The following is a 114,384-nucleotide window of genomic DNA, read 5'->3' as shown; positions in this document are numbered from 1 at the left end:
GCCGACGTCGCCCGCATGGTCGACCGGATGGCCCACCAGCTCATCGAGCGGGCCGCCGCGGATGCGCCGGACGACGACCCCACCGGCCTCTCCGGCCTGGTCCTCGTCGGCATCCCCACGCGCGGCGCCCCGCTGGCCCGCCGCCTGGCCGCCCGCATCGAGGCGTTCTCCGGTGTCGCGGTCGACGTCGGCACCGTCGACATCACGCTCTACCGCGACGACCTGCGCCGCCGCGGCGTCCGCGCCCTGGAGCCGACGGTGCTGCCCGACGGCGGCATCGACGACCGGCTCGTGGTCCTCGTCGACGACGTCCTCTACTCCGGCCGGTCCGTGCGCGCGGCGCTGGATGCCCTGCGCGACCTGGGCCGGCCCCGGGCCGTGCAGCTGGCGGTCCTCGTCGACCGCGGCCACCGGGAGCTGCCGATCCGTGCCGACCTGGTCGGCAAGAACCTGCCCACCGCGCGCAGCCAGAAGGTGTCGGTGCGGCTCGAGGAGATCGACGGCGTCGACGAGGTGCTCGTGACCGACGGGGGCGTGCAGTGAAGCGGCACCTGCTGGAGGCCGCCGACCTCGACCGCGACGACGCGACGCTGGTGCTCGACACCGCGGCGCAGATCGACCAGGCGCTGGCCGGCCGCGAGGTCAAGAAGCTCCCGACGCTGCGCGGCCGCACGGTGGTCAACCTGTTCTACGAGGACTCCACCCGCACCCGAATCTCCTTCGAGCTCGCCGCCAAGCGGCTCTCCGCCGACGTCATCAACTTCTCGGCGAAGGGCAGCAGCGTCTCCAAGGGCGAGAGCCTCAAGGACACCGCGCTGACGCTGGAGGCCATGGGCGCCGACGCCGTCGTCGTCCGGCACTGGGCCTCGGGTGCGCCGCACCGGCTGGCGCACTGGGTGCGCGGCAGCGTGGTCAACGCCGGCGACGGCACCCACGAGCACCCCACGCAGGCGCTGCTCGACGCGTACACGATCCGGCAGCGGCTGGGCCGGCTCGAGGGCGTGCGGGTGGCGGTCGTCGGCGACGTGCTGCACAGCCGGGTCGCCCGCTCCAACGTCGGCCTGCTGCACACCCTGGGCGCCGAGGTCACGCTGGTCGCGCCGCCGACGCTGCTGCCGGTCGGCGTGGGCAGCTGGCCGGCCGAGGTCTCCTACGACCTGGACGCCGTGCTGCCGAAGGTCGACGTGGTGATGATGCTGCGCGTGCAGGCCGAGCGGATGAACGCCTCGTTCTTCCCCAGCGCCCGCGAGTACAGCCGCCGCTACGGCCTGGACGCCCGCCGGATGGGCGCGCTGCACGACGACGCGATCGTGATGCACCCCGGCCCGATGAACCGCGGCATGGAGATCGCCGCCGAGGTGGCCGACTCCGCCCGCTCCACCATCGTCGAGCAGGTCGCCAACGGCGTCTCGACCCGCATGGCCGTCCTGTACCTGCTGCTCGGAGGTTCTCCTCAGTGAACGCGTACCTGATCAAGGGGGCGCGTCCGCTGGGCGGCGACCCCGTCGACATCCTGCTGAAGGACGGCCGGATCGCCGCGATCGGCGACTCCCTCGCCGCGACCGGCGCCGAGGTGGTCGAGGCGGCCGGCCTGATCGCGCTGCCCGGGCTGGTCGACCTGCACACCCACCTGCGCGAGCCCGGCCGGGAGGACGCCGAGACCGTCGAGACGGGCAGCCGCGCCGCCGCGCTCGGCGGGTTCACCGCCGTGCACGCGATGGCCAACACCGACCCGGTGGCCGACACCGCCGGTGTCGTCGAGCAGGTCTGGCGCCTGGGCCAGGAGGCAGGGCTGGTCGACGTCGTCCCGGTGGGCGCGGTGACCGTCGGCCTGAAGGGCGAGCGGCTGGCCGAGCTCGGCGCGATGGCCGATTCCGCCGCCCGGGTCCGGGTCTTCTCCGACGACGGGCACTGCGTCGCCGACCCCGCCCTCATGCGCCGCGCGCTGGAGTACGTGAAGGCCTTCGACGGCGTCGTCGCCCAGCACGCCGAGGAGCCGCGGCTCACCGTCGGCGCCCAGATGCACGAGGGCGACCGCTCGGCGTCGCTCGGCCTGACCGGCTGGCCGGCCGCCGCGGAGGAGGCGATCATCGCCCGCGACGTGCTGCTCGCCGAGCACGTCGGCGCGCGGCTGCACGTCTGCCACGTCTCGACGGCGGGCTCGGTGGAGATCCTGCGCTGGGCGAAGTCCCGCGGCGTGCAGGTCACCGCGGAGGTCACCCCGCACCACCTGCTCCTCACCGACGCCTGCGCGGAGAGCTACGACCCGGTCTTCAAGGTCAACCCGCCGCTGCGCACCGACGCCGATGTCGAAGCGCTGCGGGCGGGGCTGGCCGACGGCACGATCGACGTCGTCGGCACCGACCACGCCCCGCACGCGGTGGAGGACAAGGAGAGCGAGTGGGCGCAGGCCCGGCCCGGGATGCTCGGGCTGGAGCAGGCGCTCTCGGTGGTCATCGAGACGATGGTCGAGCCCGGGCGCCTGGACTGGGCCGGCGTCGCCGACCGCATGTCGGTCCGTCCGGCCGCGATCGGCCGCCTCGCCGACCACGGCCGTCCGCTCGCCCCCGGCGAGCCGGCCAACCTGGTGCTCGTGGACGCGACGGCCCGCGCCTCGGTGGACCCCGCGGCGCTGGCCAGCCGCAGCCGCAACAGCCCCTATGCCGGCCGGGAGCTCCCCGGCCGGGTGGTCGCGACGTTCCTCCGGGGCGTCCCGACCGTGCTCGACGGAAAGGCACAGAAGTGAGTGACGCGATCCTCGTGCTCGAGGACGGCAGGACGTTCCGGGGCGAGGCCTACGGCGCGGTCGGGACGACGCTCGGCGAGGCGGTGTTCGCCACCGGCATGACCGGCTACCAGGAGACGCTGACCGACCCCAGCTACGCCGGCCAGATCGTGGCCATGACGGCCCCGCACATCGGCAACACCGGCGTGAACGGCGAGGACGACGAGAGCCGCCGCATGTGGCCGGCCGGCTTCGTCGTGCGCGACCCGGCGCGCCGCACGTCGAACTGGCGGGCCACCGGCAGCCTCGACGACCGGCTCGTCGCCCAGGGCATCGTGGGCATCAGCGGCATCGACACCCGCGCGCTGACCCGCCACCTGCGCGACCGCGGCGCCATGCGCGCCGGCATCAGCACGGAGATCGGGCGCGACGAGCTGCTCGCCCGCGTCACCGCGAGCGAGCGCATGGCCGGCGCCGACCTCGCGCCGACGGTGAGCACCGCGGCGGCCTACGTCGTCCCGGCGGTGGGGGAGAAGCGGTTCACCATCGCCGCCCTCGACCTCGGCATCAAGACCGCCACCCCGCGGCACCTGGCCGCCCTCGGCGTCGAGACCCACGTGCTGCCCTCGACGGCCACCGCCGAGGAGCTGCTGGCCGCCGGCCCGGACGGGGTCTTCCTCTCCAACGGCCCGGGCGACCCGGCCGCCGCCGACTACGCCGTCGCCGCGGTGCGGGGCGTGCTCGACGCCCGCCGCCCGCTGTTCGGCATCTGCTTCGGCAACCAGATCCTGGGCCGGGCCCTGGGCCTTGGCACCTACAAGCTGCGCTTCGGCCACCGCGGGCTCAACCAGCCGGTGCTGGACCGGGTGAGCAACACGGTGCGGGTGACCAGCCACAACCACGGCTTCGCCGTGGACGCCGCGCTCGACCGGCCAACCGACACCCCGTACGGGCCGGTCGAGGTCAGCCACGTCGGGCTCAACGACGACGTGGTCGAGGGGCTCCGGCTGCTCGAGACGCCGGCCTTCAGCGTGCAGTTCCACCCGGAGTCGGCGGCCGGCCCGCACGACGCCGCTCCGCTCTTCCAGCGGTTCGTCGACCTCATGGAGGGCAACCACAGTGCCTAAGCGGACCGATCTGAAGCACGTCCTGGTCATCGGCTCCGGGCCGATCCTCATCGGCCAGGCCGCGGAGTTCGACTACTCCGGCACCCAGGCCTGCCGCGTGCTGCGCGCCGAGGGGCTGCGGGTCAGCCTGGTCAACAGCAACCCGGCGACGATCATGACCGACCCCGAGGTCGCCGACGCCACCTACATCGAGCCGCTGACCCCGGAGTTCGTCGAGAAGGTCATCGCCAAGGAGCGCCCCGACGCGCTGCTGGCCACCCTCGGCGGGCAGACCGCGCTCAACATCGCGATCGGCCTGTACGAGAACGGCGTCCTGGAGAAGTACGGCGTCCAGCTCATCGGCGCCGACGTCGACGCGATCAACCGCGGCGAGGACCGGCAGCTGTTCAAGGACATCGTGCGGTCGATCGGCGCCGACGCGCCCCGCTCGACGGTGTGCTCGACGGTCGAAGAGGCCATCGCCACCGCCGAGGAGGTCGGCTACCCGGTCGTCATCCGGCCCAGCTTCACCATGGGCGGGCTGGGCTCGGGCTTCGCCACCGACGAGGCGATGCTGCGCCGCATGGCCTCCCACGGCCTGGCCGACTCCCCGGTGCACACCGTCCTCATCGAGGAGTCGGTGCTGGGCTGGAAGGAGTACGAGCTCGAGCTGATGCGCGACCGCAGCGACAACGTGGTGGTCATCTGCTCGATCGAGAACATCGACGCGATGGGCGTGCACACCGGTGACTCGGTGACCGTCGCCCCGGCGATGACGCTCACCGACGTCGAGTACCAGAAGATGCGCGACGTCGGCATCGCCGTGCTGCGCGAGGTCGGCGTGGACACCGGCGGCTGCAACATCCAGTTCGCCGTCAACCCGGCCGACGGCCGGCTGGTCGTCATCGAGATGAACCCGCGGGTCTCCCGGTCCAGCGCGCTGGCGTCGAAGGCCACCGGCTTCCCGATCGCCAAGATCGCCGCCAAGCTCGCGATCGGCTACACCCTCGACGAGATCACCAACGACATCACCGGCGTCACCCCGGCGGCGTTCGAGCCGACGCTGGACTACGTCGTCGTCAAGATCCCGCGGTTCGCCTTCGAGAAGTTCCCCGGCGCCGACCCCCGCCTGACGACGACGATGAAGAGCGTCGGCGAGGTCATGTCGATGGGCCGCAACTTCGCCGAGGCGCTCGGCAAGGCGATGCGCTCGACGGAGACGAAGGTGGCCGGCTTCTGGACGGGGCCGGAGGAGACCCGGTCGGCCGAGGAGCTGCTCGACGTCCTCCGCGTGCCGGTCGACGGCCGGCTCTACGTCGCCGAGGCCGCGCTCGCCGCCGGGGCGACCGTCGAGCAGGTCGCCGAGGCCAGTGGTTTCGACCCGTGGTTCGTCGACCAGATCGCGCTGGTCCGCGAGGTCGCCGACGAGGTCCGCGACGCGCCGTCCCTCACGCCGGAGGTGCTCCGCCGGGCCAAGCGCTTCGGTCTCTCCGACCGGCAGATCGCCGCGCTGCGCCCCGAGCTCGCCGGTGAGGACGGCGTCCGGTCGCTGCGCTGGCGCCAGGGCATCCGGCCGGTCTACAAGACCGTCGACACCTGCGGTGGCGAGTTCGCCGCCCGCACGCCGTACCACTACTCCTCCTACGACGAGGAGACCGAGGTCGAGCCGCGCGAGAAGCCGGCGGTGCTGATCCTGGGCTCCGGGCCGAACCGGATCGGGCAGGGGATCGAGTTCGACTACTCCTGCGTGCACGCGGTCATGGCGCTGCAGGACGCCGGCTACGAGGCGGTGATGGTCAACTGCAACCCCGAGACCGTCTCCACCGACTACGACACCGCCGACCGGCTGTACTTCGAGCCGCTGACCTTCGAGGACGTCCTCGAGGTGGTCGAGGCCGAGCGCGCCGCCGGCCCGGTCGCCGGGGTCATCTGCACCCTGGGCGGGCAGACGCCGCTGGGCCTGGCCCAGCGGCTCAAGGACGCCGGCGTCCCGGTGCTGGGCACCTCGCCCGAGGCGATCGACGACGCCGAGGACCGCGGGGCGTTCAGCCGGGTGCTGTCCGACACCGGCCTGCTGGCCCCCAAGCACGGGATGGCCACCACGTACCCGGAGGCCCGCGCCATCGCCGCCGACATCGGCTACCCGGTGCTGGTCCGGCCCTCCTACGTGCTCGGCGGCCGCGGCATGGAGATCGTCTACGACGACGCCACGCTCGAGGCCTACATCGCCAAGGCGACCGACGTCAGCGTCGACCACCCGGTGCTGGTCGACCGGTTCCTCGAGGACGCCGTCGAGATCGACGTCGACGCGCTCTACGACGGGACCGACCTCTACCTCGGTGGCGTCATGGAGCACATCGAGGAGGCCGGCATCCACTCCGGCGACTCGGCGTGCGCCCTGCCGCCCATCACGCTCGGGACGGCGGACCTGCTCAAGATCCGCGCCGCGACCGAGAAGCTGGCCGAGCGGATCGGCGTGCGCGGGCTGATGAACGTCCAGTACGCGATCAAGGACGACATCCTCTACGTCATCGAGGCCAACCCCCGGGCCAGCCGCACGGTGCCGTTCGTCTCCAAGGCGACGGCGGTGCAGCTGGCGAAGGCCGCGGCGCGGATCGCGGTGGGGGAGACCGTCGCCGGGCTGCGCGCGGCCGGGGTCCTGCCCGCCACCGGGGACGGCACCGACCTGCCCGAGGGGGCGCCGATCTCGGTGAAGGAGGCCGTCCTGCCCTTCCACCGGTTCCGCGACCTCGAGGGCCACGGCGTCGACACCCTGCTCTCCCCGGAGATGAAGTCCACCGGCGAGGTCATGGGGCTGGACACCGACTTCGGCACCGCCTTCGCCAAGTCGCAGGCGGCCGCCTACGGCTCGCTGCCGACGGAGGGCACCGTCTTCGTCTCGCTGGCCAACCGGGACAAGCGGGGCGCGATCTTCCCGGTCAAGCGGCTGGCCGACCTCGGCTTCCGCATCCTCGCCACCGCCGGCACCGCGCAGGTCCTCCGCCGCAACGGCGTGACCGCCGAGGTGGTCGGCAAGTTCAGCGAGGGGCCGGGCAACGTGGTCGAGGCGATCCTGGCCGGGGACGTCGACATGGTCGTGAACACGCCGTTCGGGGCGCCGGGCAACAGCGGCCCGCGGCTGGACGGCTACGAGATCCGCACCGCAGCCGTCTCCGCCGGCATCCCGTGCATCACCACGGTGCAGGGGCTGGGGGCCGCGGTGCAGGGCATCGAGGCGCTGCGCCAGGGCGGGATCGGCGTCCGCAGCCTGCAGGAGGTGCACGCCGCGCTCGCCGCCGGCGTCGCCGCCGCGGCGGGGGCGCCCGCGTGACGGCCCCGCACCCGAGGACGACGGCCCTGACGACGCCGGCGCCGGTCGCCGACGCCCCGCCGGTGCAGCGCACCGTCGAGGTGGTCGGCGCCCGCCCGGTCGACGCCTACGTGGAGCTGCGGCTGGCCGCCCCGGAGATCGCCGAGCGGGCCCAGCCTGGGCAGTTCGTCGCCTTCGCCGTCGGCGGGGAGACCTCCGGGCTGCTGCTGCGCCGCTCGATCGCGATCAGCACCGCCGCGGACGGCGTGGTGACCGTGGTCGTCTCCGCCGCCGGGCCCGGGTCGACCTGGCTCACCCAGCGTCGTCCCGGGGACACCGTCGACGTCGTCGGGCCGCTCGGCCGGCCGTTCCCGGCGCCCCCGGCGGGTGCCCGCGCGCTGCTGGTGGGCGGCGGCTACGGCGCCGCGGCCCTGGTCGGCCTGGCCGCGCAGCTGAAGGAGGCCGGGCACGAGGTCGCCGCCGTCGCCGGTGCCGCGTCCGCGGACCGGCTGTGCTCGGTGCAGGAGCTGACCGAGCTCGCCGACACCCTGGCGGTCACCACGGACGACGGCAGCTCCGGTCGCCGCGGCCTGGTCACCCTCGCCGTCGACGAGCTGCTGCCCGGCTGCGGGGTGGTCTACGCCTGCGGCCCGATGCGCATGCTGCAGGCCGTCGCCGACGCAGCCACCGCCCTGGGCGTCCCCTCCTACGTCGCCGTCGAGGAGTCGATGGCCTGCGGCATCGGGGTCTGCATGACCTGCGTGCTGCCGGTCGTGGGGTCCGACGGGCTCACCCGCCTGTCCCGCTCGTGCACCGAGGGCCCGGTCTTCGGCGGGGACCGCGTGCGGTTCGACGACGTCGGCACGCTGCCCTGGGACGTCGTCGGCGCCGATGCGATGGGAGTGACCCGCCCGTGACAGCCGTGGAGACCGCCGTCGACATGTCGACCGCGCTGGGCGCGGTGCCGATCCCGAGCCCGGTGCTGACCGCCTCGGGGTGCTCGGCGTTCGGCCGGGAGCTCGAGCCGTTCGTGGACCTGACCGCCATCGGCGCGGTGGTGACCAAGTCGGTGCAGCTGCGGCCGCGCTCCGGGCGCCCGACGCCGCGGATGGCCGAGACGCCGAGCGGGATGCTCAACTCGATCGGCCTGCAGGGCCCCGGCATCGACGGGCTGCTCGACGGCGAGCTGCCGTGGCTGGCCGAGCGCGGCGCGCGGGCGTTCGTCTCGATCGCCGGCGTCCGCGTCGAGGACTTCGCCGAGCTGGCCACCCGGCTGCGCGGGGTCCCCGGCGTCGCCGGGCTCGAGGTGAACATCAGCTGCCCGAACGTGGAGAGCCGCGGCGAGGTCTTCGCCTGCGACCCGGTGGCCGCCTCCGACGTCGTGGCCGCCGTGCGCGCCGCCGCGGACCCGGCTCAGCCGATCTACGCCAAGCTCAGCCCCGACGTCACCGACATCGTGTCCGTGGCCCGGGCGGTGGTCGACGCCGGCGCGGACGGCCTGTCGATGATCAACACCCTGCTGGGCCTGGTCATCGACCCGGACACCATGAAGCCACTGCTCGGCGGGATCACCGGTGGCCTCTCCGGCCCCGCGATCCGGCCGGTCGCGCTGCGCTGCGTGTGGCAGGTGCACGCGGCACTGCCCGAGGTGCCCATCCTCGGCATGGGTGGCATCCGCAGCGGGCTGGACGCGCTGCAGTTCGTGCTCGCCGGGGCGTCCGCGGTCTCCGTCGGCACCGCGGTCTTCAACGACCCCTCCGCACTCGGCCGCATCCACGCGGAGCTGGCCGCCGCACTCGAGACGCGCGGGTTCGCCAGCCTGCGCGAGGCAGTGGGGTACGCACACCGATGACCCGGCACGCGCAGCAGACGCAGACGTTCGGCGAACGGCTCACCGCGACGATCGCCGCCCGCGGCCCGCTGTGTGTGGGCATCGACCCGCACGCACCCCTGCTGGAGAAGTGGGGCCTGCCGGACAGCCCCGACGGGCTGGCCCGGTTCACCGACACCGTGGTCGACGCGCTGGCCGGCTCGGTCGCCGTCCTCAAACCGCAGCTGGCCTTCTACGAGCGGCACGGCTCGAAGGGCCTGGCGGTCCTGGAGGACGGCGTCGCCCGGGCGCGGGCCGCCGGAGCGCTGGTGCTGCTCGATGCCAAGCGCGGCGACATCGGCTCGACGATGGCGGCCTACGCCGACTACCTGCGCCCCGAGCACCCGCTGGCCGTCGACGCGATGACCGTCAGCCCCTACCTCGGTGCCGGCTCGCTGGAGCCGGCGGTCGCGACCGCCCGGGAGCACGGCGGTGGGCTGTTCGTCCTCGCCCGCACCTCCAACCCCGACGCGGGCTCCCTGCAGCTGGTCGGGACGCCGTCGGTGGCGCAGCGGGTCGTCGACACCGTCCGCGGCTGGAACGCGGAGACCCCGGGCGGCTCGTTCGGTCTCGTCGTCGGGGCGACCCTGGACGAGCTCGACGTCGATCTCGCCGGCCTCGGCGGGCCGGTGCTCGCACCCGGCCTCGGCGCCCAGGGCGGCTCGGCCGGCGACGTGCGCCGGCTGTTCGGCACCGGCACCGTCGTGCTGCCCAGCGTCTCGCGCGACGTGCTCTCCGCCGGACCGGACGTCGCCGGGCTGCGTGCCGCGGCGCACCGCTGGGCGGAGTCGCTGACCGCCTGACCGGCGTGTCGGAACCACGGCGTGTCGCCGCTCCGCGGCCCTGCCGATCGGCCAGGTAGGGAATCGGGACGGGATCGTCCGAATCCCGCGTTGACCTGCATCGATCACGCTCGGTGAACGGGATGCCCACCTGCGTGCCAACGGCGCCGGGCCATTCCGGGACCGGCGCGCTGCCCGGTGTCGTGACCTGCGGATTTGCTCCATACTGCGCGGATCGCGAGGCTCAGGGCCGTACGCCGAAAGTCCCCTGTGAATCCGCGAACAGCACCGCCGGCACCGACGCCGGCGACAACACGATTGGGTTGCACCATGCCCCTTCCCGAACTGTCCCCGGAGCAGCGCGCCGCCGCACTCGAGAAGGCCGCCGCGGCCCGCAAGGCGCGGGCCGAGCTGCGCGAGCGGCTCAAGAGCAAGGGCGCCACGGTCGGCGACGTCCTCAAGCAGGGCGAGACCGATGAGGTGATCGGCAAGATGCGTGTGTCGGCGGTCCTGGAGTCCCTCCCGGGAGTCGGCAAGGCGCGGGCTGCGAAGATCATGGAACGCCTGGAGATCTCCCCGACGCGGCGCGTGCGGGGTCTGGGCGCCAACCAGCGCCGCGCGCTGGAGACGGAGTTCGGCGCCGACCAGGCCGGCTGATCCCCGTCCCGCGCACGCACGACCGGACGAGGACGACGAGTGGTATCGAACGCACCGGCACGGCTGACCGTGCTCTCCGGACCCTCCGGGGTCGGCAAGGGCACCGTGGTCGCCGAGGTCCGGCGGAGGCACCCCGACGTGTGGGTGTCGGTGTCCGCGACCACTCGCCGCCCCCGTCCGGGTGAGGTCGACGGTGTGCACTACCACTTCGTCGAGCCGGCCGAGTTCGACCGGCTGATCGCCACCGACGGGTTGCTGGAGTGGGCCGAGTACGCCGGCAACCGGTACGGCACCCCGATGGCCCCCGTGCGCGAGCGGCTGGCCGCCGGCTCGCCCGCGCTGCTCGAGATCGAGCTGCAGGGTGCCCGCCAGGTGCGGGCCCGTGCCCCGGAGGCCCAGCTGGTCTTCCTGGCGCCGCCGTCCTGGGCGGAGCTGGTCAGCCGGCTGGCCGGCCGGGGCTCGGAGCCGGCCGCCGTCCAGGAGGCCCGGCTGGCCATCGCGCAGGCCGAACTGGACGCCGCCGGCGAGTTCGACGTGGTGGTCGTGAACGACGACGTGGCCCGCGCCGCCGATGAGTTGGTAGGCTTGCTGACTGCGCCCTCGCCCGGACTCGTGCCGGGGGAGTAGCGCCCACGAGGAAGAGCACCGCCGGTCTCTTCCTCCCGCTGTCGAATGAGGAGCACGCCCGCCCGTGTCCGGAGTCGCACCTGCCCCCGAGGGCATCACCAACCCGCCGATCGACGAGCTGCTCGAGCGCACCAGCAGCAAGTACGGCCTGGTCATCTTCGCCGCGAAGCGCGCGCGCCAGATCAACGCCTACTACAGCCAGCTCTCCGAGGGCCTGCTGGAGTACGTCGGCCCGCTGGTCGACACCGCGCCCCAGGAGAAGCCCCTCTCGATCGCGCTCCGCGAGATCAACGAGGGTCTGCTGACCCACACCGCCGGCGAGAACTGAGCCGGCCGGCCTCCCGGCCACCCCAGAACTGATGACGACGCCCCCGGTCCCGGCCGGGGGCGTCGTCATGTCTGCGGCAGGATGAGCGCATGAGCCGGATCGTGCTGGGCGTCAGCGGTGGCGTGGCCGCGTACAAGGCGGCCCTCCTGCTGCGTGCGTTCACCGAGGCGGGCCACGACGTCCGCGTCGTCCCCACCCCGGGCGCGCTGCACTTCGTCGGGGCGGCGACCTTCGAGGCGCTGTCCGGCAACCCGGTCACCACCGACGTCTGGTCCGACGTGCCCGAGGTCGCGCACGTCCGCATCGGCCAGGAGGCCGACCTCGTCGTCGTGGCGCCGGCCACCGCCGACCTGCTCGCCCGCGCCGCCGCCGGCCGGGCCGACGACCTGCTCACCGCCACGCTGCTCACCGCGCACTGCCCCGTGGTCTTCGTGCCGGCGATGCACACCGAGATGTGGCTGCACCCCGCCACCCAGGACAACGTCGCCACGCTCCGCCGTCGCGGTTCGATCGTGCTGCCGCCCGCGGTCGGCCGGCTCACCGGTCCCGACTCCGGCCCCGGCCGCCTCCCCGAACCGGTCGACGTCGCCGCCCTGGCGGCCGTCGTCCTCGCGGGCGGGGCGTCGGCCCTGGCACCGGACCTGGCCGGCCGCCGCGTGGTCATCAGCGCCGGCGGCACCCGCGAGCCGCTCGACCCGGTCCGATACCTGGGCAACCGCTCCTCGGGCATGCAGGGCTGGGCACTGGCCCGGGTGGCGGCGGCCCGCGGCGCCGAGGTGGTCCTGGTCGCGGCGAACGTCGACCTCGCTGCGCCGTTCGGTGTCCGCGTGGTCCCCGTCGGCACCGCCGAGGAGCTGCGCGAGGCGATGCACGCCGAGTCCCGGGACGCGGACGTGGTCGTCATGAGCGCCGCGGTCGCCGACTTCCGCCCGGCCAGCGTCGCCGGCGCGAAGATGAAGAAGGACTCGGCCGGCGAGCCGGACTCGGTGCCGCTGGTGCGCAACGCCGACGTCCTCGCCGAGCTGGTGACGAAACGCCGCCCGGGGCAGCTGGTGGTCGGCTTCGCCGCCGAGACCGGGGACGCCGATGCCGACGTGCTCACCCACGCCCGCGCCAAGCTGGCCCGCAAGGGCTGCGACCTGCTCGTGGTCAACGACGTCTCCGCCGGGCAGGTGTTCGGCAAGGCCGACAACACCGTCGTCGTCCTGGCCGCCGACGGCCCGGCTGCGGAGATCGGGCCCGGCCCGAAGGACCTGATCGCCGCCGGCATCTGGACGACGATCGCCGCCCGGACGGCCCCGGCCTGACCCGGCCGGTCCACAGCACCACCCGCGCCGACCGACTCCCGGTCTCGTCCGGGTACCGTGCCCCCACGAGTCGGAGTACCGAGCGGCTCGATGTTCTGCGCCAGCGACCAGTCTTGTGCCCAGCGACCCAGGAGTACCGACATGCCACGCCGTCTCTTCACGTCCGAGTCGGTCACCGAGGGGCACCCGGACAAGATCGCCGACCAGATCAGCGACTCGATCCTGGACGCCATGCTCGCCCAGGACCCCAAGAGCCGCGTCGCCGTCGAGACGCTGATCATGACCGGCCAGGTGCACATCGCCGGTGAGGTCACCACCGCCGGCTACGTGGACATCGCCGAGATCGTCCGCGAGACCATCCTGCGGATCGGCTACGACTCCTCCCGCAAGGGCTTCGACGGCGCCTCCTGCGGCGTCAGCGTCTCCATCGGCGCGCAGTCGCCCGACATCGCCCAGGGCGTCGACACCGGCTACGAGGCCCGCACCACCGGCTCGGCCGACGACGCGATCGAGCGCCAGGGCGCCGGTGACCAGGGCCTGATGTTCGGCTACGCCACCGACGAGACCCCCGAGCTCATGCCGCTGCCGATCGCGCTGGCCCACCGCCTGGCCCGTCGCCTGTCGGCCGTGCGCAAGGACGGCTCGGTGCCCTACCTGCGTCCCGACGGCAAGACCCAGGTCACCGTGGTCTACGAGGACGACCGCCCGGTCGCCGTCGACACCGTGGTGGTCTCCTCGCAGCACGCCGAGGACATCTCGATCGAGCAGCTGCTCGCCCCCGACATCAAGGAGCTCGTCGTCGAGCCGGAGCTGGCCGCCCTCGGTCTGCCCACCGACGGCTACCGCCTCCTGGTGAACCCGACCGGCAAGTTCGTCATCGGCGGCCCCATGGGCGACGCCGGCCTGACCGGCCGCAAGATCATCGTCGACACCTACGGCGGCATGGCCCGCCACGGCGGCGGCGCCTTCTCGGGCAAGGACCCGTCGAAGGTGGACCGCTCCGGGGCCTACGCGATGCGCTGGGTGGCCAAGAACGTCGTCGCCGCCGGCCTGGCCAAGCGCTGCGAGGTGCAGGTCGCCTACGCGATCGGCGCCGCGCACCCGGTGGGCCTGTTCGTCGAGACCTTCGGCACCGGCACCGTGGCCGACGACGTGCTCGAGAAGGCGATCAGCACCGTGTTCGACCTGCGCCCCGGCGCGATCGTCCGCGACCTGGACCTGCTGCGCCCGATCTACGCCCCGACCGCGGCCTACGGCCACTTCGGCCGCACCGACGTCGACCTGCCGTGGGAGCGCACTGACCGCGTCGAGGCCCTCCGCTCGGCCGTGGGCGCGTAACAGCGCTGGACGCACCCGCTCCACCCGACGACCCGGGTCCCGCGCGCCTGCCGCGCGTGGCCCGGGTCGTCGTCGACGTGCCCCTGGCGCACCTGGACCGGCCCTTCGACTACGCCGTCCCCGACAAGCTCGTGGACACGGTGCAGGCCGGGTGCCGGGTGCGGGTGCGGTTCCACGGCCGACTGGTCGACGGCGTCGTCTGGGAGCTCGGGGACACCACCGACTTCACCGGCAGCCTGCAGCCGCTGTCGCACGTGCCCTCCGGCGAGCCGGTGCTCACCCCGCAGGTGGCTCGGCTGGTGCGCACTGTCGCCGACCGCTACGCCGGCACCGCCAGCGACGTGCTGCGCCTGGCCCTGCCGCCGCGCCGGTCGGCCGCCGAGAAGCGGGAGAGCCCCACCCCGGACGCCCTCCCCGAGCCGCCGGACCCCGCCGGGTTCGCGCGCTACACGGCCGGGCCGGCGCTGCTCGACGCGCTGGCCGAGGGGCGTCCCGCGCGAGCGGTGTGGACGGCGCTGCCCGGCGAGGACTGGCCCGCCCGGTTGGTGGAGCTGTGCCGGGCAGCGCTCTCCGGACGGCGCGGTGCGCTGGTCGTGGTCCCCGACGGCCGTGACCTCGACCGGCTCGCCGCCGCGGCGACCGCGCTGCTGCCCGCGCACTCGTTCACCGTGCTGCGCGCCGACGACTCCCCGGAGAAGCGCTACCGCGCCTTCCTGGCCGCTTCGCGCGGCGCGGCGCAGGTGGTGCTGGGCACCCGGGCGGCGATGTTCGCGCCGGTCCGCGACCTGGGCCTGGTCGTGATCTGGGACGACGGCGACGACCTGCACTCCGAGGAGCGCGCGCCCTATCCGCACGCCCGCGACGTGCTGGTCCAGCGGGCGTGGCTCGACGACTGCGCCGCCGTCGTCGCCGGGACGACCCGGACGGCGGAGGGCGCGCTGCTGGTGGAGTCCGGCTGGGCGCACGAACTGGTCGCCGACCGCGCCGTCCTGCGCCTGGCTGCGCCGCGCGTGCAGGCACTGGGCGAGGACTTCGAGCTGGCCCGGGACGCGGCGGCCCGCTCGGCCCGGCTGCCGTCGCTGGCGCACGAGGCGGCCCGGAAGGCGCTGGCCGCCGACACCCCCGTGCTGGTGCAGGTGCCCCGCCGCGGGTACGTGCCCTCGCTGGCCTGCGGGCGCTGCCGGGCGCCGGCCCGCTGCGCGCACTGCGCCGGGCCGCTGGGCATCTCGCCGCGGCCGGGCCCGGGTGGCACGCGGATCCCGGCGTGCCGCTGGTGCGCCCGCCCGGCGGCCACCTTCGACTGCCCGCACTGCCACGGCACCAAGCTGCGCGCCTCGGTGATCGGTGACGCGCGGACGGCGGAGGAGCTGGCCCGCGCCTTTCCCGGGGCGGCGATGCGCACGTCGGGCAGCACGTCGGGGGTCCTGGCGACGGTGCCGGGCGGTGCCTCGCTCGTGGTGGCGACGCCGGGTGCCGAGCCGGTCGCCGAGGGCGGCTACGGCGCTGCGCTGCTGCTCGACTCGTGGGCGCTGCTGGGCCGGGCGGACCTGCGGGCGGGGGAGGAGACGCTGCGGCGCTGGATGAACGCCGCCGCGCTCGTGCGCCCGGCCTCGGCCGGGGGGCACGTCGTCGTCGCGGCCGACGCCGGGCATCCCGTCGTCCAGGCGCTGGTGCGGTGGGACCCGGCCTGGCTGGCCGCCCGCGAGCTGACCGACCGCCGCGAGCTCGGTTTCCCGCCGGTGACCCGGATGGCATCGGTCGCCGGCTCCCCGGCGGCGCTGGCGGAGTTCCTCGCGGCGCTCCGGCTGCCGGAGGACGCCGACCTGCTGGGGCCGGTGCCGGAGCGGCCGCGACCGGGGCAGGAGGGCGAGCGGGAGCGCTACCTGGTGCGCGTGCCGCGGGCGTCGGGCGCCGCGCTGGCGCACGCGCTGGCCGAGGTGCAGGGCGTGCGCAGCGCGAAGAAGGTGCCCGAGCACGTGCGGGTGCAGCTCGACCCGCTCGACCTCGTCTGACCGGCCCCGCGACCCCGCCTACGATCGACCGGTGAGCGTCACCCCGATCCGGCTGTTCGGCGACCCCGTCCTGCGCACTCCCGCGGATCCGGTCGTCGACTTCGACGCCGAGCTGCGGCAGCTGGTCGCCGACCTCACCGAGACGATGTACGCCGCTGGCGGCGCCGGGCTGGCCGCCCCGCAGATCGGCGTCGGCCTGCGCGTGTTCACCTGGTTCGTCGACGGCGAGGTGGGTCACCTGATCAACCCCGACGTCGCCGCCGTGGGCGAGGAGATCCAGGACGGCCCCGAGGGCTGCCTGTCGATCCCGGGCCTGCGCTACGACTGCCGGCGGCACCTGCACGTGGTCGCCTCGGGCTGGAACATGCACGGCGACCCGGTGCGGATCGAGGGCTCGGAGCTGCTGGCCCGTGCCATCCAGCACGAGACCGACCACCTCGACGGCGTCCTGTTCGTCGACCGGCTCGACGAGGTCGCCCGCACCGCTGCCCTCGCCGAGCTGGAGGCCGCCGAGTGGGCCGGCATCCCCGCCTACCTCCCCGTCGTGAAAGTGAGCCCGCACTGAAGGTCCTGTTCGCCGGTACGCCGGCGCCCGCCGTCCCCTCGCTGGAGGCGCTGCTGGCCTCCGACCACGAGGTCGTGGCGGTGCTCAGCCGCCCCGACGCGCGGTCGGGCCGCGGCCTGACCGCCAGCCGCTCGCCGGTGGCCGAGCGCGCCGACGCCGCCGGCATCCCGGTGCTGCAGCCCCGCTCACCCCGCGAGCCGGAGTTCCTCGAGCAGCTGGCCGGCCTGGCCGTCGACTGCGCCCCGGTGGTGGCCTACGGGGCGCTGATCCCGCAGGCCGCCCTCGACCTGCCGGTGCACGGCTGGGTCAACCTGCACTTCTCGCTGCTGCCCGCCTGGCGCGGTGCGGCGCCGGTGCAGCACGCGATCATGGCCGGCGACGAGATCACCGGGGCGGCGACCTTCCGCCTGGAGGCGGGGCTGGACACCGGCCCGGTCTTCGGCACGGTCACCGAGCCCATCGGGCCGCGGGACACCGCCGGCGACCTGCTGGAGCGGCTGTCCGTCAGCGGCGCCCAGCTCCTGGTCGCGACGCTCGACGGCATCGCGGCCGGTGCCCTGGAGGCACGGCCGCAGCCGGCCGAGGGCATCAGCCTCGCGCCGAAGGTGGAACCTGCGGACGCCCGGGTCGACTGGTCGCTGCCGGCGCACGTCGTCGACCGGCGGGTCCGCGGGGTGACGCCGGCCCCCGGCGCCTGGACGACGTGGCGCGGGGACCGGCTGCGGCTCGGGCCCGTCACGCCGGTGGCCGACGCGCCGTCGCTGGCTCCCGGTGAACTGGCGGTGGTGGACCGCGAGGTCCTCGTGGGCACGGGCACCGGTGCCGTGCGACTGGGCGACGTCCAGCCCGCGGGCAAGCGGATGATCCCGGCGAGCGACTGGGCGCGCGGCGCCCGGCTCGCCGCCGGCGACCGGCTGGGGGACGCGTGACCCGCCCGCCGCAGCGTCCGGCCGGTGGCCCGCCGCGCGGGAAGCGCCCGCACCCGGCCACGAAGCGCCGTCCCCTGGACGGGGCCCGGCTGACCGCCTACGACGTGCTGGACGGCGTCTCCTCGCGCGACGCCTACGCCAACCTGCTGCTGCCCCAGCTGCTGCGCGAGCGGAAGCTGGACACCCGGGACGCGGCGTTCACCACGCAGCTCGCCTACGGCACCTTGCGGGCCGCCGGCACCCTGGACGCGATCCTGACCGGCCTGGTCAGCCGCCCGCTGGCCGAGCTCGACCCCCGGGTGCTCGACCTGCTCCGGCTCGGGGCCTACCAGCTGATCGACCTGCGGGTGCCGTCGCACGCCGCCGTCGACACGACCGTCGACCTCACGCGGTCCATCGTGGGCAGCGGCGCCTCCGGTCTGGTCAACGCCGTGCTGCGCAAGGTGGCCGCCGGCGGCGACCGCGCGGCCTGGCTGGCCACCCTCGGGGGCGACGCCGAGCAGCAGCTCGCCCTGGCCACCGACCATCCGCGCTGGATCGTGGACGCCTGGCGGGACGCCCTCGGCGGCGACGCCGAGCTGGAGCCGGCGCTGCTCGCCGACGACGCCGCACCCGAGGTGCACCTGGTCGCCCGCCGGCTGACCCGCGAGGAACTGGTGGAGGAGTCGGGCGGGGAGCCCGGCCCGTGGTCGCCGTTCGCTGTTCGGCTGTCCGGCGGTGATCCCGGCCGGCTGGTGTCGGTGCGCAACAGCCGCGCCGCGGTGCAGGACGAGGGCAGCCAGCTGGCGGCCCTGCTGCTCGCCCGGGCGCCGCTCGAGGGCCCGGACACCGCCTGGCTGGACATGTGCGCCGGCCCCGGTGGCAAGGCGGGCCTGCTGGCGGCGCTCCGGCCCGACGGGGTGCGGCTCACCGCGGCCGACCGCGCGCCGCATCGCGCCGACCTGGTCCGGCAGACGCTGTGGGACGAGGCCGACGTCGAGGTGCTCGCCGCCGACGGCCGCGAGGCGCCGTGGCAGGCCGGGTCGTTCGACCGCGTGCTGCTCGACGCGCCGTGCACCGGGCTGGGCGCGCTGCGCCGCCGTCCCGAGGTGCGCTGGCGCCGCACGCCCGAGGACGTCGCGCCGCTGGTGGAGCTGCAGCTGGAGCTGCTGGCGAGCGCGCTGGCCTCGGTCCGGGTCGGGGGAGTGGTCGCCTACGTGACCTGCTCGCCGCACACGGAGGAGACCGTCGGCGTGGTCGACGTCGCCGCGGCGCGGGACGACGTGGAGGTGCTGCCGGTCGCGCCGCTGTTCCCGGACGTCCCGGACATGGCGCGTGGGGACTACGGGCAGCTGTGGCCGCACCGCCACGGCACCGACGCCATGTTCATGGCGCTGCTCCGCCGCACGGGCTGAGCCGGGCGGCTCAGAGGACCACGAGGACGACGACGAGGACGTAGGCCGCCAGGAGCGCGAGCAGCCGCCGGCCGCCGAGCCAGGGTTCCCACCACGGCACCGGCGGGGGGAACCGGGACGGTCCGGCCGGGTCCGCCGACCAGCGGTGCGCGGCAGCGAGCTGCCGGGAGTGCCAGACGGCGAGCGCGGCGTAGGCGGCGACGAGCACGCCCGCGGCCGGCAGTGCGGAGGGCCGGTCCCAGTCGGTCTGCACCAGCACCGACAGCGGCAGGATCGGGAGCGCACGGCCCATCCACCGCAGGCGCAGGGACCGCCGGGCCAGCACATCCACCCGTGCGCGCAGGGCCGGCCCGGGATCGACGTGCGCGCGGAGTGCGTGCTGCACCCGTGCCGCGGTGTCCTGGCGGGCCCGGAGCCCGGGGACCGTGGCCGCCGCGAGCGGGACGGCGAGCACCCCCACGGCGACGGCGACGAGCAGCCAGCGGGCCGCGGGTCCGTGCAGACCGGCGTAGTCGCCGGTCAGCAGCACCCGGGACGCGCCGAGGCCGATCACCAGCGCGGGCAGGGCGAGCATCGTCCGGCGGCCGCGGCGCTCCACGTCCGCCCAGTCGACCGCCGGTGCCGGTGCCCCGGGCCTGTCGGCGTCGAGGACCCGGTTGCCGGAGAAGGCGACCGGGCGAGCCAGCGCCCGCTGCTCACTCTCGGTCATCAGATCGCCCGACGGCCACGTCGGGCGTCGATCGGACGGTGACGGCGGGGGGCGCACGATCACGCACGGTAGGGCCCCGACGGCGGCCGTGCCCGTTCCGCACTCGACCGTGTGACAGCCGGTGGGGGAGGAGCCCGGCGGCCCGCGGATCAGGCGACGGTCGCGAAGGCCCGGACGGGGAAGGTCGCCAGGCCCTCGGCGGCCACCGGGACTGCGGTGAACACGGCGCCAATGTCGGGGAGTCCGGCCAGCCCGGTGAGGTGCTCGACGACCGGGATGCCGGCGCCCAGCAGCACGGTGTGCGCCGGGCGGGCGCCGCCGAGGGTGTCGTCGATGTTGACCGAGTCGATGCCCACGAGCGTCGCGCCGCCGTCGACGAGGGCGCGGCAGGCGTCCTCGGTGAGGTGCGGGTGGTCGGGCTCCAGGTAGCGCTCGGTGCCCCAGTGCTCGTCCCACCCGGTGTGCACGAGCACCGCGCGGCCGGCGACGTCCAGGCCGGCGAAGACGGAGGCGTCGAGGGCGTGCCCGCGCCCGGCCGCGCGCACGACGACGGCGGGCAGCCCGGCGCAGCGCTCCAGCGGCAGGGCCGCGAGGTCGTGCCCGTCCCGGAACCGGTGTGCCGGGGTGTCCAGGTACGTGCCGGTGTTGCCGACCATCGAGATCCGGCCGATCTGGAACTCGGTGCCCTCCGCGTAGGCGCCGTGCGAGTCGTCGAAGGCCAGGTGCAGCCCGATCTCGGGAACGGGCAGCCCGGGGTAGGTGACCATCCCGGACCGGACGACATGGCTCAGGTCGACGTAGCGCATGCCGGGATCATGGCCGACCGCCGGCGACCTCAGAAGGGCGGCGGGTCGTCGTCGGACCTGTCCGGGATGCGGGAGCCCGGTGGTCGGGTGGTGCGGGCGATCCCGCTGGGCGTGGTGACGGTGAGCACGCCGTCGGCGGTCATGGTGAACCGCCAGCCGGGGGCGTGGGTCTTGAGCCGGTGGTGCCTCCGGCACAGGCAGCAGAGGTTGGCGCAGCTGGTCGCGCCGCCGTCGGCGTGCGGGACGACGTGGTCGAGGTCCGCCCACGCGACGGAGTTGCGGCAGCCGGGATGCCGGCAGGTGCGGTCGCGGGCACTCAGGTAGCGGCGCTGGGCCGGGGTGGGTCGGTAGCGGTCCACCGTGCCCGGCGAGTCGACGATCGGGCATCCGCACCGGCCGTCCGGGTGCTGCGGGCAGCCGCGGCGCACCAGCCGCTCGAGCTCGCCCCGGGTGAGGACCGCGCGCAGGGCGCCGCTGACCGGGTCGGTGAGGGCCAGGTGCAGGGTGCCTCCGGCGGGTGCCTGCAGGCCGCCGGGGCACAGCGCGTCGAGCTGTTCGAGGAGTTCGCGCAGGTGGGCGGCGGTGATCGGCTGCCCGTCCACCTCCGCGTCGCCGCAGGAGTTCCGCAGGGTGGCGAGGTCGGCGTGCACGGTGAGGTGCGCGGTCACCGGCGGCCGGGACTCGTCCCAGGGGCGCAGCACCAGATCGCCGAGCACGCCCACCCGCAGCAGCCCGATCGGGCTGGTGTCGCCGTCGGCCTTGGCCAGCCGGGCGTACCGGTCGACAGCGTCCTGGATCGCCGCCGCCAGGGGCCGGGGGAGGAAGACGCGCAGCTCGGCCATGCCGTCCCGCGCAGGGGTCACCGTCACGTCCGACGCGCGCTGGGCCCGCTTCCGGCGCCGGTCGGCAGCGGTGTCGTCCAGGCGCTCCAGCTCGGCCCGCGCGCGCTCCCGCAGGGTCCGGATGGAGAGCGCCGCCGCGCCCGGCAGCACCGCGGCCTCGATCCGGGCCATCACCGCCGGTTCCAGTTCGTGCGCTGCGTCGCTCAGCTCGGCGGCCAGCCCGCGGGCCCTGGACCAGTCCAGTTCGCCGTCGGCCAGCGCCGCCCAGGTCGCCGGCAGCCGTTCGAGGAGCACCCAGGCGGTGTCGGCGAGCAGGGACGCCGCCGTCCTGGAGCAGTTCAGGACGACTGCCAGCTCGTCGGCGAAGAACTCGCTCACCCTCGTCACCGGCTCCTGGCCCGGACCGGGCAGCCATCCGTCCGCGGATGCCCCCGGCTCGCCCAGCTGCCGGTCGGCCGTGTCCGGCCGCCGGGCGGCCAGCCCGATGACCAGCTCGGCCTTGTAGGCGGCCAGCGCCGACTCGACCGCGACCACCCGCTGCAGCTCCGCGGCGATCTCCGCGTCACTGCGGGCGGCCACCGGCAGCACGTCACCCAACCGGCTCGGCCGCGCCGTCACCCCCTCCGGCAACGGCTGCTCCGGCCACGACGACAGCTCGAGGGGCGCGACCGACACCGCCACCCCGTAGCCGCCGCCCAGATCGAACATACGTATGACGATAGTGCGGGGATCCGACAGTTTCCGCCGGTCAGGGGCCGGTCAGAAGGGGAACTTCCGCTTGGTGTGCTGGACGCTCACCCAGTGGTCGGTGGTGAACTCCTCGATCGCCCACTCGCCACCGAACCGGCCCAGCCCGGAGTCCTTCTCGCCGCCGAAGGCTGTGTTGTTCTCGTCGTTGAGCGGGGAGTCGTTGACGTGCGTCATCCCGGCCTCGACCCGCAGGGCGAACTGGACGCCGCGCAGGGTGTCCTCGGTGAACACCGCACTCGACAGGCCGTACTCGGTGTCGTTCGCGATCGCCAGGGCGTCGTCCTCGTCGCGCGCCCGGATGATCGTCACGACCGGCCCGAACATCTCCTGCCGGGCGCTGGTCACCGAGTTGTCGCCCAGGAGCACGTGCGCGGGGAGCACCGAGCCGATCGGGCCGGTCGGGTCGCCGCCGAGCAGCTGCTGCGCGCCGTCGGCACGCGACTGCGCGATCTTCTCCTGGATGCCCTCGAGCTGGCCGCTGTTGATGATCGGCCCGATGACCGTGTCCGACTCGCGGGGGTCGCCCGCCTTCAGCGCGCGGGCACGCTCGACGAAGCGCTCCACGAACTCGTCGTGCACCGCGTCGTCCACGACGATCCGGTTGGTGATCATGCAGACCTGGCCCTGGTGGAAGAACTTGCCGAAGATCGCCGCGTCCACCGCGTAGCCGAGGTCCGCGTCGTCCAGCACCACGAGCGGCCCGTTGCCGCCCAGCTCCAGCGAGAGCTTCTTCAGGCCCGCCTTTTCCGCGATGCCCTTGCCGACCGGAGTCGAGCCGGTGAACGACACCACCCGCGGGGTCGGGTGGCTGACGATCGCGTCGCCGATGTCGCTCCCCGACCCGATGACCACCGACAGCAGGCCCTCGGGGAGGCCCGCCTCCTCGTAGACCTTGGCCAGCAGCAGGCCGCCGGTCACCGGGGTGTCCCCGGCCGGCTTGAGGACGACGGCGTTGCCCAGGGCGAGCGCCGGCGCGACCGAGCGGTTGGACAGGTGCATCGGGACGTTCCACGGGCTGATCACCGCGACCACGCCGACGGGACGGCGGTAGACGCGGCTCTCCTTGCCCTCGACGTCGGCCGGCAGGATCCGGCCCTCCACCCGGTACGGGTAGGACGACGCCTCGTGGAAGTCGCGCAGCGTGATCGCGTACTCGAACTCGGCGGCCGGGGCTGCGGCGCCGGACTCGCGGATGTGCCAGTCGACGATCTCGTCGCGGCGTTCCTCCATGATCCGGGCCGCGCGGCGCATCACCTCGGCGCGCTCGGAGGGCAGCCGCGCCGCCCAGTCCCGCTGCGCCTCCTTGGCCCGGGCGTAGGCCTCGTCGACGTCCTCGGCGTTCGCCAGCGGGATCTCGGTCAGCGTCTCGCCGGTGTAGGGATCGGTGTCGGTCGCGGTCTTCCCGGCCCGGCCGGCGCGCCATGTGCCGGCGATCGGCATCCGGTCGAAGCCGTCGTAGCGGGCGGGGGCGGAGGTGTCGGAAGCCATGGGCGGGGCCCTACCCGGTCGCGCACGACGGACACGTCCTCCGCGCAGCGGCGACAGTCGCCGTTCGCCGCCCACCTAGACTCCCTGCGTGTCCCGGCAGCCGATGATCGCCCCCAGCCTGCTCTCCGCCGACTTCGCCAACCTCGCGGCCGAGGTGCAGCGCGTCGCCGACGCCGACTGGCTGCACGTCGACGTCATGGACGCGCACTTCGTGCCGAACCTGACCCTGGGCCTGCCGGTCGCCCAGGCGATCCAGGCGGTCAGCCCCGTGCCGCTGGACTGCCACCTCATGATCGACAACCCCGAGCGCTGGGCGCCCGGGTACGCCGAGATGGGCGCGCGCAACGTCACCGTGCACGCCGAGGCCTGCACCGACCCCCGCGCCGTCGCCCGCGACCTGAAGGCCGCCGGTGCCCTGGCCGGCCTGGCGATCAAGCCCGGCACTCCGCTCGAGGACTACCTCGACGTGCTGCCCGACTTCGACACCCTGCTCGTGATGAGCGTCGAGCCCGGCTTCGGCGGCCAGTCGTTCATCGCCGACGTGCTGCCCAAGGCGCGCAAGGCCCGCGAGCTCGTGGACGCGGGGCACCTCACCCTGATCGTGGAGATCGACGGCGGCATCAACGCCGACACCATCGAGCAGGCCGCCGAGGCCGGCGTCGACATGTTCGTGGCGGGCTCGGCCGTCTACGGCGCCGAGGACCCGTCGAAGGCGATCGCCGCCCTGCGCGCGCAGGCCGCCGCGGCGATGCGCGGGTGACCGTCACCTCCGCCGAGCGCTCCGCCATGCTCCGCGCCCGCGAGCTGGGCGCCGCCGTGCTCGGCACGACCAGCCCCAACCCGGCCGTGGGCGCGGTGGTGCTGGCCGCCGACGGTTCGGTCGCCGGCGAGGGCGCCACGCAGCCGCCCGGTGGTCCGCACGCCGAGGTGCAGGCGCTGGCCGCAGCGGGGGAGCGGGCCCGGGGCGGCACCGCCGTCGTCACCCTCGAGCCGTGCGCGCACACCGGCCGCACCGGCCCCTGCGCCGACGCCCTGATCGCCGCCGGCGTGGCCCGCGTCGTCGTCGCCGTCCCCGAGCCGACGGAGCTGGCCGTCGGGGGAGCCGACCGGCTGCGCGCTGCCGGCATCGAGGTCGAGCTCGGTGTCGAGCAGGACGAGGCCGAGCTCGGCGCCCTGGGCCCCTGGCTGACCGGCGTGCGCGAGCAGCGGCCCCAGGTGATCTGGAAGGTCGCCGCCACCCTGGACGGGCGGGTGGCCGCCGCCGACGGCAGCAGCCGCTGGATCACCGGCGAGCAGACCCGCGCCGCCGTCCACCGGCTGCGGGCCACCTGCGACGCCGTCGTCGTCGGCTCGGGTACGGCGGTGACCGACGACCCCCAGCTCACCGTGCGCGACGCCGACGGCCGGAACGCCGGACGTCAGCCGCTGCGGGTGGTCGTCGACCGCCGGGGCCGGGTGCCGGAGACCGCCCGCGTGCTCGACGACGCCGCACCCACGCTCGTCAGCCGGGCCGCGGGCCCCGCCGAGCTGCTGGCCGAGCTGTACGAGCGCGACGTCCGCCGCGTGCTGCTGGAGGGCGGCCCGACCCTGGCCGCCGCCTTCCTCCGGGCCGGGCTCGTCGACGAGGTCGCGGTCCACCTCGCGCCGAAGCTGCTGGGCGCCGGCCCCTCCCTGGTGGGCGACCTGGGAATCACGGCGATCGCCGATGCGCTGCAGTTCGAGACCGTCGAGATCCTCCCGTCGGGTGGGGACGTGCAGCTCCGGCTCAGGCCCACCCGGCACACTGGGGGACGACAGTCCGTCCGGGAAGGGAGCTGAGGTGTTCACCGGCATCGTGGAAGAGGTGGGCACGCTCGTGGTCCGCGAGGAGCAGACCGACGCCGCCCGGATGGAGATCCGTGCGCACAAGGTGCTCGAGGACGTCGCCCTCGGCGACTCCATCTCGGTCAACGGCGTCTGCCTGACCGTCACGCACGTCGAGGACGGCGTCTGGACCACCGACGTCATGGCCGAGACCCTGCGCCGCAGCAGCCTCGGCAAGGCGGAACAGGGCAGCCGGGTCAACCTGGAGCGCGCCGTCACCGCCCACACCCGCCTGGGCGGGCACATGGTGCAGGGGCACGTCGACGGCGTCGGGACCGTGCTCACCCGCGAGCCCAGCACCCACTGGGAGGTCTTCCGGATCGGCCTGCCCGCGGACCTGGCCCGCTACGTCGTCGAGAAGGGCTCCATCGCCGTCGACGGCGTCTCCCTGACCGTCAGCGCGGTCAGCGCCGCCAGCGACCCCGAGCCCTGGTTCGAGGTCAGCCTCATCCCCACCACCCTCCGCGAGACCACGCTGGGCACGCGCGCCACGGGGGACCCCGTCAACCTGGAGGTCGACGTGATCGCCAAGTACGTCGAGCGACTGCTGGAGGCACGTCGGTGACCACACCCTTGACCCGTCTGGACAGCATCGAGACCGCGATCGCCGCGATCAAGGACGGCCGCCCGGTCGTCGTGATCGACGACGAGGACCGCGAGAACGAGGGCGACCTGATCTTCGCCTCGGAGCTCGCGACCCCCGATCTCGTGGCGTTCATGGTCCGGTACACGTCGGGCTACATCTGCGTCGCCGTCACCGAGGCCGACGCCGACCGGCTGGACCTGCCGCCCATGCACCGGGTGAACCAGGACCGCCTCGGCACCGCGTACACCGTGACCGTGGACGCCCGCGAGGGCGTCACCACCGGCATCTCGGCGGCCGACCGGGCCACGACGATCCGGATGCTGGCCGCCGAGGACGCCACGTCGCGCGACCTCTCCCGCCCGGGCCACGTGGTGCCGCTGCGCGCCAAGGACGGCGGCGTGCTGCGCCGGCCCGGCCACACCGAGGCCGCCGTGGACCTCGCCGTGCTCGCCGGGCTGCGCCCCTCGGGCGTGCTGTGCGAGATCGTCAGCGAGAAGGACCCCACCGGCATGGCGCGCGGCGAGGAGCTGCGCATCTTCGCCGACGAGCACGACCTGGTCATGGTCTCGATCGCGGACCTGATCGCCTACCGCAAGCGCTTCGACAAGCTGGTCGAGCGGGTCGCCGAGGCGGTCGTGCCGCTCGCCCCCGGCACCTTCACCGCCGTCGGCTACCGCAGCTCCTACGACGAGCGCGAGCACGTCGCCTTCGTCTACGGCGACATCGGAGACGGCGAGGACGTCCTGGTCCGCGTGCACTCCGAGTGCCTCACCGGCGACGTCTTCGGCTCGCTGCGCTGCGACTGCGGCCCCCAGCTGCAGGCCGCGCTCCAGGCCGTCGCCGACGAGGGCCGCGGGATCGTGCTCTACATCCGCGGCCACGAGGGCCGTGGCATCGGCCTGCTGCACAAGCTGCAGGCCTACCAGCTGCAGGACCTCGGCGCCGACACCGTCGACGCCAACCTCGACCTGGGCCTGCCGGCGGACGCCCGCGACTACGGCACCGGCGCGCAGATCCTGGTCGACCTGGGCGTGCACACCATGCGGCTGCTGACCAACAACCCGGCCAAGCGGGCCGGGCTGGAGGGCTACGGCCTCAAGGTGCTCGGCCGCGTGGGGCTGCCCAGCCACGTCACGACGCAGAACCTCGGCTACCTGCGCACCAAGCGGGACCGGATGGGCCACCTGCTCGACATCATCGAGCCCGGGGTGGAGGTCGCCGGCGAGCCCGTGCACGCCGACCCCATCCCGGCCAACGTGCCCCTGCGCGTCGACGAGCAGCCCTCGTGAGTGGATCCGGGGCCCCCGTCGTCGAGCCGGTGGACGCCGCGGGCCTGACGCTGGGCATCGTGGCCACGACGTGGCACGCCGAGATCACCGACAGCCTGCTGGCGCGCGCCCTGGCCGGCGCCCGGGCCAGCGGGGTCGCGGAGCCGACCGTGGTGCGGGCGCCCGGCGCCGTCGAGCTGCCGGTCGTCGCCCAGGCGCTCGCCGAGCGGCATGACGCCGTCGTCGCCCTCGGGGTGGTCGTCCGCGGGGGCACGCCGCACTTCGAGTACGTCTGCGACGCGGTGACCGCCGGCCTGACGCGGGTCGCGCTGGACGCGGGCACCCCCGTGGCCAACGGGGTGCTCACCTGCGACACCGAGGCGCAGGCCCGCGACCGCGCCGGGCTGCCGGGCTCCGCCGAGGACAAGGGCTGGGAGGCCGCGGTCGCCGCCCTGGCCACCGCCCTGACGCTGCGCGACGTGCGCCGCCCGCAGCACACCACCGGGTTCACCGTGACCCCTGCCGGAGGCCGCTCGTGAAGACGTTCGACGCCCTGTTCGCCGAGCTCGCGGCCAAAGTCGCCGACGGCGACCCCGCCTCGGGCACCGTCGCCGCCGTGCGCGACGGCGTGCACGCCGCGGGCAAGAAGGTCGTCGAGGAGGCGGCCGAGTCGTGGATGGCGGCCGAGCACGAAGGGGAGGAGCGGACGGCCGAGGAGATCAGCCAGCTCCTCTACCGGGTGCAGGTGCTCATGCTCGCCCGGGGCCTGACCCTGGACGACGTCTACGCTCACCTCTGATCTTCCCGCGTTTCCCGCCCTTCCCGAGGAGTTCTCCCGTGCTGCGCATCGCCGTGCCCAACAAGGGCGTCCTGAGCGAGCCGGCGGCGGAGATGCTCGCCGAGAGCGGCTACCGCATGCGGCGGAGCACCAAGGACCTCGTGGTCTACGACCCCGACAACGACACCGAGTTCTTCTACCTCCGGCCGCGGGACATCGCCGTCTACGTCGCCGCGGGCACGCTGGACGTCGGCATCACCGGGCGCGACATGCTGCTGGAGACCGCGCCGGCCGAGGGGGAGGGCCCGACCGCCGTCGAGGTCATGCCGCTGGGCTTCGGCCGCTCGTCCTTCCGGTTCGCCTCACCGGTCGGCTCGGGCATCGAGTCCGTCGACCAGCTCGCCGGCAAGCGCATCGCCACCGCGTACCCGGTCCTGCTGCAGCGCTCCCTCGAGGAGTCCGGCGTCAAGGCCGACGTCGTCAAGCTCGACGGAGCCGTCGAGACCGCGTGCGCGCTGGGTGTGGCCGACGCGGTCTGCGACGTCGTCGAGACCGGGACGACGCTGCGCGCGGCGGGGCTGCACATCATCGGCGAGCCCGTGCTGGCCAGCGAGGCGATCCTGGTGGGCCGCGAGGGGGCCCAGGAGATCCCGGCGGTGGCCCAGCTGCGGCGCCGGCTCCAGGGCGTCCTGGTGGCCCGCCAGTACGTGATGCTCGACTACGACTGCCCGGACGAGATCCTGGCCCGCGCCACGGCGATCACGCCCGGCATCGAGGGCCCCACGGTCAGCCCGCTGCAGCGGGGAGGCTGGTCGGCGGTCCGCGCGATGGTGCGGCGCAGCCAGACCAACCAGATCATGGACGAGCTCTACGAGCTCGGCGCCCGGGCCATCCTCGTCACCAGCATCCACGCCTCCCGGCTCTGATCCCGGGGCACTCTCCGGGGCCCTCGATCGTCAGGACGGACATGCGCCGACTGCTGCTGCTCCTCGTGCCCGTCGCCGTGCTGGCCCTCTCGGCGTGCGGCTCCGCCGACGACGGCGAGGACGCGGCCGCCCCGACGAACCCGGTTCCGGAGGGGACGAGCGCACCCGACCCGGCGGGGGGCGGGATCTCCCAGGCCGACAACGACCTGCAGCTGGAGATCGACCTCGGCGACGGCAGCCTCCCCGCGACCTGGACGCTGACCTGCGTCGGGTTCGTGGAGGGCAGCCATCCATCGGCGCAGGCCGCCTGTGACCACCTGGCCGGCCTGGAGCGTCCCTTCGCCCCGCTGTCCGATGACGTGATGTGCGCGCAGGTCTACGGCGGGCCGGAGACCGCGCGGGTGCTCGGCCGCTGGGGCGGCGAGCCGGTGGACCTGGCGCTCTCCCGCGTCGACGCCTGCCGCATCGCGCAGTGGGACGCCCTCGTTCCCCTGGTGCCCGCCCCCGCGGGCTGACTCCCCGCAGCCGACCGCTCAGCGCCCCCGCGTGGTGCGCTCGACCAGGTCGATCGCCGTGCACAGGCCCAGGGCCGTGGCGCGGCTGCCCGTCGGGCCGGAGGTGAGCATCGCCTCCACCGCCGGTGCCAGCGCGCCCTCGCCGACCAGGGCGTGCAGCACGGCGGCGTACTCGCCGCTGACCCGCCCGGCGGCGGCGTGCCGCAGCAGGGCCCGGGACAGCTCGGTGGTGCGGCAGGCGGCCAGTGCGGTGACGCCGGCGGCGAAGCGGGGCGCGGCGGGGTGCCCGAGCAGGACCAGCCCGGCGACCGTGCCGGCCATGACGTCGTCACCGGCCGGCGTGAGGCCCGGGCCGACGCCGATGAGCCGCGTGGCGGTGCGCAGCGCGGCGTCGAGATCCGCGCGGCGGACCGCTCCGCGCAGCGCCGCCAGCGGCCCGCCGGGGCCGGTGGGCAGCCCCGGGAGCGCGAAGGCGCTGTGCGGGACCCCCTCCCCGTAGAGGGTCGTGCGCAACTGGCGCACGCCCTCGGGGAGCAGCGCGGGACGGACGCTGGGCAGCCGGGGGCGCGGGTCCCACCACGCCGCGGCGCTCACCGTGAGGTCGCCGACGACGATCCGGCCGCCCCCGACCTCGGCCGCGGCGTTCGGTGACACGAGCGGACGCCCGGAGCTCGGACGGAACAGGATGCAGCCCAGCGGGTGGCGTGCCGCGTCACTCGTGAGGACGGCGACGACGTCGCCGTCGCGCTCGCCCGGCACGTGCAGGTACACGCCGGTCGGGGTGTTCGCGACGATGCGGGCGCGGCGGACCGGCCCGCGCAGCAGCGCGGTCACGCCGGTGCTGGCCGCCGCCGGCACGGGGGTGACCTGCCGCGCCGGGTGCGAGGGGTGTGCGGTGGCCGCGGCCGACCCGCGGGGGAGGGGGATGGTGGGGACTCCGGCTCGCGCGGCGCGGCTGGGCGCCGCCGTCGTATGCGAGCGGGTGTCACGGCCGGTGGTCTCGTCGATGGTGCGCATGGTGGCCCTTCGCCGGAGGGGCGTCGGACGGGGTCGGAGCGGCCCCGCCCGGGCTCCGCTCGGCTCGTCCGCAGAGGGCAGGTGCCGCCGGGTTCCGGGTGACGGCCTAGCATCGCTGCGAGCGGGTTGAGCGGGCTTCGAACCTATGCGGCGCGTCGCACGCCCTCTTATGGCGAAACTCGCCAAGAATGGATGTCGCCGTTCAAGGAGTCCTGACAGACTTCCGCGACTCGACGGCCACGTTGGCGACTAGAGAGGGACGCATCGTGACCCAGAGTGACACCTCGGCGATGTCGGCCACGCAGCGTGACGGAACGGTACCGTTTCGACGTAACTGGGCGGTCGAGGAACCGGCGCGCGCCGACCCGTCCCGGACCGAGCGCGGCAGCTGGCAGGAGCGCATGGGACTCACCATCGAGGACGTGCTGGACCTCCCCGGGCTGGCCGGATCGTCGGTGGTCGCAGGCGCCGGAGGGCTCGCACGCTCGGTCCGCCACATGGTCGTGGACAACCCGGCCGACCCGCTGGCCGCCGCGGGGGTCGACGTCCTCGTCGTCCTCGGCGCCCGGCTGCCTCCCGCCGATCCGGTCAACTGCCGGGCGCTGGTCGAGCGGCTGGATTCGATGGGCACGGCCGCGCTCGCCTACCGGCGCACGGAGGGGCCGCCGCCGGTGCCCGCGGAGGTGCTCGCCGAGGCCGATCGCCGCGGCCTGCCGGTGCTGGCCCTGCCGCAGACGGTCCGCCTCGACGAGATCGTCTCCGAGGTGCTGGGCGCCGTCGTCACCAAGCAGGGCGAGGCCCTCGCGCTCTCCTCCCGCATGGACGACCAGTTCATGGAGGTGGCGCTCACCGGTGGCGGTCTCGCCGAGGTCACCCAACGGCTCGCCGTGATGCTGGAGGGCGCCGCGGTGCTGGGCCTGGGGCCCGACCGCGAGGTGGTCACCAGCGCCGGCCCCCGGGACGACGTCGCCGAGATCAGCGACTGGCTGTGGCTGCTGGACGCCGCCGCGGACGACGCCCTGGCCGAGCTGACGCCCTCCCGCCGGCTGGCCGGGGTGCGGGCCGACCGCACCGTGGTCACGCCCGCCGACGTGCTGGCCGACGCCGACCTCTCGCCGGCCGACGGCATCCTGCTCGTCCCCGGTCACCACGAGCTGCCCGGCGGCGTGGGGGAGTACGCCGTGGCCCCGATCATGGCCGGTGACCAGCGGCACGGCTGGCTGGTCGCGGTGCACCGGACCGGGGCGATGATGGTCGGCGCCGGCGGCGTGCTGGAGCGCGCGGCGGTGATCGCCGCCCTGTCGGTCATCCGCCTGCAGGCGGTCCACTCCGTCGAGCTGCGCTTCCAGGGGGACCTGGTCCGGCGGCTGGTCGGCGGCTCGGTCGGGCACACCGAGCGGACGCTGGCCTACACCCGGTCGTTCGGCTGGCGGCTGGACGGCCCGGTCGCGGTGCTGGTCACCGCCACCGAGACCGTCGCCGACGCCGCCGGGGATCCCACCCGTGCCCTCGACGTGCTCGACCGGCTGGCCGACGGCTGGCGGTCGGCGCTGGAGTCCGAGGTCGCCGGGGCCGCCGTCGCCGGGCTGGCGACAGAGATCGTCACCCTCCTGCCCCTGGACGGCCGGACCCCCGACGAGGTGTCCGCGCTCGTCGCGGCGGTCAGCTCACGGGTCAACGGACGGCTGCGCCGGCTGGGCCGCGTCCTGGGCACGGGCATCGGCCGGCCGGCCGGCTCGCTCTCGGAGCTCGCCGAGGCGCACCGCCAGGCGCAGCGCGCGCTGGGCGTCGGCCAGGAGATCCAGGGCGGCGCGTCGGTCACCCACTTCGACCAGCTGGGGGTGTTCCGGCTGCTGTCGCTGATCCCGGACAGCACCGAGCTGCGGTCCTACGTCGACGAGGTGCTCGGCCCGCTGGCCGACGCGACGGACGCGGACTCGGCCGACCTGCGCGAGACGCTGCTGGTGCTGCTGGAGACCAACCTCAACGTGGCGGAGTCCGCCCGCCGGCTGCACTTCCACTACAACACGATGCGCTACCGGATCGGCAAGCTGGAGCGCATGCTCGGGCCGTTCACCAGCGATCCCCACCTGCGGCTGAACCTGCTGCTGGCGCTGCACGCCGCCCGGATGAGCGGGCTGGACCAGCCCCACCGCCCGCCGCTGGAGGCCGGCATGACGCCGCCGCCGGACGACGGCCTCGACGCGCTGCTCTGAGCACGGGCCGACCGCGCCGCGCCGTCCTCCCTCGCCGCAGCGCGTCCTCCCTCACGGTGGGCGGTGAGGGAGGAAGCGCCATGATCAGGTCACCTGATCATGGCGTGGGCAGCGGTCAGTCGTGGAAGACCTCGATGGCGGCGCCGATCTCGACCAGCCGCTCGTAGAGGTGCTCGTAGCCGCGGGCGATGATGTCGACGTTGCGCAGCACCGAGGTGCCCTTGGCCGCGAGCATCGCCAGCAGGATGCAGACCGCGGGGCGCAGGGCGGGCGGGCAGACCACCTCGGCGCTGGACCACCGGGTCGGCCCGTCGACCAGCACGCGGTGCGGGTCGAGCAGCCGCACGTCGGCGCCCAGCCGGGTCAGGTCCGAGAGGTGGATGGCCCGGTTGTCGTAGACCCAGTCGTGGATCATCGTCGAGCCCTCGGCCTGCGCGGCGATGACCGCGAAGAACGGCAGGTTGTCGATGTTGAGGCCCGGGAACGGCATCGGGTGGATCTTGTCGATCGGCGCCCGCAGCTGCGAGGGGTGGATCGTGATGTCGGCCAGCCGGGTGTGCCCGTTGTCGGCCAGGTACTCCGGGGAGACCTCGTAGCGCAGCCCCATCTCGGCCAGCACCGCCAGCTCGATCTCCAGGAACTCGACCGGCGCGCGCCGGACGGTCAGCTCCGAGCAGGTGACGATGCCGGCGGTCAGCAGGCTCATCGCCTCGACCGGGTCCTCGCTGATCGTGTAGTCCACGTCGGCATCCAGCACCGGGCGGCCGTGCACGGTGAGCGTCGTCGTCCCGAGGCCCTGGATCTCCACCCCGAGCAACTGCAGGTACAGGACGAGGTCCTGGACCATGTAGTTGGAGCTCGCGTTGCGGATGGTCGTCGTGCCCTCGGCGCGGGCCGCGGCGAGCAGCGCGTTCTCGGTGACGGTGTCCCCGCGCTCGGTCAGCACGATGGTGCGGCTGGTGGCGCCGGTCGGGGTGACCGTGGCGTGGTACTCGCCGGCCCGCGCCTCCACCTCGAGCCCGAAGGGCCGCAGCGCGATCATGTGCGGCTGCACGGTGCGGGTGCCGAGGTCGCAGCCGCCGGCGTAGGGCAGCTCGAACTCCGGCGCCCGGTGCAGCAGCGGGCCCAGGAACATGATGATGCTGCGGGTCCGCCGCGCGGCGTCGGCGTCGATCCCGGCCAGGTCCAGCTCGTCCGGGACGACGAGGGTGAGGTCGTGCCCGGCGTCGTCCCAGGTCGCCGAGACGCCGATCGAGCGGAGCACGTCGAGGATCCGCTCGACCTCGACGATGCGGGCCACGTTGCGCAGCGTCGTCCGGCCCCGGTTGAGCAGGGCGGCGCAGAGCAGGGCGACGGCGGCGTTCTTCGACGACTTCACCGCCACGCTGCCGCTGAGCAGCCGGCCGCCGGTGACCCGCAGGTGGGTGGGACCGGCCGGGCCGACGCTGATCAGCTCGCTCTCCAGGGCCGCGGAGAGCCGGCCCAGGAGCTCGAGGGTCAGGTTCTGGTTGCCCTGCTCGATGCGGGCCACCGCGCTCTGGCTGGTGCCCAGCCGGTGGGCGAGCTGCTGCTGGGTCATGCCGCGGTGCCGCCGGGCGTCACGGACCAGCGCGCCGATCCGGCGCATCGCGGTGTCGGGGGAGAGGTCGGTCGCCGTCACCCGACCACATTATCTCGTCTGTGAGATACCGAGTTCGCGCCGGGCCGGGTGCCGGTCGGAGACTTTCCGGGCCAGGATGGTCCGATGGACGTCCTCGTCACCGGCGGCACCGGCCGGCTCGGCTCACGCCTGGTCCCACGGCTCCGGGAGGACGGCGTCATCGTGCGGCAGATGTCGCGGCGGGGCACCGGGCCGGGCGGGGTGCGGGGCGACCTCGCCACCGGCTTCGACCTGCCGGCGGCGCTGGCCGGGGCGGACGTCGTCGTGCACGCCGCCAGCGATCCGCGCGGTGATCCGTGGCAGGTCGACGTCGCAGGCACCCGCCGGCTGGTGCAGGCCGTGGACCGGGACCGGCTGCGGCACCTCGTCTACGTCTCCATCGTCGGCGTCGACCGGATCCCGTTCGGCTACTACCGGGCGAAGTTCGCCGCCGAGCAGGTGCTGCTCGCCTCGGGGCTGCCGGTCACCCTGCTGCGGGTGACCCAGTTCCACGACTTCGTCGACGAGCTCCTCGACACGGCCCGGCGCGGGCCCGTGCTGCCGGTACCGATGGGCTGGCGCCTCCAGCCGGTGGACGTCGGCGAGGTCGCGGCGCACATCGCCGGTCTCTGCGCCGCCCCGGCGTCGGGCGGGGTGGTCGAGTTCGGCGGACCGGAGGCGCTCACCGCGGCCGAGCTGGCCCGTGCGTGGGCCGCCGAGCGGGCACCGAACGCGCGCGTGGTGGCGACGCCGGTGCCCGGCCGAATGAGCTCGGTGCTGCGGGACGGCGCCGCGCTGCCGAGCGGCGGAGCCCGCGGCCGGCGCACCTACGCCGAGCACCCTGCGGGGCTGACCGCGGCGTTCCTGCCGACGACCGCATCCGGACCGCCGTCCCGGTGCGGTGTCCGGAATCCGCCGGAGAACCGTCGGACCGGTCGCCTACCGTGCGCTCGTGAGCTCTCCGGCTGCCCCGCCCACGGGCCGCACCGTCCTGGCCGTGGGCGTCACGGTCCTCTCCTGGGCATCGGCCTTCGTGGCCATCCGCGGCGTGGGGGAGGACGTGTCACCCGGCGCCCTGGCGCTGGGCCGCCTGCTGGTCGGCACCGCGGTGCTCGCCGTCCTCCTGGCCGGCCGCGGATGGGTGGCCCCGGACCGCCGGGAGTGGGCGCTGCTCGCCGTGTGCGGCATCGGCTGGTTCGGCGTCTACAACGTCGCGCTCAACGCCGCCGAGCAGCACCTCGACGCGGGCACCACCGCGATGCTGGTCAACATCGGGCCGATCCTCATCGCCCTTCTCGCCGGCTGGCTGCTGGGCGAGGGCTTCCCGCGCTGGCTGGTGGTCGGCGTCGCGGTGGCCTTCGTGGGCGTGCTGCTCATCGGTCTGGCCACCCGAGGCGCCGACGTCGACCTCGTCGGGGTCGCGCTCTGCGTCGTCGCCGCGGTGACCTACGCGATCGGCGTCGTCGCGCAGAAGCCGCTGCTGGGCCGCCTCCCCGGCCTGCAGGTGACCTTCACCGCCTGCGCCATCGGCGCGCTCTGCTGCCTGCCGTGGGCGGGTGCGCTGGTGCGCGACCTCGGCACCGCCTCCGCGGGCTCGGTCGCCGGCATGGTCTACCTGGGCGTGGTGCCGACGGCGCTGGCGTTCAGCACCTGGGCCTACGCCCTCACCCGGATGGACGCCGGCCGGCTCGGCGTCACCACCTACCTGGTGCCGCCGCTGGTGATCGCGCTGGGCTGGCTGCTCCTGGACGAGGTGCCCCCGGCCCTGGCCGTCGTCGGAGGTGCGGTCTGCCTCGCCGGCGTGGCGCTGTCCCGGCGCGGCACCCGCCGCCCGCGAACCCCGCAGCCCGAGGCCGTGGTCGCCGGCTGACCTCCGCCGTAGGTCGCGACGCGCGCATGGGGTAGGCAGGCACCAGTCACCAGGCACCGTGCACACGACCGGGAGGTACGACGGTGGAGCAGCAGCAGTGGGCGACGGTGGTGGAAGCGGCCACGCGGGCGCCCTCGATCCACAACACCCAGCCCTGGCGGTTCACCGCCACGGCCGACCAGCTCGACGTGTTCCTCGACCGCGCCCGCGCGCTGCCGGTGCTCGACCCGACCCAGCGCCAGCAGGTGATCAGCTGCGGCATCGCCGTCGAGTTCGCCGTCGTGGCCCTGGCGGCGGCCGGAGTGCTCAGCGAGGTGGAACTGCTCACGGACGACGCCGATCCCGACCACCTCGCGACCGTGCGGGTCATCGGCGCGATCGTGCCCACCGACGAGGACGCCGCCCTCGCCGCGGCGATCGGGCACCGGCACACGGTGCGCGACCCCTTCGAGCCCCGGATCGTGCCGGCCGGCCTCCTGGACCGGTTGCAGGCCGAGGCGGCGGCGTTCGGCACCTGGTTCAAGCCGGTGACGCGCTCGGAGGAGGAGGTCGCCACGGTCTTCCTCATCGACCGGGCGGAGGAGATGGAGCAGGGGGACCCCGCCTACCTCGCCGAGCTGCAGCGGTGGGTGCGCACCGACCCGGGCGCGGTCGACGGCGTGCCGGTCGGCGCGGTACCGGCCGGGGATCCGCACGGCCGTCCCTCGAACTGGTCCATCCGCGACTTCGTCGTGGGTACCCGCGGCCACGATGCCGGGGCGCCGGTCGACCCGGATGCGCCGCCACCCGACGTCGAGCGGCCCACCGTCGTGCTGATGGGCACCGACGGCGACGACCGGTACGCCTGGCTGCAGGCGGGCCGGGCGCTGGGTCGGGTGCTGCTGGTGGCCACCGCCGACGGTGTGGCCGCCTCGCCGCTCACCCAGGCGCTGGACTGGCCGGCCACGCGCACCCGGATGCGCTCGCGGCTCTCGCTCGTCGGGCATCCGCAGATGCTGCTGCGCATGGGCTATCCACGGGAGGGGACGGCGGCCGGTTCCGTCAGCGGACGGCGGCCGGTGGGCGAGGTGCTCACGGTCTCGCCGGCCGGCTGAGCACGGGGCTCGGTCGGCGCGGCTCGGCGGCGCGGCTCAGTCGGTACGGCCGGTCGACGCCCACGGGTCGTCGGCGTCGAAGTCGTCCGCGGGGGCGCTGCCCTCGGACCGCCGGGCGGCGGCCTCCACCGCCGCATCGCGCTCACGGGCGCGCTCGGCGGCGGCGGCGCGGGCGGCGGCCCGCTGCTCGCGGCGGGAGGGCCGGTCGCCGTCCCCGGGCGGGGTGGCGTCGCCGGACCGCCACAGTGCGGCTCCCGCCACGGCCAGCCCGATCGGCAGCACGTAGGCGGCGGCGCGCTCGGTGGCGCCCTCGGCGAGGACGTCGACGCCGGTGAGGAAGAACGCCGTCGCGGCGGTGCCCACCAGGCCCAGGACGACCAGCGTCGAGCCCAGGAGCTCCGAGCGCGGGCGCAGGGCGTAGGCCAGCGCGATCAGCCCGAGCGCGCCCCCGACCAGGTAGAGGGTCGCCCCGACGCCGTGCCAGGTGTCGGAGCGGTCCGACGGCAGGACGCCCACCAGCAGCACGCCGACGGCGGCGAGGCCGAACAGGTAGGCCGCCACCCGGCCCGCGCCGGCCCGCAGCGTGGGCAGGAGCAGCACGGCGCCGCCCAGGATCAGCGCCGCCTGCACCACGAAGGAGGCGTTCATCGCCTGGTGGCCGGGCCAGGTGGTGGCGCCGAGGTCGCTGATGACGTCGTCGGCGCGGGAGTAGCCCTCGCCCCGGAACTGCACCACGGTCTCGACGACGAAGAACTGCAGCGTCAGGAGCCCGGTGAGGGCGCCCCAGCGGAGTCGGTCGGAAGTCACGGTGCCCATGGTCCCAGCACGGGAAGGCCCGCCCGAGCACCGTGCCGAGCTGTTCCGCGGTCAGCCACGAGGGGTTGCTGCCGGCGGGCATGCGCAGCACCTCGGCGTCCCGGAAGAGCGGGTCGTGCAGGAGCTCGGCACGCTCGACCGGGCCGGCCAGCCGGGTCAGGCGGACGGGGAGGACCGGGCGGTCGTCGCCGGGGTCGTCGGGCTCCCGCGGCGGGGCGGTGACGGTGCCGACGGCGTGCACACCGGGTGCGACGCGACCGCTGACCCACAGCACCACCGGCTGGCCGGGGGAGACGAGCGCGAGCCGGTAGGAGCGCCGGACGCAGCGGGTCAGTTCCCGCTCGGCGTCCGGCGCCCACTCCGGGTCGATCTCCGCCGGGGCCCGGGTGCTCTTGATCAGCCAGCCGGCGACGTCGCCGGCCTGCAACCGGGCCACGGCGGGGGAGCGGGCGGAGTTCAGTCGGTGGCCGGGTGCCGCTCGGCGCCCAGCGGGTCCGCGTCGTCGGAACCCACGGCCTGGCGCTCCTGCTCGGTGCGGTGCGCGAGCACCTCGTCGTCCGGGTGCGGGTCCTTCGCGTGCTGCGTGCGGTCTCGGGTGACGTTCTCCTCGGGGACGATCACGTCGTCGAGGTTCGGCTGGTCGGGGGAGGTCATCGACGTGCTCCGTCCATCGGCGTTCCGGTCCATCGGTTCCACGGTCCTCCGGCCCATAGCCAGGGACCGTCCGGCCCAATCCCGCGACCGTGGTCAGCGCGGTTCGAGCCGGGCGGCCGGCAGCCAGCTCTCGACCAGCATCGGTCCCGCCGGCCCGGGCACCGCGTAGGTCACCCGGCCCTGCCAGCCGCTCTCCTGCTGTCGCCACTCGACGAGCAGCCCCGGCCAGGTGCCCGGGGCGTCCGGCGGGTCGTGGACCCAGCAGTGCCGCCCCTCGCCGCCCCGCCCGGGGGGCGGCGCGGCAGGACGCGCGGGAGGCGGCACGGGAGCGTCGGGCACGGCGCCGGAGAGGGCCGCGCGCTCGGCCAGGGACCGCCCCGACCCACCCCGCTGCATCCCTCCGGCCACCCGACCAGCATCGCACGGATCGAACGTGTGTTCGATACATGGGCAGGGCGGGTCGGAGCCTCAGTCCGTCCCGCGCGTCACCCCGTCGGCGAGGGTGCGGACCACCGCCCGCAGCAGAGGGTGCCCGGGCAGGTCCTCGACCGGGACCGGCAGGGGCAGGGACCAGTTGGGCCGGCCGCCGGCACCGGGCATGTTGGGCCGGCGCGGCGCGCCCACCGCGTCGTCCAGGGTCGCCGACAGGAGCAGGGACGGCGCCTGGGCGAGGAGCTGGTGCGCCCGCTCCACCGCCGCCTCCGCCGACGAGCCCTCGGCCACGCCCGGCAGGTGCTCGAGCAGGGAGGAGCGGCCGCGCGCCAGCTCCTCCTCGGTGCCGGTGCCCTGCTCCCGCTGCTCCGCGAGGTCCGCGCCACCGACCAGCCCGGCGACCGTCGGCAGGTCGTGGGTGGTGATCGCGGCCATCGCCTCGGCCGGCCAGGTCGCGGGCTCGTCGTCCTCGAACCACAGCAGCCGGTAGGAGAGCACGCCGTGCTCGGCCATGGCCTCCCGCACGCCGTCCTCGACGGTGCCGAGGTCCTCGCCGACGACGAGGGCCTGCGCCCGGTAGCTCTCCAGCGCGACGATGCCGAGCAGGTCCTCCGCCGGGTAGCGCACGTAGGCGCCGTCGGCGGCGGTGCCGTCGCGGGGCACCCACCAGAGCCGGAACAGGCCCATCACGTGGTCGATCCGGAGGCCGCCGGCGCCGGAGATGGTGGCGCGGATCGACTGGATGAACGGCTCGTAGTCGGCGTCGCGCAGCCGCCACGGGATCAGCGGCGGCGAGCCCCAGTCCTGCCCCTGGCTGTTGAACGCGTCCGGCGGCGCACCGACGCTCACGCCGTCGGCCAGCACGTCCTGCCACGTCCAGGCGTCGGCGCCGCCGCCGGCGAAGCCGATCGGCAGGTCCTGGATCACCGTCATGCCGTCGGTGGCGGCGGTCAACTGCAGCTCCAGGGCCCACTGCAGCCAGGCGTGGAAGGCGACGACGGCGCCGTGCTGCTCCACGTAGGTGGTCAGCGCCGGGCTCCCCGGGCGCCGCAGCTCCTCGGGCCAGGTGTGCCAGTCGGCGCCGTGCTCCTCGCTGATCGCCGCCCAGGTGGCCCAGTCCTGCAGGGTCTGTCCCTGCTCCTCCCGCCAGCGCCCGAACGCCTCGCCGCCGCCGTGGGCGAAGAAGATCCGCATGAGCACCTCGCGCTTGCGGGCCCAGATGGCGTCGCGGTCGATGAGCTCGCCGTCGTTCAGCGCGCGCCCGGCGTCCTCCTCGAGGTCGACGGTCTCCGCCCCCGGCACCTCGGGTACGCGGAGGTAGATGGGGTTGAGGAAGCGGCGGGTGGCCGGCAGGTAGGGGCTCGCCTCCTGCTCCGGGACGGGCGCCACGGCGTGCAGCGGGTTGATGAGCACGAACCCGGCGCCCTGGTCGGCGGCCATGCGGCGGATGCTGCGCAGGTCGGCGAGGTCGCCGATGCCCCAGCTCTCCCGGCTGCGGGCGGCGTAGAGCTGCACCGCCCAGCCCCAGCTCCGCTGCTCGGGCAGCCAGCAGCGGCCGGGGGAGACGATCAGCCGGCGACGGCGGCCCTCGGGGGACTGGAACCAGTGGTAGCCGAGCGGGAAGTCGGCGGGGAGGGAACCGTCGACGGACCGGACCTCGCCGTCCTCGCAGATGACGTCGATGGCGTCGACCTCGAGGGCGTCCCCGGGCCGGGCGACGATGGGTGCGCGCTCCTCCAGGTCTGCCGGGGGCCTCCCGATGATCTCGCGCAGCCGGTCGATCGTCTCCTGCGCTACCTCGTGCTCCTCGTCGAGCGCGTCCAGCCAGCTCGCATCGATGCCCCAGTCGTCCGTCGTCGGTGTGCGTGTCACCGGGTGATCCTCGCCGGGCGCGGGGCAGCGCGCAGTCTCAGGAGCGGGAGCGTGGGGCAGCTCGCTTCGTGGCCGGCGCGGCAGCCGGATCCTCCGGCCAGGGGTGGCGCGGGTACCGCCCGCGGAGTTCGCTGCGGACGGCGGGGTAGCCGGTGACCCAGAAGCCGGCCAGGTCGGCGGTGGTGGCGACGACGCGGCGCGCGGGGGAGAGCAGCTCGAGCCGTAGCGGGCGGCCGGCCACCAGCGGCGCGGTCGCCCAGCCGAAGACCTCCTGCACCCGGACCGCCAGGGTCGGAACGGTCGGATCGGTGTAGTCGATCCGGATCCGCGAGCCGGTCGGGACGGTCACGGCGTCCGGGACGACGGCGTCGAGGTCGCCGGACAGCTGCCACGGCACCAGCGCCCGCAGGGCGGCGACCAGGTCGATGCGGGCCAGGTCGGCGCGCCGACGGGCACCGGAGACGTCGATGCCGGCGAGCAGGGCCTCGTCGTCGACCGCGGGCCACGGCTCGCCGAGCCCGGCGTGCGCGGCGGCCAGCCGGGCGCGCAGCCGCGTGGCCGCGGGCGTCCAGGTGAGCAGGCCGAGGCCCTCCCGGCGCAGCCCCTCGGCGACCGCGGCCGCCGCCGCGGACGGATCGGGATCGCGGGCGGGGCGCTCGGCCAGCACGATCGCGCCCAGCCGCTCCACGCGTGCGCTGCGGACGTCGCCGTCGCGCCAGGCCACCTCGTCGCCGTCGGTGTGCAGCGGGCCGCCGGCCTCCAGCGCGGTCGCCTCGTCGACCGCGACGGCGGACCGCACCCGCGCGTCCCTGCGGCCGGGGGAGCGGTCGGCGACGGCGACCGCCAGCCACGGCGCCCCCGACAGCGCCGTGCCGGGCGGCAGCTCCGCCCCCGTCCCGGCGGCCATCAGGTAGGTGCCGCCGTCCGGCCGCCGCCGGGCGAGCCGCTCGGGATGGGCCAGCCCGACCACGAGACCCGCCGCGGTGTCGTCGGGGATGCGCGGCGGAGCGACGTCGTCGACCGAGCGCTCGAGCCGGGTGACCTCGTCCTTCCAGCGCGCCGTGGCGCCGCGGTCGGCACCGGAGCGCAGCTCCCGCCAGGTCGCCAGGAGGTCGTCGCTGCGGATGGGCAGGTCCGCCGACAGCAGCGCGACCACCTCGGCCGCGCGCCGGCGACCCACGAGCGGAGCGCCGTCGAGCAGGGCGCGGGCCAGCCGCGGGTGCACGCCGACGGCGGTCAGCGCGCGCCCCCGGGCGGTCGCCCGCCCGGCGTCGTCCACCGCGCCGAGGGTGCGCAGCGCCTGGCCCGCGACGAGCAGCGCGGCCGGTGGCGGGGGATCCAGCAGCGCGAGGCCGGCTCCGCCGGGCGCCCCCCAGCAGGCCAGCTCGAGCGTGAAGGCGGTGAGGTCCGAGACGGCCACCTCCGGCTCGTCGTGGGCCGGGAGCCGGTCGTGCTCGGCGGAGGTCCAGCAGCGGTAGACCGCACCCGGGCCCTCCCGCCCGGCGCGGCCGGCGCGCTGGGTGACCGCGGCCCGCGACGCCCGCACGGTGACCAGCGAGCCCAGCCCGCGCGCGAGGTCGGCACGCGGCACGCGGGCCAGGCCGGCGTCGACGACCACGCGGACGCCCGGCACGGTCAGGCTGCTCTCCGCCAGCGCCGAGGCGAGGACGACGCGACGGCGGGGGCCGGCCTGCAGCGCGGCGTCCTGCGCGGCCGGCGGGAGCCGCCCGTGCAGCGGCAGGACGTCGGCGTCCAGCCCGCTCAGCTGCTGGGCGACCGTGCCGATCTCCCCGGCACCGGGCAGGAACACGAGGACGTCGCCGGTGCGCTCGGCCAGCGCCCGGCGGACGGTGGCCGCGACGTGCGCGAGCAGCCGGGGGTCGACGCGCAGGCCGTGCGGCGGGTCGACCGGGCCGGTCGGCGGCGCCCAGACGACGTCGACCTGGTGCAGCGTCCCGGCGGCCGCCACGACGGGAGCCGGCTCACCGTCCCCGATCAGCTGGGCGAGCCGCCCCGCCTGCGCGGTGGCGGACATGGTCAGCAGCTGCAGGTCCGGGCGGAGGGTGCCGCGGACGTCCAGGGCGAACCCGAGCGCCAGATCGGTGTCGAGGTGGCGCTCGTGGCACTCGTCGAGGACGACGGCGGAGACGCCGGCCTGCTCCGGATCGGCCTGCAGGCGGCGGACCAGCAGCCCGGTGGTGACCACCTCGACGCGGGTGCCGGCGCTGCGCCGGCTGTCCCCGCGCACGCTGTAGCCGACCCGGTTCCCGACGGGCTCGCCGAGCAGGGCGGCCATCCGGCGCGCCGCGGCCCGGGCGGCCACCCGGCGCGGCTCGGCCACGACGATCCGGCCGGGCAGGCTGCCGGCCAGGGCGAGCGGGACGAGCGTCGTCTTGCCGGTGCCGGGCGGGGCGACGAGGACGGCGCTGCCGCGCGCTGCCAGGGCGTCGGCGAGCTCGGGCAGCACGGCGCGCACCGGCAGGTCGGTCCCCGGCGTCCCGGGCGGTGGCAGCACGGGCCCAGTGTCGCGGAGGCGGCTCACCCCATCGGGGGCGGTCGCTCGCGGGCCGGCTTCAGCGGGTGCTCCGCGACGCCGACGTCGGGGAGGACTGCGACGGAAGCGGGACGCGATGGAGCACGGAGCCACGGGACGGCGGCGGCTGCTGCCGTACGCCGCCTGGGCGGCCGCCGCGTCGGTGCTGCTCGCCGGTTACGGCGCGATCGCCGGCACCCTGGCCGCCCAGGTGGTCTACCTGGTGGTGGTCTGGACCGCGGCAGCGATGGCGTGGTGGTGGCTCCGGAGGGCGACCGAGCGCCTCGCCGCGGTCCTCATCGCCGTCGGGCTGACGTTGTCCTCGCTCGGCGACCTCATCTGGCAGTGGCTGGTGTGGGTGGGTCGCGAGCCGGACGTGTCGGTGGCCGACCTGGCGTACCTGGCCGGCTACGCGGCCCTGGGTCTCGGGCTGACGGTGCTCGCGCGGAAGGCCGACCAGCCCGGCAGGCAGCGCATCGACAGCTGGATCGACGCGACGGTCGTGTTCGTCGCCGCCCTCCTGCTGATGTGGCACCTCTCCATCGCCGAGACCGTCGGCGACGACTCCGTGTCGCTGGGCATCCGCGCGGTGTGGACCCTGTACCCCGCGCTGGACGCGGCTCTGATCGCGCTGGTGTTCCGCCTGGTCATGGCGGGGGGCCGGACCGATCGTCGCGCGCTCGCCCTGGCCGGGGGAGCGATGTGCTGGCTGGTGTCCGACCTGGGCTACCTGGTGGCTTCGGACCAGGCCTCGACCACCGGGCTGCTGGACGGCGGGTGGATGCTCGGCGCGGTCCTGCTCGCGGTCGCCGTGCAGCCCGGCCGGTCGACGGCGCCCGTGGAGGCGACCGCGGTCCGCGGCGACGGGATCGGCCGCCTGGCGGTGTCCCTCGGGGCGCTCCTGGTGCCCGGTTCGCTCGAGTTGGTCAACGACCTCACCGATGCCCCGGAGAGCCCGCTCGCGATGTACGCGGCGACGTTCGCGCTGGTGGCGCTCGTCTTCGCCCGCACCGTGCGGCTGCTGCAGGCCGAGGGCCGTGCCCGCGAGACGGTGCGGTCCCGGGCGCGGCACAGTGCCGCGCTCGCGGCGCACTCCTCCGACGCCGTCATCGTGGTCGACCGGTCCGGTCGGCTGCGCAGCGACACCTCCCGCCTGGCCGGCCTGCTCGGGTCGGCGCACGCCGGCGACGGCGGCCTCGCCGACCTGCTGGCCAGCACCGGCCTGCGCATGGAGGAGGCGCGCGTCGTCTTCGAGCGCGTCCTGGCCGCTGGTGGCTCCGTCGTCAGCGCCGAGCTGCCCCGCCAGGTGGACGGGCAGGAGCTGTGGCTGGGGGTGCGCCTGGTGGACCTGACCGACGACCCCGACGTCCGCGGCATCGTCGTCCACGCCACGGACATCACCGAGCGCAAGCGGGCCGAGCAGACCCTCGCCCACCAGGCGTTCCACGACGGCCTCACCGGCCTGGCCAACCGTGCCCTGTTCGCCGATCGCGTCGAGCAGGCGCTGCGGCACAACGCGCGGCGGGGGGACGCCGCCGCGGTCGTCTTCATCGACCTCGACGGCTTCAAGCACGTCAACGACACCCTGGGTCACCACGCCGGCGACGTGCTGCTCCAGCAGGTGGCCGAGCGGCTCTCCTCCGCCGTCCGCACGGGGGACACCCTGGCCCGCCTCGGCGGGGACGAGTTCGCGATCCTCGTCGAGCAGATCACCGGCCCGGACGAGGCACGGGCGGCCGGGGACCGCGTCCTGACGGCCCTCAGCGGGCCGGTCCGCATCGGCAACCAGGTCGTCGCCGTGTCCGGCAGCGTCGGTGTCTCGATCAGCGACGACGACGCATCCAGCGACTCGCTCGTGCGGGACGCCGACATCGCGATGTACGCGGCCAAGTCGGCCGGTCGCGGTCGGGTCGTCGTCTTCGATCCGAGCATGCGGGCGGCCGTGGTCGAGCGGCGCGAGCTCGAGCGCGAGCTGCAGGGCGCGCTCGCGGGCGGCCAGCTGAGGCTGGTCTACCAGCCCGTCGTCGGGCTGGCCGGCTCCACCGTCGTCGGGTTCGAGGCGCTGCTGCGCTGGAGCTCCCCGACCCTCGGCCCGATCTCGCCGGACCGGTTCGTGCCCGTGGCGGAGGATCTCGACCTCATCGGTGAGATCGGGGCCTGGGTGCTCCGCGAGGCCTGCGCGACCGCGGCCGAGTGGCGCCGCCGGTCGGGCGGTAGCGAGCTCACCATGGCCGTCAACGTCTCCGCCGTGCAGCTGGCCTCGCCCGACCTGGTCGGGCAGATCACCGAGGCGCTGGCCGCCAGCGGGCTGCCCGCGTCGGCGCTGATCCTGGAGGTCACCGAGACCGCCCTCGTCCGCGACCCGGACGGCGCCGCCGAGCGGCTCGCCGCGTTGCGGGCCCTGGGCGTGCGGCTGGCGCTGGACGACTTCGGGACGGGCTACTCCTCGTTGAGCTACCTGCGGCAGTTCACCGTCGACGTGCTGAAGATCGACCGCTCGTTCATCTCGACCATCCAGAGCGACGAGCTGCCGCCGATCGTCCGCGGTCTGATCGACCTCGGGCGCACCCTGGACCTCGAGATCGTGGCCGAGGGCGTCGAGACGGCGGTGCAGCGCGACCAGCTCGCCGCCGCGCGGTGCGAGCTGGCGCAGGGCTACCTGTTCGCCCCGCCCCTGGAGGCCGACGAGGCCGCGCGGCTGCTCCTGGGCTCCCCGCCGCTGGCGGCCGCCGCGCGCTGAGGCAGGCGCCGGCCCCAGCGGGCGGGCGGCACACTGGGTCCGTGACCCGCTGGCTCCTGGTCCACCCGCCGCTGCTCGGCCCGGCCGTGCTCGGTCCGCTGGCCGGCGCACTGCGCCGCTGTGGGGACTACGTGGCGCTGCCCGACCTGCGGGCCGCGGTCGACCCCGCCCAGGGCTGGCCCGCGCGCTGGCGGGACGCCGCCGCGGCCGCCGGGCCGGCCGACGCCGTCCTGGGTTTCTCCGGCGCCGGGGTGACCCTGCCCGCCGTGGCCCTCGCCGTGGGCGCCCGGCGGGTGGTGTGGGTGGACGCGCTGGTGCCGGCCCCTTCCGGGGCCACCGAGGCGGACGAGGAGATCCGGGGCCTCGTGGCCGGGATGGTCCGCGGCGCCCGCATCCCCGACTGGACGACGTGGTGGGGTCCCGGCGCCCTGGACGAGCTGGTGCCCGACGAGCGGGTGCGCGCCGCGGTCCGGGCCGAGGGCCACGAGTTGCCGGCCGACTTCTACGACGTCGCCGTCCCGGTGCCGGAGGGCTGGCCCGAGGACGGTGCCCGCTACGTGCAGCTGTCCGCCGCCTACGACTCCGCCGCGGCCGAGGCGCGGGCCCGCGGCTGGCCGGTCACCGGCGACGGCGGCGGCCACCACCTCGACGTCGCGACGTCGCCGGAGCGGGTCGTGGAGCGGTTGAGGTAGCCGCGACGGGTGGACCTGGGTAGGCATGCCCCATGCCGGTCATCGGATTCCACAACTCCCACGAGCAGGTCCACCCCGCGGAACTGCTGAAGGCCGTCCAGCACGCCGAGGAGGTGGGGTTCACCGCGGCGATGTGCTCGGACCACCTGACGCCCTGGAACCCGCGGCAGGGCGAGTCGGGATTCGCGTGGTCGTGGCTCGGCGCGGCCATGGCGACGACGTCGCTGCCGTTCGGCGCGGTGAACGCCCCGGGGCAGCGCTACCACCCGGTGATCGTCGCGCAGGCGATCGCGACGCTGGGTGCGATGTTCCCCGGCCGGTTCTGGGTGGCCCTCGGGAGCGGCGAGGCGATGAACGAGCACGTGACCGGCGACGTATGGCCGCGCAAGGAGCTGCGCGACGCCCGGCTGCGCGAGTGCGTCGCCGTCATCCGCGCGCTGCTCGCCGGCGAGGAGGTCAGCCACGACGGGCTGGTCACCGTCGACCGGGCCAAGGTCTACACGCTGCCCGAACTGCAGCCGGCGCTGATCGCACCGGCCGTCAGCGTCGCCACCGCGCGCAACGGCGCCGAGTGGGCCGACGGGCTGGTCACCATCAACCAGCCGCACGAGAAGCTGCGCGAGATGGTCACCGCCTACCGGGACGCCGGCGGTCAGGGGAAGCTGATCATCCAGGTGCACGTGTCCTGGGACCCCGATCCCGACCGGGCGCTGGCCCTGGCCCACGACCAGTGGCGCAGCAACGTCTTCCCGCCCCCGCTGTGCTGGGACCTGGACAGCCCCGAGGCGTTCGAGCAGGCCAGCGCGCACGTGACGCCGGAGGGGGTCACCGACTCCGTCCGGGTGTCCGCGGACCTGGGGCAGCACACCGCCTGGCTGCAGGAGTACCTCGAGCTCGGCTTCGAGGAGATCTACCTGCACCACGTCGGCAAGGAGCAGCGCCCCTTCCTCGACGCGTTCGGCGAGCACGTCCTCCCGGAGCTCGGCGTGACCGCGCCGGGCCCCGTCGTGGCGGTGCGGGCATGAAGATCACCGACACCAGCGACCTGTGGTGGAAGAACGCCGTCGTCTACTGCCTGGACGTCGAGACGTTCATGGACTGGAACGCCGACGGCATCGGCGACTTCGCGGGCCTCGCGCAGCGGATCGACCACCTCGCCGACCTCGGCGTGACCTGCCTGTGGCTGATGCCCTTCTACCCGACCGCCGAGCGCGACGACGGCTACGACATCACCGACTTCTACGGCGTGGACCCCCGTCTCGGCACGCACGGGGATCTGGTCGAGGTGATCCGGACGGCGAACGACCGCGGCATGCGGGTGATCGCCGACCTCGTCGTCAACCACACCTCGCGCAAGCACCCGTGGTTCCGGTCGGCGGAGTCGTCGAAGGACTCGCCGTTCCGCGACTTCTACGTGTGGCGCTCCGACCCGCCGCCGGACACCTCCGACCAGGTGGTCTTCCCCGACCAGGAGGACAGCATCTGGACGCTGTCGGAGAAGACCGGCGAGTGGTACCTGCACAAGTTCTACAAGGAGCAGCCCGACCTCAACGTCACGAATCCGCGGGTCCGCGACGAGGTCGCCAAGATCATGGGCTTCTGGCTCCAGGTCGGTCTCTCCGGCTTCCGCGTCGACGCCGTCCCCTTCTTCCTGGAGACGGCGGGCGCCGACGGCGGCGCGTTCCCCGAGCCGCACGACTACCTGCGCGCGCTGCGCTCGCTGGTCGGTCGGCGGTCGGGCAGCGGCGTGCTGCTGGGGGAGGTCAACCTGCCCTACGAGGAGCAGCTCCAGTTCTTCGGGGGCACCGACGGCGACGAGCTGACCATGCAGTTCGACTTCGTCGGCATGCAGGCGCTCTACCTGTCCCTCGCCCGGGGGGACGCGGGGCCGCTGTCCACCGCGCTCGAGGGGCGGCCGGCGCTGCACCCCGACTCCCAGTGGGCGACCTTCGTCCGCAACCACGACGAGCTGACCCTCGACAAGCTCTCCGACGACGAGCGCGCCGAGGTGTTCGCCGCCTTCGGCCCGGAGGAGACGATGCAGGTCTACGGCCGGGGGCTGCGGCGCCGGCTGCCCCCGATGCTGGACGGCGACCCGCGGCGGGTCCGGATGGTCTACAGCCTGCTGTTCTCGCTGCCGGGCACCCCGGTGCTCTTCTACGGCGAGGAGATCGGCATGGGGGAGGACCTGGACGCCGAGGGACGGCTCGCCGTCCGCACGCCGATGCAGTGGACGTCGGGCCGCAACGGCGGCTTCTCGCCCGCCGAGCCCCGGAAGCTGCCCGGGCCGGTGGTGAGCGGCGGCTTCGCCCCGGAGTTCGTCAACGTCGCCGACCAGCGCAACGACCCGGACTCGCTGCTGTCGTTCATGAAGCTGCTGATCCGCCGGTACCGGGAGTCGCCGGAGCTGGGCTGGGGCGGCTTCACGGTCCTGGAGCATCCGTGCCCGGAGGTGCTCGCCCACCTGTGCACCTGGGACGACGGCGCCCTGGTGGCGCTGCACAACCTCTGCCCGGAGCCGCGGACGGTGCCGCTGACCCTGGAGGACTGCGGCGCCGAGCACCGCCTCGTCGACCTGCTGCAGCCGGGCAGCGCGCCGCTGGACGAGCGCGGGCGGGTGGAGCTGCTGCTGGAGGGCTACGGCTACCGGTGGCTGCGGGTGGTCGGCGCGGACAGCCGCCGGCTGGTCTGATCCGGCGTCAGGTCAGCCGGCGGGCCATGAGGACGTCGTCGACGTAGCGGCCGCCGAGGAGGAACTCCTCGCGCAGCACGCCCTCGACCTCGAAGCCGGCCGACTCGTAGAGCGCGCGGGCCGCGGTGTTGCCGCCGAGCACGCGGAGGCCGAGCTTGCGCACGCCGCGGCGGGCGGCCTCCTCCGCGGCGGCGTCGAGCAGCTGCCGGGCGACGCCCCGGCGCTGCGCAGGCGGGTCGACCGCCAGGCCCTGGATGTGCAGGACGTGCTCGTTGGACGCCAGCGGGGTGGGCCGGCCGAACTGGGTGTAGCCGACGACTCCGCCGGCGTCCTCGGCGACCAGGACGTCGCCGGGCGGTCGGCGCTCGAAGAAGTCGGCGTCGTCGGCGGGCAGCGGCGCGACGGCGTTCTCCGGGGACCAGGTGGCGCGGTCGAGGAAGACCAGCCGTGGCCCGTCGGCGGGAACTGCGGGCCGGATGCGGATCACTCCCGCAGTCTGCCCGATCCTTCCGGCGCGGCATCACTGTGCGTCACCGGGCCACCGGGGCGGCCTCCCGCACCGGTGGGACGGCCGCGCCTAGCGTGGCGCGGGAGGTGATCAGACATGGATGAACGCAACGGAAGCACGACCACCGGCCCCGGCACCGCGGAGATCCCGGTGGTGCGACCCGCCGGGGCGTCGGCCGCGCCGAAGAGCGCCCGCAAGGCCGCGAAGGCAGCCGCGCCCGCGGCCACCCCGGCGGCCGCGCCCGACGCCGGCGTCCCGGTGGTGGCCCCGGCCGACGTCGCCGAGGCCGTCGCCGCGCCCGAGCCGGCCCCCGCCGACCGGGAACTGCCGCCGGGAGCGCAGCCGACCGCGCCCGTCAGCGTGCGGCCGTCGCCGCGCATGCCGCGCCGCGGCCCGCTGACCGTCATGGGCCCGTGGGCGCCCGTCGCCGGCGGACTGCTCGGCCTGGTGCTGGGCGGGATCGTCGCGGCCGTCCTGGGCGGGGTGGCGGAGAGCTACGACCAGCGGCTCTCGATCGTGTTCGTGGTGCTCGGCCTCGGCATGCTCGGCACCGCCGGCACGCTGCTCGCCGACGAGGTGCGCATCGTGCGCCAGCAGGCCCGCGACGCCGTCGTCCGCCCGCAGTGGGTGGAGGCGACCGCCGGCCTGGTGAACGGCCTGACCCCCGCGCGGCTGCTGACGCTGGCCAGCGTCGTCGTCCTGGTGCTGGCTGCGTACGTCGGCCGGGGCTGACTTCCCGACTGCGCGCTCAGCGGGGTTCCCCTGACCCCGGAACCCCGCTCAGCGCGCACTCGAGCGGCTATCCGTAGGCCTGGATGCCCAGGTGGACGGCCAGCCCGAGCCCGGCGACGGCGATGACCGTGCGCAGGGCCTTCTGCGGGGCGCGGCGCACCACGCTCGGCCCGATCCGGCCGCCGACGAGGAACCCCAGCGCGAGCGGCAGCGCCGCCGACCACGCGACGTCGGTCAGCACGATGAACCCGATGGCCGCGACGCCGTTGGCCACGCCGAGGACGGCGTTCTTCATCGCGTTGCCGCGGGGGAGGCCCTCGCCGGTGGTGAGCAGGTACATCGCGAGCAGCAGCACGCCGGCGGCCGCGCCGAAGTAGCCGCCGTAGATGCAGACGGCGAAGGTGCCCAGCGGCAGCCAGCGCGGATCGGGCGCCGGGTGTTCCGCGCCCTCGGCGGCCAGCTCGCGCGCCGGGCGCTGCACGAGGATCGCCGCCGAGGCGCCGGCGATCAACCACGGGACGATCCGCTCGAACGCCTCCGTCGGCGTGAGCAGCAGCAGCGCCATGCCGGTGGCACCGCCGAGGACGGCGGCGATCAGCAGCGGCCGCAGCCGCCGGCCCTGCCCGCGCAGCTCCGGCCGGGAGGCGCTCACCGAGCCCACCGCGTTGAGCACCAGCGCCACGGTGTTGGTGACGTTGGCGGTGACCGGCGGGATCCCCGTGGCCAGCAGCGCCGGGTAGCTCACCAGCGAGGCGAGGCCGGCGATGCTGCCGGTCAGGCCGGCGCCGATGCCGGCGAGCACGAGGAAGCCGAGCTCGAGGGGGCTCATCGGTTCAGCAGCACCCCGATCGCGATCAGCCCGAGGACGACGATCGCCGTCCGCAGCACGGGTTCGGGCAGCCGGCGGCCGTAGCGGGAGCTCACGTACCCGCCGACGAGGGATCCGGCCGCGAGCAGCCCGGCCGCCGTCCAGTCGACCCGGTCGGTGGCGACGACGACGTAGGCACCGGCGGCCACGGTGTTCACGGTGAGGGTGAGGACGTTCTTGAGCGCGTTGAGCCGCTGCAGCGACTCGCGCAGCAGCAGCCCGAAGATGCCGATCTGCAGCACGCCCTGGCTGGCCGCGAAGTACCCGCCGTAGGTGCCGGTCAGGTAGGCGCCGCCGAAGAGGGCGGCCTTCCGGCCCGGGCCGACGTGCTGCTCGACCTCGTCGGGGGAGCGGCGGTGGGCCAGCGCGCGCTGCACCAGCGGCTGGACGGCGACGAGGGTGACGGCCAGGCCGATGAGCACCGGGACGACTGCCTCGAAGGTCGAGGCGGGCAGGTGCAGCAGCAGGAACGCGCCCGTGAGCCCGCCGAGGATCGAGGCGGGCAGCAGGCCGAGCAGCCGCCGGCCCTGGCCGCGCAGCTCGCGGCGGTAGCCGAAGGCGCCCGAGGCGTTGCCGGCGATCAGGCCGAGGGAGTTGCTGATGGTGGCCGGCACCGGTGGGATGCCGACGGCCAGGAGGACGGGGAACGAGACCAGCGTCCCCGAGCCGACGACGGCGTTGATCCCACCGGCCGCCAGCCCCGCCGCGAGGACCGCGACCATCTCCCACCCGCTCATGCCCGCATCGCGGCGAGCCTCGCACGGAGGCGGCCGGCACTGCCGCGCACCGAGGAGTCGATCAGCTCACAGTTCGCCTAGTACCGCGGCACGCAGCTCACCGTGGCTTCAGCAGTTGCCCGAACAGCTCCGTGTACTGCACCAGCGACCGCGTCCCGAGGTAGTTGGCGGTGACCCGCAGGCGGCCCGCGCGGCCGATGCCGGCAGCCCGGGCGCCGTCGCCCACCAGGCCGGAGACGGCGCTGCCGTACGCGGCCAGATCCGCCGGGTCGTCGACGAGCAGTCCGGAGTGGGGATGCTCGATCTGGTCCTGGATCCCGCCGATGCGGCTGGCCACCACCGGGCGGGACTTCCACATGGCCTCGGCCACCGTCAGCCCGAAGCCCTCGGCGATCGACTTCTGCACGATCACGTCGGCGCGCCGCTGCAGCGCGTTCACCATCGCGGCGTTCTCCTCCAGATCCGCCATCGGCAGCGACACGAGGTGGACCCGCTCCTGTGCCGCGGCCGGCAGCCGGGCGAACAGGTCGCGGGCCTCGTCGAGAACCTGCTGGCCTTCCGGGTCGTCGGCGACCGCCTCGACCGACGGCCCGGCGTAGACCAGGTGCGCGTCGGTGTGCGGGACGACGTGCTGGACGAAGCCGGAGATCACACCCAGCGGGTCCTTGAGCCGGTCCCAGCGCGACACCTGCAGCACCACGGGGTCGGTCCTGGTCAGCGGGCGGCCCTCGTCGATCTCGGCCCGGCGCTCCACGCGCCCGGGGGACCCGTCGATACGCGTGAAGCCGGCCTCCGCGAGGTGCCTGCCGTCCTGCTGGAGCCCGCCCACGGCGAGGACGGCCTCCACGGTGTCGTCGGTCAGCGTCTGGTTCTTGGCCGAGAACGCGTCGATGGACGGCGGGATGAGCACCGTCCGGGCGGGATCCAGGTCCGCCCAGACGTACTGCGGGCGGGAGAACACATAGGCGTCCGCCTGGCGGACGTAGCCGCGCAGGAAGTTCCACGCCTGTGTCGCGACCGGGCCGGGCCGGTCGATGCCGACGTGGCACCGCCAGACCACCGGGACCCCGAGCGCCTTGAGGACGGGGATCATGCCCGCCGTCTGGGGGTCGTGGAGCAGCACCACGTCGTCGGGGGAGACCCGCCCGGCGAACTCCTCGGCGTTGGCCCGCGTCGTCGCCTCGTACACCTCGCGCGCGGCGTCGTCGAGCGCCAGGCCGTCACCGGCGGCCCCGTGCAGGAAGTTGTGCAGCCGCTTGGTGACGGTGAAGAACTCCGGACGGCCGGAGATGACCTCCCACCGTGCGTCGACGCCCTGCCCACGGGCGTAGGCCAGCAGGGACTGCACCATCTCGGCGACCCCGCCGCCGCGCGCGGTGGAGTTGACGTTCCACAGCGCCCGGCCGGCGAACAACTCGCGCGCCCAGCGAGCGTGGTCGAGCACCGAGCGGTACGTCTGCGCGTCCAGCACCGGCTCGAAGCGCTGGAGGGGGATCGAGGCGACCGGCACCGATGTCAGCCTGGGCATGCCCCGAACGGTAGGTCCGGCGCGGCTTCTCGTGTGGACCGCGCATCCCGGAGCCGACGACGGTCCCTTGATCACCTCACACCCACGGTGGGTGAGAGCGCTCGAGGACCAGCCCTCGGCGTGCGGTGATCTTCGGCCACGCGTTCGCGCGTGAACGCGGTGACGGGTCAGTCGTTGCAGCGTCCGAGCAGGATGTACGAGGGGTCGCCGGCCACGCCGACGGCGTACAGATCGCCTCCCCCGGCCGCCGAGGAGTACACGCTCGGCTGGTCCTCGTCCCCGACCACTTCCGCGCGGCTGAACGCCCGCATGGCGTCGATCTGCTCCGCGTACCCGCGCATGACCGGAAGCAGGTCGCCGGTCACCCGGATCATCGCCTCCCAGCCACCGGTGGCGCACGTCGACGGGAACGGGTCGAAGACCAGCTCGCTCCCCTCCACGATCAGGAGCGGATCGTCCTCGTTGACCGCCAGGTCGGGGGCGACCACCTCGGCGTCCGTGAGCGGTGCGACCGGGCCGTCCTCGACGGGTGAGCGGGGGGCGGTCGGCGCCCCTGAGAATTCGCCGCCCGAGATCTCCAGGTAGCCCGAGCCATCCGGTTCGGCGAGGCCGCGAAGGCTCATGGACCTGTAGGGCGGGCCGTCGCTCTCGTCGATATCGGAGCCGTAGGCGGAGCACTCGACCTCGAACGGCGTGTCCTCGCCGACGGAGCTGTTCCACCTCTCGGGGTCGTCGCTGCACCACTGACCGTCCGGCCACCACCCGGGCGCCGTGACCGGATAGCCGAGTTCCCCGGCCTGCCGGGCATAGCCCTCGAAGACACGCTCCATGTCCTCGTCGACACGGAGGAACACGTGCAGACCCTCGTCGCCGGAGGGGAACACCGTGCCGACCAGGCCGGACCCCGGCTCGATCTCGAACCCGTCGGCGAGCGCACCACTCGTGCGCACGACCTCCTCGGGCTCGTCGGAGCTGCACCCGCCGAGCGCCAGGACGCACGCCGCCGCCAAGACTGCCCCCATCGCGTGGTTGGCCTGCGTCATGCCTCCGCCGCAGGGGGCGCCGTCGGCGCAGGGAGCGCGCTCCGGTGGCGGGCGCGGCGCAGCGGCACCAGCACCGCCGCGGCGATCACGGCGACGACGACCAGCCAGGGCAGGAGGACGCCGAGGACGACCACGGCCGCGCCGCCGGCGGAGACCAGGGACTTCCACCCGGTGCCGAGCGCGTCGACGAAGCCGTCCGGGCCGCCCGGCGGGGCGACGCCGGGCTGCTGCAGGTGCAGGCGCAGCGTGGACAGCTCCACCTGGTCGGCGAGGAACCCGCGCTGGGACTGCAACGACTCCAGCTGTTCCTGCCGCCCGGACAACGCGCCTTCGGCCGCCAGCAGGGCCTCGACGCTGCCCGCCTCGTCCATCAGGGCCTGCAGCCGGGCCACCGACGTCTGCAGCGCCGAGATCCGCGCGTCGAGGTCGACCGTCTGCCCGGTCACGTCCGAGCGGGACACTGACACGCTGGCCACCTCGCCGAGGTCCTCGAGGTCGGCGAGGACGTCGGTCAGCGCGTCCGAGGGCACCCGCACCACGAGGTCGGCGGAGGAGCCCTCGTCGTCCCCGGTCGCCGCGTACTCGGTGCGCTCGTCGACCCGTCCGCCGGCGGACTCGACCTGCTCGCTCACCTCCTGGGCGGCGTCGGCCGGATCGTCGACGACGAGCGACGCGCTCGCGGTGGTGATCACCTGCCGCTCGTCGACGGCATCGCCCTGGCCGCCGCCTTCGTCAGCGACGGCCCCCGCACCTCCGCCGTCCGCGGTGCTGCTCGACTCGTCGCTGGACGTGCCGCCGCAGCCGGCGACCAGAACCAGGGCCAGGGTCACGGCTGCGCTGCCGAGAAGGCGCCTCATGGCGGGACCGTAGGGCTACCGGTACGCCGCCGACCAGCATCGATGCCCGATCGTGACGCAGCAGCGGGACTGCGTGCCAGGTCTGCGCGCTGTGTCCCTGAGGGCGGCCTTAGGGACAGCGACCCAGTTGCGTCCTCGGGCCTCCACCCTGTGTCGCCAACGCTGACTGCTGTTCTGCGTGTGATGCTCGCGCCATGAGCCAGACGTACGGATCGCTCGACTTCGAGCGGGAGATGTACTGGGCCGTGCATGAGGAGGAGTGCCTGGCCTACCTCGCCAAAGGTGTCACGGACTACCTAGGCCCAGGTCTACTCGACGTCCACGGCCCGTGGGAGCCGTCCGCCTGCTCGGCACGCCTTCTCGACTGGTTCGACCGGGGACTCATCGAGTTGTATGACGACCGCGAGGGGCATCCAAGCTATCGCCCCGATCGCCCCGGTCACCCCAGTACTCGTAACGGACCCACGGGGATCATCCCCTGCGCCAGGGCGCGGATGCTGCTTGAGGCTTGGGCTGACTGGAGCGAGAGCGACGAGACTTGGCTCTGCACCCGGCTCGTATCGACGGACCGAGGGGAACAGGAACTTCAGGAGCCGGTAGGGCCGATCGTCTGAGATTGCCTGACCGTTTGGTGTCCCAAAGTGGGCCGCTCAGAGACAGCAGCCAGCCCTGCGATCGACCGTCCGCCACTACCCTTGCCCGGCGGTCGCATCGTCAAGGGCCTATGGGAACGCAGGCGCTCGCACCACCTCGGTGGCGCGAGTAACTCGCATAGCGAGCGAGCCGGTTCGAGTCCGGCATTCGGTGCGACCGCGCTTGCGTGTCAGCGACGGTGCGGCCTCTCGGCCGTTGGAGAGGACCGGCTAGCCAAGCGGACACGCCGTTGCCCCTGAGCGGGCCGCTCTGACACACCTCGTCAAGCGGTGAGGACGTTCCCGCGAGAACGTGGTCAAGCCGAATACCTTGACCGCGCTTCCGCGGGAGCGTTCCGCGACGCCCTGAGTCTCCCGGGCGTCGTGCCTACGGTCCGCCCGAGCGCGAGAAGGCCCGGGCGACGTCGTCCGCGGTGGTGAGGAGTTCGACGACCAGGGCGACGCCGACGAGGAGCACCATCGCCAGGCAGCCGAGCCAGGCCCACCACGCCACTCTCGCCATCCCGGTCAACCCGTGCTCGATCGGGAGCGCGTCGTCGACCGGACCGCTCGTCTGCAGGTCGAGCCAGCGGTTCAACTCGGCGCACTCGGCGACCCCCACGGACGGCCCGTCGAGCTGTCCCACCTGGTACACGACGGCAGTGAGCGTCCGGCCGCTGGTGAGAATGACTCGTAGACCCGACTGCCTGAACGCCCCGTACGGGGGCGGCGGCTCGAAGCCGGCCACGTCGCCCGCCGGCACGGATCGGTTCCCCCGGAGTCCTCGCACCGTCACGCGGCCCGGCGTCACGATCAGTGCCGTGCGCACCAGCCGGTAGGCGACCAGCAGCCCCAGGGCGAAGAGGCCAACACCGAGGGCTCGCGCGCCTGATGGGTCGGTGGCTGCGATCTCGCTGCCCAGCCCCGCGGCGATGACCGACGCCATGAACAGGACCAGGGCGGCCAGCACCGTCCGGCTCCGTCGGGTGTAGACCCGGCGAAGGCCGTCCGCGCTCACCCGCACGGCGGGCGAGCGGGGCGGATCGGAGGGCTGCGCGCCCGCGCCGTCCACCGGGGTCAGTCCTTGCGGCCGGCGTCCACGAGGCGGAGAACCGCCGAGCCCTCCTCGTCGGAGGCCTCCAGGTCGACCTCGACGTCGAAGCCCCAGTCGTGGTTGCCGTCCGGGTCGTCGAGGATCTGCCGGACCTTCCAGACGCCGGGCTCGGACTTGTCCCAGATGAGCATCGCGGGCCCGCGGGCGTCGCCACCGGTGTTCAGCTCGGCGTGCTCGGCGAAGTACCCGCGCACGACCGGCTCCCAGCGGTCGGCGTCCCAGCCCGAGCCCTTGTCCAGCTCGCCCAGGTCGTACCAGCGGCGGCGGGCGATGAGCTCGACCCGGCGGAACAGCGCGTTGCGCACCATCGCGGTGAACGCCCGCTCGTTGCCGGTGAGGGGACGAGGCCGGGCCGGCACGGCGACCTCGGCGATCGGCCCGTCGTCCGGATTGGTCAGCGACTCCCACTCGTCCAGCAGCGAGGAGTCGACCTGGCGCACCAGCTCGCCCAGCCACTCGACGAGGTCGGTGACCTGCTCGGTCCGGGCGTCGGCCGGCACCCCCGACCGCAGCGCCTTGAACGCATCGGACAGGTAGCGCAGCACGGCACCCTCGGAGCGGGTCAGCCCGTAGGTGTTGACGAACTCGCGGAAGGTGAACGCCCGCTCCCACATCTCGCGGACGACGGCCTTCGGCGACAGGTGCGCGTCGGCCGCCCACGGGTTGGTGCGCACGTACACCTCGAAGGCCGCGTCGAGCAGCTCCTCGAGCGGCTTGGGGTAGGTCACCTCCTCGAGCAGCTCCATGCGCTCGTCGTACTCGATGCCCTCGGCCTTCATCTGCGCGACGGCCTCGCCCTTGGCCTTGTTCAGCTGCGCGGCGAGGATCTGCCGCGGGTCGTCCAGCGTCGCCTCGATCACGCTGACGACGTCCACCACGTAGGTGTCGCTCTCCGGGTCCAGCAGGTCGATCGCGGCCAGCGCGAACGTCGACAGCGGCTGGTTGAGCGCGAAGTCCGGCGGCAGGTCCAGCGTCAGGTCGTAGCGGCGGCCGTCGGGCTCCGGCTCGGGCAGCCGCTCCAGGACGCCGGCCTGCAGCAGCGACCGCGCGATCCCGATCGCCTCGCGGATCAGCTTGAGCTGCTTCTTGCGCGGCTCGTGGTTGTCGGTGAGCAGCCGGCGCATCGCGACGAACGGGTCACCGGGCCGGTCGACGACGTCGAGGACCATCGCCGTCGACACCCGCATGTTGCTGGTCAGCTTTTCCGGCTCGCCCTCGACCAGCCGATTCATCGTCGCCTCGCTCCACGGCACCATGCCGTCGGGCACCTTCTTGCGCACCAGCTTGCGGCGCTTCTTCGGGTCGTCGGCGACCTTGGCGAACTGCTTGAGGTTCTCCACCTCGTGCTCCGGCGCCTGGACGACGACGGTGCCCGCGGTGTCGTAGCCGGCCCGCCCGGCGCGGCCGGCGATCTGGTGGAACTCGCGCACCTGCAGCAGGCGCGTGCGGACGCCGTCGTACTTGGACAGCGCGGAGAACACGACCGTGCGGATGGGCACGTTGATGCCGACGCCGAGCGTGTCGGTGCCGCAGATGACCTTGAGCAGCCCGGCCTGGGCCAGCTGCTCCACCAGGCGCCGGTACTTCGGCAGCATCCCGGCGTGGTGGACGCCGATGCCGTGCCGGACCAGCCGGGACAGCGTCGTCCCGAAGGCGGAGGTGAACCGGAAGCCGCCGATCATGTCGGCGATCGCGGCCTTCTCCTCCTTGCTGCACACGTTGACGCTCATCAGGGCCTGCGCCCGCTCGAGAGCGGAGGCCTGGGTGAAGTGGACGACGTAGACCGGCGCCTGCTTGGTGTCCAGCAGTTCCTGGATCGTCTCGTGCATCGGAGTCGTCGCGTAGTAGTGGTGCAGCGGCACCGGGCGCTCGGCGTTGGCGACCAGCGCGGTCGGCCGTCCGGTGCGGCGGGTGAGGTCCTCGCGCAGCGTCGTGACGTCGCCGAGGGTGGCGCTCATCAGGAGGAACTGGGCCTTGGTGAGCTCCAGCAGCGGCACCTGCCAGGCCCAGCCGCGGTCCGGGTCGCCGTAGAAGTGGAACTCGTCCATGACCACGAGCGCGTTGCCCACGCCATCGGTGCCGCCGCCCTCGCGCAGCGCGACGTTGGCCAGGATCTCCGCGGTGCAGGCGATGATCGGCGCGCCGGCGTTGACCGACGCGTCACCGGTGAGCATGCCGACGTTGGCCGCGCCGAAGACGCCGCAGAGGGCGAAGAACTTCTCGCTGACCAGCGCCTTGATCGGGGCGGTGTAGTAGCTGCGTCGTCCCGCGGCCAGGGCCGCGTACTGCGCTCCGGTGGCCACCAGCGACTTGCCCGAGCCCGTCGGTGTCGCGAGGACGACGTTCGCGCCGCTGACCAGCTCGATCAGCGCCTCCTCCTGCGCCGGGTAGAGCGTCGTGCCGTTCGACTCGGCCCAGGCGGCGAAGTCGGCGAACAGCTCGTCGGGGTCGGCGCCCTTCGCGCGCAGCGCGGCCAGGTCGTCGACGTCGTCGAGCAGGGGAGGGGCAACGGTCCCGGTCATGCGGCGATCTCGGTCATCAGGGGGACAAGCGTGCCCGACGGCCCGGACGTTCCCGCGACCCCGTGCCGTGCGGGCCGGGCGACGGGACAGGGGTGACGGCAGGGGTGACGGAATGTTGCGGAACGAGAGAAATCCGGTAGAAAGGTGGAAGGTGAACAGCAGGTGAACAGGAAGTGGACACACGATGCGTACGCAGGACTGCCCGGAATGCCGGTGGGTGCAGGTCGTCGACGGCACCGGTCGTCGTCGGTTCGAGATGCGCTGGCAGCTGCCGTCGCCGGCTGTGAGCGCGTCCGCCGTTCCGCTGTCCCGCGCCGCCTGAGCCCGATCGGCAGGTTCCCCGCACGCCTCGGCGGGTAGCGCGCGGAGGCCGGTCCCGGTGAGCACGCACCCGGGCCGCCCCGCTCAGCGCCCCGGAGGAGAGCCATGTCGTCGCCCCGCCCCGAGTCCCAGCCCGCCCAGCAGCAGACCCCGCCCGGCACGCTCGGGGAGATGGACCCGAAGCCCGACCACGGCGAGGAGAGCTACCAGGGCTCCGGCCGGCTCGCCGGCAAGAAGGCGGTCATCACCGGGGGTGACAGCGGCATCGGCCGCGCCGTCGCCATCGCCTTCGCCCGTGAGGGCGCCGACGTCCTGATCTCCTACCTGAGCGAGCACGAGGACGCGCAGGACACCGCGCGCCACGTCGAGCAGGCCGGGCAGAGGTGCGTGCTGGTGCCCGGCGACCTCGCCGACCGCGCGCACGTCAGGACGATCATCCCGACGGCGGTCGAGGAGTTCGGCCGGGTCGACATCCTGGTCAACAACGCCGCGTTCCAGATGACGCACCCGACGCTGGAGGAGATCTCCGACGACGAGTGGGACCACACCGTCGCGGTCAACCTGTCGGCGATGTTCCTCCTCTGCAAGGCCGCCATCCCGCACATGCCGTCGGGCGGCTCGATCATCAACTCCTCGTCGGTGAACTCCGACATGCCCAGCCCCGACCTCGCGGCCTACGCCATGACCAAGGCCGGCATCGCCAACTTCACCGCGAGCCTGGCGCAGATGTACGCGGACAAGGGCATCCGGGCCAACAGCGTCGCCCCCGGCCCGATCTGGACGCCGCTCATCCCGGCCACCATGCCGCCGGAGAAGGTGGAGAGCTTCGGCGAGCAGGTCCCCCTGGGCCGCGCCGGGCAGCCCGCCGAGCTCGCCCCGGTGTACGTGCTGCTGGCCGGCGACGAGGCGTCCTACGTCTCCGGGGCGCGGATCGCGGTCACCGGCGGCAAGCCGATCCTGTAGGCGTGCGGGGCGACCGGGTCACCCGGCCGCCCCGAGCGCAGGGGGCACGTGGGAGGGCCGGGACAGCTGTGTCGCGGGTGGTGCGCACAGACACCGATACCGGGCCGCGTCGATTACCGTCCGTTCGGCTGTCCTGCCGTCGCGTAGTCGTGTGGTGACAGCGCGTCCGACCACTGCGGCCGACGACGCGAAGACCCGGCTGTCCCACTGCCACTCCAGGCTCCGAGGGGCGCCCCGCGACACCCGAGGAAGTCCATGCGAGGAAGCGTCCTGGCACCCCAGGCGGACGAGGCCGACGCCACCGTCCGGATGCCGGCAGTGCGCCACGACGGGCCCGGGACCGCGCCGACGGCGGGAACCCCCGCGCCGGCCTTCCGCGCCGACATCCAGGGTCTGCGGGCGGTGGCCGTGGGCCTGGTCGTCCTCTACCACGCGGGGCTGCCCGGTCTCACCGGTGGCTTCGTGGGCGTCGACGTCTTCTTCGTGATCTCGGGCTTCCTCATCACCCAGGGTCTGGTCCGCGAGCTCGAGGCGCGCGGCACCGTCTCCCTGAGGAGCTTCTACGCCCGCCGTGCCCGACGGATCCTCCCGGCGGCCACGGTGACGCTGCTCGCGGTGGGCGCCGCGGCCGTCGTGCTGCTCCCGCGGACGCAGTGGGTCCAGATCGGGCGCGACCTCCTGAGCAGCGCCGGCTACCTGGTCAACTGGGACCTGGCCGACCGCGCCGTCCAGTACTCGGCCCGGGACCAGGCGGCCTCCCCCCTGCAGCACTTCTGGTCGCTGGCGGTGGAGGAGCAGTTCTACCTGATGTGGCCGCTGACGATCCTCGCGGTCGTCGTCTCCGTCCGCCTGCTGCGGCGGCGCTCCGGTTCGGCGCACCTCGGGATGACCCGCCGGCACCTGTGGCTGCCGCTGGCGCTCATCGCCGTCCCCTCGCTGGCGTGGTCGGTGCACCTGACCGCGGCCGACCCGGGCCCGGCGTACTTCGTGACGACGACCCGCGCCTGGGAGCTCGCGCTGGGCGCGGGGCTCGCCGTCCTGCCGGCGACGGCCGTCCTCGGCGGGGTGCTCGCCCGCGTCGTCGGCTGGGCCGGACTCGGCCTGATCCTGCTGGCCGCCACCACGTTCGACGGGGCCACGGTGTTCCCGGGCGCGGCCGCCCTGCTGCCCACGCTGGGCGCGGTGGCCGTGCTCGCCTCGGGCCTGTCCGGCGCCCCCCGGACCCAGAACCCACTGCTGTGCACCCGCCCGCTGGGCTGGGTCGGCGGCCTGTCGTACTCGCTGTACCTGTGGCACTGGCCGGTCCTGGTCATCGCCGCGGGGGTCACCGGTGAGCCGTTGCAGACCTGGCAGGCGCTCGCCCTGGCCGTCCTCTCGGTTCTCCCGGCCTGGCTGAGCCTCCGGCTCGTGGAGCAGCCGGTGCTCGGCGCCCGGACGCTGCGCGGCGACGACGGCCGCACGTTGCAGCTCGGCGCGCTCTGCATGCTGATCGCGATCGTCGCCGGCCTCCTGCTCCAGCACGCCGTGCTGCGGCAGGGCCAGAGCGGAGCGGCCGCGGTTCCCGGCGACGCGGCGGGCGGCCCGTCGCCGACGCTCGGCGCCGGCGCGCTGGCCTGGGATCCGTCCGCGGGTGAGCCGAGGGACTCCTTCCCCTCGATCGTGCCCACGCCGGTGCAGGCCGCCGTCGACTGGGCGCCCGTCGCGCGCCCGGAGTGCACCGTCGACCAGGCGGCCAACCAGACCGTCCGCTGCTCGCTCGGCGACCGGAGCAGCGACACCACCATCGCGCTCGTCGGGGACTCGCACGCCGAGCAGTTCATCGCCGCCGTCGAGGGTCTCGCGGAGGCCAACGCCTGGCGCCTGGACGTCTACACCCGGGGTGCCTGCCCGTTCGCGGCCGTGACGGTGGATCTGGAGGCTGCCGACTACACCGGATGCGACGAGCGCAACGCGGAGCTGACGCGGACGCTCCTGGCCGATCCACCGGACGTCGTCCTGACGGGGACCTCGCGGTACCTCGTGCGTCGCGACGGGCAGAGCCTCGGGCTCGAGGAGAGCAAGCCGCTCATGGAGCAGGGTTTCCGGGATGCGTGGGAGCCGCTGGTGCAGGCCGGCATCCACGTCCTGAGCATCCGCGACCTCCCGCGGCCGGACATCCTGGTGCCCGACTGCGTGGAGCAGCACTCCGACCGGCTGACCGAGTGCGCGGTCGAGCGGGCACCCATCCTGTGGGAGGACGCGCCGGAGGTCACGGCGGCCGAAGGGATGAGCGGTGTCGAGGTCATGGACCTGACGCCGTGGGTGTGTCCCACCGACCGGTGCCCCGCGGTCATCGGCGGGACGATCGTCTACCGGGACGGCAACCACCTGACCGCCACCTACTCGCGCACGCTCGCCGGTGCCTTCGGGGCACGGCTGGGCAACGTCCTCGGCTGATCCCGGGGCAGTTCTAGGGTCGGGCGGTGCTCGAGGACGCGGCGACGACGGGCCTGGCCACCTGGCGTGATCCCGCGTGGCGGGCGGACGCCCTGGCCTGGGCCGGCGAGCAGCTGGGCCGTGCCGGGCTCGCCGTCGACGGGGAACCGGAGCAGCCGCACATCCGCATCTGGTCGACGGCGTTCCGGCTGCCCCTGCGCGGCGGGGGAGCGGCGTGGCTCAAGGCGCCCGGCGCGGGCTCCGCCTCCGAGGTCCGGCTCTCCGGAGCGTTCGGCCGCTGGGTGCCCGACGCGGTGCTGGTGCCGCTGGCCACCGACCCCCCGCGCCGGCTGCTGCTCCTGCCCGACGGCGGCGAGCGGCTGCGCACCCACGGCAGCGACGCCGCCACCTGGGCCGCGCTGCTCCAGGCCTACGCCGCACTCCAGCGCGAGCTGGTCCAGCACGCGGGGAAGCTGCTCGAGCTGGGTGTGCCCGACCTCCGGCCGGCCGCGCTCCCGGGGCTGGTGGCCGACCTCCTCGACGACGACGACGCGCAACTCACCGGTCGGCCCGGAGGCCTGGACCCGGCCGTCCGCGCGCGGGTGCGGGCCGACCTCCCCGCCTACGCCGCCGCCTGCCGCGAACTGGCCGCAGGCGTGCCGGCCACCGTGCAGCACGACGACCTGCACGACGGCAACGTGTTCGTGTCCGGGGACCGGTACCGGTTCTTCGACTGGGGCGACGCCTCGGTCGCCCACCCCTTCCTGAGCCTGCTGGTGGCGCTCGCCTCGGCCACCCGCGTGCTCGGGCTGCCCGCGGGGTCACCCGTCCTGCGGCGGCTCCGCGACGCCTACCTCGAACCCTGGTCGGATGCCGGCAGCCGGCGGGAGCTGCGCGAGCAGTGCGACCTCGCGCTGCGCGTGGCACCGCTGGCCCGGGCGCTCACCTGGCGGCGGATCCTGCGCGGCGTGCACCCGGACGAGCGGGGGGACTGGGCCGCCAGCGTGCCCGAGTGGACCGCCGAGCACCTCGCACCCGGGCCGCTGGCCGCGGCGCCGTCGTGACCCTCGGCCAGACTGTGCGCATGCCCGCCGTCGACGACGCCGCCGGTGACCTGCCGGTCACCGGGTCCCTCGTCGTGCCCGCGGCCGCGCTGTCGTGGCGGTTCTCGCGGTCGTCGGGGCCCGGCGGGCAGGGCGTCAACACCGCCGACTCGCGGGTCGAGCTGTCGGTCGCGCCGCTGGAGCTGCCCGGCCTGACGGATCCGCAGCGGGCACGGCTGGGCCAGCGGCTGGGGGACCGGCTCGTCGACGGCGTCCTGACCATCGCGGCCAGCGAGCACCGCCAGCAGCTGCGCAACCGGCAGGCCGCCCGCGAGCGGCTGGCCGCCGTGCTGCGCGCCGCGCTCGCCCCGCCGCCCCCCGCCCGGCGCCGCACCAAGCCGACCCGCGGCTCGAAGGAGCGGCGGATCGAGGCGAAGAAGCAGCGCGGCCAGCTGAAGAAGCAGCGCGGCGGCTGGGACTAGGCCCCGTACCAGCGCAGCACCCGCAGGGCGCGCAGCGTGTTCCAGCGGCTCGGCATGCCGTCGCCGTCCTCCAGCGGGAAGTGGACCGCGCCCGGATGGGTGTTCTCCAGCAGCCAGGTGCCGTCGGGCTGCTGCTTGCTCCGGACCAGCGCGACCGCGTCGTCCAGCCGAGGGTCCGGCTCGCGCCCGGCCGCGCGGAGGTGCTCGAGCCCGCGGAGGACGTCGTAGTGCCAGCGGGGCGGGAAGGAGAAGGTCAGGTAGGCGGGGTCGGCCACCTCGCCGGTGCTGCGCCGCCGGAACAGCGAGCGCTCGAGCAGGTACTCCTCGCCGCGCCGCCGGGCGACGGCCACCGCCGGGCTGCCGTGCCCCGCCCGCTCGTGCGCCAGCAGCCCCTCCAGCACGTTGATGGTCGAGTGGAACGACGACCGGACCGACCCGTGCTCGGCCCAGCAGTTCCAGCCGCCGTCGTCGAGCTGGTCGCCGAGCAGCCGGGCGACGACGTCGTCCACGTCCTCGCCCAGCCAGGCGCCCACCGCCACCGTCCGGCCGTTGATGCAGGACTCGACCTCGCCGTCGAAGAACCGCTCGGCGTCGTACTCCCAGCGGCAGTTCTCCCGCACCAGCGCCGCCGTCTCGCGGGCGGCGGCAGACCGCGGATCCAGGCCGAGGTCGCGCAGCAGCACCAGCGTGGGCAGGGTCGCCGTCCACGGCTGGCCCTCGTCCTCGACCCGCTCCCAGCCCATGGCGGGGAAGCAGGCGCCACCCGCCCACCGACCGTCGGCGTCCCGGAGCGCGAGCAGCCGGGCGCCCCAGCCCTCGGTGGCCACCCTGGCCCGTTCGGCGGCGACGACGTCCGCCGGTGCGTCGCACAGGTCGCGCAGCACCTGCCAGCGGATCGCCGGATCGCCGTCCAGCAGCCACTCCTGCACCGTCATGGCCGCCGAACGTAGTGCGCGGACGTCCTCGCGGAAACTCCTCGGTTCAGCTGAGCCGCTGCTGCAGGTGCACGGTGACCTCCTCGCCGGCCCGGCTCTTGCCGATGGCCGAGCAGATCGCCGCGCGCAGTGGCAGCCAGTGCGGTCCGGTGCCCGACGGCATGAGGGTCGCGGCGAAGGCGTGCCCGTCGGCGGTGCCGGTCACCTTGACGGCGCGCCGGGTGCCCAGCGCCTCGGCCGAGTCCGGGACGACCAGGTAGGTGGGGAAGGCGCCGTCCTTCTCGATGGGGGCGGTGAAGTGCAGGTCGAGCGTGCGGGGGGTGGTCATGCCTCCATCGACCGCGGGGGCGGCGACAACTCATCGATGCGCCGTCCGAGGAATGCGCGCTCGCGCTCGTTGCCGGCCAGGGCGAGTGCCTGGCGGTAGGCCGCGACGGCGTCGGCCGGCCGGTCCAGCCGGCGCAGGAGGTCCGCGCGCACGGCCGGGAGCAGGTGGGAGCGGGGCAGGTCGAGCTGCTCGACGAGTGCCAGGCCCGCTGCCGGGTCGGTCAGCTCGGCGACCGCCACCGCGCGGTGGAGGGCGACCACCGGGCCGGGTGCCAGTGCCAGCAGCTGGTCGTAGAGCGCCACGACCTGCGCCCAGTCCGTGGCGGCGGCCGTGGGGGCGTCGCTGTGCACGGCGGCGATCGCGGCCTGCACCTGGTAGGTCCCGGGTCGGTTCCGGCGCAGGCAGCGGCGGACCAGTTCCTGCCCCTCGGCGATCAGCGCCCGGTCCCAGCGCGTGCGGTCCTGGTCGGCGAGCAGCACCAGGTCCCCGTCGGCCGACGTCCGGGCCGGGCGCCGGGAGGCCGTGAGCAGCATGAGCGCCAGCAGGCCGGTGACCTCCGGCTCGTCGGGCATGAGCTCGGCCAGCAGCCGGCCCAGCCGGATCGCCTCGGCGCAGAGGTCGTCGCGCACCAGGTCGGCGCCATCCGAGGCGGCGTACCCCTCGGTGAAGACCAGGTAGACGACGGCGAGCACCGCGGGCAGCCGGTCGGGCAGCTCGGCCTCCGTCGGCACCCGGTAGGGGATGCCGGCGTTCCGGATCTTGGCCTTGGCGCGCACCAGCCGCTGCGCCATCGTCGCCTCGGGCACCAGGAACGCCGCGGCGATCTCCGGCGTCGTGAGGCCACCGAGCAGCCGCAGGGTCAGCGCGACCCGTGCCGGGACCGCGAGCGCCGGGTGGCAGCAGGTGAAGACCATCCGCAGCCGGTCGTCGGTCACGGGTCCCTCCTCGCGGGGTGGGGAGTCGTCGCGGAGCCGCGCCGCCTGCACGTACCGCTCGGTGCGGGTGCTCTCGCGCCGCATCCGGTCGATGGCGCGGTTGCGGGCGGTCGTGACGATCCAGCCCGGCGGGCTGGGTGGGATGCCGTCGGCCGGCCAGCGGGCCAGCGCCGTCACGAAGGCGTCCTGGACCGCCTCCTCGGCGGCGTCGATGTCGCCGAGGAGGCGGGTGAGGACGGCGACCGCGCGGCCGGAGTGCTCGCGGAAGACGCGCTCGATCTCCGGTAGAGCCATCGCGCTCATCCGGCGCCGTCGTAGAACGGCCGCACCTCGATGGGGATGGTGGTGGCGCCCACGAGCTTTCGGCCCCACGCCAGCGCCGCATCGAGGTCGGGGGCGTCGATGACCGAGAAGCCCCCGACGTGCTCGGTGCCCTCGATGAACGGGCCGTCGGTCACGAGCACCCCGCCGTCGCCGGGGCGCAGGGTGGTGGCCGTCGAGGGCGGGTGGAGGCCGCCGCCGAAGACCCAGACGCCGGAGTCACGCATCTCGTGGTGGACCGCGTCCACGTCCGACATGATCTTCTCCAACGCTCCCGGCGCCAAGCCCGGGCCGGTGCTCGGTTCGACGACGGTCAGCAGGTAGCGCGGCATCTGGTTCCTCCTCGGTCCGGCCGGCCAGGTGCCGGCTCGCACCCCTTGTACGAACCGATCCTGCCGGGATCGACAGCCGTGAGGGAGAGAACTCAGCCGCCGTCGAGCATCGCGCCGAGGATGCGGGCGCCCTCGCCGAAGCGGGAGGGCTCGGGGCCGGCGAAGCTGAGCCGCAGGAACGGCGCCGTCGGCTCGGCCGGGAACCACTCCGTGCCCGGTGCGAGGACCACTCCGGCGGCCTCGCAGTCCGCGATCAGCCGGGACAGGTCGGTGTCGTCGGGCAGCCGCGCCCAGAGGTGCAGCCCGCCCGCCGGGACGTGCTCGACGAGCACCTGCGGCGCGTGCTCGGCGAGGGAGGCGACCAGCAGGTCGCGGCGGGCTCGCAGTTGGGTGCGCAGGCCGCGGAGGTGCCGCTCCCACGCAGGCTGGGTGACGACGTCGAGGACGGCGGCCTGCAGCAGCCCGCTGACGTACATCGACTCCGCCGCCCGGTCGGCGAGCAACCGGTCGCGGGCGGCGCCGCGCGCGACGATCGCGGCGACGCGGAGGGCTGGGGAGACGCTCTTGGTGAGCGAGCGCAGGTGGACGACGTGCCCGGACTCGTCGGAGGCGGCCAACGGGGTGGGCGTGGTGGTGATGCCGAAGTCGCGTGCCCAGTCGTCCTCCAGCAGGAAGGCGCCGTGCGTCCGGACGACGTCGAGCACCTGGCGGGCGCGCTCGGGCGACCACTGCGCGCCTGTGGGGTTGGCGTAGTTCGGCTGCGCGTAGAACAGCCGGGCGCCGGTCTCGGCGAAGGCGCGGGACACCTCCTCCGGATCGGGGCCCTCCCCGCCGCTGGGCACCGGCACGATCCGCACGCCGGCGCGGGTGGCGGCCTGGATCGCGCCCCAGTAGGTCGGCGACTCCATCAGCACCGGCTGCCCCGGACCCGCCAGGGCGCGGAAGGCGGCACTCAGCCCGCTCTGACTGCCGGGCAGCACGATCACGTCCCGCGGCGTCGGCGGGGGGACGTCGGCCGCGGTGACCGCGCGCAGCTCGGCGGCGAACCACGCCTGCAGCTCGGGCAGGCCCGCGGCCGGTGGACGCGACAGCGCGGCGTCGCTGCGCGCCGCCCGGACCAGCGCGGCCCGCACCAGCCGTTCGGGCAGCAGCTCCCGGTCGGGGAACCCCGAGTGGAACGCGATCACGTCGTTCGGCGTGCTGCGCAGCGCGGCGGGCATGCCGGGCGACGGCGCGGCGGGGGAGCGCAGGGCCGCGGTCTGCCAGCCGTAGTCCGCCGGGCGTGCGGCCCGGACCGCGCGGACGAACGTGCCGACGCCGGGGCGGGTCTCGATCAGCCCCTGCCCGGCCAGGGTGCGCAGCGCCTTCTGCACGGTGACCGGGCCGGCCTGGTGACGGGTGGCCAGGACGCGGGTGGGCGGCAGCTGGGCGCCGGGCGGCGCGGTGGAGATCCAGGCCCGCAGCTCGCGGGCGATCCTGTTCCCGCTATCGTCACCCATGTCGACGCAGGATAGCGCTACCGCCTCCCGTTCCCTCGCGATACCGGCACCCCCACCGGCTGCCGGGCTGGCCTGGGGCCTGCTCGGAGTGCTCGCCTTCTCGTTCACGGTGCCGTTCACCCGTGTCGCGGTGGACGGGCTCGCGCCGCTGTTCATCGGGTCCGGCCGGGCGGTGGTCGCCGCCGTCCTGGCCGGGGTGGCCCTGGCGGTCACCCGCCAGCGCCGGCCGAGCGGCGCCCAGTGGGCCCGCCTCGCCGTGGTGGCCGGCGGTGTCGTGGCCGGCTTCCCGCTGCTGACGTCGTTCGCGCTGACGACGACGCCGGCGAGCCACGGCGCCGTCGTCATCGCGCTGCTGCCCGCGGCCACGGCGGTCGTCGCCGTGCTCCGGACGGCCGAGCGGCCGCCGACGGCGTTCTGGATCGCGACCGCCGCCGGCGCGCTCGCCGCCGTGGGCTTCGCCGCGGGGTCGTCGGGGAGCCTCGGGTCGCTGCACCGGGCCGACCTGCTGCTGTTCGGGGCGGTCCTCGCGGCCGCGGCCGGCTACGCCGAGGGGGGCCTGCTCGCCCGGGAGCTCGGCGCGTGGCAGACGATCTCGTGGGCGCTGGTCCTCGGCCTGCCCGTGACCGGCGCCCTCGCGCTGGTCTCCGCGGTGCAGGAGCCACCGACCGGCACGCCGGGCCAGTGGGCCGCCTTCGGCTACCTCGCGTGCATCAGCATGTTCCTGGGGTTCTTCGCCTGGTACCGGGGCCTGGCGATCGGCCCGATGGCGCGGGTCAGCCAGATGCAGCTCGTGCAGCCGGTGCTGACCCTCGTCTGGGCCGGCCTGCTGCTGGGGGAGCACCTCTCGGCCGGCACGCTCCTCGGCGGGGTCGCCGTCATCGCCTGCGCGGGGCTGGCCCTCCGCGTGCGGTCCGCCCCGCCCGCGACGCCGAGCCGGTGACCCGCGCGCGTCGGAAGGTCTCCGTTCGGCGGCAATCGGGTTGCGGCCTGGAGCGGCTTGCTGGCCGGCCACCACGATGAGCGCGTGACCGCTCGCGGCTGGGCTCCGCTCCTCGCGCTGCTCGTGCTCGCCACGTCCGCGTGCGGCAGCGACGACCACGAGCGGTTGCTGACCGGCGACCACGACGGGCTGCAGGCGGGGTGGGAGCGCGACCAGGAGCTTCCGGCATCGGTGATCCGGATCTACGAGGGCGAGACCCACTGCGACATGGACAGTGCCCTGATCCTGGAGATCCACTGGCCGCCGGACGGCGGCACCGAGAACGCCGGGCACTCGTTCGTGCGCGACCCCGAGGGGGTCTTCGCCGAGCGCACCGACGGGTCGTTCGATCCCGATGCCGAGCTGCCCGACGACGCGATCACCACCGGCTGGCAGCACGGCACCGGGGTCGCACTGTGGCTGGCGGACGACTTCTCGACGGCCTACGCCGTCGACGGGGACAGCGTCGAGGCGTGGCCGGCCCTCACGAGCGGCTGGATCTGCGCCTGAGCGGGCCCGGCGGCGGTCAGCCGGCGGCGACGTCCCCGCCGTCCGCCCGCGACCGGGGCACCCGCCCCATCAGGTAGAACTCCTCGTTCGGCATGGTGGCGGTCAGGTGCACGAGCCGATTCGACATCGCGAAGAACGCGCTGATGGCGCCGACGTCCCAGATGTCGTCCTGGGTCAGGCCGTGCGCGTGCAGCGACTCGAGGACCGCAGGCGTCACCGTCCACGGCTCCCGCGTGAACCGGATGGCGACGTCGAGCACGGCGCGCTGCCGGTCGTCGATCTCCGCCTTGCGCCAGTCGGTGGCCACCTGGTCGGCGAGCCGCGGGTTGCGGGCCCGGATGCGGAGGATCGCGCCATGGGCGACGACGCAGTACAGGCAGCGGTTCTCCGCGCTGGTGGCGACGACGATCAGCTCCCGGTCCGCCGTGGGGAGCCCCGGGGTGTCCTTGTCCATGAGCGCGTCGTGGTAGGCGAAGAACGCCCGCCACTCCGCGGGACGGCGGGCCAGGCTGAGGAAGATGTTCGGCACGAAGCCGGACTTCTCCTCGACCTGGTCGAGGCGGGCGCGCAGGTCGTCGGGCAGCGAGTCTCGCGGGGGGACCTCGAACATGACCGCGACCCTAGGGCGCACGAGGTCAGCGCGGCAGGGGCTGCCGGGCCACCACCCACAGGGGGAGCTCGTCGTCGGAGGTCCGCAGCTCCTCGGTGACCTCGAACCCGAAGCCGCGCAGGAAGCGCACGTTGGCCCAGGAGAAGACGGCGGCAGCCGCCACCTCCTGCATCGTGTCGCAGCGGACGACGACCGGCGCGAGCACGGCCGCAGCGAGCCCGCGTCGGCGGGACGACGGCCGCACCCCGAGGTGGGCCAGCCACCAGTGCGGCTCCGACGGCCGGGCGGCGCCGACCAGGGCGTCGGTCTCGGCCACGATCCGGGCGCGACTGCCGGCGATGTGGGGGAGCTCCTGCGCCAGCGCCCGGGCGACGTCGTCCGGCAGCGGCGCGGTGCCCGCCGGCGGCTGCCAGGCGGCGACGGCGTCGACGTCGTCGGTGACCCAGGTGCTGCCGGTCGCCACCCCGCGGTGCCCGGCGTCCAGCTCGTGCAGTCGGGTGAGCCGCTGCATCCGGCCGTCGTCGGGCAGCGCCCAGCGGGTCCAGCGGGAGTCGGCCAGCGCGACGGTCAGCGTGGCGGCGATGCGGGGGACGTCGCGGTTCTCGGCCGGGCGGACGTCGGGGCCCTCCTCGTCCGGGTCGTCGATCCGCCGGATGGTGGGTCCTGGGGTCACCCCGGCATTCGACCACGCCCCGGACGCGACGACGGGGGCCGCCCCCGGGAGGGACGGCCCCCGTCGGGGGTGCGGGTCGCTCAGGCGGTGAAGCCCGCCCGGTCGATCTTGCGGTGGTAGCGCTCGCCGAGCTTCCCCCCGAGGATCGCGCCCAGCAGGGTGGCGACCAGGACGGCGACCAGCGCGATGATGCCGCCGGTCGTCGCGGTGCCCTCGTCGATCGGGATGCGCGGCAGGTCGAGGCGCTCCAGCACGTTGTACTCGGCGCCGAAGAGCAGCCCCGCGACGGCGAGCACGAGCACGACGGCCAGGCCGATGACCCACACCGCGATGCCCTGACGGGCGCCGTCGAAGCGCGCCATCCGGCCGGCCACGTAGCCGCCGGCGAGGTAGGCGAGGAACAGCACGACGAGCAGCACGATCCCGCCGGCGAGGCCGATGGTGTCGGCCTGGTCGGCAGCCTCGTCGGTGGAGTCGAGGCCCTGGGTCAGCCCGATGGCGACGCCACCGGCGCTGAGCAGCGCGACCAGCAGGACGGCGAGGCCGTTGGCGGAGAGCCAGCCGAAGAAGGCGGCGCCCCACTTGAGGCCGCCGTAGCGGGACCGCTGCGCGTCGACGGCGTCGCGTGCCGCGCCCCGGGTCGCCGAGGCGCCGGGGGTGTCGGTGGACGTGGGGTCGGGTGAGGCCATGGGGAGGTGCTCCAGAGGGAGGGGCGGTCGGTGGCGGAGCGGCGGCGGCGCGGGTCGGGACCCGCGCCGCCGCGAGGATCAGCTCCGGCGAGTGGTGGTCTCGTCGTCGAGCTCGATCTGCTCCTTGCGGACCGTCTCGTCGACAGTCTCCTGCTCCGTGACCGTCTGGGTGTCCAGGCGCACCCGCTCGACCGGGACGGCCTCCTTGTCCACGACGGCGCGCTCGGCGTGCAGGACGACCTCGTGCTCCTCCTCGGAGATGGCCGGCCCGTCGAGGGCACTGCCGACGTTGGCGTCGGTGATCGGCTCGCGCTCGAGCCGGATCTCCTCGTGGGTGACCGGCACGGTCTGCGTGACGTTCTCGCTGACCACGTACTTGCGCAGCCGGGCGCGGCCGGCCTCCACGCGCTCGGTGCCGACGCGGAGGTGCTCCTCGGAGCGGGTCATGGCGTCGTCGGTGGTCGGGCCGGAGGTGTCGTGGCCGACCGTGCCGTGGGTGTTGGTGCGGTCCGTCGTCGTCGTCGTGGTGTCGGCGAACTGCGTGCCCGTGCCGACGCCGTAGTAGCGGTAGAGGTCGGCCTCCTCGTCGGGGGAGAGGTGACCGTCGGTGTCGATCTGCGGCGCGTTCTTGACCTTGTCCTTGTCGTAGGGCAGGCGGAGGTCGCTGCCGGACAGGTCGGCCTCGGCGAGCGGGACGAAGGACTCCTTCGTGCCGAACATGCCGGTGCGGACGGTCGCCCACTCGGGACGGCCGGTCTCGTCGTCGAGGTAGACCTCGCCGACGGTGCCGAGCTTGCCGTCCGCTCCGTGGGCGGTGCTGCCGATGACGGTGCTGAGCTGCTGTTCGGTGATCACGTGCGCTCCTCGCGGGTTCAGGGCTGGGATTGCGGGTCGCTGTCTCTCCCCGGGGGTAGGTGCTCACCGCCGAGGGTCGCTTCCAGCCATGCCCGGCCGTTTACGACGTAAACAGCCCGCTGCACGTTTAGCCGATCAGTCGCGCGTGTCGCCCCGCCGCGGGGTCCGGCCCTCGCGCAGCACCAGCTCCAGGCGCTCGAGCAGGTTCTCCAGCGCCTCCTCGAACTCCGCCGCCGACTCGTCCAGCGACAGCAGCGGCTCCAGCCGCACGACCGTCGGGTACTGGCTCAGGTCCACCGCCTCCTGGGCCGCCGGAACGCCGTCCGGCTTGTCCTCGGCGTTGACCGCCACGCCCTTCTGCGAGACCTCCAGCAGCAGGTGACCGAGCAGGAAGCTGGAGTACGCCCGGTACGCCGACACCGCCGCCTCCTGGCTGAAGCCGCTGTCGATCAGCGCCACCAGGAACGACTCCACCCACCGCAGGCTGCGCAGCGGCGGCCGCACCCACGGCGCCGCCGGGGGACGGGTGGCGACCAGCGGGAAGACCTCGGGATGGGCCAGGGCGATCCGGCGGACGCCGTGGGCCAGGCGCTGCAGGTAGTCCTGCCAGCCGTGCCCGGGCTGGAGGTGGACGTCGGGGTCGCCGTAGAGCTCGTCGATGACGGCCTCGACCACGCCGTCGAGCAGGTTCTCCCGGCTGGGGACGTAGCGGTAGAGGGCCATGGCCTCGACGCCGAGGTGGGCGCCCAGCCGGCGCATGGTGAGGGCGGCGAGGCCCTGCGCGTCGATGAACTCGACGGCCGCGCCGAGGATCCGGCGGCGGTCCAGCGCGCCCCGCCCCGACCCGGGGGTGGCGGCCGTCAGCACTGCGGCCGCTCCACCGCGCCCCTCCGGGCTGTCGGGGTCGGCGTCCTCGCGGGGCTCGCTCACGGCTGCCCTCTTCTCCTCGATCGCGACTGTTCTCCGACGATCGTGCACCCCGGGCTGCTCACCGCGGCGGCCGAGGTCGTGTGAGGTCCTGTGCACCCAGCGTTGACGCCGTCGTGCACACGGGGAAACGACCGCCGCCGAGGCTCGTCCCGTGCCCGCCGCCGTCGTCCCCGAGTCCGCCGAACGCGGCGCGGGGTCCGTCCGCGCGACGGCGACGCACTGCCCGTACTGCTCGCTGCAGTGCGGCATGGCGGTCACCGCCGGGGACCGCCCGGCGACCCTCGTGCCGCTGGACTTCCCGACCAACCGCGGCGGCCTGTGCTCGAAGGGGTGGTCGTCGGTCGAGCTGCTCGACCACCCGGAGCGGCTGCTGCGCCCGCTGGTCCGCGCGACTCCCGGCGACCGGACCAGCCCGCTGGTCGAGAGCACCTGGGACGACGCCCTCGGCCGGGTGATCGAGGCGATCGGGCGCACCCAGCGCACCTACGGCCGCGACGCCGTCGGCTGCTTCGGCGGCGGCTCGCTCACCAACGAGCAGGCCTACCAGTTCGGCAAGTTCGCCCGGGTGGCGCTGCGCACCAGCGCCATCGACTACAACGGCCGGTTCTGCATGAGCTCCGCGGCCGGCGCGGCCAACCGGGCCTTCGGCCTGGACCGCGGCATGCCCTTCCCGCTCAGCGACATCGCCGGGGCCGACGTCGTCGTCCTGGTCGGGTCCAACCCCGCGGACACCATGCCGCCGGCGATGCAGTGGTTCGACGCCGGACGCGAGCGCGGCGCGCAGCACGTCGTCGTCGACCCCCGGCGCACCGCGACCGCCCGGCACGCAGAGCTCCACCTCCAGCCGCTCCCGGGCACGGACCTGGCCCTGGCGAACGGGCTGCTGCACCTCGCGATCGCCGAGGGTCTGGTCGACGAGGCGTACGTCGCCGAGCGGACCACCGGCTTCGACGACGTCCGCGCCGGTGTCGCCGCCTACTGGCCCGACCGGGTCGAGCGGCTCACCGGCGTCCCCGTCGAGCAGCAGCGCCGCACGCTCCTCACCCTCGCCCGGGCGGAGAAGGCGATCATCCTGACCGCCCGCGGCGCGGAGCAGCACCGCAGCGGCACCGACACCGCGCAGGCGTGGATCAACCTGGCGCTGGCCCTGGGGCTGCCCGGCAGGCCCGGCAGTGGCTGGGGCACGGTCACCGGCCAGGGCAACGGGCAGGGTGGGCGCGAGCACGGGCAGAAGGCCGACCAGCTGCCCGGCTACCGCTCGCTGGCCGATCCCGCCGCCCGCGCGCACGTCGCGGCCGTCTGGGGCGTGGACCCCGACGATTTGCCGATGCCCGGCCGCAGCGCCTTCGAGCTGCTCGACGCCCTCGGCACCGAGGGCGGCGTCCGGACGCTGCTGGTGCTGGCGTCGAACGTCGCGGTCAGCGCACCCGACGCCCGCCGGGTGATCAGCCGGCTGCGCGACCTGGACTTCCTCGTGGTCAGCGACTTCTTCCTCTCCGAGACCGCCGAGCTCGCCGACGTCGTGCTGCCCAGCGCCATGTGGGCGGAGGAGGCCGGCACGATGACCAACCTCGAGGGCCGGGTGATCCGCCGGCGCCGGGCGCTGGACCCCCCGGCCGGCGTCCCGGACGACCTGCAGCTGCTCGCCACCCTGGCCGAGCGCCTGGGCGCCGGCGCGCTGTTCAGCGGCGACCCCGAGACGGTCTTCGGGGAGCTGGGCCGGGCCAGCTCCGGCGGGACGGCCGACTACGCGGGCATCAGCTACGCGCGCATCGACGACGAGGACGGCGTCTTCTGGCCGTGCCCGTCGCCGGAGCACCCCGGGACGCCGCGGCTGTTCACCGAGCGCTTCGCCACCCCCGACGGGCGGGCCCGCTTCCTGCGGGTCGAGCACGTCGAGGCGCACGAGCCGCCGGACGGCGAGTACCCCTACGTGCTCACCACCGGCCGGGTGCTCGCCCAGTACCAGTCCGGCACGCAGACCCGGCGCTCGCGCAGCCTCTCGCTCATCGCACCGACGCCGCGCGCCGAGCTGCACCCCGACCTGGCCCGGCGCCTGGGGATCGCGCAGGACGACGTGGTGGAGCTGGCCACCCGCCGCGGCCGGGCGCGCTTCCACGCCCAGGTCACCGACGCGATCCGGCCCGACGTCGTCTTCGCGCCCTTCCACTGGGGCGGCGGGTCCAGCGCCAACGCGCTCACCGACCCCGCGCTCGACCCGACGTCGAAGATGCCCGCATTCAAGGTCTGCGCCGTCGCCGTCACCCGCGTCGGCGGGCCCGAGGAACTGATCCCGCCCCCCGACGCCGCCACCCAGCCCCGACCGACCGCCCACCGTCCACCGGCCGGCACCGAGCCCCGCAGCCCGTCCCGGAAGAGGAGCACCCGCGTGAAGAGCACACCCCGTTTCCTGCACGGCGTCTACCCGATCAGCGGGGAGGGGCTGACCAAGCCCGGCCCGATCGACGCGGCGCTGCGCTACACCGTCCCCTCGGGCTGCTCCGCCCAGGCGCTGTACTTCCGCGGCGGCAACTCCACCGGGGAGCTGGTCTACGTGCTGCTGCTGCGCGACGGCGAACCGATGCGCTGGTTCCCGATCGGGGCGAAGGCCGACACCCACGTGCCGCTGCGGGTGGTCGAGGACCTGCCCGGCGGCTCGGTGATCGAGCTGCACGCCGCAGCACCCGAGGGCGTCACCGGCGAGCTCGTGCTCGACCTCGGGCTGGTGGAGGTCTGATGCGCGGGCCGGAGTTCCGGGTGCTCGGCGGGCGCCCCGAGGGCGTGACCTCGCTGCACGTCGACGACGAGCTGGAGACGCGGAGCCGGATCGTCGTCGTGGGCAACGGCATGGCCGGGGCCCGGTTCGTCGAGGAGGTGCTCGACCGCGGCGGGGACGAGCAGTTCTGCATCACCGTCCTGGGCGACGAGCCGCACGGCAACTACAACCGGATCATGCTCTCGCCGGTGCTGGCCGGGGAGTCGCACGAGGACGAGATCGTGCTCAACAGCCACGACTGGTATGCCGACAACGGGGTCACCCTGCGGGCCGGTGTCCGTGCCGAGCGGATCGACACCGCCGCCAAGCAGGTGCACGCCGACGACGGCTCGGTCACCCCCTACGACCACCTGGTCCTGGCCACCGGCAGCTACTCGTTCGTCCCGCCGATGAACGGCGTCCGGAAGGACGACGGCTCGCTGCTGCCCGGCGTGTACGGCTTCCGCACCATCGACGAGACCCGGGCGATGCTCGAGGCCACCGGCCGCTGCCGGCGCGCGGTGGTCATGGGCGGCGGTCTGCTCGGGCTCGAGGCGGCCCGCGCGCTGCAGGGGCACGGGCTGCAGGTCGAGCTGGTGCACGCGATGCCGTGGCTGATGAACGCCCAGCTGGACGCGGAGGCCGGCGCGATCCTGAAGCGGAGCGTCGAGTCCCTCGGCATCACCGTGCACCTCGACGTCCTGGCCACCGAGGTTCTCGGCACCGAGCACGTCGAGGGGGTCGTGCTCAAGGACGGCCGCCGGCTGGACTGCGACCTGCTCGTCGTCGCCGCCGGGGTGCGCCCGCACACCGACGTCGCCGTCCGGTCGGGGCTGGAGGTGGAGCGGGCGATCGTCGTCGACGACCAGCTGCGCACCGACGACCCCGACGTCTACGCCATCGGCGAGTGCGCCCAGCACCGCGGCTCGGTCTACGGCCTGGTCGCCCCGGCGTGGGAGCACGCCAAGGTGCTCGCCGACGTCCTCACCGGCACCGACCCCGACGCCGAGTACACCGGCAGCCGCACCGCCACCAAGCTCAAGGTCGCCGGCGTCGACGTCGCCGTCATGGGGGTGAGCACCCCCGAGCGGGACGACGACGAGTTCCTGGTGATCTCCGAGCCCAAGCGCGGCGTGCACCTGTCGGTGGTCATCCGGGACGACAAGCTGGTCGGCGCGACCCTGCTCGGCGACACCCGCAAGGTCGCCTTCCTGACCCAGGCCTTCGACCGGGGCGCGCCGCTCCCGGAGGAGCGGATCCGGCTGCTGGTCGACCTCTCCGACGGCGCGGCGGAGATGGGCGTGGCGGAGATGCCCGCCGACTCCCAAATCTGCAACTGCAACGGCGTCTCCAAGGGCGACATCTGCGGCGCGGTCGCCGACGGCTGCGGCAGCGTCGGCGCGGTCATGGACCGCACCCGCGCCGGCAAGGGCTGCGGCTCGTGCAAGTCCCTGGTGAAGCAGATCGTGGAGTGGGCCGCCGACGGCGAGGTCACCGAGGACGCCTCCGCCTCCTGGTACGTGCCGGGCATCCCGCTGGCCAAGCCCGAGCTGATGGCCGCCATCCGGGAGCAGGACCTGCGTAGTGTCTCGGCGGTCTTCGCCGCGCTCGCGCCGGCCGGCAAGGAGGACGCGAAGTCGAAGATGGGCCTCACCTCGCTGCTCAAGCTGATCTGGGGTGCGGACTTCGTCCCGCAGAAGGACGGCGAGTTCATCAACGACCGGGTGCACGCCAACATCCAGCGCGACGGCACGTTCTCCGTCGTCCCGCAGATGAAGGGCGGGGTGACCACGCCCGCACAGCTGCGCCGCATCGCCGACGTCGCCGAGAAGTACGAGGTGCCGATGGTGAAGGTCACCGGCGGCCAGCGGATCGACCTGCTCGGCGTCCGCAAGGAGGACCTGCCGGCGATGTGGTCCGACCTCGGCATGCCCAGCGGCTACGCATACGGCAAGAGCATGCGCACGGTGAAGACCTGCGTGGGCTCGGACTTCTGCCGGTTCGGCCTGGACGACTCCACCCAGCTCGGCATCGACCTGGAGACCCGGTTCCAGGGCATCGAGAGCCCGGCGAAGATCAAGATGGCCGTGGTCGGCTGCCCGCGGAACTGCGCCGAGGCCTACGTGAAGGACGTCGGAGTCGTGGCCGTCGGGGGCGGGAAGTGGGAGGTCTACGTCGGCGGGGCGGCCGGCGCCACGGTGCGCAAGGGCGACCTGCTGGCGACCGTCTCCTCCGCGCAGGAGGTCATGACGCTGACCGGCCGGTTCCTGCAGTACTACCGGGAGAACGGCAACTGGCTGGAGCGCACCTACGACTTCGTGCCCCGGGTCGGGCTGGAGGCGATCCGGGCGGTGCTGGCCGACGACGAGGCGTGCACCGACCTCGACGCCGGCATCCAGCGCTCGATCGACGCCTACACCGATCCGTGGGGTCAGGACGCCGGTGAGCCGGCCACGCCGGGTCAGTTCCGGACGTCGCTGCCGCTGGTCGACCTGCCGATGGTGCCGGTCCGATGAGCCTCACCCAGACCGCCGCTACCGACAGCCCGGCGATCGGGACTCCGACCGAACACGTCGTCGGCCGGCTCGACGAGATCCCGATGGGGGAGGGGCGGACCTACGTCGTCGCCGGCGTGCAGGTCGCGGTGTTCCGGCTGCGCGACGGCTCGCTGCACGCCACCCAGGCGGCCTGCCCGCATGCCGGGGGACCGCTGGCCGACGGGCAGACCGACGTCGACGTGCTCGTCTGCCCGCTGCACCTCTACGCCTACCGGTGGTCCGACGGCGGTTCGTCCGGGGGCGCCGGACCGCTGCGGCTGTTCCCGGTCCGCGAGCAGGACGGCGACCTGCTCGTCACCGCCTGACCGGACTTCCTGCACCGAAAGTCCGCTCCCCAGCCGGACTTTCTGCACCGAAAGTCCGTGGGGTCAGCGGTCGGCGGGGCGGGCGCGGACGTGCATCCGCTCGCCCTGCGGCCCGAACAGCACGAGCCCCTCGGCGGGCTCCGGGAACGGGTTGGAGAGGGCGTGCGGCACGCGGGTGTCGAACTCGACGACCTCGCCGGCGCCGAGCACGAAGTCGCGCGGGCCCAGCAGCAGCCGGATCCGGCCGGACAGCACATACAGCCACTCGTAGCCGTCGTGCACCTTCTGCTCGGTGTCGCCGACGCGCCAGCGGGGCGGGAACTCCATCTTGTAGGCCTGCGGCCCGCCGGTCTGGCGGGACAGCGGGATCAGTGTCGTGCCGTCGTTCTGGATCGGACGGCCGTGCACCCGGGGGTCGTCCGGTGCCGGGGTGTCGACCAGGTCGTCCAGCGCGACGCCGTAGGTGCGGGCCAGGGGGAGCAGCAGCTCCAGGGTGGGACGGCGGCCGCCCGACTCCAGGCGGGACAGCGTGCTCACCGAGATACCGGTGGCGTCGGCGATGTCGCCCAGCGTGGAGCCCCGGTCGGTGCGCAGGGCGCGGAGCCGCGCGCCCACGTTCTGCAGGACGTCGTCGTCGGTCATGGCCGCCAGTTTGCCATACCAGCAATGCTCCTTGCCGGAGTCGCACGGGTGGGCGGACAGTGACCGGCATGGACGAGCGATACGACGTGGTGGTCATCGGAGGCGGCGCGGCAGGGCTGAGCGGAGCGCTCACCCTCTCCCGCGCCCGGCGCAGCGTGCTGGTGGTGGACGCGGGGGATCCCCGCAACGCACCGGCCGGGCACGTGCACAACTACCTCGGCCGGGAGGGCATCCCGCCGGCGGAGCTGCTCGCGATCGGTCGTGGGGAGGTGGAGAGCTACGGCGGCACGGTGGTGCCCGGCCGCGTCACGGGGCTGGACCGCGACGACGACGGGTTCCGCGTCGACCTGGACGGCGGCGGACAGGTGCGGGCGCGGCGGTTGCTGCTGGCCACCGGGCTGGTCGACGACCTGCCCGACCTCCCGGGTGTCGCCGAGCGGTGGGGGAGCACGGTGCTGCACTGCCCGTACTGCCACGGCTGGGAGACGCGGGACCGGGCGGTGGGCATCGTCAGCACCGGTCCGATGGGCGTGCACGCCGCCACGCTGTGGCGGCAGTGGACCGACGACGTCGTCCTCTTCGTGCACACCGGCACGGAGCCGAACGACGAGGAGCTCGAGCGGCTGGCGGCCCGTGGGATCCGGGTGGTGCGCACCGAGGTGCGCGGCCTGGAGGGCGGTGCCGACGTGCGGCTCGTCGACGGCGAACTCGTGGCGCGCGACGCGCTCGTCGTCGCGACGCGGATGGTCGCCAACGCGGAGCTGCTGGCCGGCCTGGGTGCGACGCCGGTGCCGATGGAGATGAACGGCGCCGTCCTGGGCACCTACCTGCCGGCCGACCCGATGGGGCGCACCGACGTCCCCGGGATCTGGGTGGCCGGCAACGCCGGCGACCTGAGCGCGCAGGTGATCGTGGCGGCCGCCCAGGGGCTCCGAGCCGGAGCCATGATCAACGCCGACCTCATCGAGGAGGACACCGCGCGCGCGGTGGACGCGCAGCGGAGCGTGGCGGCATGAGCGAGCACGAGCACGGGGCCGGGCCGGCGCGGGAGCCCGCGATCACCCGCGAGGGCTACGAGGAGCTGTACGGGTCGGCGCCGGCGGTCTGGACCGGCCGACCGAACGGCCAGCTCGTCGCCGAGGCCTCCGAGCTGCCGCCCGGCACCGCGCTGGACGCCGGGGCAGGGGAGGGCGGTGACGCCCTCTGGCTGGCCTCGCGCGGCTGGCGGGTCACCGCGGTCGACTTCTCGCCGGTGGCGTTGGGGCGCGGTGCTGCGAAGGCGGCCGAACTCCTGCTGACCGACCGGATCGAGTGGCGGCACGAGGACCTCGACGCCTGGACGCCGCCCGAGCGCGCCTTCGACCTGGTGACCGCGCACTACCTGCACTCGTCGTGGACCGACCGCGACGCGCTGTTCCGCAGGCTCGCCGCCGCGGTGGCGCCGGGAGGCACGCTGCTGGTCGTCGGGCACCAGCAGGGCGAGGCCTGGGGCTCCGGGCACGCGCACGCGCACGAGGCGGGCGCCCTCTACACGGCTGAGGACGTCGCGGCGGTGCTCGACCCGGACGAGTGGGCCGACGTCGTTCCCGAGACGCGCGACCGCGATCCGGGCGCCGCGCACCGCACGGGCAACCCGGTGCCGGACACCGTCCTGGTCGCGCGACGGCTGTAGGGGCGCCGGCAGGTGACTCAGGAGCGGGGGAGGCCCAGCGCGGCGAGGGCCTCGGCGACGGCGTCCTCGTGCAGCAGGTCCAGCGCCAGCAGCCGGTGCAGGAGCACGCCGCGCCGGGTGAGCCGCAGGTCCGCGGCCCGCAGCCGGGGCACGGTCGAGCCCGGCCGGGGCGCGGTGAGCGGCGGGTCGAGCAGTCCGGCGCGCTGCAGGTCGGCGACGTCCTCGCGGGCGCCCCACTCCGACCAGCCCCGCGGCTCGTCGGGCAGGGGAGCCATCGGCAGCGGCACCCGGTCGCGGCGGCCGACGGCGGCCAGCAGCCCGAGTCGGCGCCAGCTCAGGTCGTCGGCCAGCCGCAGCGCCCGGCCGGCGACCTCGGCGTCCAGGTCGGGGGAGCAGGCGGCCTCGGCGAGCAGGTAGCCGAGGTGCCGCACCCGCCGCTCGTCGGCGGACCGGCGGGCCGCGGCGACGACGGCCTCGGCCAGCTCGTCGGCGGCCGGCCGGCTGCCCGGGCGGGCGGCGAACCAGCCGTCGGACCGCGCCGGGCGGCCGGCGCGGTGCTGGGTGGCCGCGTACTCGACGGCGAAGGCCAGGGCCGCGCCGGCGCGGACCCGCTCACGGGGCACGGGTGCGACCGCGGCCTCGGTCGCGGCGGTGCGCAGGCAGGCGGCGAGGGAGGCGTCGACCTGCACCAGCGCGGCCGAGGGGTCGAAGACGACCGTGGCCGCCGCCCGGCTCATCGAGCCGGCCACCGGGGCGCCCTGCTCGATCAGGGTGCGGCCGGGCAGCTCTGCGGTCTCCTCGGGGGCGGTCACCCCGTGATCATCGCCAACCGGACGCCGGTCCTGCACGCCGGCGGCTCCGACCTCACCACAGCGGGGCAGCGCCGGTGAGCGGAACGGAACACGAGATCAGCCGCAGGGCGACGCCGGGGAAACCCGGAGCGGTCACCGTTCCCGCATGGCCGCTCCCACCCAGACCCGACCCACCGTCGTCTCCGCACCGCCGCCGCGGGGCGGCGGCAGGTGGATCGACGACTGGCGCCCGGAGGACCCGGAGTTCTGGGAGTCGACCGGCAAGGGCGTCGCCCGTCGCAACCTGTTCTTCTCCGTGTTCAGCGAGCACGTCGGCTTCTCCATCTGGAGCCTGTGGTCGGTGCTGGTGCTCTTCCTGCCCGAGCCGGTGTTCGGGATCGACCCGGCCGGCAAGTTCCTGCTCACCACCCTGCCGACGGCGCTGGGCGCCTTCGTGCGGCTGCCCTACACGTTCGCCGTCGCCCGGTTCGGCGGCCGCAACTGGACGATCGTCAGCGCCGCGCTGCTGCTCGTGCCGACGATCGCGACCGCCGTCGTCCTCGAGCCCGGCGTCTCGTACGGCACGCTGCTGCTGGTCGCCTGCCTCGCCGGCGTCGGCGGCGGCAACTTCGCCAGCTCGATGGCCAACATCAACGCGTTCTACCCCGACCGGCTCAAGGGCTGGGCGCTCGGCCTCAACGCCGGCGGGGGCAACCTCGGCGTCCCCGTCGTCCAGCTGGTCGGGCTGCTCGTGCTGGCGACGGCGGGTGCCGAGCACCCCCGGCTGGTCCTCGTCGTCTACATCCCGCTGATCGTCGCCGCCGCCGTCGGTGCGGCCCTGGTCATGGACAACCTGACGACGGCGCGCAACCAGCCGCGGGCCATGCGCGAGGCGGCCCGCGAGCCGCACACCTGGATCATGTCCTTCCTCTACATCGGCACCTTCGGCTCGTTCATCGGCTTCGGGTTCGCGTTCGGCCAGGTGCTGCAGAACCAGTTCACCGACTCCTTCGCCACCCCGCTGGCCGCGGCCTCGCTCACCTGGCTGGGGCCGCTGCTCGGCTCGCTGATCCGGCCGGTCGGCGGTGCCCTGGCCGACCGGTACGGCGGCGCGCGCATCACGTGCGCGAACTTCGTCGCGATGGCCCTGGGCGCGCTCGTCGTGTGGACGGCGAGCCAGGTGGAGTCGCTGCCGCTGTTCGTCGTCGGCTTCGTGCTGCTGTTCGTGCTCAGCGGTCTCGGCAACGGCTCGACCTACAAGATGATCCCGGCGATCTTCCGGTCGCAGGCGCTGCAGCGGGTCGCCGACGGTGGCGACGCCGAGGCCGCCGACCGGCACGCGCTGCGGATGTCGGGTGCGCTGATCGGCATCGCCGGTGCGGTGGGCGCGTTCGGTGGCGTGCTGGTCAACCTGGCCTTCCGGCAGTCGTTCATGACCACCGGGACCGGCGACTCGGCCTACCTGGTGTTCATCGCGTTCTACGTGGTCTGCGTCGTCGTCACCTGGGTCGTCTACCTGCGCCCGCAGGCCGCGCACTCCGTCTGATGTCGTCCTCCGGGCTCCACCGCGGCCAGGCGACGACTCTCGTCCCGTTGAGCACCCACCTGATCCGCGACGGGGAGCCTCCGGCCCCGCCCTCGCGGATCAGACCTGTCGGTGGGTGGTGCCAGGATCCGGGCATGGCGATCGAGGTACGACCGGCGAGCGAGTTCGACGACGTCGCGACGATGCTCGGGCCCAAGCGGCCGGACGCGCAGTCGTGCTGGTGCCTGAGCTACCGGCTGCTCAGCTCCAAGGAGAACCAGGCGCTGGTCGGCCCGGCGCGGGGCGAGCGGGTGCGCGAACTGGTGCGGGAAGAGCCGCAGCCCGGGGTGCTGGCCTACGACGGCGACGAGGTGGTCGGCTGGGCCGCCGTCCACCCGCGCGCCGACACGAGCTTCGCGAAGAACCGCCGGATCCCGCACGTCGACGACCTCGACGTCTGGGCGCTGTGGTGCGTGCGCGTCCGGCCCGGTCACCGCGGCCAGGGCATCGCCCACGAGCTGGTCACCGGCGCGGTCGAGTTCGCGCGGGCCCACGGCGCACCGGCGGTCGAGGGCTACCCGGTCGACAACGACGGCGCCAAGGTCGACCTGACGATGGCCTACGTGGGCACCCGCTCGCTGTTCGAGCGCGCCGGCTTCACGAAGGCCGCGGACACGACGTCGGTGCTCAACGGCTTCCCGCGCGTGATCATGCGGCTCGATCTCCGGTAGGGCGGCGCTCAGACCGCCAGGCGGTAGCCGCGCTTCACGACGGTGGCGACCAGCGGCGCGCCCAGCGCCGCCCGCAGCCGCGCCACGGCCATCTCGACGGCGTGGCCGTCCCCGCCGCCGGGCAGGCAGTCGACCAGCTCGGCGCGGGGGACGACGGTGCCGGGCCGGCGGGCCAGTGCCCGCAGCACGCCCATCGGCCCGGGTGCCAGCTCCACCACCCGGCCGTCGACGACGGCGGCGTGCCCGCGCACCTGGAGGGTGTGCGCACCGACCTGGCGCACCGGGTCGCGCTCGGGCAACCGGGCGACGACCTCGCGGGCGAGCGCGCCCAGCCGGGCCCGCTCGGGCTGCCGGGTCGGGATGCCGACGGCCTCCAGCGGGCCGGCGGTGACCGCGCCGACGGCGACGGCCAGCACGCGATCCCGCAGCGAGTCGACGAGCTCGTCGCGCCGGCCGAGCTCCGCGGCGACGGCGAGCAGGCTGGCCGCGGCGGGCGCGCTGGTGAAGGTGACCGCGTCGACGGTGCCCGCGAGCACGGCGGCGACCAGCCGGCGCACCGGTGCGACGTCCTCGGGCAGCACCCAGCGGTAGACCGGCACGGTCAGGACCTCGGCGCCGGTCGCGCGCAGCCCCTCGACCAGGTCGGGCAGGGGATCGCCGTGCAGCTGGACGGCGATCCGCCGACCCTCCAGAGGACCCTCGGCGCCTGACAGCAGGTGGGACAGCACCTCGGCGGAGGACTCCGACTCCGGCGACCACGCGTCCACCAGGCCGCCGCCGCGGATCGCGCCGCGCGCCTTGGGCCCGCGGGCCATCACCCGGGCGTCGCGCAGGTGCTCCACCAGCGGCAGATCCCACGCGTCGGCGGCCTCCAGCCAGCCCCGGAAGCCGACGCCGGTGGTCGCGACGACGAGGTCGACCGGCGCCTCCAGCACCCGCCGCGTGGCAGCCACCAGTTCCGTGTCGTCGGACAGCGGCACGATGCGGATCGCCGGTGCGTAGACCACGCGGGCGCCCCGCCGGTCCAGGAGCGCGCCGAGCTCCTCCTTGCGGCGGGCAGCGGTCACCGCCACGGTGTAGCCGGCCAGGGGCAGCTCGGCAGCGGTGCCCGGATCGGCATCCGATTCGCTCACGTCGTCCCCCTCGTGGCCGGCGGTCGGCCCATCGTGCGTGCCCGGCGTTACCGGCATGTGTCGTCCAGGGGTGCGAAGCGCCCGGACGTGAGCGGAGTCACCGGAGCGCCGTCCACCCGGAGGTGCGCGCGGCGGCGGGTGTCCTCGCGGGCGAACTCGGCGGCCTCGGTCGCCAGCCAGCGGTGCCAGTGCGGAGCCATCGCCGTCCCGTCCCGCGCGAGCCCGCGCTCCAGGCGCAGCGGGGCGGGCGCCTCGACCCACACCCGCAGCGTCGTCCACGGGTCGAGCCGGCGCGGGGAGCTGCCGCACCCCTCGACGACGAGCACCGGCGCCGGACGCACCGGAACCGGTACGTCGTCGAACCGCCCCGCCGTCCAGTCGAAGCGGGAGTATGCCCCGGGTCGTCCGGCGGCGAGCGGCCGCAGCACGCCCGCCTCGAGGCGGGCCACCGCACCGGTCAGCGTCCAGCCGGCGTAGAGGTCGTCCATGTGCACGAGCTCGGCCGCGTCGCCGAGGGCCGCCACCAGCCTTCCTGCGAACGTGGTCTTGCCGGAGCCGGCGGGCCCGTCGACGCAGACCAGCCGGGTCCCGCCCAGCAGCGGGGGAGCGGCGAGCAGGTCGGCGGCCAGCCCGCCGAAGGTCAGCGCGCGGCCGGCGTCCACGTCGGCACCGGTCCGCCGCTGCCGACGACGAGGCCGCGGCTGGCCAGCAGCCGCAGGTGGGCGTCGGTCTCGGTGACGGCGAAGATCCGCATCCGCCGCTCGTACTGCTCCCACGGCCGCGACCAGGTGAGGTGCGCGGCCAGCTGCCAGGGCGTGGAGTGCGGGTGCGTCGCGATGGCGGCGAGCAGTTCGGCGAGGCGGTGCTCGTGGTGGGCGGTGAGCGAGTCCACCCGGTCGGCCAGCCCGCGGAAGCGCCACTCGTGCGCCGGCAGCACCTCGACCGGGTCCAGGTCCCGGACGGCGGCCAGCGAGTCGAGGAAGTCGCGCAGCGGATCCCCGCCACGGGCGTTGGTGGAGATGTTCGGGCTGATCCGGGGGAGGACGTGGTCGCCGGAGAAGAACAGTCGCGTGTCCTCCTCCGCGAAGCACAGGTGCCCGGGGGTGTGCCCCGGCGTGTGCACCGCGCGCAGCCGCCAGCCGGGGAAGTCGGCGTGCTCGCCGTCCTCGAGCAGCCGGTCGGGCACGGCCATCGACGTCCAGCTGCCCATGTTCTCGGCCGGTCCGACGTCGGCCACGGCCTCGTCCCGGTCGGCGCCCAGGCCGACGAGGAACTCGATCTCGGTGTCCACCGCGGACTGCGCGCCCGCGGTCGTGAGGCGCCGCACCGCCGTGGCATCGGCCGGGTGCATGGCGATCCACGCGCCGCTGGCCTCGCGGACCCGGCCGGCCAGCCCCAGGTGGTCGAAGTGCAGGTGGGTGACGAGCGCTCCGCGTACGTCGGAGACGTCGCCGCCGATCGCGGCCAGGCCGGCGGTGAGCGCCGCCCACGACTCGTCGCTGCCCCACCCGGTGTCGATCAGCCCGAGCCCGCCGCCGTCCAGGGCGAAGGCGTAGATGCTGTTGTAGCGGAGCGGGTTGTGCGGGATCGGCACCGGGATCGACCACAGGTCCTCGCGCAACTGCTCGACCGGGGGCAGGGCGCGGGCCTGCCACGCCTCGTGCTGGGCGGTGCCGGAGATCTCCACGTCCGGGCACTCTGCCAGCCGCGACCCCGGCGCCGGCTGTCACCATGGGGGCATGTCCGGTCCCGCCACCGCCACCCCTGCTGCCGTGAGCGCCGTGCCGCGGCGGTTCCGGCTGCTGCTCGTCGTCCTGGCCGGGGTCGTGCTCGCCGTGACGGTGGTGGTCGTGGTGACACTGCCCTCGACGACGAACACCGTCGTCGACTACGGGGTGGTCGACCAGTTCGCGCTGGCCGGCATCGGCATCCTGCTCGCGGTCGGCGTCCTGCTCCTCGGCCGGTCCCGCGTGGACGCCGACGCCTCGGGCGTGCGGGTGCGCAACCTGTACGTGAAGCACGAGCTCCCGTGGCAGGCCGTGCGGGCCGTGCGGTTCGACCGGAAGTCGGCCTGGGGTTCCCTGGCGCTGGAGAACGGCGACGAGGTCTCGATGTGGGGGCTGCAGGCGGTCGACGGCGAGTACGCGGCGCGCGTGGTCGAGCGGCTGCGCACGCTGCACGCCGCCGCCCGGGCGAACGATCCGGTGCGCCCGCCACTGCTCTACGACAACTGACCGCCGGACGACTGATCACGGTGTCGCGCGGCCCGGGAATGACTCCCGCCGCACGGACGCTGTAGGGTGGGCGTGCCTCCCCCCGCTACATCGAGGCGCGCGAACCAACCAGCGGCCCCGCCCCGGGCCGCTGATCCAAGAGGAGCCCGCTCCCACCTGACGCCGTCCAGGCACTCAGGTCCCCGGATCGCGAGAACCGACCCTGGTCGGCGCTCGCATCCCGCATCCGTCCTCGGACGTCTGCGGACCCCGGAGAGTGGGCCCCGTGAGCAGCTGCTCGCGGGGCCTTCGTTCTCTCCGCATCCCGGGACGGGCGGCTCCTCACAGGCAAGAGCAGAGGAGAGGCCATCACCGAGCCCCGCATCAACGACCGCATCCGCGTCCCCGAGGTCCGCCTGGTCGGACCCGAGGGCGAGCAGGTAGGCGTCGTGTCGATCGGCGAAGCGCTGCGTCTGGCCCAGGACTCGGAGCTCGATCTCGTCGAGGTCGCTCCCATGGCCCGGCCGCCGGTCTGCAAGCTCATGGACTACGGCAAGTTCAAGTACGAGGCCGCGCAGAAGGCACGCGATGCCCGCCGGAACCAGACGCTCACCGTCATCAAGGAGATGCGGCTGCGCCTCAAGATCGACCCGCACGACTACGAGACCAAGAAGGGCCATGTCGTCCGCTTCCTCAAGGGCGGCGACAAGGTCAAGATCACCGTGATGTTCCGTGGGCGCGAGCAGTCGCGACCGGAGATGGGCTACCGGCTGCTCCAGCGGCTGGCCGCCGACGTCGCCGAGCTGGGCGTCGTCGAGTCCAACCCCAAGCAGGACGGCCGGAACATGGTCATGGTGATCGCCCCGCACAAGAACCAGGCCGCCACCGACGCCGCGCGACGCACCGCGAAGCAGGAGAAGGCCTCGGCGTCCGAGCCGGCGAACGACGAGCAGACCGCACAGGCCTGATCGATCGCCTGCGTTCGACCGCACGACCGAAGACGGCGGGTGCCGGCCGGCAGCTGCACGCTGCCGCGGGCACCGACATCCAGACGAAGAGGACCAGAGACATGCCGAAGATGAAGACCCACAAGGGCACCGCGAAGCGCGTGCGCGTGACCGGCTCCGGGAAGTTGGTGCGCGAGCACACCAACAACCAGCACAAGTTCGAGGTCAAGTCCTCGAGCCGCAAGCGCCGCGTGAGCGGGATCGGCGTGCTGTCCCCGGCCGACGCTCCGCGGATGAAGAAGCTCCTGGGCCTCTGAGCGCCCCCTCACCACTGACCTTTAGAAGAACAGGAGCACTTCCGTGGCACGCGTGAAGCGGGCGGTCAACGCCCAGAAGAAGCGCCGTAGCGTCCTCGAGCAGGCCAGCGGTTACCGCGGGCAGCGCTCGCGGCTGTACCGCAAGGCCAAGGAGCAGATCCTCCACTCGGCCACCTACAACTACCGCGACCGGAAGGCCCGCAAGGGCGACTTCCGCAAGCTGTGGATCACCCGGATCAACGCCGCGGCGCGTCAGAACGACATGACCTACAACCGGTTCATGCAGGGTCTGAAGCTCGCCGGCATCGAGCTGGACCGTCGCGTCCTGGCCGAGCTGGCCGTCAACGAGCCGGCGGCCTTCGCCACGCTCGTCGAGTCCGCCCGGGCCGCGCTCCTCGCGAACCCCGAGGCGACCGGCGCCGCTGCCTGATCCAGGCGACACCGTCCGACGCCGTCGGTGCACGACCCTCCGGGGCCGGGCACCGGCGGCGTCGGTGTCTGTGCGGCCGGGAGAGCCGAGAAGAGGAGCGTCGAGCATGAGCGAGCTGCTGACCGAGCGGTCGGCGCGGATCGTGGCCGCGCGCAAGCTGGTCCGCCGCGCGGGCCGGGACGCCGCCGGCCTGTTCCTCGCCGAGGGGCGGCAGGCCGTCGTCGAGGCGCTCGCCGACCCCGACGGCGTCTCCGAGGTGTTCGCCACCGAGGCCGCCGCCACGGCGCACCGCGACCTGCTGGCCGGCGCCTCCGTGCCGGTCCGGCTGGTCACCGAGAAGGCGGCGGCGGGCCTGTCCGAGACCGTCACCCCGCAGGGGCTGGTCGCCGTCTGCGCGCTGCGCGACGTCCCGGCGGACGACGTCCTCGCCGCGCCGCCCGCGCTCGCCGTGGCGCTCGCCGAGCTCGCCGACCCGGGCAATGCGGGCACCGTGCTGCGGACGGCGGATGCCTGCGGCGGCGGTGCGGTGGTGTTCGGCGCCGGCTCGGCCGACCCCTACGGCGGTAAGGCCGTGCGGTCCAGTGCGGGCAGCCTGTTCCACCTCGACGTCGTCCGGGGTGCCCCGCTGGAGGAGTTCCTCCCCGGGTGGCAGGACGCCGGCGGCACGGTGCTGGCCGCCGACGGCGGGGGAGAGGTGGCCCTCGACGAGGCGGCGGCGGACGGGCGGCTGGCCGGGCCGGTGCTGTGGCTGTTCGGCAACGAGGCCCGCGGCGTGCCCGCGGAGCTCGCCGCCCTGGCCGACGCCCGGGTGCGCATCCCGATGCGTGGCCGGGCGGAGAGCCTCAACCTCGCCGCCGCCGCCGCGATCTGCCTCTACACGACCCAGCTCGCCCAGCGCTGACGGACTTTCTGCACCGAAAGTCCCTAGATGAGCTGTGCGCGCTTCCAGAGGCGCTCGGACGAGCCACCGATCAGGCCCTGCCCCCGCAGGAACGACACCAGACCGGCCGACGCCGCGCGCAGCTTGGCCGCGTAGTGCTCGTTGGCCCGCGCCGCGGCCTTCGCCGTCGCGGGGTCGAGGCCGACGGAGGCGTACACCTCGGGCTGGACGAGGTTCTCGGCGACGATCGCCGCCACCGCGGCGACGACGGTGCGGTGCCTGCGCAGCTGCCACGTCGAGAGCTCCGGCGTGCGGCGGGCGACCTCCTCCCGGGCGAAGCGCATGTGCCGGGCCTCCTCGACGACGTGGATCTGGCTCGTCGCCCGGGTCAGCGGCTGGACGCGGTCGTCCTTCATGAGGTCGCGCTGGAAGATGTCGAGGATCTCCTCGGCCACCAGGATCGCGGCGTAGGCGGCCGGGCCGTCGCCCTTGGCGGCGAAGGCCTTGCCGAGGCGCAGGATCTTCTTCGGCGGCTGGTAGGACGGCGCGCCGAAGGTCTCCGCCGTGCGGGCGAACATGACCGAGTGGCGGCACTCGTCGGCGATCTCGGTCAGCGCCCACTGCACGTGCGGCTGGGCCGGGTCGTCGCCGTAGATGTCGCGCAGGACCAGCTGCATCAGCAGGCACTCGAACCAGATGCCGACGCCGGAGATGGAGCAGTACTCGTGGATCGTGAGCGTGACCCGCTGCTCCTCGGTCAGCCCCTCCCACAGCTCGGTGCCGTAGAGGCTGGACCACTCCGGCGAGAGGCCGTAGAGGTGCTCGGGGATCGGCGCGTCCCAGTCGATGTCGACGACCGGGTCGTAGGACTTCTTGGCGGCGGAACCGAGCAGCCGCGCCGACAGCGCCTGCCGGTCCACCGGGACCTTGCGCGTGGCGGAGGCGTGGGCGGCGGTACCGGAGGGCAGTGTTGCGGTCATGAGCGGTCTCCCTCGATCGTCGAGTGGGGCTGAAGGAAAGGTAGCTGTTACGGTGAAACACATGCAACCCGCGGCGGTCGACACGCCGTCGGTCGACGCGCCCGACGCGCCCACGGACGGCCGGCGAGCGCGGTGGACCGAGCACCGGCGTGCGCGGCGGGAGGATCTGGTCACCGCCGCGGTGGAGGCCGTGCGGGTGGCCGGCCCCGAGTTCGCGGTCGAGGACGTCGCCCGCAGCGCGGGGGTCTCCAAGACGGTCATCTACCGCTACTTCAGCGACAAGGACGAGCTGGTCGACGCCGTCCTGGGCCGGATCTCCGACGCGATCCTGCTGCCGCGGCTCATGGGTGAGCTGGTCGCCGACCGCGCCGACGACCGCGCGCAGCTGCACGCGGTCATCGCCGCCTTCGTCTCGCTGATCGAGGACGAACCGGCGCTCTACCGGTTCGCCTACGCCCACGCCGGCCGGTCCGGGCGGGCGGACCTGGTGGCCGCCACCGAGCGGGAGATCGCCGAGGCGCTGGGTGTGCTGATGGGCGAGCGGCTCGCGGCCGCCGGCCGGTCGCCGGACGCCGCGCTCACCTGGGCCTACGGCGTCGTCGGCATGGTCCAGCTGGCCGCGCACTGGTGGTCGGCGGCGCGGACGGTGCCCGCCGCGCAGCTGGTCGACCAGCTCACCGACCTCGCTCACGGCGGGCTGGGCACGCTGCTGCCGCCCGGACGCTGACCGACCACACCCGAGCACCCCACGGAGGAGCCGATGAGCGAGCACGAGGAGCCCGAGGGCTACGACGGCGAGGTGACCGTCGCCGTCGACGGGGAGCCGCCCCGCAGCGCCCGCGCGGTGCTGGGGGCCCGGTTCGACCCGCTGGCCGGCTCGGTGGTGTGGTCCGGGCGGCTCGCGCTGGCGGTGCCGGCGCGCACCCGGCTGGAGCTGACCACGCCGCACGGCAGCGGCCGGGCCGAGGCGACCGAGCCCGATGCGTGGGGCAACACCCGGGTCACCGGGATCGGCCGGCCGCCGTTCCCGGTCGAGCTGCTCGACGGCGCCGCCGAGGTCTGAGCCGGCTCAGCGACGGACGGCGGTCTCGCCGCCCGCGGCGATGCCGAGCAACCCCGGGACGTCGTCGGCGTCGACGGGGCACAGCGCCGTCCCCACGCGGACGCCCAGCGAGACCTGCTCGCCCGCGACGACGAAGGGCGCGCCGACGGCGTCGGCCAGCGCGGCGGCGATGCGGGCCACCTCCGGGGCCGCGGTGGCGGGTGCCAGCTCGGGCACGGCGACGGCGAACCGGGTCGCGCCGAGCCTGCCCACCGGGTCCCCGTGGCGCAGCCGGCCCTGCAGCCGCAGGACGGCGGCCCGCAGGACGTCGTCCGCGGCGTCGGGACCGAACCGCTCGGCGAGGACGCCGACGCCCTCCAGGTCGACGGTGAGGACGGCGAGGAGGCCGCCGCCGGTGCGGGCGTCCCAGGTGGCGACCTCGAGCAGGTCCTCGGTCCGCCGCCGGCTGGGCAGCCCGGTGGCCGGATCCGTCCCGCCGAGCTCCGCCAGCCGGGTGCGGTGCTCGGGTTCGGGGGACCTGGGCGACGGGATCGGAGCCGGCGCCGTCGCCGGCGCGGTCGGGACGGCGCCGGGGCGCGGGGCGACGCGGGAGAGCAGCGCGCAGGCCGCCTCGACCACCGTGGCCCGCTCGTAGGTGAGGGCGTACTCGAACTGGCGGTCCATGTCGGGGCCGGTCGAGCCGAGGTCGCGGGCCAGCAGCGCCACGGCGAAGTGCGGACCCAGCACGACGACGTCCCACTCGTCGCGCACCGGATCGCCGGGGGCGAGGGTGGCACCGCGGACGCCGGGCAGGGGCTCGGCGTCCAGGCCCTCGCCGACCGCGCAGACGAAGCCGGTGGCGGCCGCCAGCTCGGCGTACCGACGCTCGGTCGACGGCGTGACGTGCCGGGCCTCCTGGAAGGTGGACGCGACCACGCAGGTGTCGCCGACGCCCACGGCCTCGCGCTCGAGCTGCTTGCTCAGCTCGACCAGCAGCGACTTGGGCGAGCGGCGCAGCCGGGTGCCGCGGGGCAGGCAGCCGAACGGGGAGTCCGGATCGTCGTCGGTCGCCTGGGGCTCGGGGGCGGGCAGGACCAGCGAGCCGGCCGGGCGATCGGGGTGCGCACCGGCCGCCGGGCGGCCGAGGAACCAGCCCTGCCCGAGGACCGCCCCGAGCGAGAGCGCGGTGTCCAGGTGTGCCTGCGTCTCGATGCCCTCTGCCAGCACGAGCGCGCCGGTGCTCTCGGCGTAGGCGTTGACCGCGTTCATGACCCGCGCGATCGCGGGGCCGGGGCGGCCCTGGACGAGCCGCAGGTCGAGCTTGACGACGTCGGGACGCAGCAGCGGCATGAACGACAGCGACATGGGGTCGGCGCCGACGTCGTCGAGGGCGATGCCCCAGCCGAGGCGGCGGACGCGCTCGACGGTGCGCAGCAGCTCCGCGGGTCGGGCGGCCAGCGCGCGCTCGGTGACCTCCAGGACGACGCGCAGGTCGCCGGGCGCGGTGGCGGCGATGGCCAGCAGGTCGGCCAGCGGCGCCGTGTCGAGCACCTCGGGCTCGACGTTGACGAAGACGGTGGTGGGAGCCAGCAGACCGTGCTCGACCGCGCCCCGGAACGCGGCGGCGCGACAGGCGCCGTCCAGCTCGGCGAGGCGGCCGGCGGCACGGGCGGCGGCGAACATGGCGTCCGGGTTCGCGAGCGGCCCCTCGGGGCCGCGGGCCAGCGCCTCGTAGGCGACGACGCGGTCGCTGTCGAGGTCGACGATCGGCTGGAAGACGCTGTGCACCCCGCCGTCGAGCACCCGGTCGAGGGCATCGGCGAGGGGGGCGGGGAGATCGCGGCGCACATCCTGACATCGGCCGCCCGGGGTCGGAGGGTGAGCCGAGCACGTCGCTCCCACCCCGAAGGGGGAGGCCGCCTCAGCCGGGGAGGGCGATGAGGACGACGGCGGCCGCAGCGGCTCCCACCCCGGCCAGCTGCGTGCCGACCAGGCGTTCGCGCAGCAGGACCAGGGCCAGCAGGACGGTGGTGACCGGGTAGAGCGAGGCGAGCACCGCGGTGACGGCCAGCGGGCCGTCCTGCTGGGTGGCGAGCAGGAACAGCGCGTTGGCGCCCATGTCGCCGACGCCGGCGAGCAGCACCACCGGCAGCCCGGTCCGGGGGACGTGCAGCGGGCGGCCGGCGGCCAGGCCGAGGAGCACGATCAGCGTCAGCGACAGCACTCGGGCGCCGACGAGCGGGGTGAGACCGGCGTCGGCGGGGGCCTGGTCGAGCAGCACGAAGAACACCCCGAAGCCGGCGCCGGCGGCCACGGCCGGTGCGTAGGCGCCGGGTCGGGCCGTGCGCAGCGAGGTCAGCCCGCCCTCGGCCGCCACCAGGAGGACGGCGACCAGCGCCAGCGCGATGCCGACCGAGGCCGCCGTGCCCACGCGCTCGCCGAGGACCAGCCCGGCCAGCACCGGCACGGCCGCGCCGGCGACCGCGGTGACCGGCGCGACCACGCTCATGACGCCGACGGCCAGTGCGCGGTAGAAGAGCACCATCGCCGCCGTGCCGGCCGCACCGGCCGCACCGCCCCAACCGAGGGCGGCGACGGTCAGGTCGCCGGCCAGCCAGGGGAGCAGCGCGAGGAGGGCGAGCAGCCCGACGGCCTGGGAGACCGCCACCACCGCGAGGGCCGGGGCCCGCCGGCTGGCGATGCCGCCGCAGAAGTCGCTGGCCCCGTAGAGGAGCGCCGAGGTCAGCGCGAGCAGCACCGCCACCTCGGCCTCCGACCCGTCCGCTCCCGCGCCGCGGCCGGCGCTCCCGCACCGGTTCTAGCACCCGCGTCCGCCGCGGTTCAGCGCGGGACGAGCCCCCGGCGCGAGGACTTCCGGGCGTACATGTCCATGTCGGCGCTGTGCAGCAGCGCGCCGAACTCCTCGCCGTCCGCCGGATAGACGGCCACCCCGACGCTCGCGCTGATGCGGACCTCGCGGCCCGCGGCCTCCATCTCGACCCCGACGGCCGCGGACAGGTCGTCGGCCACGCGTCGCGCCTCGGTCGCGGCGCTCTCGGGGGCCAGGCCCGGGAGCGCGACGAGGAACTCGTCGCCGCCGAGCCGGGACAGCAGGTCACCGCGGCGCAGCCGGGTGCGCAGCGTCCGCGCGACCGCCTGGAGCAGCTCGTCCCCGGCGGCGTGGCCGAGCTCGTCGTTGACCGCCTTGAAGCCGTTCAGGTCGACGAAGAGCAGCGCGACGGTGTCCGAGCCGCTGCGCGCGTCCCACAGCGCCGTCTCCATCTGCTCCTCGAGTCGCCGCCGGTTGGGCAGCCCGGTGAGCGGGTCGGTGTAGGCCAGCTCCTCGATGCGGGTGAGGAAGGCCCGGTTGCGGTCGCGCTCCTGCAGCAGCGCCCGCTCGGCCAGCACGCGTGCGGTGACGTCGTGCTGCACCCCGATGTACTGCACCAGGACGCCGTCGGAGTCGAAGACCGGGGCGAGGTGGATCTCGTTCCACCACGGCTCCCTGTCGGTGCCCCGGAGGTTCAGCACCGTCTCCCGGCACTCCTCGCCCCGGTCGATGGCCGCTCGGATGCGGGCGACCGCGGCCGGATCGGTGTCCGGCGACTGCAGGAACCGGCAGTTGCGGCCCAGGACGTCGTCGCGGGAGAGCCCGGCGAGGGTCTCGAACGCGTCGTTGACGTAGATGAGCGGCTGGTCGGGCAGCCGCATGTCGGCGATGGTGACGCCGCTGGTCGTGGCGGCCAGCGCGCTGCGCAGCAGGGTGTCGCCGTCCGGCCCGATGTGCAGCCGGTCCGGAGCCGCGCTCGGGGCGGTGGAGGTGTGGGCCGGGCGCTGCGGCGCGGCCGGCAGGGCGGCGCCGGTCCGGGGGACGACGCGGGTCAGCAGGGCGTGCGCGGCCCGGATGACCGTGGCCCGGTCGTAGGTCAGGGCGTACTCGAAGCTGCGCTCCAGGTCCGGGCCGTCGTCCCCGAGGTCACGGGCCAGCAGCGCGGCGCTGAAGTGCGGGCTGAGGACGACGACGTCCCACTCGCCCCGCACCGGGTCGGACGGGTCCAGCGCGGCACCGCGCACCCCGGGCAGGGGCTCGACCGGCAGGTCCTCGCCCAGGGCGCAGACGAAGCCGGTGCGCTCGACGAGGTCGCGGTAGCGCTGGATGGTCGAGGGCGTGAAGTGACGCGCCTCCTGGAAGGTGGACGCGACGACGCAGGTCTCACCCAGGCGCATCGCCTCCCGCTCGAGCTGCTTGCTCAGCTCGATGAGCAGCGACTTGACCGAACGGCGCAGCGGGACGCCGGCCGGCAGGCAGCCGAACGGCGAGGTGTCGACGGCGGCGGCCGCCGGTGCGGGGGCCAGCACGAGCTCGCCGGCCGGGAGACCGGGGGCGGCCCCGGGACCGGGGCGGCCGAACAGCCACCCCTGGCCCAGCGTGGCGCCCAGCGCCCGGGCCGTGGCCAGGTGCTCCTCGTTCTCGATGCCCTCGGCCAGCACGAGGGCGCCGGTCCGCTCGGCGTGCGCGTTGACGGCGTTCATGATCTCCGCGACCGCCGGTCCGGGCCGGTCCTGCACCAGACGCAGGTCCAGCTTGATCACGTCGGGGGACAGCAGCGGCAGGAAGGCCAGCGACATGGAGTCCGCGCCGACGTCGTCGACGGCCACGCCCCAGCCCAGGCTGCGGACGCGCTCGACGGTGCGCAGCAGCTCCGCCGGCCGGGCCGCCAGCGCGCGCTCGGTGATCTCCAGGACCACCCGGAGGTTTCGCGGTGCGCCCTCGGCGATCGCGAGCAGGTCGTCGAGCGGGGCGCTGTCGAGCACCTCCGGCTCGACGTTGACGAAGACGGTGAGCGGGGCCAGCAGCCCCTGCTCCACCGCGCCGCGGAACGCCGCCGCGCGGCAGAGCTCGTCGAGCTCGGCCAGCCGGCCGGCGGCCCGCGCCGCGGCGAACAGCTGGTCGGGCCGCTCGAGCGGGCCCTCGGGTCCGCGGGCGAGCGCCTCGTAGGCGACGACGCGGCCGGTGTCGAGCTCCACGATGGGCTGGAAGACGCTGTGCACGCCGCCGGGGGCCAACGCCGCCTCGAGCGCGCTGCCGGGGTGCTCAGGGAAGAGGTCCACGTCCGGCCATCGGCTGCCGAGCCCCGGCAGGTGAGCCGATGCGGCCGGTCTCACCCCGACGGGGCACGGATCGCGTCCCGAGGCCCACATCGGCGATGTGGCGCCCATGGGCGTCCAAGGGCGCCCGCATCGCCGATCTGGGCGGGACGCGGCGGCGCGCGAACCGAACCCAGGCGCGGCCGGGGGCGGACGGCGGGCAGAATGGCGTCCCGTGTCTGGCGCCAACGATCCCTACGACCCCAAGCAGGTCGCCGCCCTCTCCCCGGAGGCCCTCGACGAGGCCGTCGACGCGGCCCGGACGGCGTTCGCCGGGGCGGCGGATCTCGAGGGGCTCGCCGCCGTGCGGCCGGCCCACCTGGGCGACCGCGCGCCGGTGCTGCTGGCCCGCCGCGAGCTCGGCGCGCTGCCGCCGGCCGCCCGCAGCGACGCCGGCAAGCGGGTGAACGCCGCACGCGTCGCCGTCACCGAGGCCTACGCCGCGCGCCTGGCCGAGCTCGAGGCCGAGCGGGACGCCCGGGTGCTGGCCGAGGAGCGGGTCGACGTCACGCTGCCCTGGGACCGCACGCCCCGCGGCGCCCGGCACCCGCTCACGACGCTCACCGACCGGATCGCCGACATCTTCGTGGGCATGGGCTACGAGGTCGCCGACGGGCCCGAGCTCGAGGCGGAGTGGCTGAACTTCGACGCGCTCAACATCGGCCGCGACCACCCGGCCCGCACGATGATGGACACCTTCTTCGTGGCGCCGGAGGACTCCGGCCTGGTGCTGCGCACGCACACCAGCCCGGTGCAGGCGCGCACGATGCTGTCGCGCACGCCGCCGATCTACGTCGTCGCCCCGGGCCGGGTGTACCGGACCGACGAGCTCGACGCGACGCACACCCCGGTCTTCCACCAGGTCGAGGGCCTGGCGATCGACCGCGGCCTGACCATGGCCCACCTGCGCGGCACGCTGGACCACCTGGCCCGCTCGCTGTTCGGCGCCGACGCCATCACCCGCTGGCGGCCCTCGTACTTCCCGTTCACCGAGCCCTCGGCGGAGTTCGACGTGTGGTTCCCGGAGCACCGCGACGGCCCGCGCTGGGTGGAGTGGGGGGGCTGCGGGATGGTCAACCCGCGGGTGCTCGTCGCCTGCGGCATCGACCCCGAGGAGTACTCGGGCTTCGCGTTCGGGATGGGCATCGAGCGCGCCCTGCAGTTCCGCTCCGGCGTCGGCGACATGCGCGACATCGTCGAGGGCGACGTCCGCTTCACACGACCGTTCGGAGTCGAGCAGTGAGAGTGCCCATCGGCTGGCTGGCCGAGTACGTCGACATCCCCGCCGGGACGTCGGTCGAGGACCTCGACACCGCCTTCGTGCGGCTGGGCCTCGAGGTCGAGGAGATCCACCGCCCCGAGCAGGTCACCGGCCCGCTCGTCGTCGGCAAGGTCACGGAGATCGAGGAGCTGACCGAGTTCAAGAAGCCGATCCGCTTCTGCTCGGTCGACGTGGGTGAGGACGCCCCCAGGGGCATCGTCTGCGGCGCCCGCAACTTCGCCGTCGGCGACACCGTCGTCGTCGCGCTGCCCGGCGCGGTGCTGCCCGGCGGCTTCGAGATCGCCTCCCGCAAGACCTACGACCGGATCTCCGACGGGATGATCTGCTCGGTCCGCGAGCTCGGCCTCGGCGAGGACCACGCCGGCATCCTCGTGCTGGGCGGCGAGGGCGCCGACGTCCCGCCGCCGGGGACGCCGGCCGGCCCGGTCACCGGCCTGGACGACGTCGTCATCGAGCTGGCCGTGACCCCCGACCGCGGCTATTGCCTGGCCATGCGCGGCATCGCCCGCGAGATGGGCACCGGCCTGGCCGCGCCGTGGCGCGACCCGGCGACGGCGACCCCGCCGGCCTGGTCCGGCAGCCCCGCCTGGTCGGTGGCCGTCGAGGACCCCGAGCGCTGCGACCGGTTCTCCATGCTGGCCCTCGACGGGCTCGACCCGACCGCGCCCAGCCCGTGGTGGCTGCGTCGCCGGCTCACCCAGGCCGGGATCCGCAGCATCTCGCTGGCCGTCGACGTCACCAACTACGTGATGCTCGAGCTCGGCCAGCCGATGCACGCCTTCGACCGCGACAAGGTCAGCGGCCCGATCACCGTCCGGCTGGCCCGCGAGGGCGAGAAGCTGACCACCCTGGACGGCACGACGCGCACCCTCGCCGCGGGCGACGACCTGCTGATCACCGATGACACGGGCCCGATCGGCCTGGCCGCGGTCATGGGTGGGGCGACCACCGAGATCGGGAACGGAGGGGACAGAGCCACCACGTCGATCTTGTTGGAGGCGGCGCACTGGGAGCCCACCGGTGTCGCCCGGACGGCCCGCCGCCACCGGCTGCCCAGCGAGGCGGCCAAGCGCTTCGAGCGCGGCGTCGACCCGGAGCTGACCGTGGTCGCCCTGGCCCGCGCCGCCGACCTGCTGTGCGAGTACGGCGGGGCGACCGTCGTCGGCGGCGTCGTCGACCTCGACACCCGCGGCCCCCGGCCGCAGATCCCGCTCGACGCCGGCCGCCCGGCGCGCGTCGCCGGGGTGCCCTACACGCCGATGCAGGTCGTCGAGCTCCTGACCGCCGTCGGCTGCTCCGTCGACGGCGACGGCACCGACCTGCTGGTCACGCCCCCGTCCTGGCGGCCCGACCTCACCGATCCGGCGGACCTGATCGAGGAGGTCGTCCGGCTCGCCGGCTACGACGACATCCCGTCGGTCCTGCCGACGGCGCCGCCCGGCCGTGGCCTGACCGACGTGCAGCGCCGCCGCCGCGCGATCGGTCGCGCGCTGGCCGAGACCGGCTACGTCGAGGCACCGTCCTACCCGTTCGTCGGGACGCCGGCGCTGGACGCCCTCGGCCTGGCCGAGGACGACGAGCGGCGGCAGGTCGTGCTCGTGCGCAACCCGCTCTCGGAGGAGGAGCCGGCGCTGCGGACGACGCTGCTGCCCGGCCTGCTCGCCACGCTGGCGCGCAACCTCTCCCGCGGCCAGCGCGACCTGGCGCTGTTCGAGCACGGCGCGGTGTTCCCCGGTGGGGTGCGCGCGCCGGCCCCGCTGCCGGGCGTGGAGGGCCGTCCGGACGACGAGACGCTCGCCGCGCTGCTGGGCGCGGTACCGGCCCAGCCGTGGCACGTCGCCGTCGCGCTGGCCGGCTCCCGCGAGCCGCGCGGCTGGTGGGGCGCCGGCCGTCCCGCGACGTGGGCCGACGCCGTCGAGGCCGCCCGCCGGGTCGCCGCCGCCTCCGGGGTCGAGCTGACCGTCCGGGCGGGGGAGCGGGCGCCGTGGCACCCGGGCCGCTGCGCCGAGCTGCTCGTCGGCGACGTCGTCGTGGGGTACGCCGGTGAGCTGCACCCGCGGGTGTGCGCCGCACTGGAGCTGCCCGCCCGCACCTCGGTGATGGAGCTCGACGTCGACGCGCTGCCCGCGGCCACGGTCGCCGTCGGCCCCCCGATCTCCGCCTTCCCGCCGGTGCTGCAGGACCTCGCCCTGGTGGTGCGGGACGAGATCCCGTCCGCCGCGGTGGCCGAGGCGCTGCGCGAGGGCGCCGGGGAGCTGCTGGAGTCGCTGCGGCTCTTCGACGTGTACACCGGTGCACCGGTCCCGGCCGGCTCCCGGTCGCTGGCGTTCGCGCTGACGCTGCGTGCACCGGACCGCACGCTGACCGGCGAGGAGGCGGCCGCCGTCCGCGACGCCGCCGTCGCCGCTGCCGCCGCCGCGACCGGAGCGGAGCTCCGTGCCTGAGCTGTCCGGGGTCGCGCTGGTCACCGGGGCGTCGTCCGGCATCGGGCGGCACCTGGTCGAAGGCCTGGCCGCCCGCGGCATGGCCGTGGCCGGGCTGGCCCGCACGGAGGACCGGCTCCGGACGGCGATGGACGAGGTCGCCGCGGCCACCGGCGGGCGCACCCTGGCCGTGGCCGCCGACGTCACCGACCGCGCGTCGGTGGAGGAGGCGGTCGGCGTCGTGCGCGAGGAGCTCGGCCCGATCGCGCTGCTGGTCAACAACGCCGGCCTGATCGACGAGTTCGAGGTGCCGGTGTGGGAGGCCGACCCCGACCAGTGGTGGGACGTCGTCTCCAGCCACGTGCGGGGCGCGCTGCTGACCGTGCGCACCGTCGTGCCGTGGATGGTGCTGCGCAACAGCGGGCGGGTCGTCAACATCGCCAGCGGCATGGGCACGCGGGGCGCGCCCGACTACTCGGCCTATTCGGTCGCCAAGACCGGGTTGATGCGGCTGACCGAGTCGCTGGCGTCGGCGCTCGAGGGCTCCGACGTGCGCGCGTTCGACGTCGCCCCCGGCGTCGTCGACACCCCGATGACCCGCTCCATGCACATGTGGGAGCGGTTCACGGACTGGACGCCGCCCGAGAAGGTCGTCGAGCTGATCGCCGCGATCGCCGCCGGAGAGCTGGACCAGTGGTCGGGCCGCTTCGTGCGGGCCGGCAAGGACGACCTCGACGTCCTGCGCGCCACCACCCCCGAGGACGCCGCCCGCATGCTCCGCCTGCAGCCCTACGGCGACTCCGACCCGCTGGGCTGAGGCAGCCCCGCCGTCAGAAGACCGTGGCCAGCGCCAGCGGGGCGATGTCGACAGCCACCGGGGTGTCCGCGTCCAGCTCGATCAGCTCGCCGTCCAGCTGCAGCGGCATCGGCGCCAGCGTGGTGAAGCCGTAGTGCGTCGCGCTGGGCTGGGGCCCGAGACCGCGGGTCGCCGCCCGGACCGCCGTGGCGAGGACCCGCAACTTCCCGGTCTGCCGCTGGGTGATGACCTCGAACCGGCCGTCGTCCGGCGCGCCGCCGTCGCTCAGTCGCGCGTGCTTGGCCATCTCGTCGATGTTGGCGAACACCAGGCTGTCGATCCGGCGCCGGCGGCCGTCCTCCAGCCGGATGGGGAAGGGGCGGAAGCGGGAGAACCCGCGGACCACGGACGCGATCTCGCGCCAGGAGCCCTTGCCGCCCTTCTCCAGGTCGACGGCGACGACCGGCGTGAGACCGACGCCGATGTAGGAGTGCGCGTACCGGACCTCCGCGGCCTCGCCCGTCGCGACGGTGAGCCGCAGCAGGTCCAGCCGCCGGACGTCGCCCGCGACGATGGCGTCGGCCAGCGGTCGCTGCCGGGTGACCCGCCGGTGGTCGTTGGCGTTGCCGGCCGCCCGCACCGCGCAGGCGGCGGAGTCGTTGCCGGCGTCCATCAACCCGTTGACGACCTCGTTGTAGCCGCCGTCGCCGCTCACCGACACGACGAGCGGGGCCCCTGTCCGCGCGGCCTCCCGGGCCAGGTCGCGAGCGTGCCCGGCGTGCTGGGTGGGCGCGAGCTCCAGCGGCAGGTCCGGCAGGCGAGCCGCGAGCTCGTCACGCAGCTCGGTGGCGGACTCCTGCGCGTTGCCGGTGCTCTGCGGGTTGAAGATGATGACGATCCGGTCGAACGCGGTCACCGCCGGTCTCTGCCCAGGTGGCGCGGCGGTAACCCGGATGAGCGGTCATGCATTGCCGTGTATGGTCATGCATCGTGAGTACAGGGCAGACGTGGACGGTCGGGGTCACCGGCGCCACCGGGTACGCAGGGGGAGAGGTGTGCCGCCTGCTGGCCGCGCACCCGTTCCTCTCGCTGGCCGGGGTGCATGCCAACTCGAGCGCCGGCCGACGCCTGGGTGAGCTGCAACCGCACCTGCTGCCCTACGCCGATCTGGTCGTGCAGCCCAGCGACGCCGCCAGCCTCGCCGGCTACGACGTCGTCGTCCTCGCGCTGCCGCACGGGGAGTCCGCGGCCATCGCCGCCCAGCTGCCCGAGGACACCGTGGTCATCGACTGCGGCGCCGACCACCGGCTGACGGATCCGGCGGCGTGGGCCCGGTGGTACGGGAACGAGCACGCCGGTTCCTGGCCCTACGGCCTGCCCGAGCTGCCCGGCCAGCGGGAGAAGCTGGCCGGCGCCCGGCGGATCGCGGTCCCCGGCTGCTACCCGACCTCGGTCACCCTCGCCCTGGCCCCGGCCCTCGCCGCCGGCCTGATCGAGCCCGAGGTGGTGGTCGTGGCCGCCAGCGGGACCAGCGGCGCGGGCAAGTCCGCCAAGCCGCACCTGCTCGGCTCCGAGGTGATGGGCTCGGTCAGCGCCTACGGCGTCGGCGGCGTGCACCGGCACACGCCGGAGATGATCCAGAACCTGTCGCAGGCGGCGGGTATCCCTGTGTCGGTGAGCTTCACGCCGACGCTGGTGCCGATGAGCCGGGGCATCCTCGCCACCTGCTCGGCCAAGCTGGCACCCGGCGCCGATGCCGGCAGCGCCCGCGCCGCCTACGAGAAGGCCTACGCCGACGAGCCGTTCGTCCACCTGCTCCCCGAGGGCCAGTGGCCCACGACGTCCCAGGTGCTGGGCGCCAACACCGTGGCGCTGCAGATCGCCGTGGACCAGGCGGCTGGGCGATTGATCGTGGTCGCCGCCGTCGACAACCTCACCAAGGGCACGGGGGGAGCGGCGCTGCAGTGCGCCAACCTCGCCCTCGGCCTCCCGGAGACCACCGGTCTCCCCCTCGTAGGAGTCGCGCCATGACCGTCACCGCCCCCAGGGGCTTCAGCGCCGCCGGCGTCGCCGCCGGGCTGAAGTCCAGCGGCGACCCCGACGTCGCGCTGGTGCTCAACACCGGCCCCGACGACGTCGCCGCCGCCGTCTTCACCACCAACCGCTTCCCGGCCGCGCCGGTGCAGTGGAGCCGCCAGGTGCTGGCCGGTCAGCGCTGCCGGGCCGTCGTCCTCAACTCCGGCGGGGCCAACGCCTGCACCGGCCCCGAGGGCTTCGCCGACACCCACACCACCGCCGAGCACGTGGCCGAGGAGCTCGGCCTCGGCGCGATCGACGTCGCGGTCGCCAGCACCGGGCTGATCGGCATGCGGTTGCCCATGGACAAGCTGACCGCCGGCGTCACCGAGGCCGCGCAGGCGCTCTCCGCCGACGGCGGGGCCGACGCGGCACGGGCGATCATGACCACCGACAGCGTGCCCAAGACGACCGTCCAGCAGCGGGACGGCTGGAGCATCGGCGGCATGGCCAAGGGTGCCGGGATGCTGGCGCCGAGCCTGGCCACGATGCTCGTCGTCCTCACCACGGACGCCGTCGTGCCGGCCGAGGTCCTGCAGCCGGCGCTGAAGACGGCGACGAGGCTGAGCGTCGAGCGGGTCGACTCCGACGGCTGCCTGTCCACCAACGACACGGTGATCGTGCTGGCAAACGGCGCGAGCGGGGTCACCCCGACGGCGGCGGAGTTCACCGAGGCGCTGGTCGCGGCGGCCACCGACCTGGCGATGCAGCTGCTCGCCGACGCCGAGGGGTCGACCAAGGACATCGCGATCACGGTCCGCAACGCGGCGTCCGTCGACGACGCGCTGACCGCCGGCCGGGCCTGCGCGCGCAACAACCTGCTCAAGACGGCGCTGTTCGGCAACGACCCCAACTGGGGCCGGGTGCTCGCCGCGATCGGCACCACCGATGCCGCGTTCGAGGCCGATCAGGTCGACGTGACGATCAACGGCGTCACGGTCTGCCGGGGTGGCTCGATCGGGGACCCGCGCGAGGGCGTCGACCTCACCGGCCGGGCGATCACCATCGACGTCGACCTGAAGGCCGGGGGCGAGGAGGCGACGATCTGGACCAACGACCTGTCGATCGCCTACGTCCACGAGAACTCGGCGTACTCGACGTGAGTACCGAGCCGGAGCCGCACGTGACCACGGTCCACGACGACGCGGCCCAGGACCCGACCCCGCCGGACATCGCGCCGGACCAGATGACGCCGCCGCGCCGCATCGGCACGCACCGGGTCATGCGGACCCACGACCCCGAGGGCGACGCCCGCCGGATCGCCGTCCTCACCGGCGCGCTGCCGTGGCTCAAGGAGTTCCACGGCAACGTCGTCGTGATCAAGTACGGCGGCCACGCGATGGTCGACGACGAGTGCCGGCGCGCCTTCGCCGACGACATGGTGTTCCTGCGGACCTGCGGGATCCTGCCGGTCGTCGTCCACGGGGGCGGCCCGCAGATCACCGAGATGCTGGGCCGGCTGGGCATCGAGAGCGAGTTCCGCGGCGGCCTGCGGGTCACCACCGAGCAGACGATCGGCGTCGTCCGCATGGTGCTCACCGGTCAGGTCACCCCCGAGGTGGTCGGGCTGATCAACCAGCACGGCCCGCTGGCCGTCGGCCTGTCCGGCGAGGACGGCGGACTGTTCACCGCCGAGCGCACGCAGGCCGTCGTCGACGGCGAGCCGGTCGACATCGGCCTGGTCGGCGACGTCGTCGAGGTCGACCCCGCACCGGTGAGGGCGCTGCTGGAGGCCGGGCACATCCCGGTCATCGCCACCGTCGCCCCCGACCGGCACGGCGTCGTGCACAACGTCAACGCCGACACCGCCGCCGCGGCGGTCGCCGTCGCGCTGGACGCGGTGAAGCTCGTCGTCCTCACCGACGTCGAGGGGCTCTACGCCGACTGGCCGGACCGCGACTCGCTGGTGCAGCAGATCGACGTCACCGAACTGGCCGAGATCCTGCCCGACCTGGACGCCGGGATGGCGCCGAAGATGGCCGCCTGCCTGCGGGCGGTCCAGGGCGGGGTGAAGCGGGCGACCGTCGTCGACGGGCGCACGCCGCACGCCCTGCTGCTGGAGATGTTCACGACCGAGGGCACCGGGACGATGGTCGTCCCTGCCCTGCCCACACCGATGCCGAAGGAGGGCACAGCACCATGACGCACACGGAGGAGCTGGCCCGCCGCTGGTCGGCGGTGATGATGGGCAACTACCGGACCCCGCCGGTCGCGCTCGACTCCGGTTCCGGCGCGACCGTCCGCGACGTCGACGGGGTCGAGTACGTCGACCTGCTCGGCGGCATCGCGACGACGATCCTCGGTCACGCCCACGCCAAGGTGGTCGAGGCGATCACCACCCAGGCCGCGAAGCTCGGGCACGTCTCCAACCTGGCGATGCACGAGCCCGGCGTCGCCCTGGCCGAGCGGCTGCTCGAGCTGGTGGGCCGCCCCGGCCGGGTGTTCTTCTGCAACTCCGGCGCCGAGGCCAACGAGGCCGCGTTCAAGGTCAGCCGGCTGACCGGCCGGGCCCAGGTCATCACCGCCGAGGGCGCCTTCCACGGCCGGACCATGGGCGCGCTGGCGCTGACCGGCCAGCCGTCGAAGGCCGCGGCGTTCGCACCGCTGCCCGGGGGTGTCGAGTACGTGCCCTACGGCGACACGGACGCGCTGAGCGCGGCCGTCGGCGAGCGGACCGCGATGGTGCTGCTCGAGCCGATGCTCGGCGAGGGCGGCGTGCTGCCCGCGCCCGCCGGCTACCTGGCGGCCGCGGCCGCTGCCGCGGCCCAGGCCGGTGCGCTGTTCGCCCTGGACGAGGTGCAGACCGGTGTCGGACGCACCGGCTCCTGGTTCATGCACCAGGCCGACGGCCTCCGGCCCGACGTGATCACGCTGGCCAAGGCGCTCGGCGGTGGGTTGCCGATCGGCGCGATGCTCGCCTTCGGCGACGCCGCCGACCTGATGACCGCCGGATCGCACGGCTCGACCTTCGGGGGCAACCCGATCGCCGCGGCCGCCGCGCTCGCGGTGCTCGACACCATCCGCGACGAGGGCCTGCTCGAGCGCGCCAAGGAGATCGAGCACCGGTTCACCGCCGGCATCGAGGGCCTGGGCCACGCCGGCATCAGCGGCGTGCGGGGGAGAGGCGCCCTGCTGGGCGTCGTCCTCACAGCTGACGTCGCCGCCGCCCTGGAATCGCAGCTGCGCACCGCCGGCTTCCTCACCAACGCCGTGGCGCCGGGCGTGCTGCGGCTGGCTCCGCCGCTGGTGCTCACCGACGCGCAGATCGACTCCTTCGTCGCCGCGCTCCCCGCCGCTCTCGACGCCGCACTCCAGGAGACCGACCAGTGACCGAGCTCGCGAGGTCACGCATGGGCACAGCACCCTCGGGAACGAGTTCGACGAGCGTCAGCGAGGAGGACTCGTGACCCGCCACTTCCTCCGGGACGACGACCTCATCCCGGCCGAGCAGGCCGAGGTACTGGCGCTGGCCGCCTCGCTCAAGGCCACCCGGCACACCGCCGAGGCGCCCGTTCCGCTGCGCGCCGCCAACGGCGTGCCGCGGGCGGTGGCGGTGCTGTTCGACAAGCCCTCCACCCGCACCCGGGTCTCGTTCTCGGTCGGCGTCGCCGAGCTCGGCGGGTACCCGCTCGTCATCGACGCCACGACCAGCCAGCTCGGCCGCGGCGAGCCGGTCGCCGACACCGCCCGGGTGCTCGACCGGCAGGTCGCCGCGATCGTGTGGCGGACCTTCGGCCAGGAGCGCATCGAGGAGATGGCCGCGGCCAGCCGGGTACCGGTGGTCAACGCGCTCACCGACGAGTTCCACCCCTGCCAGATACTGGCGGACCTGCAGACGGTCATCGAGCGCAAGGGCTCGCTGGCCGGGCGGTCCATGACCTACCTCGGCGACGGCGCCAACAACATGGCGCACTCCTACCTGCTCGGCGGCGCGACCGCCGGCATGCACGTGCGGATCGGCTCGCCCGAGGCGTTCCAGCCCGACCCGGACGTGCTGAAGCGGGCGGGTGAGATCGCGGCGGAGACGGGCGGCTCGGTCGCCTGGACCGCGGATGCCGCGGCCGCCGCCGACGGCGCCGACGTCCTGGTCACCGACACCTGGGTCTCGATGGGCCAGGAGGGCGAGTACGACGCCCGCATCGCACCGTTCCTGCCCTACGCCGTGGACGACGCTGCCCTGGGCCGCGCCGCCGACGACGCCGTCGTCCTGCACTGCCTGCCGGCCTACCGCGGCAAGGAGATCGCGGCCGACGTGATCGACGGCCCGCAGAGCGCCGTCTGGGACGAGGCCGAGAACCGGCTGCACGCCCAGAAGGCGGTCCTCATCTGGCTGCTGGAGCGAAACGCATGAGCCGACGATGACGGCCGCCCCCAGCCGGAGCGCGCGTCAGGCGCGCATCCGGCAGCTCATCGAGGCGGAGTCCGTCACCTCGCAGACCCACCTCGCCGCGCTGCTGGCCGGCTCCGGCATCGAGGTCACCCAGGCCACGTTGTCGCGGGACCTGGAGGAGCTGGGAGCGGTCAAGATGCGGGGCTCCGACGGCGCCCCGGCCTCCTACGTGCTGCCGCCGGAGAACGCTCCGCTGCGCCCGGCGCAGACGGCGCCGGCCCGGCTGACCCGGCTGCTGGCCGACCTGCTCACCGGCGCGGAGGGCAGCGCCAACCTCGCCGTGCTCCGGACGCCGCCGGGAGCCGCGCAGTTCCTCGCCTCGGCGCTGGACAAGGTCGGCCTCCCCGACGTCCTGGGCACCATCGCCGGGGACGACACTCTGCTGGTCGTCTCGCGCGCCCCCGACGGCGGGGCGGCGCTGGCCGACCGGCTGCGCGCGCTCGCCGAGCGCACGCCGGCCGTGTACCCCGAACTGCAGAACGACCTGGAAGAGGACGCCGGCACGTGAGCGAGAATTCCCCTGGATCGCAGACCCGGCTCTGGGGCGGCCGCTTCGGCGGCGGCCCGTCGCCGGCGATGGCGGCGCTGAGCAAGTCGACCCACTTCGACTGGGCGCTGGCGCCCTTCGACCTGGCCGGCTCGCGCGCCCACGCCCGGGTGCTGCACCGCGCAGGGCTGCTCGCCGACGCCGAGCTCGAGCAGATGCTCGGCGCCCTCCGTGAGCTCTCCGACGAGGTGGAGGCCGGCACGTTCACGGCCATCGAGAGCGACGAGGACGTGCACGAGGCCCTCGAGCGCGGTCTCACCGAGAAGCTCGGGGCCCTGGGCGGCAAGCTCCGCGCCGGCCGCAGCCGCAACGACCAGATCGCCACCGATCTGCGGCTCTACCTGCGGCACCACGTGCGGGCGCTGGCCGGCGAGCTCTCCGCGCTGGAGTACGCCATCGTCGGCCTGGCCGAGCGGTACGCCGACATCGCCGCGCCCGGCATGACGCACCTGCAGCACGCCCAGCCGGTGCTCTTCGCCCACCAGCTGCTCGCGCACGCGCACTCGTTCGCCCGCGACGTCGACCGGCTGCGCGACTGGGACAAGCGCACCGCGGTGAGCCCGTACGGCTCCGGTGCGCTCGCCGGGTCCTCGCTGCCGCTGGACCCCGACGCCGTCGCCGCCGAGCTGGGCTTCGACCGGGCCACCGACAACTCGATCGACGGCGTCAGCGACCGCGACTTCGCCGCCGAGTTCTGCTTCGTCGCGGCGCTGATCGGCGTGCACCTCTCCCGGCTGGGGGAGGAGGTCGTGCTCTGGACCTCGACCGAGTTCGGCTGGGCGCGGCTCGACGACGCCTGGGCCACGGGGTCGTCGATCATGCCGCAGAAGAAGAACCCCGACATCGCCGAGCTGGCCCGGGGCAAGTCCGGCCGGTTCGTCGGCAACCTGACCGGGCTGCTCACCATGCTCAAGGGCCTGCCCTTGGCGTACGACCGCGACCTGCAGGAGGACAAGGAGCCGGTCTTCGACTCGCTCTCCCAGCTGCTGCTCCTGCTGCCCGCCGTCACCGGCATGATGGCCACGCTGACGCTGCGCCCCGAGGTGCTCGAGGCCGCGGCGCCGCAGGGCTTCGCGCTGGCCACCGACGTCGCCGAGTGGCTGGTCCGCCAGGGAGTGCCGTTCCGTTCCGCCCACGAGATCAGCGGCGAGATGGTCGCCTTCTGCGAGCAGGCCGGGCTCGAGCTCGACGAACTGGACGACGCCCAGCTCGCCGGCATCGACGAGCGACTCACCCCGGACGTGCGCACGGTGCTGTCCGTGCGCGGCGCGCTGGCAGCCCGCAAGGCCCGCGGCGGAACGGCGCCCGAGCGGGTCGCCGAGCAGCTCACCTCGCTGGCCGAGTCCGCCCGGCAGCACGCCGAGTGGGCGTCGTCCTCACCGGTGGCGGCCGCGCTCTGACCGCTGCGCCGCCCCCGAGGCCCGACCCCTCCGAGCCCGAGCCGGGTGCCCTCCTGCGCGAGGAGGACCTGCTCGGGCCGGTCGACGTCGTGGCGCCGGCGCTGCTCGGCTGCTGGGTGGTCACCGACCGCCCGGAGGGGCGGGTGGCGGTCCGGCTGACCGAGGTCGAGGCCTACTCCGGCGAGGGGGAGGACCCGGCGTCGCACGCCCATCGCGGCCCGACCCCGCGCGCGGCGATCATGTTCGGTCCACCCGGCCGGCTGTACGTGTACTTCAGCTACGGCGTGCACTGGTGCGCCAACGTCGTCGTCGGGCCGGAGGGCCGGGGCTCGGCGGTGCTGCTGCGCGCCGGTGAGGTCCAGGTGGGGGAGGGGCTGGCCCGCGGCCGACGCCCCGCCGCCCGGGTGGCGCGGGACCTGGCCCGTGGACCGGCCCGGCTCACCCAGGCGCTGGCGATCGGCCCCGACGACAGGGGTGCGGACCTGCTGGGCCCGTCGTCGTCCGTGCGGTTGCACCGGGGAGCTCCGCCGGCGGCCGTGTCGGCCGGACCGCGGGTCGGCATCAGCCGGGCCCAGGAGCTGCCGTGGCGGTTCTGGCAGACCGATGCCCCCTCCGTGAGCGTCTTCCGGGTGGGTGGGAAGCCCCGCCGCACCGCCACCGGGCAGGATGGACTCCCGTGACCGGAGCACCTGTGAACGACGTCATCGACGAGCTGCACCGCCGCGGGCTGATCGCCCTGAGCACCGACGAGGCCGCGTTGCGCGCCCACCTCGCCGAGGGGCCGGTCACCTACTACGCCGGGTTCGACCCGACGGCGCAGAGCCTGCACGTCGGCCACCTCGTGCAGTTCATGGTCCTCCGGGCGCTGCAGCGGGCCGGTCACCGCCCCGTCGTGCTGGTGGGGGGTGCGACCGGCCTGATCGGGGACCCCCGCATGACGGCGGAGCGGCAGCTCAACGACCGGGACGTGGTCGCCGGCTGGGTGCAGCACATCCGCGAGCAGGTCGCTCCCTTCCTCGACCTCCCGGCCGAGCGGGACGGTCTCGCCGCTCCGGTCTACGTCAACAACCTGGACTGGACGCAGCAGCTCTCGGCGATCGACTTCCTCCGTGACATCGGCAAGCACTTCCGGGTCAGCCAGATGCTGGCCAAGGAGGCGGTGTCGGCGCGGCTCAACTCGGAGGCCGGCATCAGCTACACCGAGTTCAGCTACCAGATCGTGCAGGCGAACGACTACCGCGAGCTGCACCAGCGGCACGGGGTGACGCTGCAGACCGGGGGCTCGGACCAGTGGGGCAACATCACGGCCGGCATCGACCTGGTGCGGCGGGCGTCGGGTGCGAAGACGCACGCGCTGTCGACCCCGCTGGTGACGAAGTCCGACGGGCAGAAGTTCGGGAAGTCCGAGGGCGGCGCGGTGTGGCTGGACCCCGCCCTCACCTCTCCGTACGCCTTCTTCCAGTTCTGGCTGAACGCCGACGACGCCGACGCGCGCACGTGGCTGCCGCTGTACTCGGAGCGACCGGCCGAGGAGGTCCAGGCGCTGATCGACGAGAGCGTGGAGCGGCCGGCGGCCCGGGCGGCGCAGCGGGCGCTGGCCGAGGAGCTGACCCTGCTGGTGCACGGCCCGGAGCAGCTCCGCCAGGCCGAGGCGGCGGGACGGGCGCTCTTCGGTCGGGACGACCTGGCCTCCCTGGACGCCGGCACGCTGGCCGCCGCACTGACCGAGGCAGGCGCCGTCACGGTGGACGGCGAGCTGCCGTCCGTCGCCGTGCTGCTCCAGCGTTCGGGGCTGGTGGCCAGCCTGTCCGAGGCCCGGCGCACCGTGAAGGAGGGCGGGGCCTACCTGAACAACGAGCGCGTCACCGACGCCGACGCCGTACCGGGCGCCGACGCCTGGCTGCCCGGGGGCTGGCTCGTCCTGCGGCGCGGCAAGCGGGCGGTCGCGGGCGTGCACCGGGGCGCCTGACCAGGCACTCCGCGCCGGGTGAACGCCGGATGTGCCGCATGTGACCGTCCGGTGTCGGGCGTCACTCCGGGGCGGTTTGACACCGCCTGCCGAGGCACGTAACTTTCTCTCTGCGCCGCGCGGACCTGAGGGTCTGCCGGGCCGGGACCTGCCTCTGGCGGTTCACGGAAACCGGCGTAGTGTTGGACATCCAGCCAGGGACGAAGCCCGGAAGGGTCGAGTGTCTGTGCGTCCGCTCTTTGAGAACTCAACAGCGTGCCGAAAGTCAGTGCCAAGTAATACCCCGTGTCGTGGGTCTTCGGATCTGCGGCTGGGATTCCTTT

At 74.6% G+C, this 114,384-nt stretch carries 105 protein-coding genes and 1 pseudogene (1 of these 106 only partly in view); 67 read left to right on the top strand and 39 right to left on the bottom strand.

Annotated features, from left to right (window positions below; all coding sequences use genetic code 11):
* From pyrR to CRP29_RS16160, 17 genes are all read left to right on the top strand, one after another.
* A protein-coding gene (gene pyrR / locus CRP29_RS16240) for a bifunctional pyr operon transcriptional regulator/uracil phosphoribosyltransferase PyrR (protein WP_097196122.1) crosses the window boundary here: on the top strand, positions 1-543 show its 3' portion. The gene continues 78 nt to the left of window position 1, outside the view; the window shows 543 of its 621 coding nt (coding positions 79-621); its start codon lies off the left edge, out of view; its stop codon occupies positions 541-543.
* Positions 540-1,460 carry an aspartate carbamoyltransferase catalytic subunit gene (locus tag CRP29_RS16235; protein ID WP_091986155.1) on the top strand — a complete coding sequence of 307 codons (921 nt, stop codon included), beginning with the start codon at positions 540-542 and terminating at the stop codon, positions 1,458-1,460. Before pyrR ends, CRP29_RS16235 begins: the two co-directional genes overlap by 4 nt.
* Complete coding sequence (locus tag CRP29_RS16230) at positions 1,457-2,746, top strand: dihydroorotase (RefSeq protein WP_097196121.1); 1,290 nt, start codon at positions 1,457-1,459, stop codon at positions 2,744-2,746. The genes CRP29_RS16235 and CRP29_RS16230 overlap by 4 nt, the downstream gene beginning before the upstream one ends.
* Complete coding sequence (carA, locus tag CRP29_RS16225) at positions 2,743-3,852, top strand: glutamine-hydrolyzing carbamoyl-phosphate synthase small subunit (protein WP_097196120.1); 1,110 nt, start codon at positions 2,743-2,745, stop codon at positions 3,850-3,852. Before CRP29_RS16230 ends, carA begins: the two co-directional genes overlap by 4 nt.
* Positions 3,845-7,162, top strand: a complete 3,318-nt coding sequence (gene carB / locus CRP29_RS16220; RefSeq protein WP_097196119.1) for a carbamoyl-phosphate synthase large subunit — start codon at positions 3,845-3,847, stop codon at positions 7,160-7,162. Before carA ends, carB begins: the two co-directional genes overlap by 8 nt.
* Complete coding sequence (locus CRP29_RS16215; protein WP_245852892.1) at positions 7,159-8,058, top strand: iron-sulfur cluster-binding protein; 900 nt, start codon at positions 7,159-7,161, stop codon at positions 8,056-8,058. Before carB ends, CRP29_RS16215 begins: the two co-directional genes overlap by 4 nt.
* A complete protein-coding gene (locus CRP29_RS16210) occupies positions 8,055-8,993 on the top strand; it encodes a dihydroorotate dehydrogenase (protein WP_245852890.1) in 939 nt (312 codons plus the stop codon). The genes CRP29_RS16215 and CRP29_RS16210 overlap by 4 nt, the downstream gene beginning before the upstream one ends.
* Positions 8,990-9,814 carry an orotidine-5'-phosphate decarboxylase gene (gene pyrF, locus CRP29_RS16205; RefSeq protein WP_097196118.1) on the top strand — a complete coding sequence of 275 codons (825 nt, stop codon included), beginning with the start codon at positions 8,990-8,992 and terminating at the stop codon, positions 9,812-9,814. Before CRP29_RS16210 ends, pyrF begins: the two co-directional genes overlap by 4 nt.
* Before the next feature lie 309 nt (positions 9,815-10,123).
* Positions 10,124-10,450 (top strand): integration host factor, actinobacterial type, encoded by a 327-nt coding sequence (gene mihF, locus CRP29_RS16200; protein ID WP_097196117.1) that lies wholly within the window; start codon positions 10,124-10,126, stop codon positions 10,448-10,450.
* 39 nt (positions 10,451-10,489) lie between these two features.
* On the top strand, positions 10,490-11,077 hold the full coding sequence (gene gmk, locus CRP29_RS16195; protein WP_097196116.1) for a guanylate kinase: 588 nt from the start codon (positions 10,490-10,492) through the stop codon (positions 11,075-11,077).
* 64 nt (positions 11,078-11,141) lie between these two features.
* The gene (gene rpoZ, locus CRP29_RS16190; RefSeq protein WP_012949163.1) at positions 11,142-11,405 is read left to right on the top strand and encodes a DNA-directed RNA polymerase subunit omega; all 264 of its coding nucleotides are present in this window, start codon (positions 11,142-11,144) and stop codon (positions 11,403-11,405) included.
* A gap of 89 nt (positions 11,406-11,494) precedes the next feature.
* Complete coding sequence (gene coaBC / locus CRP29_RS16185) at positions 11,495-12,712, top strand: bifunctional phosphopantothenoylcysteine decarboxylase/phosphopantothenate--cysteine ligase CoaBC (protein ID WP_097196115.1); 1,218 nt, start codon at positions 11,495-11,497, stop codon at positions 12,710-12,712.
* 141 nt (positions 12,713-12,853) lie between these two features.
* Positions 12,854-14,050, top strand: coding sequence for a methionine adenosyltransferase (gene metK / locus CRP29_RS16180; protein WP_097196114.1), 1,197 nt, complete (start codon positions 12,854-12,856; stop codon positions 14,048-14,050).
* Positions 14,051-14,106: 56 nt separating this feature from the next.
* Positions 14,107-16,062: a primosomal protein N' gene (locus CRP29_RS16175; protein ID WP_097196113.1), complete on the top strand. Its 1,956-nt coding sequence runs from the start codon at positions 14,107-14,109 to the stop codon at positions 16,060-16,062.
* 31 nt (positions 16,063-16,093) lie between these two features.
* Positions 16,094-16,627: a peptide deformylase gene (gene def / locus CRP29_RS16170; protein WP_097196112.1), complete on the top strand. Its 534-nt coding sequence runs from the start codon at positions 16,094-16,096 to the stop codon at positions 16,625-16,627.
* A complete protein-coding gene (gene fmt / locus CRP29_RS16165; protein ID WP_245852887.1) occupies positions 16,576-17,556 on the top strand; it encodes a methionyl-tRNA formyltransferase in 981 nt (326 codons plus the stop codon). Before def ends, fmt begins: the two co-directional genes overlap by 52 nt.
* On the top strand, positions 17,553-18,950 hold the full coding sequence (locus CRP29_RS16160; RefSeq protein WP_097196111.1) for an RsmB/NOP family class I SAM-dependent RNA methyltransferase: 1,398 nt from the start codon (positions 17,553-17,555) through the stop codon (positions 18,948-18,950). Before fmt ends, CRP29_RS16160 begins: the two co-directional genes overlap by 4 nt.
* A gap of 10 nt (positions 18,951-18,960) precedes the next feature.
* On the opposite strand, the gene CRP29_RS16155 is transcribed toward CRP29_RS16160, so the two are convergent.
* The 4 genes from CRP29_RS16155 to CRP29_RS16140 form a co-directional block, all read right to left on the bottom strand.
* Positions 18,961-19,659 (bottom strand): hypothetical protein, encoded by a 699-nt coding sequence (locus CRP29_RS16155; protein ID WP_097196110.1) that lies wholly within the window; start codon positions 19,657-19,659, stop codon positions 18,961-18,963.
* Positions 19,660-19,808: 149 nt separating this feature from the next.
* Positions 19,809-20,465 (bottom strand): cyclase family protein, encoded by a 657-nt coding sequence (locus CRP29_RS16150; RefSeq protein WP_097196109.1) that lies wholly within the window; start codon positions 20,463-20,465, stop codon positions 19,809-19,811.
* Positions 20,466-20,494: 29 nt separating this feature from the next.
* A complete protein-coding gene (locus tag CRP29_RS16145) occupies positions 20,495-22,015 on the bottom strand; it encodes an HNH endonuclease signature motif containing protein (protein ID WP_097196108.1) in 1,521 nt (506 codons plus the stop codon).
* Positions 22,016-22,066: 51 nt separating this feature from the next.
* Positions 22,067-23,545: an aldehyde dehydrogenase family protein gene (locus CRP29_RS16140; protein ID WP_097196107.1), complete on the bottom strand. Its 1,479-nt coding sequence runs from the start codon at positions 23,543-23,545 to the stop codon at positions 22,067-22,069.
* Positions 23,546-23,633: 88 nt separating this feature from the next.
* Between CRP29_RS16140 and rpe the strand changes: the two genes are divergently transcribed.
* From rpe to CRP29_RS16100, 8 genes are read left to right on the top strand one after another with little or no spacing between them, the layout of a single operon-like run.
* Positions 23,634-24,305 (top strand): ribulose-phosphate 3-epimerase, encoded by a 672-nt coding sequence (rpe, locus tag CRP29_RS16135; protein ID WP_217991627.1) that lies wholly within the window; start codon positions 23,634-23,636, stop codon positions 24,303-24,305.
* Positions 24,302-25,363: a bifunctional diaminohydroxyphosphoribosylaminopyrimidine deaminase/5-amino-6-(5-phosphoribosylamino)uracil reductase RibD gene (gene ribD, locus CRP29_RS16130; protein WP_245852885.1), complete on the top strand. Its 1,062-nt coding sequence runs from the start codon at positions 24,302-24,304 to the stop codon at positions 25,361-25,363. Before rpe ends, ribD begins: the two co-directional genes overlap by 4 nt.
* A gap of 1 nt (position 25,364) precedes the next feature.
* Positions 25,365-25,973, top strand: a complete 609-nt coding sequence (locus tag CRP29_RS16125) for a riboflavin synthase (RefSeq protein ID WP_097196106.1) — start codon at positions 25,365-25,367, stop codon at positions 25,971-25,973.
* On the top strand, positions 25,970-27,283 hold the full coding sequence (locus CRP29_RS16120; protein WP_097196105.1) for a bifunctional 3,4-dihydroxy-2-butanone-4-phosphate synthase/GTP cyclohydrolase II: 1,314 nt from the start codon (positions 25,970-25,972) through the stop codon (positions 27,281-27,283). Before CRP29_RS16125 ends, CRP29_RS16120 begins: the two co-directional genes overlap by 4 nt.
* Positions 27,280-27,801 (top strand): 6,7-dimethyl-8-ribityllumazine synthase, encoded by a 522-nt coding sequence (ribH, locus tag CRP29_RS16115; RefSeq protein ID WP_097196104.1) that lies wholly within the window; start codon positions 27,280-27,282, stop codon positions 27,799-27,801. Before CRP29_RS16120 ends, ribH begins: the two co-directional genes overlap by 4 nt.
* Positions 27,798-28,061 carry a phosphoribosyl-ATP diphosphatase gene (locus CRP29_RS16110; RefSeq protein ID WP_097196103.1) on the top strand — a complete coding sequence of 88 codons (264 nt, stop codon included), beginning with the start codon at positions 27,798-27,800 and terminating at the stop codon, positions 28,059-28,061. The genes ribH and CRP29_RS16110 overlap by 4 nt, the downstream gene beginning before the upstream one ends.
* 38 nt (positions 28,062-28,099) lie before the next feature.
* Complete coding sequence (gene hisG / locus CRP29_RS16105) at positions 28,100-28,966, top strand: ATP phosphoribosyltransferase (protein ID WP_097196102.1); 867 nt, start codon at positions 28,100-28,102, stop codon at positions 28,964-28,966.
* Between the two features lie 41 nt (positions 28,967-29,007).
* Positions 29,008-29,481 carry an SSI family serine proteinase inhibitor gene (locus CRP29_RS16100; protein ID WP_097196101.1) on the top strand — a complete coding sequence of 158 codons (474 nt, stop codon included), beginning with the start codon at positions 29,008-29,010 and terminating at the stop codon, positions 29,479-29,481.
* A gap of 18 nt (positions 29,482-29,499) precedes the next feature.
* On the opposite strand, the gene CRP29_RS16095 is transcribed toward CRP29_RS16100, so the two are convergent.
* A complete protein-coding gene (locus CRP29_RS16095; protein ID WP_097196100.1) occupies positions 29,500-30,498 on the bottom strand; it encodes an oxamate carbamoyltransferase subunit AllH family protein in 999 nt (332 codons plus the stop codon).
* 401 nt (positions 30,499-30,899) lie between these two features.
* Here CRP29_RS16095 and CRP29_RS16090 point away from each other — a divergent pair, with 401 nt between their 5' ends.
* Complete coding sequence (locus tag CRP29_RS16090; protein WP_245852883.1) at positions 30,900-32,714, top strand: PucR family transcriptional regulator; 1,815 nt, start codon at positions 30,900-30,902, stop codon at positions 32,712-32,714.
* A 115-nt stretch (positions 32,715-32,829) separates the two neighbouring features.
* Here the strand turns inward: CRP29_RS16090 and CRP29_RS16085 are convergent, their stop codons facing one another.
* Positions 32,830-34,374 carry a helix-turn-helix domain-containing protein gene (locus tag CRP29_RS16085; RefSeq protein WP_217991626.1) on the bottom strand — a complete coding sequence of 515 codons (1,545 nt, stop codon included), beginning with the start codon at positions 34,372-34,374 and terminating at the stop codon, positions 32,830-32,832.
* 84 nt (positions 34,375-34,458) lie between these two features.
* Here CRP29_RS16085 and CRP29_RS23340 point away from each other — a divergent pair.
* The 3 genes and pseudogenes from CRP29_RS23340 to CRP29_RS16070 form a co-directional block, all read left to right on the top strand.
* Positions 34,459-34,809 (top strand): annotated as a pseudogene (locus tag CRP29_RS23340) (SDR family oxidoreductase); the annotation flags it as partial.
* A 496-nt stretch (positions 34,810-35,305) separates the two neighbouring features.
* On the top strand, positions 35,306-36,223 hold the full coding sequence (locus tag CRP29_RS16075) for a DMT family transporter (RefSeq protein WP_097196437.1): 918 nt from the start codon (positions 35,306-35,308) through the stop codon (positions 36,221-36,223).
* 83 nt (positions 36,224-36,306) lie between these two features.
* Complete coding sequence (locus CRP29_RS16070) at positions 36,307-37,317, top strand: Acg family FMN-binding oxidoreductase (RefSeq protein ID WP_097196099.1); 1,011 nt, start codon at positions 36,307-36,309, stop codon at positions 37,315-37,317.
* 36 nt (positions 37,318-37,353) lie between these two features.
* Here the strand turns inward: CRP29_RS16070 and CRP29_RS16065 are convergent, their stop codons facing one another.
* The 5 genes from CRP29_RS16065 to hrpB all read right to left on the bottom strand — a co-directional run bounded on the left by CRP29_RS16065 (position 37,354) and on the right by hrpB (position 43,606).
* On the bottom strand, positions 37,354-38,133 hold the full coding sequence (locus CRP29_RS16065) for a DUF998 domain-containing protein (RefSeq protein ID WP_245852881.1): 780 nt from the start codon (positions 38,131-38,133) through the stop codon (positions 37,354-37,356).
* 456 nt (positions 38,134-38,589) lie between these two features.
* Positions 38,590-38,787: a hypothetical protein gene (locus CRP29_RS16055; RefSeq protein WP_097196435.1), complete on the bottom strand. Its 198-nt coding sequence runs from the start codon at positions 38,785-38,787 to the stop codon at positions 38,590-38,592.
* Positions 38,788-38,880: 93 nt separating this feature from the next.
* Entirely contained in the window at positions 38,881-39,195 is a 315-nt protein-coding gene (locus CRP29_RS16050) for a hypothetical protein (RefSeq protein ID WP_097196098.1), read from the bottom strand.
* A gap of 60 nt (positions 39,196-39,255) precedes the next feature.
* Positions 39,256-41,091 (bottom strand): 4-alpha-glucanotransferase, encoded by a 1,836-nt coding sequence (malQ, locus tag CRP29_RS16045; RefSeq protein ID WP_097196097.1) that lies wholly within the window; start codon positions 41,089-41,091, stop codon positions 39,256-39,258.
* Between the two features lie 37 nt (positions 41,092-41,128).
* Positions 41,129-43,606, bottom strand: coding sequence for an ATP-dependent helicase HrpB (gene hrpB / locus CRP29_RS16040; RefSeq protein ID WP_097196096.1), 2,478 nt, complete (start codon positions 43,604-43,606; stop codon positions 41,129-41,131).
* A 115-nt stretch (positions 43,607-43,721) separates the two neighbouring features.
* Here hrpB and CRP29_RS16035 point away from each other — a divergent pair, with 115 nt between their 5' ends.
* Genes CRP29_RS16035 through CRP29_RS16020 form a run of 4 tightly spaced genes read left to right on the top strand, consistent with a single transcriptional unit; the run spans position 43,722 to position 49,748 of the window.
* On the top strand, positions 43,722-46,364 hold the full coding sequence (locus tag CRP29_RS16035) for a putative bifunctional diguanylate cyclase/phosphodiesterase (RefSeq protein ID WP_097196095.1): 2,643 nt from the start codon (positions 43,722-43,724) through the stop codon (positions 46,362-46,364).
* Positions 46,365-46,405: 41 nt separating this feature from the next.
* Positions 46,406-47,056, top strand: coding sequence for a hypothetical protein (locus CRP29_RS16030; RefSeq protein ID WP_097196094.1), 651 nt, complete (start codon positions 46,406-46,408; stop codon positions 47,054-47,056).
* A 32-nt stretch (positions 47,057-47,088) separates the two neighbouring features.
* On the top strand, positions 47,089-48,081 hold the full coding sequence (locus tag CRP29_RS16025; protein WP_097196093.1) for a TIGR03885 family FMN-dependent LLM class oxidoreductase: 993 nt from the start codon (positions 47,089-47,091) through the stop codon (positions 48,079-48,081).
* Positions 48,078-49,748: an alpha-amylase family protein gene (locus CRP29_RS16020; protein ID WP_097196092.1), complete on the top strand. Its 1,671-nt coding sequence runs from the start codon at positions 48,078-48,080 to the stop codon at positions 49,746-49,748. The genes CRP29_RS16025 and CRP29_RS16020 overlap by 4 nt, the downstream gene beginning before the upstream one ends.
* Positions 49,749-49,755: 7 nt before the next feature.
* On the opposite strand, the gene CRP29_RS16015 is transcribed toward CRP29_RS16020, so the two are convergent.
* Entirely contained in the window at positions 49,756-50,235 is a 480-nt protein-coding gene (locus CRP29_RS16015; RefSeq protein ID WP_097196091.1) for a GNAT family N-acetyltransferase, read from the bottom strand.
* 117 nt (positions 50,236-50,352) lie between these two features.
* Here CRP29_RS16015 and CRP29_RS16010 point away from each other — a divergent pair, with 117 nt between their 5' ends.
* Positions 50,353-50,988 carry a hypothetical protein gene (locus tag CRP29_RS16010; protein WP_097196090.1) on the top strand — a complete coding sequence of 212 codons (636 nt, stop codon included), beginning with the start codon at positions 50,353-50,355 and terminating at the stop codon, positions 50,986-50,988.
* Between the two features lie 67 nt (positions 50,989-51,055).
* On the opposite strand, the gene CRP29_RS16005 is transcribed toward CRP29_RS16010, so the two are convergent.
* From CRP29_RS16005 to CRP29_RS15985, 5 genes are all read right to left on the bottom strand, one after another.
* Complete coding sequence (locus CRP29_RS16005; RefSeq protein WP_097196089.1) at positions 51,056-51,817, bottom strand: sulfite exporter TauE/SafE family protein; 762 nt, start codon at positions 51,815-51,817, stop codon at positions 51,056-51,058.
* On the bottom strand, positions 51,814-52,593 hold the full coding sequence (locus CRP29_RS16000; RefSeq protein WP_097196088.1) for a sulfite exporter TauE/SafE family protein: 780 nt from the start codon (positions 52,591-52,593) through the stop codon (positions 51,814-51,816). Before CRP29_RS16000 ends, CRP29_RS16005 begins: the two co-directional genes overlap by 4 nt.
* 97 nt (positions 52,594-52,690) lie before the next feature.
* Complete coding sequence (locus CRP29_RS15995; RefSeq protein WP_097196087.1) at positions 52,691-54,121, bottom strand: glycosyltransferase; 1,431 nt, start codon at positions 54,119-54,121, stop codon at positions 52,691-52,693.
* Positions 54,122-54,288: 167 nt separating this feature from the next.
* Positions 54,289-55,164, bottom strand: coding sequence for a hypothetical protein (locus CRP29_RS15990; RefSeq protein WP_097196086.1), 876 nt, complete (start codon positions 55,162-55,164; stop codon positions 54,289-54,291).
* Positions 55,161-56,021 carry a DUF4349 domain-containing protein gene (locus CRP29_RS15985; RefSeq protein WP_097196085.1) on the bottom strand — a complete coding sequence of 287 codons (861 nt, stop codon included), beginning with the start codon at positions 56,019-56,021 and terminating at the stop codon, positions 55,161-55,163. The genes CRP29_RS15990 and CRP29_RS15985 overlap by 4 nt, the downstream gene beginning before the upstream one ends.
* Before the next feature lie 194 nt (positions 56,022-56,215).
* Between CRP29_RS15985 and CRP29_RS15980 the strand changes: the two genes are divergently transcribed.
* Positions 56,216-56,635 (top strand): hypothetical protein, encoded by a 420-nt coding sequence (locus CRP29_RS15980; protein ID WP_097196084.1) that lies wholly within the window; start codon positions 56,216-56,218, stop codon positions 56,633-56,635.
* Positions 56,636-57,041: 406 nt separating this feature from the next.
* On the opposite strand, the gene CRP29_RS15975 is transcribed toward CRP29_RS15980, so the two are convergent.
* Both CRP29_RS15975 and CRP29_RS15970 read right to left on the bottom strand, forming a co-directional pair.
* Complete coding sequence (locus CRP29_RS15975; protein WP_097196083.1) at positions 57,042-57,725, bottom strand: hypothetical protein; 684 nt, start codon at positions 57,723-57,725, stop codon at positions 57,042-57,044.
* A gap of 5 nt (positions 57,726-57,730) precedes the next feature.
* A complete protein-coding gene (locus CRP29_RS15970; RefSeq protein WP_097196082.1) occupies positions 57,731-60,289 on the bottom strand; it encodes a DEAD/DEAH box helicase in 2,559 nt (852 codons plus the stop codon).
* A 426-nt stretch (positions 60,290-60,715) separates the two neighbouring features.
* On the opposite strand from CRP29_RS15970, the gene CRP29_RS15965 reads away from it, so the two are divergent.
* The 4 genes from CRP29_RS15965 (at position 60,716) to arfB (ending at position 65,513) form a co-directional block, all read left to right on the top strand.
* Positions 60,716-61,573 carry a glucose 1-dehydrogenase gene (locus CRP29_RS15965; protein ID WP_097196081.1) on the top strand — a complete coding sequence of 286 codons (858 nt, stop codon included), beginning with the start codon at positions 60,716-60,718 and terminating at the stop codon, positions 61,571-61,573.
* A gap of 255 nt (positions 61,574-61,828) precedes the next feature.
* Positions 61,829-64,009: an acyltransferase family protein gene (locus CRP29_RS15960; protein ID WP_097196080.1), complete on the top strand. Its 2,181-nt coding sequence runs from the start codon at positions 61,829-61,831 to the stop codon at positions 64,007-64,009.
* A 26-nt stretch (positions 64,010-64,035) separates the two neighbouring features.
* On the top strand, positions 64,036-65,052 hold the full coding sequence (locus tag CRP29_RS15955; RefSeq protein WP_097196079.1) for a phosphotransferase: 1,017 nt from the start codon (positions 64,036-64,038) through the stop codon (positions 65,050-65,052).
* Between the two features lie 20 nt (positions 65,053-65,072).
* Complete coding sequence (arfB, locus tag CRP29_RS15950) at positions 65,073-65,513, top strand: alternative ribosome rescue aminoacyl-tRNA hydrolase ArfB (RefSeq protein ID WP_097196434.1); 441 nt, start codon at positions 65,073-65,075, stop codon at positions 65,511-65,513.
* Here the strand turns inward: arfB and CRP29_RS15945 are convergent.
* The 5 genes from CRP29_RS15945 to CRP29_RS15925 all read right to left on the bottom strand — a co-directional run bounded on the left by CRP29_RS15945 (position 65,510) and on the right by CRP29_RS15925 (position 69,863).
* Positions 65,510-66,448, bottom strand: a complete 939-nt coding sequence (locus CRP29_RS15945; protein ID WP_097196078.1) for a hypothetical protein — start codon at positions 66,446-66,448, stop codon at positions 65,510-65,512. The genes arfB and CRP29_RS15945 overlap by 4 nt on opposite strands.
* 46 nt (positions 66,449-66,494) lie before the next feature.
* The gene (locus CRP29_RS15940) at positions 66,495-66,776 is read right to left on the bottom strand and encodes a DUF1905 domain-containing protein (protein WP_097196077.1); all 282 of its coding nucleotides are present in this window, start codon (positions 66,774-66,776) and stop codon (positions 66,495-66,497) included.
* Positions 66,773-68,014: an RNA polymerase sigma factor gene (locus tag CRP29_RS15935; protein ID WP_097196076.1), complete on the bottom strand. Its 1,242-nt coding sequence runs from the start codon at positions 68,012-68,014 to the stop codon at positions 66,773-66,775. The genes CRP29_RS15940 and CRP29_RS15935 overlap by 4 nt, the downstream gene beginning before the upstream one ends.
* Complete coding sequence (locus CRP29_RS15930; protein ID WP_097196075.1) at positions 68,011-68,364, bottom strand: YciI family protein; 354 nt, start codon at positions 68,362-68,364, stop codon at positions 68,011-68,013. Before CRP29_RS15930 ends, CRP29_RS15935 begins: the two co-directional genes overlap by 4 nt.
* A gap of 92 nt (positions 68,365-68,456) precedes the next feature.
* Positions 68,457-69,863, bottom strand: coding sequence for an aminotransferase-like domain-containing protein (locus CRP29_RS15925; RefSeq protein WP_097196074.1), 1,407 nt, complete (start codon positions 69,861-69,863; stop codon positions 68,457-68,459).
* On the opposite strand from CRP29_RS15925, the gene CRP29_RS15920 reads away from it, so the two are divergent.
* Entirely contained in the window at positions 69,862-70,803 is a 942-nt protein-coding gene (locus tag CRP29_RS15920; RefSeq protein ID WP_097196073.1) for a DMT family transporter, read from the top strand. The genes CRP29_RS15925 and CRP29_RS15920 overlap by 2 nt on opposite strands.
* Positions 70,804-70,887: 84 nt before the next feature.
* The gene (locus tag CRP29_RS15915; protein ID WP_097196072.1) at positions 70,888-71,352 is read left to right on the top strand and encodes a hypothetical protein; all 465 of its coding nucleotides are present in this window, start codon (positions 70,888-70,890) and stop codon (positions 71,350-71,352) included.
* A 16-nt stretch (positions 71,353-71,368) separates the two neighbouring features.
* On the opposite strand, the gene CRP29_RS15910 is transcribed toward CRP29_RS15915, so the two are convergent.
* The 5 genes from CRP29_RS15910 to CRP29_RS15890 form a co-directional block, all read right to left on the bottom strand.
* Positions 71,369-71,962, bottom strand: coding sequence for a peroxidase-related enzyme (locus CRP29_RS15910; RefSeq protein WP_097196071.1), 594 nt, complete (start codon positions 71,960-71,962; stop codon positions 71,369-71,371).
* A gap of 25 nt (positions 71,963-71,987) precedes the next feature.
* Positions 71,988-72,635, bottom strand: a complete 648-nt coding sequence (locus CRP29_RS15905) for a GNAT family N-acetyltransferase (protein ID WP_097196070.1) — start codon at positions 72,633-72,635, stop codon at positions 71,988-71,990.
* An 80-nt stretch (positions 72,636-72,715) separates the two neighbouring features.
* Positions 72,716-73,324, bottom strand: coding sequence for a hypothetical protein (locus tag CRP29_RS15900; protein WP_097196069.1), 609 nt, complete (start codon positions 73,322-73,324; stop codon positions 72,716-72,718).
* 78 nt (positions 73,325-73,402) lie between these two features.
* Positions 73,403-74,179, bottom strand: coding sequence for a DUF2382 domain-containing protein (locus CRP29_RS15895; protein ID WP_097196068.1), 777 nt, complete (start codon positions 74,177-74,179; stop codon positions 73,403-73,405).
* A 135-nt stretch (positions 74,180-74,314) separates the two neighbouring features.
* Positions 74,315-75,109 carry a TetR/AcrR family transcriptional regulator C-terminal domain-containing protein gene (locus tag CRP29_RS15890; RefSeq protein WP_097196067.1) on the bottom strand — a complete coding sequence of 265 codons (795 nt, stop codon included), beginning with the start codon at positions 75,107-75,109 and terminating at the stop codon, positions 74,315-74,317.
* Between the two features lie 151 nt (positions 75,110-75,260).
* Here CRP29_RS15890 and CRP29_RS15885 point away from each other — a divergent pair, with 151 nt between their 5' ends.
* The 3 genes from CRP29_RS15885 to CRP29_RS15875 are packed head-to-tail and all read left to right on the top strand — an operon-like array spanning position 75,261 to position 80,727.
* Entirely contained in the window at positions 75,261-77,846 is a 2,586-nt protein-coding gene (locus CRP29_RS15885; protein WP_245852879.1) for a molybdopterin oxidoreductase family protein, read from the top strand.
* The gene (nirB, locus tag CRP29_RS15880) at positions 77,846-80,380 is read left to right on the top strand and encodes a nitrite reductase large subunit NirB (RefSeq protein ID WP_097196066.1); all 2,535 of its coding nucleotides are present in this window, start codon (positions 77,846-77,848) and stop codon (positions 80,378-80,380) included. Before CRP29_RS15885 ends, nirB begins: the two co-directional genes overlap by 1 nt.
* On the top strand, positions 80,377-80,727 hold the full coding sequence (locus CRP29_RS15875) for a Rieske (2Fe-2S) protein (protein ID WP_097196065.1): 351 nt from the start codon (positions 80,377-80,379) through the stop codon (positions 80,725-80,727). Before nirB ends, CRP29_RS15875 begins: the two co-directional genes overlap by 4 nt.
* Positions 80,728-80,790: 63 nt before the next feature.
* On the opposite strand, the gene CRP29_RS15870 is transcribed toward CRP29_RS15875, so the two are convergent.
* Entirely contained in the window at positions 80,791-81,369 is a 579-nt protein-coding gene (locus CRP29_RS15870) for a helix-turn-helix domain-containing protein (RefSeq protein ID WP_097196064.1), read from the bottom strand.
* Between the two features lie 68 nt (positions 81,370-81,437).
* On the opposite strand from CRP29_RS15870, the gene CRP29_RS15865 reads away from it, so the two are divergent.
* The gene (locus CRP29_RS15865) at positions 81,438-82,385 is read left to right on the top strand and encodes an NAD(P)/FAD-dependent oxidoreductase (RefSeq protein ID WP_097196432.1); all 948 of its coding nucleotides are present in this window, start codon (positions 81,438-81,440) and stop codon (positions 82,383-82,385) included.
* Positions 82,382-83,041 carry a class I SAM-dependent methyltransferase gene (locus CRP29_RS15860; RefSeq protein ID WP_097196063.1) on the top strand — a complete coding sequence of 220 codons (660 nt, stop codon included), beginning with the start codon at positions 82,382-82,384 and terminating at the stop codon, positions 83,039-83,041. The genes CRP29_RS15865 and CRP29_RS15860 overlap by 4 nt, the downstream gene beginning before the upstream one ends.
* 17 nt (positions 83,042-83,058) lie before the next feature.
* Here CRP29_RS15860 and CRP29_RS15855 read toward each other — a convergent pair whose 3' ends face one another.
* Entirely contained in the window at positions 83,059-83,853 is a 795-nt protein-coding gene (locus CRP29_RS15855; protein WP_097196062.1) for a hypothetical protein, read from the bottom strand.
* 145 nt (positions 83,854-83,998) lie between these two features.
* On the opposite strand from CRP29_RS15855, the gene CRP29_RS15850 reads away from it, so the two are divergent.
* Together CRP29_RS15850 and CRP29_RS15845 are read left to right on the top strand one after the other, a co-directional pair.
* A complete protein-coding gene (locus CRP29_RS15850; protein WP_097196061.1) occupies positions 83,999-85,378 on the top strand; it encodes an MFS transporter in 1,380 nt (459 codons plus the stop codon).
* A 134-nt stretch (positions 85,379-85,512) separates the two neighbouring features.
* The gene (locus CRP29_RS15845) at positions 85,513-86,088 is read left to right on the top strand and encodes a GNAT family N-acetyltransferase (RefSeq protein WP_097196060.1); all 576 of its coding nucleotides are present in this window, start codon (positions 85,513-85,515) and stop codon (positions 86,086-86,088) included.
* 8 nt (positions 86,089-86,096) lie between these two features.
* Here the strand turns inward: CRP29_RS15845 and CRP29_RS15840 are convergent, their stop codons facing one another.
* The 3 genes from CRP29_RS15840 to CRP29_RS15830 are packed head-to-tail and all read right to left on the bottom strand — an operon-like array spanning position 86,097 to position 88,908.
* Positions 86,097-87,221, bottom strand: coding sequence for a uroporphyrinogen-III synthase (locus tag CRP29_RS15840; protein WP_245852877.1), 1,125 nt, complete (start codon positions 87,219-87,221; stop codon positions 86,097-86,099).
* A 47-nt stretch (positions 87,222-87,268) separates the two neighbouring features.
* Positions 87,269-87,883, bottom strand: a complete 615-nt coding sequence (locus tag CRP29_RS15835) for a nucleoside/nucleotide kinase family protein (protein WP_097196058.1) — start codon at positions 87,881-87,883, stop codon at positions 87,269-87,271.
* Positions 87,862-88,908: an MBL fold metallo-hydrolase gene (locus tag CRP29_RS15830; protein WP_097196057.1), complete on the bottom strand. Its 1,047-nt coding sequence runs from the start codon at positions 88,906-88,908 to the stop codon at positions 87,862-87,864. The genes CRP29_RS15835 and CRP29_RS15830 overlap by 22 nt, the downstream gene beginning before the upstream one ends.
* A gap of 52 nt (positions 88,909-88,960) precedes the next feature.
* On the opposite strand from CRP29_RS15830, the gene CRP29_RS15825 reads away from it, so the two are divergent.
* The 5 genes from CRP29_RS15825 to CRP29_RS15805 all read left to right on the top strand — a co-directional run bounded on the left by CRP29_RS15825 (position 88,961) and on the right by CRP29_RS15805 (position 92,029).
* Positions 88,961-89,455 carry a PH domain-containing protein gene (locus tag CRP29_RS15825; RefSeq protein WP_097196056.1) on the top strand — a complete coding sequence of 165 codons (495 nt, stop codon included), beginning with the start codon at positions 88,961-88,963 and terminating at the stop codon, positions 89,453-89,455.
* Positions 89,456-89,802: 347 nt separating this feature from the next.
* Complete coding sequence (infC, locus tag CRP29_RS15820; RefSeq protein WP_091989525.1) at positions 89,803-90,402, top strand: translation initiation factor IF-3; 600 nt, start codon at positions 89,803-89,805, stop codon at positions 90,400-90,402.
* 101 nt (positions 90,403-90,503) lie between these two features.
* The gene (rpmI, locus tag CRP29_RS15815) at positions 90,504-90,698 is read left to right on the top strand and encodes a 50S ribosomal protein L35 (RefSeq protein WP_097196055.1); all 195 of its coding nucleotides are present in this window, start codon (positions 90,504-90,506) and stop codon (positions 90,696-90,698) included.
* A 43-nt stretch (positions 90,699-90,741) separates the two neighbouring features.
* A complete protein-coding gene (gene rplT / locus CRP29_RS15810; RefSeq protein WP_097196054.1) occupies positions 90,742-91,128 on the top strand; it encodes a 50S ribosomal protein L20 in 387 nt (128 codons plus the stop codon).
* Positions 91,129-91,234: 106 nt separating this feature from the next.
* Positions 91,235-92,029 carry a TrmH family RNA methyltransferase gene (locus CRP29_RS15805; RefSeq protein ID WP_097196053.1) on the top strand — a complete coding sequence of 265 codons (795 nt, stop codon included), beginning with the start codon at positions 91,235-91,237 and terminating at the stop codon, positions 92,027-92,029.
* A 23-nt stretch (positions 92,030-92,052) separates the two neighbouring features.
* On the opposite strand, the gene CRP29_RS15800 is transcribed toward CRP29_RS15805, so the two are convergent.
* Positions 92,053-92,988: an AurF N-oxygenase family protein gene (locus CRP29_RS15800; protein WP_097196052.1), complete on the bottom strand. Its 936-nt coding sequence runs from the start codon at positions 92,986-92,988 to the stop codon at positions 92,053-92,055.
* 61 nt (positions 92,989-93,049) lie between these two features.
* Here CRP29_RS15800 and CRP29_RS15795 point away from each other — a divergent pair, with 61 nt between their 5' ends.
* The gene (locus CRP29_RS15795) at positions 93,050-93,715 is read left to right on the top strand and encodes a TetR/AcrR family transcriptional regulator (protein WP_176523012.1); all 666 of its coding nucleotides are present in this window, start codon (positions 93,050-93,052) and stop codon (positions 93,713-93,715) included.
* A 33-nt stretch (positions 93,716-93,748) separates the two neighbouring features.
* Positions 93,749-94,051: a DUF4873 domain-containing protein gene (locus CRP29_RS15790; protein WP_097196050.1), complete on the top strand. Its 303-nt coding sequence runs from the start codon at positions 93,749-93,751 to the stop codon at positions 94,049-94,051.
* Positions 94,052-94,057: 6 nt separating this feature from the next.
* On the opposite strand, the gene CRP29_RS15785 is transcribed toward CRP29_RS15790, so the two are convergent.
* The 3 genes from CRP29_RS15785 to CRP29_RS15775 all read right to left on the bottom strand — a co-directional run bounded on the left by CRP29_RS15785 (position 94,058) and on the right by CRP29_RS15775 (position 99,142).
* Positions 94,058-95,878 (bottom strand): EAL domain-containing protein, encoded by a 1,821-nt coding sequence (locus CRP29_RS15785; protein WP_097196049.1) that lies wholly within the window; start codon positions 95,876-95,878, stop codon positions 94,058-94,060.
* 73 nt (positions 95,879-95,951) lie between these two features.
* Positions 95,952-96,794, bottom strand: coding sequence for an EamA family transporter (locus tag CRP29_RS15780; RefSeq protein WP_097196048.1), 843 nt, complete (start codon positions 96,792-96,794; stop codon positions 95,952-95,954).
* 77 nt (positions 96,795-96,871) lie between these two features.
* Positions 96,872-99,142, bottom strand: a complete 2,271-nt coding sequence (locus CRP29_RS15775) for an EAL domain-containing protein (protein ID WP_245852875.1) — start codon at positions 99,140-99,142, stop codon at positions 96,872-96,874.
* Between the two features lie 211 nt (positions 99,143-99,353).
* Here CRP29_RS15775 and pheS point away from each other — a divergent pair, with 211 nt between their 5' ends.
* The 3 genes from pheS to CRP29_RS15760 are packed head-to-tail and all read left to right on the top strand — an operon-like array spanning position 99,354 to position 103,700.
* Positions 99,354-100,421 (top strand): phenylalanine--tRNA ligase subunit alpha, encoded by a 1,068-nt coding sequence (gene pheS, locus CRP29_RS15770; RefSeq protein ID WP_097196046.1) that lies wholly within the window; start codon positions 99,354-99,356, stop codon positions 100,419-100,421.
* Positions 100,418-102,904 carry a phenylalanine--tRNA ligase subunit beta gene (pheT, locus tag CRP29_RS15765; RefSeq protein ID WP_097196045.1) on the top strand — a complete coding sequence of 829 codons (2,487 nt, stop codon included), beginning with the start codon at positions 100,418-100,420 and terminating at the stop codon, positions 102,902-102,904. The genes pheS and pheT overlap by 4 nt, the downstream gene beginning before the upstream one ends.
* The gene (locus CRP29_RS15760) at positions 102,897-103,700 is read left to right on the top strand and encodes an SDR family NAD(P)-dependent oxidoreductase (RefSeq protein ID WP_097196044.1); all 804 of its coding nucleotides are present in this window, start codon (positions 102,897-102,899) and stop codon (positions 103,698-103,700) included. Before pheT ends, CRP29_RS15760 begins: the two co-directional genes overlap by 8 nt.
* 13 nt (positions 103,701-103,713) lie before the next feature.
* Here the strand turns inward: CRP29_RS15760 and CRP29_RS15755 are convergent, their stop codons facing one another.
* Positions 103,714-104,595: a diacylglycerol/lipid kinase family protein gene (locus CRP29_RS15755; RefSeq protein ID WP_097196043.1), complete on the bottom strand. Its 882-nt coding sequence runs from the start codon at positions 104,593-104,595 to the stop codon at positions 103,714-103,716.
* Between the two features lie 74 nt (positions 104,596-104,669).
* Here CRP29_RS15755 and argC point away from each other — a divergent pair, with 74 nt between their 5' ends.
* The 9 genes from argC to tyrS all read left to right on the top strand — a co-directional run bounded on the left by argC (position 104,670) and on the right by tyrS (position 114,061).
* Positions 104,670-105,710 (top strand): N-acetyl-gamma-glutamyl-phosphate reductase, encoded by a 1,041-nt coding sequence (gene argC / locus CRP29_RS15750; protein ID WP_217991625.1) that lies wholly within the window; start codon positions 104,670-104,672, stop codon positions 105,708-105,710.
* Positions 105,707-106,858, top strand: coding sequence for a bifunctional glutamate N-acetyltransferase/amino-acid acetyltransferase ArgJ (gene argJ, locus CRP29_RS15745; protein WP_097196041.1), 1,152 nt, complete (start codon positions 105,707-105,709; stop codon positions 106,856-106,858). Before argC ends, argJ begins: the two co-directional genes overlap by 4 nt.
* A 20-nt stretch (positions 106,859-106,878) precedes the next feature.
* Complete coding sequence (argB, locus tag CRP29_RS15740; RefSeq protein WP_245852874.1) at positions 106,879-107,898, top strand: acetylglutamate kinase; 1,020 nt, start codon at positions 106,879-106,881, stop codon at positions 107,896-107,898.
* A complete protein-coding gene (locus CRP29_RS15735; RefSeq protein WP_097196040.1) occupies positions 107,895-109,085 on the top strand; it encodes an acetylornithine transaminase in 1,191 nt (396 codons plus the stop codon). The genes argB and CRP29_RS15735 overlap by 4 nt, the downstream gene beginning before the upstream one ends.
* A 73-nt stretch (positions 109,086-109,158) precedes the next feature.
* Positions 109,159-110,106 carry an ornithine carbamoyltransferase gene (gene argF, locus CRP29_RS15730; RefSeq protein ID WP_097196039.1) on the top strand — a complete coding sequence of 316 codons (948 nt, stop codon included), beginning with the start codon at positions 109,159-109,161 and terminating at the stop codon, positions 110,104-110,106.
* A gap of 7 nt (positions 110,107-110,113) precedes the next feature.
* Entirely contained in the window at positions 110,114-110,653 is a 540-nt protein-coding gene (locus tag CRP29_RS15725; RefSeq protein WP_097196038.1) for an arginine repressor, read from the top strand.
* Positions 110,650-112,092 (top strand): argininosuccinate lyase, encoded by a 1,443-nt coding sequence (argH, locus tag CRP29_RS15720; protein ID WP_097196037.1) that lies wholly within the window; start codon positions 110,650-110,652, stop codon positions 112,090-112,092. Before CRP29_RS15725 ends, argH begins: the two co-directional genes overlap by 4 nt.
* Entirely contained in the window at positions 112,056-112,772 is a 717-nt protein-coding gene (locus CRP29_RS15715; RefSeq protein ID WP_245852871.1) for a DNA-3-methyladenine glycosylase, read from the top strand. The genes argH and CRP29_RS15715 overlap by 37 nt, the downstream gene beginning before the upstream one ends.
* Positions 112,769-114,061, top strand: a complete 1,293-nt coding sequence (gene tyrS, locus CRP29_RS15710) for a tyrosine--tRNA ligase (protein ID WP_425427097.1) — start codon at positions 112,769-112,771, stop codon at positions 114,059-114,061. The genes CRP29_RS15715 and tyrS overlap by 4 nt, the downstream gene beginning before the upstream one ends.
* The last annotated feature ends 323 nt before the right edge of the window (positions 114,062-114,384 follow it).

Source organism: Blastococcus aggregatus, from assembly GCF_900221005.1.
In the GTDB taxonomy this organism is placed as follows: Bacteria; Actinomycetota; Actinomycetes; order Mycobacteriales; family Geodermatophilaceae; genus Blastococcus; species Blastococcus aggregatus.
This window is presented reverse-complemented; position numbering and strand designations above follow the sequence as displayed.

What these genes read in the sequence shown, in the direction of transcription:
- pyrF (WP_097196118.1), top strand. Translation starts at nt 8,990, where the DNA reads ATGACCCGGCACGCGCAGCAGACGCAGACGTTCGGCGAACGGCTCACC.
- mihF (WP_097196117.1), top strand. Translation starts at nt 10,124, where the DNA reads ATGCCCCTTCCCGAACTGTCCCCGGAGCAGCGCGCCGCCGCACTCGAG.
- coaBC (WP_097196115.1), top strand. Translation starts at nt 11,495, where the DNA reads ATGAGCCGGATCGTGCTGGGCGTCAGCGGTGGCGTGGCCGCGTACAAG.
- metK (WP_097196114.1), top strand. Translation starts at nt 12,854, where the DNA reads ATGCCACGCCGTCTCTTCACGTCCGAGTCGGTCACCGAGGGGCACCCG.
- CRP29_RS16155 (WP_097196110.1), bottom strand. Translation starts at nt 19,659, where the DNA reads ATGACCGAGAGTGAGCAGCGGGCGCTGGCTCGCCCGGTCGCCTTCTCC.
- CRP29_RS16150 (WP_097196109.1), bottom strand. Translation starts at nt 20,465, where the DNA reads ATGCGCTACGTCGACCTGAGCCATGTCGTCCGGTCCGGGATGGTCACC.
- CRP29_RS16145 (WP_097196108.1), bottom strand. Translation starts at nt 22,015, where the DNA reads ATGTTCGATCTGGGCGGCGGCTACGGGGTGGCGGTGTCGGTCGCGCCC.
- CRP29_RS16140 (WP_097196107.1), bottom strand. Translation starts at nt 23,545, where the DNA reads ATGGCTTCCGACACCTCCGCCCCCGCCCGCTACGACGGCTTCGACCGG.
- CRP29_RS16100 (WP_097196101.1), top strand. Translation starts at nt 29,008, where the DNA reads ATGCGCCGACTGCTGCTGCTCCTCGTGCCCGTCGCCGTGCTGGCCCTC.
- CRP29_RS16095 (WP_097196100.1), bottom strand. Translation starts at nt 30,498, where the DNA reads ATGCGCACCATCGACGAGACCACCGGCCGTGACACCCGCTCGCATACG.
- CRP29_RS16090 (WP_245852883.1), top strand. Translation starts at nt 30,900, where the DNA reads ATGGGACTCACCATCGAGGACGTGCTGGACCTCCCCGGGCTGGCCGGA.
- CRP29_RS16065 (WP_245852881.1), bottom strand. Translation starts at nt 38,133, where the DNA reads ATGGGCACCGTGACTTCCGACCGACTCCGCTGGGGCGCCCTCACCGGG.
- CRP29_RS16055 (WP_097196435.1), bottom strand. Translation starts at nt 38,787, where the DNA reads ATGACCTCCCCCGACCAGCCGAACCTCGACGACGTGATCGTCCCCGAG.
- CRP29_RS16035 (WP_097196095.1), top strand. Translation starts at nt 43,722, where the DNA reads ATGGAGCACGGAGCCACGGGACGGCGGCGGCTGCTGCCGTACGCCGCC.
- CRP29_RS16025 (WP_097196093.1), top strand. Translation starts at nt 47,089, where the DNA reads ATGCCGGTCATCGGATTCCACAACTCCCACGAGCAGGTCCACCCCGCG.
- CRP29_RS16020 (WP_097196092.1), top strand. Translation starts at nt 48,078, where the DNA reads ATGAAGATCACCGACACCAGCGACCTGTGGTGGAAGAACGCCGTCGTC.
- CRP29_RS16010 (WP_097196090.1), top strand. Translation starts at nt 50,353, where the DNA reads ATGGATGAACGCAACGGAAGCACGACCACCGGCCCCGGCACCGCGGAG.
- CRP29_RS16005 (WP_097196089.1), bottom strand. Translation starts at nt 51,817, where the DNA reads ATGAGCCCCCTCGAGCTCGGCTTCCTCGTGCTCGCCGGCATCGGCGCC.
- CRP29_RS16000 (WP_097196088.1), bottom strand. Translation starts at nt 52,593, where the DNA reads ATGAGCGGGTGGGAGATGGTCGCGGTCCTCGCGGCGGGGCTGGCGGCC.
- CRP29_RS15995 (WP_097196087.1), bottom strand. Translation starts at nt 54,121, where the DNA reads ATGCCCAGGCTGACATCGGTGCCGGTCGCCTCGATCCCCCTCCAGCGC.
- CRP29_RS15990 (WP_097196086.1), bottom strand. Translation starts at nt 55,164, where the DNA reads ATGACGCAGGCCAACCACGCGATGGGGGCAGTCTTGGCGGCGGCGTGC.
- CRP29_RS15985 (WP_097196085.1), bottom strand. Translation starts at nt 56,021, where the DNA reads ATGAGGCGCCTTCTCGGCAGCGCAGCCGTGACCCTGGCCCTGGTTCTG.
- CRP29_RS15980 (WP_097196084.1), top strand. Translation starts at nt 56,216, where the DNA reads ATGAGCCAGACGTACGGATCGCTCGACTTCGAGCGGGAGATGTACTGG.
- CRP29_RS15970 (WP_097196082.1), bottom strand. Translation starts at nt 60,289, where the DNA reads ATGACCGGGACCGTTGCCCCTCCCCTGCTCGACGACGTCGACGACCTG.
- CRP29_RS15965 (WP_097196081.1), top strand. Translation starts at nt 60,716, where the DNA reads ATGTCGTCGCCCCGCCCCGAGTCCCAGCCCGCCCAGCAGCAGACCCCG.
- CRP29_RS15960 (WP_097196080.1), top strand. Translation starts at nt 61,829, where the DNA reads ATGCGAGGAAGCGTCCTGGCACCCCAGGCGGACGAGGCCGACGCCACC.
- arfB (WP_097196434.1), top strand. Translation starts at nt 65,073, where the DNA reads ATGCCCGCCGTCGACGACGCCGCCGGTGACCTGCCGGTCACCGGGTCC.
- CRP29_RS15945 (WP_097196078.1), bottom strand. Translation starts at nt 66,448, where the DNA reads ATGACGGTGCAGGAGTGGCTGCTGGACGGCGATCCGGCGATCCGCTGG.
- CRP29_RS15940 (WP_097196077.1), bottom strand. Translation starts at nt 66,776, where the DNA reads ATGACCACCCCCCGCACGCTCGACCTGCACTTCACCGCCCCCATCGAG.
- CRP29_RS15935 (WP_097196076.1), bottom strand. Translation starts at nt 68,014, where the DNA reads ATGAGCGCGATGGCTCTACCGGAGATCGAGCGCGTCTTCCGCGAGCAC.
- CRP29_RS15930 (WP_097196075.1), bottom strand. Translation starts at nt 68,364, where the DNA reads ATGCCGCGCTACCTGCTGACCGTCGTCGAACCGAGCACCGGCCCGGGC.
- CRP29_RS15920 (WP_097196073.1), top strand. Translation starts at nt 69,862, where the DNA reads ATGTCGACGCAGGATAGCGCTACCGCCTCCCGTTCCCTCGCGATACCG.
- CRP29_RS15925 (WP_097196074.1), bottom strand. Translation starts at nt 69,863, where the DNA reads ATGGGTGACGATAGCGGGAACAGGATCGCCCGCGAGCTGCGGGCCTGG.
- CRP29_RS15910 (WP_097196071.1), bottom strand. Translation starts at nt 71,962, where the DNA reads ATGTTCGAGGTCCCCCCGCGAGACTCGCTGCCCGACGACCTGCGCGCC.
- CRP29_RS15900 (WP_097196069.1), bottom strand. Translation starts at nt 73,324, where the DNA reads ATGGCCTCACCCGACCCCACGTCCACCGACACCCCCGGCGCCTCGGCG.
- nirB (WP_097196066.1), top strand. Translation starts at nt 77,846, where the DNA reads ATGCGCGGGCCGGAGTTCCGGGTGCTCGGCGGGCGCCCCGAGGGCGTG.
- CRP29_RS15875 (WP_097196065.1), top strand. Translation starts at nt 80,377, where the DNA reads ATGAGCCTCACCCAGACCGCCGCTACCGACAGCCCGGCGATCGGGACT.
- CRP29_RS15870 (WP_097196064.1), bottom strand. Translation starts at nt 81,369, where the DNA reads ATGACCGACGACGACGTCCTGCAGAACGTGGGCGCGCGGCTCCGCGCC.
- CRP29_RS15865 (WP_097196432.1), top strand. Translation starts at nt 81,438, where the DNA reads ATGGACGAGCGATACGACGTGGTGGTCATCGGAGGCGGCGCGGCAGGG.
- CRP29_RS15860 (WP_097196063.1), top strand. Translation starts at nt 82,382, where the DNA reads ATGAGCGAGCACGAGCACGGGGCCGGGCCGGCGCGGGAGCCCGCGATC.
- CRP29_RS15850 (WP_097196061.1), top strand. Translation starts at nt 83,999, where the DNA reads ATGGCCGCTCCCACCCAGACCCGACCCACCGTCGTCTCCGCACCGCCG.
- CRP29_RS15845 (WP_097196060.1), top strand. Translation starts at nt 85,513, where the DNA reads ATGGCGATCGAGGTACGACCGGCGAGCGAGTTCGACGACGTCGCGACG.
- CRP29_RS15825 (WP_097196056.1), top strand. Translation starts at nt 88,961, where the DNA reads ATGTCCGGTCCCGCCACCGCCACCCCTGCTGCCGTGAGCGCCGTGCCG.
- rpmI (WP_097196055.1), top strand. Translation starts at nt 90,504, where the DNA reads ATGCCGAAGATGAAGACCCACAAGGGCACCGCGAAGCGCGTGCGCGTG.
- CRP29_RS15805 (WP_097196053.1), top strand. Translation starts at nt 91,235, where the DNA reads ATGAGCGAGCTGCTGACCGAGCGGTCGGCGCGGATCGTGGCCGCGCGC.
- CRP29_RS15800 (WP_097196052.1), bottom strand. Translation starts at nt 92,988, where the DNA reads ATGACCGCAACACTGCCCTCCGGTACCGCCGCCCACGCCTCCGCCACG.
- CRP29_RS15795 (WP_176523012.1), top strand. Translation starts at nt 93,050, where the DNA reads ATGCAACCCGCGGCGGTCGACACGCCGTCGGTCGACGCGCCCGACGCG.
- CRP29_RS15790 (WP_097196050.1), top strand. Translation starts at nt 93,749, where the DNA reads ATGAGCGAGCACGAGGAGCCCGAGGGCTACGACGGCGAGGTGACCGTC.
- argJ (WP_097196041.1), top strand. Translation starts at nt 105,707, where the DNA reads ATGACCGTCACCGCCCCCAGGGGCTTCAGCGCCGCCGGCGTCGCCGCC.
- CRP29_RS15735 (WP_097196040.1), top strand. Translation starts at nt 107,895, where the DNA reads ATGACGCACACGGAGGAGCTGGCCCGCCGCTGGTCGGCGGTGATGATG.
- CRP29_RS15725 (WP_097196038.1), top strand. Translation starts at nt 110,114, where the DNA reads ATGACGGCCGCCCCCAGCCGGAGCGCGCGTCAGGCGCGCATCCGGCAG.